Genomic DNA, 109,091 nt, shown 5'->3' on the forward strand with positions numbered 1-109,091 from the left:
GCTTGCCTTCTTCGAAGGTGCCAAGGTGCTTGGCGCGGCGCTTGGCCGTCTTGTCGGGATAAACCTCAAGCACCTCTTTGATGAGGTCCTTGTTTCTCTGTTTGACTTGCTCAACTGTGAGGCTCATTGCTAAAGCTCCTGATTGAGTTGTGAAAAACGACCGGCAGATGGCCCAGAAGCGGCGCGCGGCCGGAACGACCACACGCCGCCGTGCCGCCGATCTCCTTACGCCGCCAGCTCGGCCGCGGTCTTGCCGACCTGCGACTCGTCGACCTGGGCCATCACGCCATGCTCCATCAGCAGGTCTTCCAGCTCGTCCATGGTGATCGGGGTCGGGATGATGCCGTTGCCGGAGTTGGCGTGGATCTTCTGCGCCAGGTTGCGATAGTGACCGGCCTGCACCGAATCCGGGGCGTATTCGATCACGGTCATGCGGCGCAGCTCGGCGTGCTGCACGATGTTGTCGCGCGGCACGAAGTAGATCAGCTGGGTGCCCAGCTTCTTGGCCAGCGATTCGGCCAGTTCCAGCTCCTTGTCGGTCTTGCGCTCGTTGCAGATCAGGCCGCCCAGACGCACGCCGCCGGAGTTGGCGTATTTCAGAATGCCCTTGGAGATGTTGTTGGCCGCATACATGGCCATCATTTCGCCGGACATGACGATGTAGATCTCCTGCGCCTTGTTCTCGCGGATGGGCATGGCGAAGCCGCCGCACACCACGTCGCCGAGCACGTCGTAGGAGACGTAGTCGATGCCGTCATAGGCGCCTTCTTCTTCCAGGAAGTTGATCGAGGTGATCACGCCGCGGCCGGCGCAACCCACGCCCGGTTCCGGACCGCCGGATTCCACGCAACGGATGTCGCGGAAGCCGACCTTCATCACGTCTTCCAGCTCCAGGTCCTCGACGCTGCCGGCGTCGGCGGCCAGGGACAGGATGGTGTCCTGGGCCTTGGCGTGCAGGATCAGACGGGTGGAGTCGGCCTTGGGGTCGCAGCCGACGATCAGGATCTTCTGGCCCATTTCGGCCAGAGCGGCCAGGGTGTTCTGGGAGGTGGTGGACTTGCCGATGCCGCCTTTGCCGTAGAACGCAATTTGTCTCAGACTTGACATGGTGTTTCTCCGAATTAATCAGGATGATCGATGCTTCATGGCCAGCAGCGTTCTGCCGATGTTGGAACCTCCGACCCGCCGCACGAGGAAGGCGCTTTCTTTTTCTTCTTCTTGTCGCCGCCACTTTCACGGCAGTGAACGCTGCACGCTTGGCTCCCAAGCAACCGGTGTGCCACCCTTCTTTACGCCCCGCTAACGACATGAAATTCCTGTAAACGTCCCCCCATGGACGGACACCCGGAGGAGTTTCGGGGATGTTCACAACGCAACAAAACCTCACTGTTTGTAGGGAACGGCACAAGCTTCCTTCTCTCAGATCGCCCGTCATCCGGCCCAAGCCCTTGAAATGCCCACCCTGCCGGAAACCGGCCGGAGAACGGCACATGGATTGCAAGATTCGGGATGAAGGTCTCCATGGTTGGGGCGCCGACGGTTCGAGTGGCGCCCCCGGAGGCCAAGGGAAGGCGCAGCCGGTTCGACCGGACGGAAAAACCCAAACGATCAGGAGAAGCCCATGCAGATAGGCGTCGATACCGAAAGAGCGGTGGACGACAGGCGGGTCTTCGTCGTCGACGACGACGAAATCACCCGTGCCGCCCTGCAGTTCATGCTGCACGACGAAATCGAAACCCACGAACTGGGCAGCCTCGAGGCCGCCTATGCCAAGGCGCTGGACTGGAAACCGGCGGTACTGCTGCTAGGGCTGGGCGTGGTCAGGAGCCGGGGCATCGACGTCCTGGCAGAAATCCGCGCGCGCCTGGAAGACATCCGGATCATCGTGGTGGCCGACGCCGCCACCGATCCCCTGGCGCAGGAATGTCTCAAACAGGGAGCGAACTCCTTGCTGACGAAACCCCTCACGATCGAAAAAGCTCGCCAGAAGGTGGACATGCAACTGGGCCGCAAGGTCAGGCTCGCCGTCCCGGTCGTCGTCACCTGAGTGCATCGGCCGAAAACCGGGCGGTTCAGCCCGTCCCACGCCTCGTTTCAACGCAATACCGTCTATTTCACCGAAAACCAACTTTTAAGGAGCGTCATGACCAACATTAGCGAAACTCCCCTCGCGTCCCTGGAAAACGAAAAACGGCTGTTGAGCCCAGTCTTCAAAGGTGCCACTGCCCAGCCGGGGGTCTTCGGCTTCCGCGGAATGATCGCCCTGAAGTTCGCCCAGCAAGTGAGCGACGAGGCTCGCCCGCCCGAAATCAAGTTCGATCAAGTGATGACCGTGGCGAAAGCCGGCGAACCCACCCTTCCCTTCCTGGCTGGCGTGGCGCTGTCGCTGGAGCATCTCGATCTGCTCATGGACGTCCTGGGAGACAAGCTATCGCCTGCCGGCAAGTATTTTTTCTTCGCCGGCAACCTGGACATTTCCAGGCGCTACCAGATCACGCATCGCGGCGCCACCTTCTGGGTGCTGCCGCTGGATGAGGCGACCGTGTACAACGAACTGCTGGAACTGTTCCGCATCGAAAAGAACGACCTCAAGAAGCTCGACACCGCCGGCAAGCTGGTCGCCGTCGCGGAGGCCGCGGCAAACTTCGACGAGAAGTTCGACGTGATCAGTTTCGAGGAGGGCCTGAAGATCATGGGCCCGATCCGAATCCCGGACAACCGCCCGGTCTGAACCTTCGACAAGGGACGCCGCCGACGGCGTCCCGCTCAACCGGCAGGATCAGCCATGTTCACCAAGGTCTGTGACGAAAGCGAACCAAGAGAAGGCAAATACGAGGTCGTGGCGGTCAACCGCACCCTGATGCTGGTGGTATGGCCAAGCGGCGGGCGGCCCCGCGCCTTCCAGGGGATGTGCCCCCATGCCCGGGAGCCGCTGGCGGATGCCCGTTTCGACGGCAGGACCTTGACCTGTGCGCACCACGATTGGGAGTTCGACAGCGATGGTGGCTGCATCAAGGGCAAGCGCTGCACGCTGGCCGAATATCCGCTGAAAATCGAAAACGGTGAAGTCCTGATCGATACCGACGGCGTTTCCGCCAATTATTTGAGCTAGATGAAAGCTGGCACGAGTTTCACGCATAGACCACACTGACTAAGGAGTAACCATGACCTACCAGGTGATCAAATCGGCTCTGAAATTGTGTCAAGGCACGCGCAAAAGCAGCGGCGAGCCCTGCAATGGCACCCTGTATACCTGCAAGACCTGCGGCGCCACCGGCTGCAAGCAATCGCGCGACGATCTGTGTTCGGACCAGGCCTTCAACGTACTGGAACACTGCCTCAAATGCGGCGCGATCGGCCAAGCCGAGGCCATCGCCCCCGGCGATTACCGACCCCATCAGGCATGGGCGAGCTGACACCGCCATGGCTCGGGTCCACTTCTACGAAAAACCCGGCTGTGCCAACAACGCGCGCCAGAAGCAGATGCTCCGCGAGGCCGGGCACGAATTGATCGTCCACGACCTCCTGGCGACGCCTTGGCGCGCCGGCGAACTGCGGCTGTTTTTCGGCGACCGCCCCGTGGCCGAGTGGTTCAACCGAGCGGCCCCTCGCGTCAAGGCAGGGGAAATCGTCCCGGAATCCCTGGACGCGGAGGAGGCGATCGCCTCGATGCTGGCGGACCCCCTGCTGATCCGTCGTCCGCTCATACGGGTCGGGGAACGGCGGGAGGTCGGCTTCGATCCGGAAACGATCCGGGCCTGGATCGGGCTCGGCAGCAGCCGGCAAACGGCCGACGCCGATCCGGAAAGCTGCCGCCGGCCTCATCCCTGCCCGGCTCTCGAGGATTCCATCGGCCGATGAACGACGGCGATTCGCGGCGCATATTCGCTTATCACGAACGCACCAAACACCGGCTCGAACGCTACGCGGCAGGACCCGAGACCCTGGACTGGAGCGCGCAGCCCGATCCATTCCGGACTTTCGAAGGCACCGACCGAATCCGGCTTCCCCTGCTGGCGGATCGTCTCGATACCTCGTATCCGGATCTGCACCGGCCCGGCGCCGTCCCGCCCCGCGCTTTGACGCTGGATTCGGTCGGCCTGCTGCTCGAACTGTCCCTGGCCTTGTCGGCCTGGAAGGAATACGGCCCGGACCGCTGGTCGCTGCGCTGCAATCCTTCCAGCGGCAACCTCCACCCCACCGAAGGCTACGTAGTCTGCCAGAACCTCGACGGGCTGGACGACGGCATCTACCATTACCTCAGCCGCGACCATGCGCTCGAATGCCGGGCCCGGGCGACGCCCGACACCGCTGACGGTCCCTCCCGGCTGTTGATCGGCCTCAGCTCCATCCATTGGCGGGAGGCATGGAAATACGGCGAACGGGCTTTTCGTTACTGCCAGCTCGACACCGGTCACGCCATCGGCGCCCTGCGCTACGCCGCCGCCGCCCTGGGATGGGGCCTGCGCCGGGTGGAGATGGCGGATGCCGGCGTCACCGCCCGCCTGCTGGGGCTCGACCGCGCGGCCGAGTTTGCCGGCGCCGAAGGCGAAGAAGCCGAACTCCTGCTCGAGGTCGTCATCGAACCCGCCCCGCCGCTGCCTCCACCTGTGTTCGGCAATCTGAAGTGGGCCGGCAAGGCGAACGTCCTCGACCCGCACCCCATGTACCACTGGCCCGTCATCGACGAGGTGGCCGATGCCAGCCGGGGTTCTGTTCAAGCAACTCCCTCCCCGCCCGAGACGGATTATCCGCCTCGCGCCGATCTGCCGGCCGTTGCCGCCACCGCAGTGATCCGTCAGCGCCGCAGCGCCCAGCGCTTCGACCGGCGGTTCGAACTGGTGAGGAACGATTTCTATGCCCTGCTGGACGCGCTGCTGGCCCGACCTTGCGCTCCCTGGGACGTCTGGAACCTGACACCGGCCCTGCACCCGGTCCTGTTCGTCCACCGGGTCACGGGACTGGCTCCGGGGCTGTACGCCCTGCCGCGCAGCCGGGACGCGGAAACGAAGCTGCGCGCGGCCTTGCGGCCGGATTTCGCCTGGACCCGACCCTCGGACTGTCCGAGGCACCTGCCGCTGTTCCTGCTGGCGGAAGGCGGTTGCGGCCCCTTGGCCCGCACCGTCTGCTGCCACCAGGCCATCGCCGCCGACAGCGCCTTCGCCCTGGGGATGCTGGCGGAGTTTGAAGGGATCCTGAACGCCGCGCCCTGGCGTTATCGCCAGCTTCACTGGGAAGCGGGACTCCTGGGCCAGGCGCTCTATCTGGAAGCCGAAGCCCGTGGTCTGCGCGGCACGGGCATCGGCTGCTACTTCGACGACGCCTTCCACGAACTGCTGGGGCTGTCCGGGAAGGCGTTCCAGTCGCTGTATCACTTTACCGTAGGCCGCCCGTTGGATGATCCGCGGATCACGACCGAGACGCCCTACCCTCGAAACCGGGCCTGATCGCCGCGGTGCGGGTTCCGTGACCCAGTCCGGAGTGACGGGAGAACGCTAGACGGTGTCCCCGCTATGGATGAAGAACCGGGGCTTCACCCGGCGCATGGTTTCGTAGATCTTCATCCCGCCGAAAGCGGGGTTGATGCCCCAGCCCTGACCGGCAGTGTCGCCGGCCCATACGAAACGGATGTCGTCACGCCTGCCGATGGTGTCGAAATGCCCCGTCACAGGCTCACTCCGGCTGCGGGCATTGGTCAGATCCTCGAACCAGACCTTTACATGGACGTCCCTGCCCGCCGGCAAGCCGGTCAGCTCCTGGCGGGCGGTATAGTCGGTGCCTTCCAGGGCATAGGGACCGCGGACGGTTTTCGAACCGGCGAAATCAGCGCTGAAAGCGTATTCCACCATCATGCGCGCGGGACGGTCCGCCCGGCTCCAAATCACCGCCCTGCCGGGAGCCGGATCCCCGATCTGAATGCCCTGTTCCATCTGCGGGACCGAATTCTCGGCATTGACGGAAGCACAGCCGGCCAAGGCCAGAACCAAGGCGGGAACGAGCGTCTGAACGGAATTTTTTCGGCACCCGGATCGGAAGGCGGTATGCGGGTGGGACGCTGCGGCAGTGATCATGGGACTCCTCGCAGGGGGTTGATCGAAGCGAGGAACCATAAGCCCGAATTAAGTCAGAGCCATGGCCGGCCAATGACGATTCGGTGAGGGACTGGCCAAGGTGGACTGCCTCCCCGGCCAAACAGCCCCGGACGGAGCGGCCCGTCCGGGGCCTTGCCCGTCAATGGGCCTGAACGCCGCTGTGCACGTTGACCCCGGTCTTGGGCTGGACCCAGGCGAATTCCGCCTCCGGCCTGGAGGCCGAAATCCCCTGTTCCTTCATCAGCCGGTCTGCCAGCATCGCCAGGCACTCCTCCAGGCTCTGGTACGGATCGTTGCCGGGATCCTCGAAACGGTCCAGCGAGATTTCCGGCCCCTCCTCGTCGTCTTCCAGCATGTGGATCAGAAACAGCTCTTCCTTGCCCGGACGCCCGTGAATCGTGGCCCTGAATCTTTCTCCGCGATACCAAAACTCACCAACCATGTTTTTCTCCTCGCTCCTCGACGTGTATCAATTGCTCCGGACAACCGAACCGGATGCCCTCGGCGCAATTCTACTACAAATAGTATGGTTATTAACCGGCAGTCCGGCTATCATGGGCAGACGGCAACAACTTTTTGCGGAGCTGACCCAGAAATGGCGGGCCATGACGGCGGCGATTCCGGACCTTTGTCCTTCTTCAAGGCACAGCACCGGGCCTTTGCCGAAACGCTGAAAACACGGCAAGGCAGCGGCGGTCTCGTCGACGGCCTGCTGCTCCAGGCCTGGGACAGCTTCGACCGCAACGTCGACATCCAGGCGGAAGGGCAGCCGCCGCTGGCCTGCCACAAGGGCTGCGCGACCTGCTGCACGCTGCGGGTCACCGCCACGGCGCCCGAAGTGCTGATGATCGACCGCTACGTCCGCTGGAGTGACGGCAGATTCAAGTCCATCGGCATCGACCTCCCCGCCCGCATCGCCGACGCCGACGCCCAGACGCGCGGACTGGACGAGGCGCAGCGGGTCGCGCTGCGGCTGCGTTGTCCCTACATCCAGAACGGGATCTGCCTGATCTACCAGGTCCGCCCCCTGGCCTGCCGCGGGCACGCCTCCTACGATGTGCACGCCTGCGTCGAAGCCGCCGCCGGCCGCGCCGGCGAGATTCCCTATTCGGAACCCCACCGGGTGGTGCGCAGCCTGGTCCAGAATGCCTTGCAGTCCTCGCTGCGCGACGCCGGGCTGGCATTCCGCCTCTATGAGCTCAATCACGCCGTCTGCATCGCCCTGCGCAACGAGGATTGCTGCCGGGAGTGGTTGTCCGGGACGGATGTTTTCGCCCCCGCCGCCGTCACCGAAGTGGCCGCCGACGAAATGGCCCGCGTATACGACGCGATCCGGGCAAGCTGAACACGCCTTCGGCGGGCCCGAAGCGGATTCCCTTGGGCTCAAGCCGCCTGTCGCGCGGCTGCCGCGCCCGCCAGTCGTCGCACGAAGTCCTCGAGCGGCAGATCGATCCGCCGGATGCGCTGCTCCGCCAGGAAACGCTCTTCGTTGCGGGTCGGCTCGTCCGGCAGCACCGCCCAGTGCAGATCCGACGAGCGCTTCATGATTTGCCGTGCGTAGGTCCGCTCCAGCTGGGTACGGAAGCGGCAGCCCAGGAACAGGAAGTGGCGACCGCTACGGATCTGCTTTACGGGTTCCGGGATCGGCGTCTGAATGTCGATTTCCGTCAACACTTCGACGTAGTCCGAGTCGGACAGGATGAAGTTTGCAGCCGGGGCGATACCGCCCAGTGGCTTGTAGAGCAGGAGATTCCAGTTCGCAGCGTCCGCCTCTGCGGCAGGACTTCCATCGGCGTGGAAATAATGCACCCACTCGCCGAAATGCTCGGCGCGGCTCACCCCCTGGACCTGTCCGAAATCGGACCGCCCGGCCAGCGCCGCCGCCATGCTGGCGTCGTACCAGGCATCGACGATCAACGGCAACGGCTGCCCCGCCAGATACCGGTGCAGACTGTTGGGCGCCGGCGCCGCGGCGAAAGCCTCCTTGAGCAGGCCGACCAGGGTCTTGCGATGCTTGAAGTTTTCGATGTATTGACCCGCCGCGGTGAGGTTCCTGCGGATCTTGTGGGGCACGGTCACCTTGGCGGTGATCAGTTCCACCAGGGTTTCCGGAGCGCTGGGTACGGCGCTGCCGCCGTCCAGATCCAGCACGCCAGGACCCAGGTACGGAATGACCTGGCCGCCGGCCAGCCCGGCCTGAATCTCGGTGGGTATCGTTGCCGTCATGAGGTTCACCCCGCGGATGAAAGGGCGGCTTTGAGCGCATCCACTTGCGGACGCGGCAGCCGGAACATGCCGCGTCCGCCGGCCAGTGCCTGGTAGCAGTTGGACGTGTTCTGGCTTAGGTAGTTGAACCAGGTCTGCGCCTCGACGCCCGGCGGGCGCTCGCCGATTTCCATGACCGTGCCATTGGGCGCGAAGCGGACATGGATCAAGGATTCGATTTTTTCTGTGGTCGTCATGGGAGTTATCCTCTCTTCTGGAACATCAGTTCGATGGTGATCTCACGGGAGCCCAGGACCGCCTGGCAGGACAGCCTGGACAGGGTCTCCGTACCTCGCATGTTTTCGAGCTTTTCCCGCTCGTCGGGACGGATCTTGGACAAGCCGCGTCCGCCGTATCGCACCAGCACGTGACATTCCCCGCATCGGGCATGGCCGCCACAGCGGGGAACGATCGCATCGCCCGTCAGCAGCACCGCGTCCAGCAGACGGCTGCCACTGCTGATTTCGACCGTCTTGCCGGAGGGCAGGACGGTCACGCAGACCTTTGCATTCCGCCGAATTCCGGTACGTAGATAACCGGACATCGTCTCTTCGCTCACAGATAGATCGCGGCACCGGCGCCCACGTTGACGGATGAATCCTTGGCGGTCTGGACGATGAAGCCGATCTGGTCTTCCGTGAGATGGCAGTGGAACGGCAGGGCGATGGCCCGGTCCGCCAGCTTTTCCGTCACGAAGAACTGGCCCTTGCGGTAACCCAGGTCGAGGTAATGGCGCTGGGTATGCAGGGGCGAACAGAAAGCCACGGATTCCACCTCCGCCGTCGCCAGGTCCTGGATGACCACGTCACGGCTGGAACGGGTGAAGCGCGTCCCCAGATGCACCAGGTAGACCATCCAGTGCAGTTCGTCGACCTCCGGCGCCTGATAAGCCGGCTTGATGCCCTCGAAGGACTGCATGAAGGCATCGTAATAGGCTTCGACGTCCTTACGCCGCTCGAGTATCCCGTCCAGCCGCTCCAGTTGGGCCAGGCCGAGGGCCGCGTTGATGTCGCTCATTTCCGCCCGGTACGGCGGCGAATCGCCCAACACCACCGAGTTACGCTCGTCCAGGCGGCGGTTGCGGTGGCCGCGCAGGCGGAGCGCCAGATTCCCGTCGTCGGTCACCACCATGCCACCCTCACCGGTGGTGAGGGCACTGGGCTGGGTGAAGTCGAAGATCGAGCAGTCACCGAAGCTTCCGACCAGCCTGCCCTGATAACGCGAGCCGATGGCCTCGCTGGAATCCTCGATCAGAATCAGGCCGCATTCGTCGGCCAGCGCCCGGAGCTGCGCCCACAGCGCCGGGTGGCCGTTGACGTTGCTGGCCAGGATGGCCTTGGTCTGGGGCGTGACGGCGGCAGCCGCCTTGTCCGGCACGAGGGTGCAGGTCCAGTAGTCGATGTCCACGAACACCGGCTTCGCGCCGGCCAGCGTAATGGCATGGGCGGTTTCGCGGAAGCCGAAAGGAGGGGCTATGACTTCGTCGCCCGGCCCGATGCCGTAAGCCCGAAGCGCCAGCAGCAGCCCCATCGTGGCACTGCTCACCGCCACCGCATGTTTCCGACCCAGATATTCGGCGAAGGCGGCTTCGAAATCTTCAACCACCGAGCCGGCGGAAAGCCTCGGCGATTTCAGCACTTCCTCGACCGCCTCCAGTTCGGCGAGGCTCATGTCCGGATCGGAAAACAGTATGCTCGGCTGGACGCTCATGGCGCGGCCCCCTTGGGTTTCTCGGCCAGGATCAGGCCGGTGGCGCGGCTCAGGTCGGCGGTCACGCGGGCACAATGATCGGCGGCATCGAGCAGATACAGGTTGAACCGGGTCGTTTCGAGCACCGGCGTCTCCGTATCGATGTCGCCGGCGTCGCAACGGGTGACGGACAGACCGGGAAAGGCCCGGCGCAAGGCGGAAACCTGCTCCGCCGCCGTAGCCGCTGTGCCAAGCTGGCTCCGAATCCGCTCGAGCGCTTCCGTCGTGAGCGCCATGGTCAGTCGTCGCTCCCGGCGAGCTTCCTGGCATCGACCGTGATCGGCAACGTCGTGCCTTCGGCCATCTCCGGAAGTACGAGCTGCCAGCCGTTGGCCAGCGTCACCGTGCCCCCCCACATTTCCGGTTTCTCCTGGGACACGATCGGCTCCTCCAGGTCTTTCTTGGGAACATAGGCGGACAGTTCGCCAGCGGCGTTTCTACGGATCATTACCTTCATGAAGACTCCGGGTCAGAGGTTGAAAAAATCGGTCGGTCGTTTCGGAATCGGCCGGGGTTCACGCCGCCTCGGCCAGCAGGCTGCGCACGATCCCCGGCAACAGGCCGCACACGGCATCCACCTCGGCCACGGTGGTGTAGCGGCTCAATGAAAAACGGAGGGTGGCCAATGCTCCCTCCTTCCCCAGCCCCATCGCCGTCAACACGTGGGAAGGCTCCGTACCACCCGCGCTGCAGGCCGCTCCGGCAGAGGCGCAGACCCCGGCGCGGTCCAGCTTGTCCAGCACCAGCTCGGCTTCGACATTCCCCAGATTGAAGCTGGACGTCCCGGCCACCCGAGGCGCACCGGCGCCGTTCACCGAAGCCCCCGGCAACGCAGCGAGCAGCCGGCTTTCCAGGCGGTCGCGCAGCCGGGCGACGGCGTCGATCCCGCTCGCCAAATGTTCCGCCGCCAGTTCCGCCGCCACGCCCAGCCCCACGATGCCCACCACATTCTCGGTGCTGCCGCGGCGCCCGCGCTCTTGGTGACCCAACAGCAGCGGCGGCAGTTTGCGGCCCTTGCGCACGAACAGCGCGCCGATGCCTTTGGGGCCATGCAGCTTGTGTCCGGACAGGGACAGGAAATCCAGCGGCACCAGTCTCAAATCGATGGGCAGCTTGCCTACGGCCTGGACCGCATCACAATGGAACAGTACCCCCCGGCTCGCGGCCAGCGCCGCCGCTTCCGCGACGGGAAACAGCACGCCGGTTTCGTTGTTGGCCCACATCAGGCTCAACAAGCCGGTATCGGGAGTGAGCGCGGCATCCAGCATGGCGAGGTCAAGCCGCCCCTGCCGGTCGACCGGCAGACGGATCACCTCGAGCCCCTGCGCTTCCAGATGCTCCAGCAGAAGCAAGGTCGCCGGATGCTCTACGGCGCTGGTCACCACCCGGCGCTTGTCCGCCGCCAAGGCCAGCGCACCGCGGATGGCCTGCTGGATGGATTCGGTACCACCGCTGGTGAAAACGATTTCCGCCGGAGAGGCGCCCAGCAGCGCGGCGAGCCTGGCCCGTGCGGCGATGACCTCCATCTTGGCGGCCTCGCCCAGACGATGCTTGCTGGAGGGGTTGCCATAATGCATCTGGAGGCAGGCCATCATCGCCGCCACGCACTCCGGAGCCGGCCGTGTCGTGGCGTTGTTGTCCAGGTAGATCGAGGTCTCGCTCATTGCCAGAACCGCCTGTTCGGGTCTTCGTTCAACAGCGCCAGGATTTGCTGCAGCGAGCGATACTCGCCGTGCATGATCCAGTGTCCGATCGCGTGATCCTTGTGGTACAGCCACCAGCAGCCACGGCTCGGCTTGAACTCCAGCCGGGCGATGTCGATGACTCCACCGTTGGGATCGATGTTGCGCGAACAGCAGGAACTCTGGATCAGATAGCCATCCTCGGTCGGATGCACCTCGGGGGTGACATAGCGGTAGCGCTTGCGGGCCTGGATGGCACGTTCGATGCGTTTCAGATCCAGCTCGTTGGGTTGGGTATTCGCTATCGCCTGAATGCTGCCCATGACGCCGCCTCCGTACCCCATGACCCGGCCCTTCGCCGTCACCCGCTAGAGCAGGCCCGCCACCTGGACCGATTTCCGTTCCGAGCGCAGCTCCTCCTCGAAGCAGCCGATGACGTAGCCTCCGGGAAATTCGACCAGATACACCGGAATGTTGGCTTCCTCGTGATGGCCGATCTGGACGATCTCGCCCTCGGTGCCGGCCGCGACCAGCAGCGCCTCCGGTTCATGATCGGGGTAAGTACCGTCGTTGAAGATGTCGACTTCGGTGGAGACCTTCTGTCCCCACTGATAGATCGGAGCGCGTTGGTCGATCATGCGGTTTCCCCCCTCGGTTCGGCGTCCTGCTTCGAGGGCGGCGGATTGTCGACCGACTCCAGCTCCCGACCCTTCATACCGACCGCATAACCCCGGTCCGGGAAGTCCACGGCGTAGATGTAGAACTGCTGGAGAAAGGTGTTGATGCTCTTGACGTAGCCGACCTCACCCTTCTTGACCAGCACTTCGCCGATTTCCGCGCCGGTGAAAGTGCCGTCGTTGCGCACTACCTTCTTGGATCTGACCTTTTCCCCGAAGTTGAACTTCGGCGGATCGTTCAGTTCCATGCTATCGCTGTCGCGACTGATGTCACCCATGGCTATCCTCTCGATACATCGTCAACATGCCTCCGGCCAAACGCCTTCGCCCCGCGGTCGATTGAGCCGCTGCGCCACCAACTCCCGCACCGCCGGTTCCGGATCGGCGCGCAGGGGCTCCAGATCGGCGAGCTCCAGCCGGCCGGCGACCTCGTAACGCAAGCGCCAGTCCGGGTCCTTGACGAACTGCCGCAGCTGCTTGTTGTCCATGCGCCTGACCGCCGCCAGCCGGACCGGCATCTCCGTATCCGCCGCCAGCGTCGGCAGCCATTCCGGCGCAATCCGCTGCGCCACCACTTTGCGAACCTCCGGATCGGGGTCGTGGATCATCTTCACCAGCAGACCGGGCGGCAGGCGCCGCGCCACGATCTGCCGCACGAAATAATCCGTATCTCCGATCATCGTGGCCAAATCGCGCGGCTCCAGCCGCTCGGCCACTCTGACCCGGACGTCCCGGTGCGGATCGTGCCGGAGGATTTCGAACGGTTTCGAGCGCACGGGCAGGCGCTGGGCCACGCTCTGCCGGACGGTCTCGTCCGGATCCGCCACCAGCCGCGGCAGGTAGAACAGCTCCACGTGCTTGGCCGCCACTGCCCGGGTCTCGAAATACGGATGCTCCAGGTAGGATTTGGCCAGATCCGGATTCCACCTGAAGAACCGGTCGATACGGCGGGCGTAGCGATCGTGCACGCAGGCGTGGCCGAGATGACAGCGGCCTTCGGTCAGCCCTTCCCGCTGCTCGCAGCGGCTGCAATCCAGCAGATTGCCCTGCCAGTCGCGCGCCTCCTCGATCTCACTCCTCGTCGTCCCCATTGGCCTGCCTCTCCAGGACGCCCATCAACACCCTGCCGCCGAGCTTGTCCGTCGGATCCAGCTCCAGCAGTTTCTCGACCGCGGCCCGGCCTTCTTCCAGGTTGCCCAGGCGCATCTGCAAATACGCATAGCCTTTGAGCGTGAACAGGAAAAACCGCGGCAGGACGGCCTCGAAGCTGGAGAAATCCGCATCCTCCGGTCTGGCCTCCCGCCAATCGGGGGACATGCCGTTGTCGAGCGCCGCCTTCACCAGGCATTCCTTGGCGGTTTCCAAGGCTTCGGCCAGCCGGTTCTTGTAAAAATAGAACCGGTACTTGCCGATGTAGACCGCCGCATGCCCCGGTGCGTGTTCCCAGGCGGCCCGGAGATGCCCCAACGCCACCTCGTCCCGGTGATAGTTCTGGCCGGCCAGACGCAGATGCCGCTCCGCTTCGGCAGGCAGACCCTCGCCCAGGCACTCGGCCCCCGAATCGCCCAAGATCGGCGCTGCTTCCAGGACTGCGCTGCGGGCCATGACCATTGCCGCCGGGTCTCAGACGCTCTTGATGGGAATGCCGGAGATTCCCGCGGAACCCTCGCCCGGAACCGGTGCAGATACGCCGCTGCCGCAGCTTCCGCAGCCCGTCGCCTTTGGGTCGATGAATACCAGACCGCTCTGCAGCGGAGTGTCCTTGAAGTCCATGGTCACACCCTGCAGCAGCAAGCGGCTCTCCGCGGGCAGGAACAGCTTCAGCCCCTGGACGGTGACGACGGCGTCGCCCGGCAAGGGCGCGGCTTCGATGCTGAACTCCGATGCCAGGCCGGAACAGCCCCCGGGACTCACGACCAGCCTGAAACCGGCGTCGGGTCCGGCGCCGCCGAAACGCACCATGCGCTGAATGAACTTCTCCGCACTCGGAGTGATGGTCAGATCCATGAATGTTCCCCTTAAGCCGCTTCGTATCGCGGATAGTTTTCGTCAATGATGCAGGTGAGGTCGATGGGACACACCGCCACACACTGCGGTTCGTCGTAATGACCGATGCATTCCGTGCATTTGGCCGGGTCGATCACGAACAGCCCGTTGCTCGTTTCCGAAATCGCCTGGTTCGGACACTCCGGTTCACAGGCGCAACAACCCGTGCAGTTTTCTTCGACTATCTTGTAAGCCATGTTTCAAACTCCTGGGAGCACCCGCATCCCCACCTCCCCAAGGGAGGAGGGAGCTTTGAGCTCCTCGCCCCTGGGGAGAGCGGTTGGGGTGAGGGAAGCCGCCTGTCTCAACCGTCGTCTCAAGCCGCGATCAAAGCGCCCTGGCGGATCACCGCATCGCCCTTGGCCACGTGCTCGATTTCGCCGGACGCGACCTTGTCGAGATACTCCTTGAAGTAGGCGATCGCCGACTGTTCGATGAACTGACCGGCATACTGGTCCACGGGATCGATACCCGCCGCCTTGAGGTCGCTCTTCGGACAGCCGCCGATCTTGGCCACGAACACTGCGTGGCAGTCGTTGATGGCCCGGATCACCGTGCCCAGCGCATCTTCCTCGCCGTAACCGCCCTGGCAGTACAGATCCACACGACGATGTCCGACGAACTTGGCGCCCGCAGTGGACAGCTCATAGATCTGGAATTCGCTGGCATGGCCGAAGTGTTCGTTGACCTTGCCGCCGCCCTTGGTCGCCACGGCGATCAGCATCTTGATGTCGGAATGCGCACCGGCCAGGGTTTGCAGTTCTTCCTGCTTGGCTGCCACCACCGCTTGGCGTTCCTTTTCCACGGCCTCCTGATAGGCCTTGCGGGCGTCGAGATCGTAATTGACCTCCATCGCCATGATCTTGTCGGTGGTGAACTCCGCGCTACGGTCCTCGCCCAACAGACCCACCGCATCGGCGCGGCACTGACGGCAGTGGCGCATCATGTTCATTTCGCCTTCGCACTTATCCTGCAAGGCCTTGAGCTCCTGCGCCGTCGGGCCGCGCTGACCGGTCAGACCGAATACGGTGCCGTGCTCCGGCGCCGAGATCAGCGGCATGATGTTGTGCAGAAACGCCCCCCGCGACTTCACCGCCTTGTTGACCTCCACCAGATGCTCGTCATTGATGCCGGGGATCATGACCGAGTTGATCTTCGACAGGATGCCGCGCTCGGTCAGCATCTCCAGGCCCTGCAACTGGCGATCGCTGAGGATCTTGGCGGCCTCGACGCCGGTGTAGCGTTTTTTCTTGTAGTAGATCCACGGATAGATCTTGGCGCCCACCTCCGGATCGATCATGTTGATGGTGATGGTCACGTGATCGATGTTGTACTGGGACAGCCGCTCCACGTGATCGGGCAGCGCCAGACCGTTGGTGGACACGCAGAGCTTGATGTCGGGCGCATGCTTGGCGACCAGTTCGAAGGTCTTGAAGGTCTTTTCCGGGTTGGCCAGCGGATCGCCGGGACCGGCGATACCGAGCACTGTCATCTGCGGAATGGTGGAGGCCACCGCCAGCACCTTCTTCGCCGCCTGCTCCGGCGTCAGCTTTTCGCTCACCACCCCCGGCCGGCTCTCGTTGGCGCAGTCGTACTTGCGGTTACAGTAGTTGCACTGGATGTTGCAGGCCGGTGCCACCGCCACGTGCATGCGAGCGTAGTGGTGATGGGCTTCCTCGCTGTAGCAGGGGTGGTTCTTCACCTTCTCCCAAATCTCCGGCGGCAGGTCGTTTGCGCCCGCGCCGGAACCGCAGCTGGCTTTTCCGGAACCGCCGGAAGTGCCGCAGCCTTTGTGCTCGGCGACCTTCTGCATGATCTCGTCGACATTCACCGCGGCGTTTAGGCCCGCGGACTCCGCCCCCGTATGGTTCTGCACTGTTTGCATTGCTAGACTCCTAGATTCGTTTGCCCGTCGCTGCTTCGTCCCGCCACGCCCCTTGAATTCGTTCGCTACCCACCGTCTGGAAAAGCCCGGTGCGGAACACTGGTAGACACTCACGATCAGACCCAAGCAATCGGCGTACCACGAAACATATACCCTGCAAAAACAACCCCTTGATTTAATTACCACACGATTTGGGCGTGTTTCGTGGAGCACAAATCCGCCGTGGCGGGCCGACCTTGTCCGGAACGCGACAAACGGGACACCCTGGCGGTCGAAGAGGCAGGCGGCGATCGGGAGCGGGCGGTTCCCCGGCTTGACGACACATCACCGGCCAATGTCGGTAAAATCTCACGCCACCGGCTTGAACCGGCGGCCACGGACCAAGCGCCTCCACCCGCACACGACCCGGACTTCAACAAACTTCGGGAGACACCATGAACAACCGCGTCGAAATCCTGTATTGCACCCAGTGCCGCTGGCTATTGCGCGCGACCTGGATGACACAGGAACTGTTGACGACCTTCGACCAGGAAATCGGCGAACTGACCTTGAAACCCGGGACGGGGGGCCTCTTCGAGGTATGGGTTAACGGTAAGCGGATCTGGTCGCGCAAGGAGCAAGGAGGCTTTCCGGAAATCTCCGAACTGAAACGCCTGGTGCGGGATGAAGTCGCCCCCGGCAGGGACCTGGGTCATGCCGACCAAAAAGGGAAGACCGGCGCATCACCGGCGCCGGCCGAACCGTAGGCGGGGAAAAAGCGGCCCGGTCTTGCCGCTACTGTGAGGACTGAAGCAGCCGCCGCGCCTCCTTGCGCATGGCACTGCGCTGGAACAGGAGTTTCCAGCGCTCGCCGCCGCACTGGCGCCATAGCACCACGGAACGGATGCCCGCCAGGAGCAGAGCGCGGATACGGTTGGCATTGGTGCTGTTGGTGAGATGGGACGGCTGGCCGTTGACCATGACGCGAGGCCGTAACTGGCTCACCGTGCGCTGGTAGAGGTCGGCCAGGTTGGCATAAACGGTATCGTTCAGTTCACCGAAATACTCCGCCTGTTCCTTGACCTGCTCGATGCCGGTACGCAGGGTTTCGAGCAGGCGGGGGGCACTGACGAGTTTGCGCTCCAGGAGGATCAGGGTGGCGCCGTAGCGCGCCAGTTCCGCATCGGGGGGCTCGAAGCCCGCGAGCTGGCGGTCCAGGATCTGCAGCCCGGTCTTGATCTTGTCCACCCCGCCGTAGACGGAGGGCACATCGTCTGCGTCGATCGCGAACACACTGCGGACCACGGCCTCCATGTCGCCGGCATCCGCGCTACCGCGCTGGGCGATCTGCCTGACGAGGTGTGTGGCCTGGGCCAGGCCGGCCAGAGCGATCACCTGGTTGTCGAGCGTCTTGATCATGTTCCGGCTTCCTGATTCCGTTCCTCGGAGGGCGTCTTGCGCCGGTTGTATTTCACGGCGTTGCCCCGTGCCAGGTACACAGGGTACTTGTCCGCATTGCGCTGCATCTTGTCCTGGATGGCGATCTCCAGGTCGATCCCCAGTTTGTCTGCCAACCGGATCAGATAGATCGCCACGTCCGCCAACTCTTCGGCAACCGCCTGCCTGAGGTCGGCATCGCTCTGCACGTCCAGGGACTGCTCGGGGGACAGCCACTGGAAGTGCTCCATCAACTCTGCACTTTCCACCGCCAAGGCCATGACCAGATTCTTCGGCGTATGGAATCGATCCCAATGCCGCTCTGCGGCGAAGTCACGCAACCGTTGCTGTATCTCGGGCAAATTCATGACCGGCTTTCTCCTTGATTCAGTGCCTTTGCTTGATTGGACTCAACTCGTCAAAATAACCTCGACCGTCCCCGTCCACGACAACCTCCGTCATGGCATCATGGGGACCGAATTTCGTGAATAAAGGCACGGGAGCTTACCGACTATGGACCGACTGATTGCCGACCTGCAGAAGACCATCCAGGCGCTCGAAACCCTCAGCACCACCAAGCCGGCACTCGCGGAACAAAGCGACGAGCTGCTGGATCAGCTTTTCCAGCAAAAGATCGACCTGGTGGCCGCCTCGCTCAACGCCGATGCCCCCACCTACCAGCAGGCATTACAAGCGATTTCGACGGCGGCCGGCAAGGTGGAAAAGCTGGCCAAAAACCCGACGGATGCCACGGACACCTTCAAGTCCGTGGAAAACGCCATCGCCCGGCTGGCGCGTCTGCTCGATCAGGTCGTACACACGCCGTGACCGGGCATCGCCCTGCCTGCCCGCCGATCCCCGCCGATGTGTACACACGGCTGGAGCGGCGGATCGGCCGCTGTCATCTGAACCAGCGGCTGGGCATCGAGCACGATTTCGAGGCCCGCATCTTCGGACAGGGTCGTACTTTTTTCCATATCGAGAACTGGAACCGCCTGCACACCCTGCTGGGGCGCCTGCTCAAACTGAGCCTCCTGTACCGGCCCGGCCAGCGCGCCGCCCGCCGCATCGAGATCCGCCGCAACGAGTTCACACTCCCACACCTGCCGGAAGCTTTCGAGGGTTATACCCTGCTCCACATCAGCGACCTGCACCTGGACATGGCCGGCGACCTGCCGGACGCCCTGATCCGCGCCATCGGCCAGGCCGGGCATTACGACGCCTGCGTGCTGACCGGTGATTTCCGCGCCCGCACCTTCGGGCCCTACCGGGGCGCCATCGACGGGTTGGCGCAGGTGCGCACCCATATCGACAAGCCGGTGTTCGCCATCCTCGGGAACCACGACACCATCCGCATGACACCGGAGATCGAAGACTTGGGGATCGGCGTACTCCTCAACGAAGCCCGCGAGATCCGCCAGGACGGCGCATCCATCTTCCTCGCCGGCGTCGACGACCCGCATTACTACCGGGCGGACAACATCGAAAAAGCCGCCGATCCGATCCCGCAAGGCGCCGTCTCCATCCTGCTGTCCCACTCGCCCGAGCTGTACCGCCATGCTGCCTACGCCGATTTCGACATCATGCTCTGCGGCCACACCCATGGCGGCCAGATCTGCCTGCCCGGCGGCATTGCGCTGACGCTGAACGCCCGCTGTCCCCGTGCCTTCGGTCGCGGCTACTGGCGCTATCACCGGATGCAAGGCTACACCTCGGCCGGCTCCGGCGTTTCCATCCTGGACATCCGCCTGAACTGCCCTCCTGAAATCACCCTCCACCGGCTTTCGCGTCACCGGCTCAGTAAGGGCGGTTGCGAATGCGGAGGCGGTAAAGGATGACGGACAAGGCGAGTTCGAGGACGATGAACACGATGACGAACCAGACCATATAGCGCCATTCCAGACCGAAGCGCTCCCGCACCGCCAAAAGCGGCAACAGCGACTCCGGCACCTGGTCCAGACCCAGCGCCATGCCGCTGGGACCGATCCCGAGCCGCCGCTTGAGGAAACTGGACAACAGGTCTCCGGCCAGCGATGCCGCGCCGACCAGAGCCCCAACCTCCCAGGGCAGCCCCAGCAACGGGGCTGCCACCGCCGCTGCGCCTATGCCGCAGACCACCCCCCGCCAGGTCTTGCTCGGACCGAACCACGGCCGCCCGTCCGGGAACCGGCGACCGCCATCCACCGGCCAGCCGAAGCGCTCGCCCAGCAGCTTCCGCAGCAGGATGGGCATGCCGTTCGCCACCATCAGCAGGATGAGCAGACGAGCGGTCAGTCCCGTGGATTCGGCGCCCATGTCGTTGCTTCCGTAAATTCGCTACGATGCCGATCATAATCCGAACCGGCCTGCACGTATCCCCATGAAAGACTACGATTCCCCCCATTGGGAGCATTTCGAGCACATGGCCGACATCGGCGTGCGCGGCTTCGGCGCCACGCCGGAACAAGCCTTCGCGCAGGCGGCACTGGCTCTGTCGGCGGTGATCTGTGACCCGGCTTCGGTCCGGAAAATGGAAAAAGTCGAAGTGGAATGCGAGGCTGCCGACCTGGAACTGGCACTGGTGGACTGGCTCAACGCCCTCATCTACGAAATGGCGGTGCGACACATGGTGTTCGGGCGGTTCCAGGTCGACATCGCCGGCGGCCGACTCAAAGGCATCGCCTGGGGTGAGCCGCTGGACCCGCTGCGCCATCGGCCCGCGGTGGAAATCAAAGGCGCCACCTACACCGAACTCGAGGTCGAACGCGAAGCGGGCGGCCGGTGGCGAGCACAGTGCGTGGTGGATGTGTAACCGGGAGGATCGTCATGAACATCGACCGTCTCGAACGACTCGACGCCTGCACCTGGCGCCTGAATCCGGAAAGCGGAATGCGCGTACCCGTCGTTTTGTACGGCGACGAAGCGCTGATCCGCGCCATGGACGACAAGGTGCTGGAACAGGCTGCCAACGTCGCCGGACTGCCCGGCATCGTCCAGGCCAGCTACGCGATGCCCGACGCTCACTGGGGCTATGGCTTTCCCATCGGCGGCGTGGCGGCTTTCGATGCCGGCGCAGGCGGCGTGGTTTCGGCCGGCGGCGTCGGCTTCGACGTTTCCTGCGGCGTGCGCACCCTGCTCACCGGCCTGAAACGCCCCGCCATCGAACCGGTGAAAACCTTGCTGGCCGATACCCTCTACGCCGACATTCCGGTGGGGCTCGGCAGCCACGGCAAGATCCGACTGGACGCCCAGGGTCTCGATGCGATGCTGAAAGGCGGCGCACAATGGGCGGTCGAACAGGGCTGGGGCGAGGCGCGTGACCTGACCCGCATCGAGGAGCACGGCCGCATGGAAGGCGCCCGGCCTGAAAACGTCTCGGCCCGCGCCAAGGAACGCCAGCGGGCGGAGATGGGCACCCTCGGCTCGGGCAATCACTACCTGGAAGTCCAGGAGGTAACCGAGATTTTCGACGCGGGATCGGCTCAAACTTTCGGCATCTCGGAGGGCGACGTGGTCGTCAGCATCCATTGCGGCTCGCGCGGCCTGGGTCACCAGATCGGCACCGAATACCTGCGCCTGATGCAGGGTGCGGCCAAGCGATACGGCATCGCCCTGCCCGACCGGGAACTGGCCTGCGCGCCCATCGAATCGGAAGTCGGCCAGGATTACCTCGGTGCCATGCGCGCCGCCATCAACTGCGCCCTCGCCAACCGCCAGATACTCACCCACCTCACCCGGCAGGTTTTCGCCCGCGTGCTGCCCGCGGCCCGGCTGGAACTGCTGTACGACGTCTCCCACAACACCTGCAAGTTCGAGGAACACCTCGTGGAAGGAAAGCGCCGCCGGCTCCATGTCCACCGCAAGGGCGCGACCCGCGCTTACGGGCCCGGCCATCCGGACCTGCCGCCGGCATTCGCCGAAACCGGCCAACCCGTCCTCATCGGCGGTTCCATGGGCACGGCATCTTACATCCTGGCTGGCACGTCAGGGAGCGAGACGCTCTCCTTCGCCTCAGCCTGCCACGGCGCCGGACGCAGCATGAGCCGCCACCAGGCGACCCGGACCTGGCAGGGGCGGGAAGTGATCGACCAGCTCGCCGAGCGCGGCATCCTCATCCGTAGCCCCTCCTACCGGGGCGTCGCCGAAGAAGCCCCCGGCGCCTACAAGGACGTCCATGCCGTGGTGCAGGCCTCCGACAGAGCCGGGCTAGCACGGCTGGTCGCCCGGCTGGAACCGATCATATGCATCAAAGGATGAGGGAATGAGCGGCTCACGCATCGTCAACACCTTCCCTCGCTCGTCGTCCCGTCAAAAAAAAGCCCCAGCGGCGAATGACGCTGCCGGGGTCCCAAGAGGGGCATTCCTTTCCCAGACACACCACAAAGAGAAACGCCGTTCCGGCCAGGAAACGAGGCCGGAACTCGCCGAACACCGGGACTGACGGCGAGAGATTCACTCGACGACCTTGCCGACTGGTCCCGATGTCGAAAACAGGTTAACGCAAAAGAGAAACGTTCTCAACTATATCAATGTTTAACCAAAGGAAACATATATTGGAAATTTTTGCGCATTGTTGATTTACTGCGCACGGTATAGACTCTCAACCAGTCATCCTCAAACTGGTCCGGAGTAGAGAGGTCCGTCGCATGAATACCGTTCAGGCAATCCCATTGTTCTCGCAAGCATTTCAGGACGTCTCGAGCTACATCGCCAGTATCCGCGCACCGTACACGCTCCAGGACATCCAAGGCTTCAACACGGCGTACAAACGGGCCTATCCTTCTCTCAGCCGGGAGGAAAAACGCAGAATCGAGGCCTTTGTGGACACCATGATCGAGCGCGTCGCCCAAAAGGAGCTGGCTAGCAAGATTTTCGGCGTCGTCTGAGATCCGCTACGGTACGCTCGCCCCGGCGCAGGACTCCGAGCCGGGCTCTCACTCTGGGCCGGGGCGCCGCCTTCGCCGCCCGACGATCGAAGCCAAGTATCGATTCTTGCGAAGTCGTTTTCCCGATCGATTTCCCTGCGCGGCGTGGTCAACCCCGATCCGGAATCGACGCCGCGCCAACCCACCGTTTTCAGTGCCTCCGAACACTCCCGGCGATATCATTGGCGTGGCGAGCCATTGCCCACGCCACGGCTGACCAGGCTACCGCATCGGCATCGCTTCACCACCGGTCCCCGGTGGAATGCGCTCGAAAAAAGCGTCTCACCTGCGAAGAATATGACTTGAGGAGACGGTAATGACAATTTTCAACGATCTTCCATGGGGCCCTTTCCGGAAAGGGGGGCGCGCACTTCTGCTACTGCTGGGTTCGGCCGCTGTTATGACCGCCTGCGGCGAGCGATCGAATGACGGCGTCGCCCTCCCTGAGTCAATACAAAAATACGAAAAGACGGTAACACTCGCCGGAACGGTCACCGGCCACGGCGGCGCCATCACCCATGGCAAAGTCCTTGCCACCGACGAAAAAGGCCGTGTGATTTCCAGCAGCACACTGGAAAACACCAACCGCTATGCCATCGTGATCCCCGCCGGCACTTCCTTACCCATCCTGCTGCAGGTGCTTCCCGATATGGGCTCCGAAAACGCAACCCCACTCACGCTGGCCATCGCCGATGCATCGCTGACCAGCTACAACATCAATCCTCTGACGACGGCCATAGCCGAGAAAGCCAAATCCCTGGGCGGCTATACGCGCAAGAACCTGATGGCCGCAGCCGTGCTCAGCACCTCCGTGCCGGACGAGGACAAGACTTCTTCGGGCTTTCGCGGCGATCCGACCAGGAATTACGGCGGCTGGCACTGACGAGGCCGGCGCCGCATCTTTCCCGGAAAGTGCCGCGCATCGCTGAGGAGTCGCCACCGGCTCAGAAGGGGTGAACCGTCGAGAACACCCCAAGCCGCCGCCGCTTTGATCTTCCGAAAGGAAGGCGCTTCCCTGCACCTCCAAATTAAGGCGGGATCGGGGATTTTACTGCTGCTTTGCCTTGGCGATCTGCTCTTCGATTTCCTTGGAGGTTTCCGTATATGCCTTTTCCGGAATCGCCTCCTTGTGGGTGTTCTTGAAGACGAACACGAGAGCAATCACCAAAACTATCAAGCCGCCAATATAGAACCAAAAGTTATCTTTTTCTCGTTCCATTCCGACCTCCTCGAGCTCATTTTCAGGATGGCAGGGTCCGCATGAACTGCGGTCCAACGTCATCCTACTGCCGCAAGAGTGACATCATCATGACGAACGCGACAAGGATGCATGACGGACCGATGCGGCAGCCTCGTGAACTCCCATGGACATGGAAGACAGCCGGATTTTCGCGACCCGATGCCAGGAAAGCGCATCTGTCACCGCCTGTGAGGGCATCAACGGCCAAACGGACCCCCGAACCCCTTTTGAGCGCCTCACTCCCGGCATCGGCACCTTCCCTATCGCTGGCAAAGCACCCGCCCCCACAGCCGAGCGGCTTGAAGCGATAGATGCCTCCAGGAGCCGCCAGAGCAGCACCGCGAGGGCGCCTCGGACACTTCCCCGCGCACCGATCAATGAGAATACATTGCATTTCTCATCCGGAAGGCGTTTAATCCTGCTCGTGGGCCGGAGTGGTTCCCGGTTCATATGAAATCCCAAGTTTCATGTCCCAGAAACCAGGAGTGGCGGCTGGTGGCTACCCCTTCTTGTCACCGGTCGCCTCTCTCTTTGCGGCAATACAAATTTTCATTTTGAAAGCGGCCGGCTGATCCATGGAAGGCGACTGGTTGCCGGCGGAGGTCTCGATGATAATGGACTGGCGCGAGAAGCTTCACCGCTTCTTCAGAAGCCGGACGCTCGAACAAACCTCCCCGGACGCCGCAACGGCCGAGCATCAACGAGCATGCCAGACCTATTTGACCGATGTCGTGGTCCCGAGCCTCGAGGCCTTTTCCAACGAACTGCGGGCCTTGGGGCGTACGGTATCCATCAGTCTCCAGAAACACCGCGCGCGCATCGTCGTCAAACACCTGACCCGCACGGAATTCGAGTGGGCCGTCGAATCCAGATGCGGCCCTCATGGCTGGGCGGTCTACCCGGTGGAGACCGTTCACCGCGGCAAGGGCAAGCAAATCGTCGAAGGAAGATTCGACACCCCTCATTGCGAAGCCGTTCATCTGCTGGACATCCTCACGGCGAGCTATATCTGGAGAATCCGGCAACCCAACCGCTGAAACCCGGATTCAGCGCACCGGCCTGCAGACCCATTCCCTGAACCCGTGTCTATGGCCGGTGCGGGGCGGAAGCCGTCGGGAACTGGAGTGACGCCCCCGAATCCCGTCGGGCGCCGAGCATCGGCCCGTCTTCCAGACGAGCGCCGGTTTCTGCTGCGGAGGCTTCTTCAGGGAGAGCGGCCCGCGGTCGGGAGATCCTCCTGAACGGCGCGAAACACCGCGACGAGCGGGCAGGTTCGGCCGAAATCGGGAATCCGCCGCCGGGACTTGCAAGGCAGGTCCCCATAGGCTCAAGAATCCGATGGAGGCAGACCTGATTGCGCCGGCTCTGCCACTGACCGCGGGATGGTAGGTACTGACCGACCTCGGGAAGTTCGTCCTCAGGCGTCCCATCGAACGGTTCACCCCGCCGACCTCTCCGTATCCGCCCTCATCGAGGTCCATCATCTCGAGCGAATGGAAACGACGCAGCAGGGAGGTCTTACCTTCACAGTGGCGGATGGATAGTTGCCGTTTGTCCCGGCCCAGTGCCCCACCGGCTATTGGCCGGCCGGAAGTGGCGCCCCGGATACGATTCGAACGTACGACCTTCCCCTTAGGAGGGGGACGCTCTATCCTACTGAGCTACCGGGGCGTTGAGATGGCGCGAGGCCTCCGTCTCATCGAAGGCTACCCGTGCATTTTAGCCTTTACAAACAGGGTTTTCCAATCGAGACCCAAGGATGCAGGGCCGCTCGCAGCCCTCTGCCGACCATCTTCACAAGCAATCGACACCGTGCCTAGCCGTTGGAGGACTTGCATGCACAAATGCGTTCGTCTCGTCTTGATCTGCTCCGCGGTGCTGGCGGGCTGTTCCGCCAACCCCCTGCTTCCCGAAGCCCGCGCCGTCAGAATCGTCACCAGCGAACCGGCCGGTTGCGAATATCTGGGCGAGGTCACGGGAAATCAGGGCAACTTCTTCACCGGCGACTTCACCAGCAATGCGAACCTGGAGACCGGCGCGCGCAACGGGATGAAAAACGAGGCGGCCAGGCTGGGAGCGAATACGGTGCTGCTCCTGACCAGCCGGGCGGGGGAAACCGGCAGCATGCGTATTTCCAATGGTTCCGGCAGCGGCCATGTGGCCGAGACGAACGTGACCTACTCGGGGATCGCCTACAAGTGTCCGGGCCGGTGATCCGGCCGGTTCAACGGCGCAGCATCCGTTGAAACCGGGGTAGGATGCCGGAAACGGTCGCAGCGAAAGTGGCCCCATCCGCCCCCCGCCCGATGCCGAACCGTGGAATGGTGAACCGGTCACCCGGCTCCTTCCATACGCCGGGACGGGTGAGGACGGCGCCTTCGAAACCCAACCTCCGGCAGAGCGGGAGGTGCTCCGGCCTCCATCCGCCGTTGGGAAAGCAGAAGTAGCCGCCATAGCCCGGCAAGGTTTGGAGTATTTCCAGCGACCGCTGCAGAGTCCGCTCCGCCTCGGCCTGGCTCAGGCGGGGGAGAATCTCGTGGCGATGGGTATGGGAGCCGAAGCGGACCAGGCCGCTCGCCGCCATCTCGCGGATTTCCTCCTCACTCAAAGGCCGATAGGCCTCGACCGCTTCTTCCGGAAGCGCGCCCGCCGAGGGAGACTCTCGCAGCAGTGCGTCCACCGCATCATCAATGGCGTCGGGATGTACATTGGCCTTGAAGTCTTCCTTGATGCGCCTGAGTGCGGCGGGCTCCAGCCGTCCACCCAATGCAAGCTGCAGACGGTCGAACCAGAACAGGCGACGGCTGCCGATCGCCCCGGTGACGAGAAAGACGGTAGCCGCGAATCCGAATTCCCGCAAGACGGGGAAAGCGACGCGGAAATTATTGGCGTAACCGTCGTCGAAGGTCAGAGCAACCCTGGGCCGTCCGCCATCGTCCTCCTCCCAGGCATGCTCCAGAGGAACGACGCGGTAATGGCGGCACAGGTGCTGCATTTGGCTTCTGAATTCGGAGGCCCGGACCTGCAGCCAGTCGCCTTCTGCCAGCACGATGTCGTCCTCCATGACGCCGTGATACATCAGCACAGTCACACCTTTGCGGTGGGCCCGCCGTGCGATGGCATTGATACCGGCGAGGGCAAGCCCCGAGGCCAGAATACGCTTGAGCATAGTCTTCTCTCTCCGCGATGATTTCAACTCCCATCTCTCCCGGCCCGCTGGAGTTCCAAAGCCACCCGGTACAGGTCCTCCCGGCGCGCCCCGGTGATTCGGGCAGCCAGCCCGGTGGCGCTCTTGACCGAACACTCTTCCAGCAACAGCTTCAACACCCGCACAGCCTCCGCCGACGGCCCGGTTTGGGTCGGTTCGGGCTTGGCACCCTCGATCACCACCACGAATTCGCCCTTGCTGTTTTCCGGCGCCTGGTCCATGAGCGCCGGCATGTCCGCGGCAGGGGCTCCCAGGAAACTCTCGTGCAGCTTGGTCAGCTCGCGTGCCACCACGACCCGGCGGTCCCCGGGAAAAACCGTCGCGACATCGGCGATGCAGTCGCGGATACGGTGACTGGCTTCATAGAACACCAGGGTGCGCTCATCGGCCACCAACGATTCGAACCGGCGCCGCCTGGCCGCGCCGGTGCGTGGCGCAAACCCCTCGAATGCGAATCGCGCCGTGGACAACCCCGAGGCGGACAGGGCAGCGACGAGGGCGCAAGCGCCGGGCACCGGTGTTACGATGATCCCGGCGGCACGGGCCCGGTTCACCAGCGGAAATCCCGGATCGTTGATCAGCGGCGTGCCGGCGTCGCTGATCAAGGCGACGCGCTGGCCGTTTTTGAGCCTATCCATCAAGCGATCGGATGCCTGCTGCTCGTTGTGCTCGTGCAGGGCGAACAACGGCCGCTCGATGCCATAGCGGTCCAGCAAAGGCCGGCTGTGCCGGGTGTCCTCCGCGGCGATCAGATCGACCGTCTTGAGGATTTCCACGGCCCGAAAGCTGATGTCGCCCAGATTGCCGATCGGCGTGGCAACTAGGTATAGTACTCCGTTCATCCGCTCAGACGCCTGCATTTTCTAAATGGAATCAAAGGGTTCGACATGCGCATAGTCACTCGAGTCGCCGCCCTGGCGATCACCGCCGCCCTGGCCGGCTGCACCAGCCTGAAACCCGCGGCGAATGATCCGGCCGCCAGACTGTCGGCGGAAGCGCAAACCCGGCTGCGGGCAGGGGATTTCTCCGGCGCCGGCCAGCTCTATGAGAAGGCGGGCGGGATTTCGAACGTGCCGGACTACTTCCGTCTGCGCGCTGCCGATGCCTACCTGCGCGCGGGCGATTCGGCGACCTCGCGGCGGGTGCTGGGATCGGTCGACCCGCGGCGGCTGGATGCGGACGACCACATTCTCTACGGGTTACTCAGCGCCCGCATCGACCTCAATGCCGGGCGTGCCCGGGAAGCCATGGCCAAGCTGGACAGTCTGGACTACTCACAGATGACCCTGGCCCAGAAAGGGCATTATCACACGCTGCGCGCGTCGGCCTACAACCAGCTGGGAAACATGGTGGAAAGCGCCCGGGAGCGCATCGCCGCCGGCCCCCTGCTGAGCTCGCCGGAGGCGGTGCAGAAGAACAACGAAGCGATCTTCGACGCCCTCAGCCGGGTTCCCGATCCGGTGCTGGAACAACAGTCCGAGGCCGCGACCGGGGTGTTCGAAGGCTGGGTGGCGCTGGCCAGGGCGGTCCGCCAGACCACGCCGGATCAGCGCGCCCAGGCCATCGCAGAGTGGAACGCACGCTATCCGACCCATCCGGCCCGGGGTGCATTCGCCGACTCTTTGATGCGGCGGAGCGATCGGGCGGCGGCCGAACCACCGACCACTGCCATGCCGGCCGCGGAAACCAGCGCCACCGTCCAGATCACTCCGCTGGCCGAACCCGGCGGCAGCCGATCCGCCCCGGTCGTCGCCGTGCTGCTGCCGCTCTCCGGCACCTACGCCGCACCCGCCCAAGCGATCCGGACCGGCATCGATGCCGCCCACGACGCTGACACTGCCCAGAACAAACCCGCCTTGCGCTTCTACGACACCCAGGCCGGGGACGTGCCGGCCCTGTACCGGAAAGCGCTGGCCGAAGGTGCAACCCAGGTCATCGGCCCATTGCTGAAAGAAGACGTCGCCGCCCTCGCCAACAGCGGCGACATGGCGACGCCGGTACTGGCGCTGAACGAGAATCCGGGGGTCAGCGCCGACCGCTTGTTCCAGTTCGGCCTCACGCCCGAGCAGGAAGTCGAACAGGTGGCGGCGAGCGCCCGCCTGGACAACCGCCACACGGCGCTCATGATCGCGCCGTCGTCGGCTTACGGCCAGCGGGTGGCGAACCACTTCAGCGATTACTGGCGCCAAACCGGCGGACGCATCGCAGCGGCGAAGACCTATACGGCCGGCGGCAACGATTATTCGACGCTTCTGGAAGACGTCGCTCTGCTGGTGGGACAAGACGGCCAGACCACGCCGGTCCCTTACGAAAACGTGGCGGACTTCATTTTCCTGGCGGCTGATGAGCACGACGGGCGCATCATCAAGCCCTACCTCGAATCGCTGGGCGTGGACCTGCCGGTGTACGCGATGTCCTCGCTGTATTCGGGAGAACCCGACCCCGGACTGGGCCGGGAGCTGAACGGCGTGGTGTTCTGCGACATTCCCTGGCTGCTGGATGAAACCGCCGGCGACGCCTTGTCCGAGCGCGCACTGGAAGCCAAGGTCGCGCAGACCCCGCAGGACTACCGCCGGCTGATCGCCATGGGAATCGACGCCTACCGGCTCGCCGGCCGTCTCGACGAGCTGCATTCCGGCGGACGCTTCGAAGGCGCAACCGGTATACTCACCGTAGGCGAGGGCAACCGCATCCACCGCCAGTTGAGCTGCGCACGGTTCGAGGGCAACTCGCCGCGCCTCATCGGGCGTGCGCCTTCGCTGTAATGGCAGTCAGCGGCAGCCACCGACCGCTGACCGGTCCCCAGGCCGAAAGCTGGACGGCGGAATACCTCACAGCCCGCGGCCTGCGTCTGATCGAGCGGAACTACCGCTGCCGCCTGGGGGAAATCGACCTCGTGATGGCTGAAGGCGCAACCCTGGTGTTCGTCGAAGTACGCTACCGCAGCGGCAAGCGTTACGGCGGAGCGCTGGCAAGCGTCGACCGCCACAAATGCCGGCGGCTCCTGGCCACAGCGCAGCACTATATGGTCGAGCACCGCGTGACGGGCGCCGTCCGACTGGACGTGGTGGCGGTGTCGCCGGGCGCCGCCGGCCCGCAAGCAGAATGGATCAGGAACGCCATCGAAGCGCAATGAACCCACACGAACGCATCGAGCGCCATTTCAGCGCCCATATCGAAGCCGCGCAGGAGGCATTGACCATGCTCGGGGACGCGATCGAAATCGCCGCGGCAAAGCTGGCCCATTGCCTGCTGTCCGACGGCAAGATCCTGTGCTGTGGCAACGGCGGCTCGGCCGCCCAGGCCCAGCATTTCTCCTCGGAGATGCTCAACCGTTTCGAACGGGAACGGCCGGGACTGCCGGCCGTGGCGCTGACCACGGACACCTCCACCCTCACCTCCATCGCCAACGACTACCACTTCGACGAGGTGTTCGCCAAACAAGTGCGGGCACTGGGCCATGCCGGCGACATCCTGGTCATCTACAGCACCAGCGGCATCTCGCCCAGCGTGCTCTCCGCCGCGGTGGCCGCCCAAGACCGCGACATGAGCATCATCGCCCTGAACGGCCGTGACGGCGGCACCCTGGCACCGCTGCTGCGCGACACCGACGTGGAAATCCGCGTGACCGCACCCAGCACCGCCCGCATCCAGGAAATCCACCTGCTGATCACCCATTGCCTGTGCGATCTGGTGGACCATCAGCTGTTCGGCGAATAGTGGGGGGAGAATGCCGATGGCCGTCTCCGAAGAATTCTTGCGCGAACTGGAAAAGCTGTTCCCACCTGGCAGCCGGCATACCGATCCGGCCGAGTGCTGGGCCTACGGCTATGACAACAGCAAACGACAGGCGCTGCCCGATGCGGTGGTGTTTCCCCGATCGCACGAGGATGTCGTGGCCCTAGTCAGATTATGCAACCGCCACCGCATCCCCCTCACTGCCCGTGGCCGCGGCACCGGCACCACCGGGGCCACCGTGCCCGTCGCAGGCGGCGTGGTCGCTTCGCTGGAACGGATGAGCCGGATCATCGAGATCTCGCCCGACAACCGCTTCGCCGTGGTCGAGCCCGGTGTCACCAACCAGGCACTGCAGGATGCAGTGAGGCCGGACGGCTTCTTCTGGCCGCCCGATCCGACTTCCGCCGAGTTTTGCAGCATCGGCGGCAATCTCGCCTACAACTCGGCCGGCCCCCGCGCGGTGAAATACGGCACGCCGCGGGAGAACACCCTGGGACTGCGGGCCGTGACAGGGGCCGGCGAGGAGCTGCGCTGCGGCGTCTACACCACCAAGGGCGTGGTGGGCTACGACCTGACCCGCCTCATCATCGGTTCCGAAGGAACCCTGGCCATCATCACCGAAGCGACCCTCAAACTCACTCCCCTGCCTTCCGCCAAACGTACCCTGCGGGCGATCTACGTGGACGTCGCTTCCGCCGCCCGCGCCATCGCCCGGATCATGGCCCAGCCGGTGATTCCCTGCGCACTGGAATTCATCGACGGCAACGCCATCGCCCTGGTGCGCCGCTACGCTGCCGTCGACCTGCCGGAAGACGCCGCCGCCCTGTTGATGATCGAAGTGGACGGTTCGCCCGAGAGCCTGGACGCCGCCGTCGAATCGCTGCGTGCAGCGGCCACCCTGGAGGGCCTGGTCGAGTTCCGCGCGGCCCGCACCGCCAGCGAGGTCGAAGCCCTGTGGAGCATCCGCAAGGCGCTGTCGCCCTCGCTGCGCAAGGTCGCGCCGAAGAAGCTCAACGAGGACGTGGTGGTGCCGGTGACCGAACTGCCGGCCCTGATCGCCGGCCTCGACGAGCTTTCGAGGAGGCACGCCATTCCCATCGTCAACTTCGGTCATGCCGGCAACGGCAACATCCACGTCAATCTGCTGTTCGACCCGGACCGGGCGGACGAGAACGAACGCGCCCACGCCTGTCTGCACGAGATGTTCACGCTGGTGCTGAAACTGCGCGGCACCCTGTCGGGCGAGCACGGGGTCGGAATCGAGAAGCGAGACTATGTCGGCGAGGAACTGGACCGGACCTCGCTGGCATTGATGCATGCCATCAAACGCCAGTTCGATCCGAACGGCATCCTCAATCCCGGCAAGTCCATTCCGGCGGAAGACCCGTCGCCACCGGCATGACGGTGAAGCTGGCCGACAAGCTCAGTGCCTTCTGGCGCACCCTCCGGACGGCTACCGGGGACGATGCCTACGAGCGTTATCTCGAACACTGGCGCCGCCACCATGACGGCGAAGGCCAGCCGCTGAGCCGCAAGGCCTTCTTCCGAGCCGAGCAGCAACGCCGCTGGAGCGGCGTCCAGCGTTGCTGCTGAACCGGGTCAAAGCTTGTTCTTGATCCGTTCGTACGCGTTCCTGATCTCCTCGCCCAATACCTGGACGCCGGCCCAGACGTCTTCCGAAGCATCCTTGGCCTCGTCCGCCGCACGGGCCACCCGGGCCTTCAGCTCCTCGAGCTGTTCTTCGGCCTTTTCCCACTCGTCGCGGATGTTCATGCGCGCCAGATCCAATTGCACGACGATCTCGTCGCGCTGCTGCAGCAGTCCATCGCGGAACTTTTCCATCTCTTCTTTCAGGTTCATCGTGCCTTCTCCTGATCCAGTCAGCCCTCCGGCATCGCCACAAACGGCGCCGGGCCGGTGACAACATAACAGCTTATCGGCAGACGCCGCCAGTCTCCGCCCAAAAGGCCGCAGCGGCCGTGAAAAAGCAACGCTGCATTTCACGCCCCGCTGGCGCTGGCCGGTTGCGCCGGCACAGGGTCCGCATATCTAATGGGCACAGTTTTCTGTCTTCAAAAAAGGACACACCTGATGATCCATCAACACACCACACTCGAACGGCTGCCCGAGGCTTACAAGATTCTTTTCACCGGCTTTCTGCTGGTCATCGGCATCGGTCTGCTGATGGCAGGGGAGCAGATCATGCTGACCCACGGCAAGGCGGACGGCAAACCGGGTCTTTCCATCAACGACATCATTTATAGCTACTACGGCAACCGCACGGGTTCCAAGCTGGAAACCATGCTCAAAGGCCAGATGAAGCCCATGGCACCGGACGAGGTAAGGTTCGAGCTGATCGAATGGGCGGAAGACGGCGCGCCGATGACCGAATGGGCGTCCAAGATCAAGCCGCGCCTGGACCAATACTGCGTAAGCTGCCACAACGCGGATTCTGGCCTGCCGGACTTCACCAAGCCGGAAAACGTGCAGAAGGTCGCCGAGATCGACCATGGAGCCTCCATCACTTCACTGACCCGCGTCTCGCACATCCATTTGTTTGGCATCGCCTTCATCTTCATGTTCGTGGGCTGGATTTTCGGCCTGGCCGAATTCCCGCGGAAATGGAAGCTGATCCTCATCGCCACGCCCTTCGCCTTCCTCATCGTCGACGTCCTGTCGTGGTGGCTGACCAAGTTCTTCTCCATCTTCGCCTGGCTGACCATGATCGGCGGCATCGGCTACAGTCTGGCCTCGACGGTGATGATTCTCACCTCGCTGGCGCAGATGTGGCTGCCTCGGACCCAGTGGCTGAAGTACTGGACCTCGGAACAGCCGGCATCCGCCGATGGATCCTGAGCGGGGCCTCGCCCCGTCCGGAAAGCCGGATCTCCGAGGCGCCGGCGCATCCTGGCCGATCGTGCTCGAGGTGGCGTCTCGGCCCCCGAAGGGACATGGCATCAAACCACCTTGGCACGCCAGCGGCCGTTGTGGCAGGATACAGCGGCTTCGTTCTGCGGCTTTCTGGCCGAGCCCGGGGCCATCCGCCTGCCGTTCCAGGCAATGCCAAGGAAACGCCCCGGACTCCGGCACTTTGATTTGAGCTGTAAGCATCATTCGTGAACATGAACTCCAACCGCTTGGCGTATACGGTGGCGGCCATCCCTCGCTCCCGAACGGCGGGCCGGCCATGATCGTGCCGACGCCACCGGGTCTGCCCGCCGTCCGCGCACCCAAACTTGCACCGTTGGGGGTAGCCGGTCGACCACCCCTGCCGCGAATGAACCGCGTCCCATGACCCACCCGACTCAAAGACCCGAAACCGAACCCCATCCTCCCAGTCCCGGGCCGGATTGAGTCGCGCCGCGGAGCAATGGCCATGACGTCGGTTTGGTTTGTGAGATTCAAGCCGGAAGACATCCCTCTTGAAACCTGCATTTGACTGACAAAAAGACCGTTTTCAGCAGGCTTCCCGCATGAACCAGATCGTCCTCATTGCGCTGCGCAGACCGTACACTTTTGTGGTTCTTTCGATCCTGATCGTTTTGTTCGGGATCCTGTCGGTGCTCAAAACGGCGACCGACGTCTTTCCGCCCATCAAGATACCCGTCGTTTCCGTGGTCTGGTCGTATGCCGGACTGCTGCCTCAGGACGTGTCGGGACGCATCACCTATTATTACGAGCGCGCCTTGACTTCGACGGTAGAAGGCATTGCGCGCATCGAAAGCAATTCGTACTACGGCATCAGCATCATCAATATCTATCTTCAGCCCGACACCAATCTCGCCGGTGCCGAGGCCGAGATCACCGCGATTTCGCAGACGGTGGTCAAACAGTTGCCGCCGGACATCTCACCCCCGCTGATCATGCGCCTGGAAGCGTCCTCGGTGCCGGTGGCCATGCTGCAGGTGACTTCCGATACGCTGTCGCCGTCGGAACTCTACAATCTCGCTTACGCACGCATCCGGACGCTGCTGGTCACCATCCCGGGAGCGATCCTGCCGCAACCCTACGGCGGCAAACCCCAGCAGCTGCTGGTCTCGCTCGACAAGCAGAAACTGCTCGCCCACAACATCACCGCCACCGACGTCCACAATGCTTTCGGCGATCAGAGCATCGTGCTGCCCGCGGGCGACATGAAGATCAAGCAGACCGACTGGATGGTGCAGACCAACGCCACGCCGATGCAGATCGAGGATTTCAACAACATCCCGATCAAGCGGGTCGACGCGACCAACTCCACGATCTATCTGCGCGACGTCGCCGATGTACAGATCGCCGGCCCGCCCCAGATCAACGCCGTGCTGGTCGAGGGCAAGCAGGCCGTCATGATCGTGGTGATGAAGAGCGGCAATGCATCGACCCTGGACGTGGTCGACGGCATCAAAAAGATGATTCCGCGCATCGAGCAAATCGTTCCCGAGGGCGTGAAAATCAAACTGCTGAACGATGCCTCGATCTTCGTGAAGGACTCGATCAAGGACGTTCTGCACGAAATGGGAACCGCCGCCTTGCTCACCGGGCTGGTCGTACTGCTGTTTCTCGGTTCCTGGCGACCGACGGTCATCATCGCGACCTCCATACCGCTGGCCATCCTGACCTCCCTCATCTGTCTGCACCTCCTGGGGGAGTCGATCAACATCATGACCCTGGGTGGACTGGCGCTGGCGGTCGGTATTCTGGTCGACGATGCGACCGTGATGATCGAGAACATCGACACCCACCTGGAAATGGGGAAGCCGCTCGAAACCGCCATCATCGATGCAGCCAATCAGATCGTCGTCCCGACCTTGGTGGCTACCCTTTGCATCGTCACGGTCTGGTTTCCGCTGTTCGAGCTGAGCGGCGTATCCGGGTATCTGTTCGCGCCGATGGCCGAGGCGGTGATCTTCGCCATGCTCGCCTCCTTCATCCTGTCGCGCACCCTGGTGCCGACCATGGCGAAATACGTGCTGGTAGCTCACGGCGCGCCGCATTCCGCTCATCACGCAGCACAGCCGCCAGGCTTCCTGAGCCGCTTCCAGCAAGGTTTCGAACGCGGTTTCGACCGTTTCCGCGAAAACTACAAGGCGCGACTCGAGCAGGCGATAGCCCATCGTGGCGCTTTCATCCGAACCTTCCTGGCGTTCGCGGTCGGCTCTCTCGTCCTTTATTACTTCAACGGACGCGACTTCTTCCCCGAGATCAAGTCGGGAACCATCCAGATGCACATGCGGGCGCCGCTCGGCACGCGCATCGAGGTGGCCGGACGCATCGCCTCGCTGGTCTCGAACGACATCGCGAATCTCTTGCCCGGTCAGGTCGAAGGCGTCGTCAGCAACTGCGGTCTGCCGATCGGTCCGCACAATCTGGCTTTCATTCCGACCCCGACCATCGGCTCGCAGGATTGCGATCTGACGATCAGCCTGAAAAATGAAGCCTCACCCGTCTGGGATTACCGGCGCATACTCCGCAAAGGCTTGCGAGAGCGCTATCCGGGAACCGAATTCACTTTCCAGCCGGCGGATCTGACCGCGAAAATCCTCAACTTCGGTTCGCCATCGCCGATCGACGTCCGCATCAACGGCACGGAGATGGAAGCCAACTACGAATACGCGCGCCGGTTGGCAAGCGAGTTGCGCAAGATCAGCGGCGCCAGCGACGTGACGATCCAGCAGACCATGCGCACACCGACGCTGAACGTGAACGGTAATCGCAGCCTCGGACTCGGCATCGATTTGACCTTGAAAGACATCACCGACAATCTGCTGATGTCGACCTCCGGCAGCCAGCAGGTCGACCAGGTATTTTGGCTCGACCACAAGACCGGCCTGTCCTACCAGGTCAATATCTATCTGCCGCAGCCGCAGCTCGCCAGCATCAATGATCTCCTGACCATTCCGGTCGACAAAGGCGACATGAATCCCTCCGGGAAGGGCATGCAACTCCTTGGCAACGTCGCCTCCCTTTCCGTGAGCGGTACGCCGGGAGTCGTCACCCACATGGACATCATGCCGGTGTTCGACATCTATGTGTCCGCCGAAGGACGTGACCTCGGCGGCGTGCTGGCGGACGTCGAGAAAGCCGTCGAGAGCATGGAGAAAGAGTTGCCCCGCGGCACGCAGGTGGACATCAAGGGACAGGCCGAAACCATGGCCAGCGCTTATTTCGAACTGCTGGCCGGCCTCGTTGCTGCGATCGTGCTGGTGTATCTGCTGCTCGTCATCAACTTCCAGTCCTGGCTCGATCCCTTCATCATCATTACCGCCTTGCCGGGTGCACTGGCGGGCATCGCCTGGTCGCTGTTCATCACCCACACCAATATTTCGGTACCGGCACTGACGGGCGCCATCATGTCGATGGGGACGGCGACCGCCAATTCGATCCTGGTCGTTTCCTATGCCCGCGAACGGTTCGAAATGCATGGCGACGCACTGAAAGCAGCCGTCGAGGCGGGCTATGCGCGCATACGACCGGTGCTGATGACCGCCTCGGCCATGATCATCGGCATGCTGCCGATGTCGCTGAGCAATTCCCAGAACGCACCGCTGGGCCGCGCCGTCATGGGCGGCCTGATGCTCGCCACCTTCGCGACGCTGCTTTTCGTACCGTGCGTCTACGCCATGATTTACAGCAAGCGAACCGCCAGCCGGAAGGAGAAAAGCTGATGCCCAAGATCCTGCGCGAACCGCGCATAGCTCTAGCGATTCTGCTTTGCGTCGTGTATGTCGGCTATCAGTTCTATCAGCGCAAACGCGACGCCGATGCCCTGCGCGAAGAAACGCTCCGAGAGGCCGTGCCGACCGTCGCCATCACCCACGCCCGGCCGATCGCGCCGACCGCGACCATTTCGCTTCCCGGCAATATCGACGCCTGGTATCAGGCGCCGATCTACGCCCAGATCCCCGGCTATGTGAAGATGTGGTACAAGGATTACGGGGCTCGCGTAAAGCAGGGCGAGGTGCTCGCGGAAATCAGCCAGCCGACGCTCGATGCCGAGTTTTCTCAGGCCAAGGCGGATCTGGAATCGCAACGCGCCAAATACAATCTCGCGCTGGTGTCCCTGAAACGCTGGCTGGCGCTGCGTGAATCGCACGCGGTGTCGGAACAGTCAATCTCGGTGCAGGAAGCCAATGAACGCTCCGAAGCGGCCCAGGTCAAGGCCGCGGAAAACAACGTCAATAACTTCCTGGCGAAGATGCGCTTCAAAACCATCGTCGCCCCTTATGATGGCGTGGTGACGCAGCGTAATGTCAACGTCGGTGACTACATCAACAAGGACGGCTATATCAGCAGCACCAACGGCAATACGGTCAGCAATCTGTTTTCCGTGGCCGACATACACAAGATGCGTCTCTTCATTTCCGTGCCGAGCACTCTGGCGGAAATACTCAAACCCGGCCTCACCGCCGACGTGGTCGTACCGCAATACACCAACCGCCATTTCACCGCCAATTTCCTGACCGCCGCCAACGGCATCGATCCGAACACCCGCACCATCGTGACCGAATTCACGATCGACAATGAAGACGGTGCCTTGTGGCCTGGATCGTACGCCACGGTCACCCTCACGGTGCCGAACGATACCCATATTCTCAGCATTCCTGCCAGCGCGCTGGTATTTCAGGAAGCCAACACGCAGGTCGCCGTGGTGACAGATGACGACCGCATTCACTTCAAACCGATCCAGGTGAGCAAGATTCTCGACGGAACGGTGGAGTTCACCGAAGGCGTCACTCCGAATGAACGCATCGTGAACAACCCCAGCGCCGCCCTGCTCGAAGGCGACAAGGTGCGCATCGTCAAACCGGCGCCGGGCTACGATCTTTCCGGCGAGGACGGACCGCCGGGGCTCCAGGAAGCCGCATCTCCGACTGCGGGCCAATGATGGACATGGGCTCGCGGATGAAGCCGGCGGCATCACGTATTTTCCGCACACGCATGCGGCGCAGTAGTCTCATACCGCTGATACTCCATTTGTCGGCGTGCGTCGACGGCCCCGCCGTGGATCTGGCCCCCCCTTATGAACCCGCCCAGTTCGTCGTCCCCGACTCGTGGCATGGATCGAGTCCCTTCGTCGAAGCGAAACCGTCGGACGGCGAGCTGCGCCCGGACTGGTGGAAACTTTTCAACGACCCGGTCCTGACCCAGCTCGAAGAACAAGCCATGGCGGCCAACGCCGACCTGCAGGCCGCCGCGGAGCGCTTCGTCCAGGCCCGGGACATGATGATGAAGGTGCGATCGCGTCTGATCCCGCAGTTCGGGCTGGAGTTCGGCGCCTCGGACAATCGGCAGTCCGTCAATACGCTGTTTCGCGCACCCAATGCGCCGATCGAGCAGTCGGATTATTACAGCGGCGGACTCGCCTCCTGGGAGCCCGACTTCTGGTCGGCGATCCGCAACCGGATACGTGCGGAGATTTATCAGGCCGAACAGCGCGCAGCCGAGTACGGGCTCGCGCGCCTGAGCCTGCAGGCGGAAATCGCTACGGACTATTTCACCCTGCGCGGCTATGACGCACAGGATTCCGTCTATAAACAGTCGATCGCCTACTACAAAAAATCACTGGAGATCGTCGACGCCCAGTACAAGGGTGCCATCGTGCCGCAACTCGATGTCGCCCGCGCCGAATACCTGTTGCACAGCACCGAAGCGAAAGAGCTCGACATTCAGGGCCGACGTCAGGTGACCGAACATGCGATCGCCATTCTCGTCAACAAGGCGCCGGCCGCTTTCAGCATCGCGCCGGTCGACGAGCTGCCATCACCGGAATTCACGATTCCGCAGACCATTCCCGCCACGCTGCTCGAACGCCGGCCCGACATCGCCCAGATGGAGCGCCAGATGGCGCAGGCGAACCGCGCCATCGGCATCGCCCGCGCAGCGTTCTTCCCGAACGTGGTGTTCAAGGCCAGCGGAGGCTACGAGAACGGCAGCATGAATCTGATCGCGCTCGCCAACAGTTACTGGTCCTACGGCGCTTCCGTTTCGATCCCCCTGTTTCAGGGCGGTCTGCGCCGCGCCCAACTGCAGCAGTCCTGGTCGGCCTACCGCGAAACCGAGGACAAATACCGAGCGACGGTACTCAACGCCTTTCGCGAAGTCGAGAACGGACTGAGCCTGACCAACCGGCTGAGCGTGGCGGCCGACCGGCAGGACGAAGCCGTCAAGGCCGCGCTGAAGACGCAGAATCTGACCATGGAGCTTTATCTGGGCGGTTTGATCACCAGCCTCGACCTCATCTACGCCCAGATCAACACGCTGACGGCGCGCATCGACGCGGTGGTGCTCAAGACCGAACGGCTGAAAAACACGATTGCGCTCATTCGCGCGCTGGGTGGCGGCTGGAACCGCAAGCAATTGCCCGCCGACGATCAGATTCAGCCCTTCGGCGTTCTCGAAGAGTATGGCAATGCCGGAAAACCCGCTCCTGCCGGGGGTATCGACGTGCCGGCGGACGACAACAGGCTGAACAACGACTTGACCAGACCGTTCAAGCAATAGGGATGGCGGGAAGCCTCCCCCATGCTTCGACGGTACCCAGCCCAGAGGGAGAGTCTCCCTCACTCGTCATAGACCCGCCGCACCAGATCCCGGAACCAGCGCGGCCGGGCGACCACGACATAGATGCCGATGATGCTGGTGATGGGCATCGGTCCCACGCCCAGCAGTGTGAGCAGAAGCAATACGAAGATGCATTTCCAGCGGGAAGGGTTCATGATTCAAGCCTCCGGTTGCCTGTCGAGCGATGCGGTCCATGATCGTGCAAGTTCGGCATCCGGAAAAGCGCCCCCGCCCATTTCGTCAAGCGCGTCGAAACATGCTCGCTTCGCAAAGCTCCGCGGAAACGTCCGCCCTGCCGCCGCTCTCGCCACCGGAATTCGCCGTGGAAGACGGCACCGCCGTGGTCCACGGTCACTGGAACCTGCGCGGGCTGATAGCGGCCTCCCCGGATCTGCGTGAGCGACTATGCCGCGCAGCGCGGCGGCCAGACCTGGAATGGGACCTGCGCGGAGTGAACGTGCTCGACAGCGCCGGCGCCTTTGTCCTGTGGCAGGCCTGGGGAGAGCGGCTGCCGGAACGGATCGCGTTGCGCCACGAACAACAATCCGCATTCCGTCGCTGGCAAATGGGGGGGATTCCCGCGGTGCGGGACGGCCGGAGGCCGCCGGTGCCGATACGCCGGCGGATCATCGCCGCAATCGCCGGCCTCGGCAGTCACCTGCTGGCGGTCCTGGCCCTGCTCGGCCAGCTGATCCTGGACCTGGCCCATCTCGCCCGTCATCCGGCAGACATCCCTTGGCGGGAAATCTCCGCTACCATCCACGAAACCGGCGGCCGTGCCCTGGGCATCACGGCACTGGTGGGCTTCCTGATCGGTGTGGTGGTCAGCTACCTGTCGTCGCTGCAGCTCAAGACCTTCGGCGCACAGGTCTACATCGTCAACATCCTGGGAATGAGCATCATCCGCGAACTGGGACCCCTGCTGGCGGCCATCCTGGTCGCGGGCCGCTCCGGTTCTTCGATGACGGCGCGGATCGGCGTGATGCGTGTGACCCAAGAGCTGGATGCCCTCGCCGCCATGGGCATTTCCCAGTCCCTGCGGCTGATCCTTCCGAAGGTCGTCGCCCTGGTGGTAGCCTTGCCGCTGCTGGTGGTCTGGACCGATGTAGTCGCCCTGGCGGGCGGCGCGGTCTCGGCCCACCTGGAGCTGGAAATCGGCTATCACCAGTTCTTCCAGAAACTGCCCGCCGCCGTCCCGGTCGCCAACTTTGCCATCGGCTTGGGCAAGGCCGCCGTGTTCGGACTGTTCGTCGCCCTGATCGCCTGCCATTATGGACTGCGCATCGCCCCCAACACCGAAAGTCTCGGCAACGAAACGACCAATTCGGTAGTGGTTTCCATCACGCTGGTAATCCTGGTCGACGCGGTATTCGCCATCCTGTTCCGGAGCGTGGGCATACGATGACGGACGGCGAAGTCATACGCATGGCGCACGTGTGGACCCGTTTCGGCGAGAATCTCGTACATCGCGACATCAGCCTCAGCCTGGGCCGCGGGCAGATCCTGGGAGTGGTCGGCGCCTCCGGCTGCGGCAAGACCGTCTTGATGCGCGAAATGATCGGTCTGCAGACACCGACCCAGGGTCAGGTCTGGCTGCTCGGCGAGTCATTGGCGGAAGCCGACGCGCGCCGCAAGCAGCAGCTCCGCAACCGTTGCGGCGTACTGTTCCAAGGCGGCGCCCTGTTCAGCGCGCTGAGCGTATTCGACAACATCGCTTTCCCGCTGCGCGAACTCAAGACCTTGGACGAGGAGTTGATCGCCCGACTGGTCTGCATGAAGCTCGCCATGGTCGGTCTGGGGGAAACCGATGCCCTGCTGATGCCGGCGGAGCTGTCCGGCGGCATGGTCAAGCGGGCCGCCCTGGCTCGTGCCTTGATCATGGAACCCGAAGTACTCTTCCTGGACGAACCCACCTCCGGCCTCGATCCGGTGCTGGGCGAAGAGTTCGTCGGCCTGTTGGGGCAACTGCACCGGGAATTGGGCTTCACCGTCGTGATGGTGACCCACGACCTGGACACCCTCAGCGACCTGTGCACCTGCGTGGCCGTGCTTGCCGGGCAGCAACTGGTATCCTATGGCACGCTGGACGATGCGATCGCCTGCGCGCATCCTTTCGCCCGCGACTTCTTCCATGGCAAACGCGCCCAGAGAATCCTGGGAAGGTCCGACTGAAATGGTCAGGGAAACCTATGCCCTGCTGACCGGCCTGTTCGTGGTCATTCTTGGCAGCGCGCTGATCGGCATCGCCCTTGTTCTTGGCGACTATGGCACCGAACGCGACGTCTATGTGGTCTCCACCCAGGGCGCGGTATCCGGCCTCAACCCGGAATCCCTGGTCATCTTCCGTGGCGTGCGGGCCGGCAAGGTGGCCTCGATCAGCTTCGCGCCCCACGATCCCCGCACCATCCTGGTCCGGATCGAGGTCGACAAGGGCCTTCCGATCACCCGCGGCACCTATGCCACGCTGCGGGTGCAGCCGCTTACCGGCCTGGCCCAGATCGATCTCAGCGACGAAGGCAACGACCCGGAACCCCTGCGCACCGACCCCAGGAACCCGGCCAGCATCCCGCTGCGTCCCTCCCTCCTGGACAAGCTGACCGGTTCGGGGTCAGACATCCTCACCCAGATTGCCCAGCTCACCAGCCGGCTGAATGCCCTCCTCGACGACGGCAACCGCCAGCGGATCGCGCACACCCTGGAAAGCCTGGACACGGCGGCGGACGAACTGGTCCGCCTGGAACGGTACATCGAAGAGGGGCTGGAACGCATCCCCATCCTGGACGGCAGACTGAGGCAGGCGCTCGCGGACCATTCTGCCATGGCCCGCGACGTCCGCGAAACCTCCCGCCAGGTCCGGGCACTGAGCGAAAGCGCACAAAAGGTCGTGGACGTCGGAGCAGCCGCGAGCGATACCCTGATCCGCAGCCGGCTGCCGGAACTGGACGCGCTGATCGACGACGCGGCTCACACCGCGGCCAGTCTGCGCCGACTGTCGAAAACACTGGAACGAGACCCGCAGACCCTGCTGCTGGGACCGGCGCCGGGTCTCCCAGGCCCGGGAGAGCCGGGATTTCAGGAGCCGAAATGATGCGACGCCTTTCCTGGACACTGATGCTCTCGCTCGCCACATCCGCCTGCAGCCTGTTGCCGGAGCGCCCGCCCCAACCCGCGCTGCACGATTTCGGTGCCGCCGGCGCGGCTGCACCGGCACCCTGGTCTTCAGTCGACGTCGACGCCCCGGAGTGGCTTCGGAACGACCGCCTGCAGTACCGCCTGCTCTACGCCAAGCCGACCGAACTGCGCTCCTATACCCTGGATCGCTGGATCGCGCCGCCGTCCGAGCTCCTGGAACAACGGCTGAAAGCCGGCCGCAGCGCCAATGGCTACCGTTTGCACATCGAACTCCAGGCATTCGAACAAGTGTTCGAACGCCCCGGCAGTTCTCATGTCATGATCCGCCTGCGCGCCGAAACGCCGGCGGACACCGAAACGTTCCAATTCGACCAGCCCACGGCCAGCCCGGATGCCGCCGGCGCGGTCCAGGCATTTGCGCAGGCGGTCGACCGTGCCGTTGCCCAGCTCCGGGCGTGGCGACCGGCGAACTGAGACAGTGCCTGTTTCCCCTCCTTTGAGGAACCTTTCCCGCCGCATCCAGTCTCATCAGATATGTCTCCGTCCTCCCCCGTTCGGTGCGAAGCGTCCGGTACGCCGCAGTGAAAGTACCTCCCCTCCACCTCGCCGGCGCCTCATCGTCGGCAAGCGCAACCGATCCGCACAGGTCCAGTACTCTATGTCACATGGTTTAACGCATCTTTCCTTCTGGCCGCTGTTGTTCGCGACCCTGGCTTTGACACATGTCACCATCGTCAGCGTCACCATCTTCCTGCACCGTCACCAGGCCCACCGGGCACTGTCCCTGCATCCCCTGGCCAGCCATTTCTTCCGTTTCTGGCTCTGGCTGACCACGGCGACCGTGACCAAGGAATGGGTGTCCATCCATCGCAAGCATCACGCGCGCTGCGAGACCCCGGACGACCCGCATAGCCCCCAATGCCTCGGCATATTCACCGTCCTGCTGCGAGGTTGGATGCTGTATCGCAAGGAAGCGAGGAACACCGCGACCCTGGCCCAGTTCGGCAACGGCACGCCGGACGACTGGCTGGAACGCAAGCTGTACAGCCGCTTTCCCGACCTGGGGATCACGCTGATGCTGGCCTTGAACCTGCTCCTGTTCGGCGTCGCGGGCTTGGCGGTGTGGGCGGTACAGATGCTGTGGATTCCGTTCTGGGCGGCCGGCGTCGTCAACGGTCTCGGCCATCATTTGGGCTACCGCAATTTCGAAACCCCCGATGCGTCCACCAATCTGTGGCCCATCGGCTTCATCATCGGCGGCGAGGAGCTCCACAACAACCACCATGCCTACCCGGCGTCGGCAAAGTTTTCCAGCCGCCGATGGGAAATCGACATCGGCTGGCTGTATATCCGGCTGATGACCCTCCTGAAGCTGGCCAAGATCAGAAACATGCCCCCCAAGACCATCATCCATACGGCAGAACCGTCCGTCGACATGGACACCGTCAAAGCCGTGCTGCGCAACCGTGCGCACGTCCTGAGCCTATACGGCCGCCGCGTCATCGTCCCGGTATTGCGGTCGGAGCAGGCGAAATCGCCGAAAGCCGGTCGACGCCTACTCCGACAGACACGTCCCTTGTTGCTGCGCGAATACATCAAGGCGGACCCGGCCGCCTGGCACAATTTCAGCCGGATGCTGGAAGATAGCCAAACTTTGGCGACGATCTTCCAGTTCAAGCAGCAGCTCAAGGCAGTATGGACCGACTCGTTCACGAGCCACGAGGAGCGCCTGGAACGCCTGCGCGCCTGGTGCCTCCAGGCGAAACAAAGCGACCTGCCCTGGTTGCAGCACTTCGCCGACACCCTGAGCGGTTACCGCCTGCAACCTGCCCATTGACTCCGTCCATGAGAAAAGCCGGGGGAACGCGGACCATCAACCCTTCAGTGTCGTCGGAAAACCGCCTCCCGCAGCACGCCGAACTCGTCGAAGGCGAAGCGCAGGCTGAGTGAGAGGTTGAGCACGGCAGCCAGGCTCATGCTGGCGAAGATGCAGAGCATGATGGCGATCTGGTATTTCACCGCCACCCAGGGTTCGCTGCCGCCGAGTATCTGGCCGGTCATCATGCCCGGCAGGGAGACCAGTCCGAGGGTCGCCATGCTAGCCAACGTCGGGTTGACGGAAGCCTTGAGCGCCTCGCGGAAATATGGCCGTACCGCTTCGCGGCGGGTCGCACCCAGCAGCAGATAGGTAAGGTATTCGTTCTCGTTTTTCCGGATCGCGGAGTAGAACCGCTCCAGCCCGATCACGTTGCCCTGCAGACAGTTGCCGAGGATCATGCCGGCCAGCGGCACCAGATAACGCGCGTCGTAGATCGGCTCCGGCCGGATCACCAGAAGCAGCAGATAAGCCACCGAGAACGCCGTTCCGGCCACGATGGCCGCAAGCGTCGAAAGGAAAAAATGCCTGATGCGGAGACCCGCCCGGCGGAGAATGGTGAAATCGGCCACCACCAGCATGACCACGATCCACAGGACGTTGAGCGCCGGCGCGTTGATCTCGAACAGGTATTTGAGATAGATGCCGACCAGCGCCAGTTGCACGCTCATCCGGACGATGCTCAGCCACAGTTCGCGCGCGAGATGCAACCCCGCGCTCCACAGCAGCAGCCAGGGCAGCACGGCGATGCCGTAGAGCAGCATCATTCTCGTCGGGGATATGTCGACCGTGTCCATCATCCCGCTGCCGTCAGACGCCCGTCTTGCAATTCGAACACGGTATCACACCGGGCGATCCAGTCCGGATCGTGCGCCACCGACAATACGGTGAGCGCTGGATCGCTGAAGAAGTCCTGCACCGCCCGCTTGCTTTCCGGGTCCAGGGCGGAAGTCACCTCGTCCAGCAGATAGAGCCGCTTGCCGAGGAGCTGGGCGCGAGCCACGGCGATGCGCTGTTTCTCGCCACCGGAAATCCGGCTGCAGTGCTGATCCAGGATCAACGGCGCGAGGCCGAGCCGGCCCAGGATCTCGGCCAGCCTGCCGGTGGAAGGCGCCTTGCCGCGATGGGCCTTGAAGCCGAAGGGCAGCAGCAGGGCCTCCCGCACCGTGTCGGCGCCCAACACGGGCTCCTGGCCGATGTAGGCCGCACAGGCACGAATCGCGCTGACGGTGTCCCGGTCGAGGAGCCTGCCCGCGAAACGGACCTCACCGTCCGCCACTGGATACACCCCCAGCAGGGTCTTGAGCACCGTGCTCTTGCCCGAGCCCGATTTGCCCTTGAACACCGCCTTCTCGCCTTCGCGGATGTCGAAGCTCAGTGCGCGGAGAATCGTGCGCCCTTGCACAGCCACCGACACACGGTCGAACCGGACCAGTCCGGTCACCGGTTCACCCCTGCCAGCCTGCGTTCAAAAACCATCGATACTCCCTTTGTCGTCGGCTTCACCCGACGGATGCCGCGGACCGCCCGAAAAGCGCTGCAGCAGACGGTGATCTGTGCCGGGATTATAACGTTCGACCACGCCGGGAACCCGAAAGTCACCATTGCGCTGCGGCAGGCGGTCTCGCGGCGAAAGAGGACGGCTGGTATCCTCAGTCGCCACCGTCCCCTGGAGATCCGTTCATGAAACAGTCGGCACAGCGCATTCTGCATTACTTTCTGATCGGCGTGCTGGGCGTCCTTCCCATCGTCATCGTCCTGCAGGTCGTGATCTATGTGGAAAACCTGTTGAGAGACTTCGTGGTGAGTTTTTTCAGCAGTTACCGGAACCTGTTCATCCCGAGCGTCATGTTCACCGCGGCCGTCCTGTTCCTCACCTATTTCGGCTACCTGCTGCAGCACGGCAAGGCACACCTGCTCTATTTCGTGGAAAAACTGGTCATCCGCATCCCGCTCCTGGGTACCCTTTACCGAGTGACGCAGAAACTGGTGAACATCTTCCGTGGCGATGGATCGACCAAGCTGCGGGAGGTCGTCTACATCGAATACCCGAAGGAGGGTCTGTGGGTCCCGGCCTTCGTGACCAACCGGATCGGGGACCGGTACGTGATCTACGTACCGACCTCTCCCAACCCCACCTCCGGCTTCACCGTGATTCTCCACGAATCGAGGATCAAGCGATCCCACATGACGATCGAGGAAGCCTCGAGCTTCGTGATCAGCCTGGGGGTGGACATGCCCAGGCCGGACGAGACAGCCGGATTACGGTAGGCCGGGCCTCGTTTTCATCTCTCCACGATTGACATCGTCCCCCAAACCTCGTAGAAAGCATTTCCCATGTTTCCAGTAAGGTTTAACCGTCATCGACAACGATAAGACCGGCGAGTGAGCCATAGCAGGGCTGGCGCGTCGGACCCCAATGGCTGATTACAGGCTTCGAGGAGGAAGCATGGCTACGACCGCACGCCCGGACACGTTCTACGATGTGATGCGCCGCCAAGGGGTGACCCGGCGCAGTTTTCTCAAGTTCTGCGGCTTGACCGCATCGGCCCTCGCACTGGGGCCGGAATTCATCGGCACGATCGCCCACGCCATGGAGACCAAGCCGCGCACGCCGGTGCTGTGGCTGCATGGCCTGGAATGCACCTGCTGTTCCGAATCCTTCATCCGTTCGGCCCACCCGCTGGCCAAGGACGTGGTGCTGTCCATGCTCTCGCTGGACTACGACGACACCCTCATGGCGGCCGCCGGCTTCCAGGCGGAAGCCATGCTGGAAGACACCATGCAGAAGTACAAAGGCCGCTACATCCTGGCCGTGGAGGGCAACCCGCCGCTGAACGAGGACGGCATGTTCTGCATCGTCGGCGGCAAACCCTTCGTCGAACGGCTGCGCTATGCCGCCAAGGACGCCGCCGCCGTCATCGCCTGGGGATCCTGCGCCTCCAACGGCTGCGTGCAGGCGGCCCGCCCCAACCCGACCCAGGCCACGCCGATCCACAAGGTCATCACCGACAAGCCCATCATCAAGGTGCCCGGCTGTCCGCCCATCGCCGAGGTCATGACCGGCGTCGTGACCTACATGCTGGCCTTCGACAAGATTCCCGAACTCGATGCCCAGGGTCGGCCCAAGATGTTCTACGGCCAGCGCATCCACGACAAATGCTACCGCCGCCCCCACTTCGACGCCGGCCAGTTCGTCGAGCAATGGGACGACGAGGCCGCGCGCAAGGGCTACTGTCTGTACAAGGTCGGCTGCAAGGGGCCGACGACCTACAACGCGTGCTCGACGGTACGCTGGAACAATGGCGTCTCCTTCCCGATCCAGTCCGGCCACGGCTGCATCGGCTGTTCCGAGGAGAATTTCTGGGACAAGGGCTCGTTCTACGACCGCGTCACCGAACTCAATACGTTCGGCGTCGAGGCCAATGCCGACAAGGTCGGGCTGGTCGCCGCCGGCGCCGTGGGCGCAGGCATCGCGGCGCATGCCGCCATCTCGATCGCCAAGAAGAAAGACCACGAGAAAGAAACTCAAGAATAAGGATCGGGGAGCACCATGACTGCCATTCAAACACCCAACGGTTTCACCCTCAACGACGCCGGCAAGCGGATCGTGGTCGATCCGGTCACCCGCATCGAGGGCCATATGCGCTGCGAAGTGAATGTGGACGACGACAACATCATCCGCAACGCGGTCTCCAGCGGCACCATGTGGCGCGGACTGGAGGTCATCCTGAAGGGCCGCGACCCGCGCGATGCGTGGGCCTTCACCGAACGGATCTGCGGTGTCTGCACCGGTACCCACGCCCTGACCTCGGTACGGGCGGTGGAGGACGCGCTCGGGATCGCCATCCCGGAGAACGCCAACTCCATCCGCAACATCATGCAGCTCACCCTGCAGGCCCACGACCATCTCGTGCATTTCTACCACCTGCACGCGCTGGACTGGGTGGACGTGGTCAGCGCGCTCAAGGCCGATCCGAAAGCCACCTCCGAACTGGCACAGCGCATTTCGCCCTGGCCCAAGTCGTCGCCGGGCTATTTCCACGACATCGCCAGCCGGCTGAAGAAGTTCGTCGAGAGCGGCCAGCTCGGCCCGTTCGGCAACGGCTACTGGGGCAACCCCGCCTACCGGTTGCCGCCGGAAGCCAACCTGATGGCGGTGGCGCACTATCTCGAGGCCCTGGATTTCCAGAAGGAAATCGTCAAGATCCACACCGTCTACGGCGGCAAGAACCCGCACCCGAACTGGCTGGTCGGTGGCGTGCCCTGCGCCATCAACGTGGACGGCGTGGGCGCTGTGGGCGCGGTCAACATGGAACGTCTCAACCTGGTGTCCTCCATCATCGACCAGACCATCGAGTTCATCGAACAGGTCTACCTGCCCGACCTCCAGGCGATCGCCGGCTTCTACAAGGACTGGCTGTATGGCGGCGGGCTGTCGGCCACCAATGTGCTGTCCTACGGAGACATTCCGGAAAAGGCCAACGACCGCTCGGTGAACAACCTGCTGCTGCCGCATGGCGCCATCATCAACGGCAACCTGAAGGAAGTGCACGAGGTCGACCTGAAGGACCCCGAGCAGATCCAGGAGTTCGTCACCCATTCCTGGTACAAGTATGACGACGAGGGCCGCGGACTGCATCCGTTCGACGGCGTCACCCAGCCGAATTTCGCGCTGGGGCGCAACACCAAGGGCACCCGCACCCACATCGAGAACCTGGACGAAAGCGCCAAGTACTCCTGGATCAAGGCGCCGCGCTGGCGCGGCCACGCCATGGAAGTCGGCCCGCTGGCCCGCTACATCGTCGGTTATGCCAAGGGCATCCCGGAAATCAAGGAGCCGGTCGACAAACTGCTCACCGATCTCGGCCTGCCGCTGACCGCGCTGTTCTCCACGCTGGGGCGCACCGCCGCCCGCGGTCTGGAAGCCCAGTATTGCGCCCATCTGATGAGGCATTTCCAGGACAAACTGGTCAGCAACATCAAGGCAGGCGATCTGGCGACAGCCAACACCGCCAAATGGGAGCCGGACACCTGGCCCAAGGAAGCCATGGGCGCCGGCACGACGGAAGCGCCGCGCGGCGCGCTGGGACACTGGATCAAGATCAAGGACGGCAAGATCGACAACTACCAGTGCATCGTGCCCACCACCTGGAACGGATCGCCCCGCGACCCCAAGGGCAACATCGGCGCATTCGAGGCATCCCTGATGAACACCAAGGTGGAGAATCCGGACCAGCCTCTGGAAATCCTGCGTACCCTGCACAGCTTCGATCCCTGCCTGGCCTGCTCGACCCATGTCATGGACAAGGACGGGCGGGAGGTCACGCGGGTCAGGGTGCGCTGAGCGCGTTCGAAAACCGGGACAAATTCAAGGAGACAACCATGCATCCTGTTCGTTGGTTCGGAACGGCAAGTCTGTTGGCGCTGAGCCCCGTCGCGCTCGCGCATACCGGCATGCATCCCGTCGCTGGCTTCGTGTCCGGATTCAGCCATCCCTTCTTCGGCACCGACCACCTGCTGGCCATGATCGCCGTGGGCCTGTGGGCGGTCACCGTCGCGCCGCAGCGGGTGTGGCTGCTGCCCCTGGCATTCATGGCCGTCATGGGCCTGGGCGGATGGCTGGGCACCGCCGGTATTCCGCTGGCTTACACCGAAACCGGCATTGCCGCCTCGGTCGTACTGCTCGGACTGCTAGTGGCGGGCAAGATCCGCCTGTCGCAGTTCACCGCCTTGAGCCTGGTCGGCCTGTTCGCACTGTTCCACGGCCATGCACATGGAACCGAGATCAGTGCGGACGCCGAACGATGGACTTATGCCGCCGGCTTCATCACCGCCACTGGTCTGCTGCACCTGGTCGGCGTCATCCTTGGGGGGTGGCTGCTGCCGAAGCCGGCCTGGTACCGCGGCTGCGGCGCGGCGATGGGCGCCATGGGGCTGGCGCTGCTGACGCAAGCACTTTAGGAGCACGGCCATGGCGAGCATCGAGACTTTTGATCGGCCGGTCTATGTCTACGAGAAGCCGGTACGGCTGTGGCACTGGATCAATGCCCTCGCCATCGTCGTGTTGGCGGTCACGGGATATTTGATCGCCTGGCCGCCGGTGGTGACTGCCGGCGAGGCCAGCGACCACTACCTGATGGGCTACGTCCGCTTCGTTCACTTCTCCGCCGGCTATGTGCTGGCCGTCGGTCTGATCGGCCGTGCCTATTGGGCGCTGGTGGGCAACCGGTATGCCCGCGAGCTGTTTGCGCCACGCCTCCATGACGTCCACTGGTGGCAGGCGCTGCTGCACGAGGTCCGCTGGTACCTATTTCTGGTCGAAGAGCCCGGCAAGCATGCGGGCCACAACCCGCTGGCCGGGCTGGCCATGTTCCTGTTCTATGTGCTCGGGAGCCTCTTCATGATCACGACCGGCTTCGCCCTGTACGGCGAAGGACTCGGAGCCGGAAGCTGGGCCGCCAACGCCTTCGGCTGGGTGCTGCCCGCCCTGGGCGGCAGCCAGCAGGTCCACAGCCTGCATCACCTGGGCATGTGGTATCTGGTGATCTTCACCCTCATCCACGTCTACGTGGCGGTGCGAGAACAGCACCTGTCGCGCCAGTCCGTCACCACCACCATGATCGATGGCTGGCGGGTATGGAAGGACGACCGTCCGTGATCCGATGCCTCCCCGCGTCCTGATCTTGGGCATCGGCAACCTGCTGTGGGCGGACGAAGGCTTCGGCGTGCGCGTCGCCCAGGCATTGCAGCGGGACTACGTCTTCCCCGAGAACGTCACCGTGATGGACGGCGGCACCCAGGGGCTGGCACTGATCCCATACGTCCAGGAAAGCGACGTGCTCATCATCGCCGATGCGGTGGACTTCGGCCTGGCGCCGGCCTCGCTGGTCGAAGCCCGGGACGAGGATGTGCCCGCCTACCTGCATTCGGGCAAGACCAGCCTGCACCAGGTCAGCTTCCAGGAGGTGCTGGCCCTGTGCAAGCTGATGGGGCAAGGGCCGGAGCGACTCCATCTGGTGGGCGTACAGCCCGTCGACATGGAGGATTATGGCGGCAGCCTGACACCGCCCGTCAAGGCCCAACTCGAACCGGCCATCGCCCGGATACTCGCCGTCTGCGCAGAACTCGGCCTGGCCGGCTGGCGCCGGCCCAAAGGAAACTGCACGGCCGACGCCCTGGACATGACGCAGTACGAGCGTCAGCGACCCTCGGCCGAAGAAGCCTGCCGCATCGGCGACGCCCGCTTCCTGCCGGGCGATCCGCGCTAGACGACCCGCCCCCCCGGGGCTCCGGCACCTCCGAGGACTTACCATGCAAGACGAATTTGCTTTCATAGCGACCGGAAACACACCGCTCTTCCGCCTCCATGACGACCCCGAATGCGCCTGTCCACCCATGCCGGAAGCCATGGCGACCTTCACGCCGCCACCCTTGCACGCGCTGAGCCGGGATGAAACCGGCGAGGGATGCGCCGTGCTGCAGAAGGTGATCGAACGGCTCGGGGGCGCTCCGGGCATCGTCGATCTCACCCCTTGCGACCCGGCGGCCAGGCGCTTCGTCGACGAAGTACTCGGCGAAGGCGAGGTACTGATACGGATCGTGACGCCGCGGGACCGGGTGACGATCCGGGAATCGGTATTCGCCGGGGTTTGGCGCGTTCAGCATCGCGTCGACGGTGAACTGCGACGGGACGATCTGGAAACCGGGCCAGTGCCGGAGGCGGTCTACGGGTGGGCGGAACGCCTGACGGTCGATGGGCCGCCGCACCGTCCCCAGTCCTTTCCGGAAGGCCTGATGAACGCGCCCGCGCTGCTGACCGAGATATTCGACCATTCGGCAGACTGCCCGAACGATCGTCCCCATGTCATCAACCTGTCGCTGCTGCCGCTGACACCGGAAGATTCGAAATTCCTGATCGACACCTTGGGGACGGCGGGCCTTTCCGTTCTGTCACGAGGGTACGGCGATTGCCGCGTGACACTGACCCGCCTGCCTAACGTGTGGTGGGTGCAGTATTTCAACTCCCCCGGCCAACTGATCCTCAATACGCTGGAGATCACCCGCCTGCCTGCCGTGGTAGCGGCCGCGCCAGAAGACCTGGAGGACTCGCGGGAACGGATTGCCGAAGCCCTGGCGCAGTTGAAATGAGCCCAGCCTCGGCGGCTTGCATCCGTCGAAACCTTGACCCCCGTCAAAGAAGGCCCCCGAGAGTCTCTATATATTGTCAACGCTGGCTCAATACAGCGTCACCAAAACAATACGAGGAGTAACCATGAACGACGCAAAAGAAGAGAAAGATTATTTCTGGTTTTACATCGCGGGCCTGGTCATCGCGGTCGTCGTGACGCTCGCCATGGTCAAGAGCAGTGAACACGGCAAATACGTCACTGCCGCCAAAGCCATCGAGGAAGACGCGGCCAATTCCGCCTACAAACACGCTCCTTGATCCAAGTTTTCCGGCGCGCCGTCTTTCGCGTCGGAATGCATAACCTCCCATGGAGCACCTTGCGACGAGCACGAGCCGCAATCGACAGGGATGTCGCCTATCATCCGACACAGCGGCTGCTTCATGGCCCCGAGGCGGCTATTTCGCCAAGGTGGGCTTCTGGTATCCCCCGTGCAGCGACGGCACGGCATGTCGCTCCAACGTCCCGTCCAATTTCAGCGCGGTAAGCTCACCGCCCCACAAGCAGCCCGTGTCCAGGCAGTAACAGTCCTTGCCTGCGAAATAGCCGAGCGTGGACCAGTGCCCGAACACGATCGTGGCGCCCGGCGGCACCCTGTCAGGGACGTCGAACCACGGCACCAAGGACGCGGGTTGCCGCCCCGGCGCCCCCTTTTGCCTGAAATCCAGCCGTCCGGTCCGATCACAATAGCGCATGCGGGTCAAGGCGTTGGTGATGAAACGGAGCCGGTCCCATCCGGCCAGATCGTCGAACCAGAGGTCGGGCTTGTCACCGTACATCTGTCGGCAGAACCCAGTGATGTCTCCGGCCGCGAGGACCGTTTCCACCTCGCCGGCCCTGGCCATCGCAGTCTCCGCATTCCAGGCGGGGGGGATGCCGGCGTGGACCAGGCAATAGCTGCCTTCCCTGTGCACCAGGGGGCGGGTACGCAGCCACGCCAGCAACTCGTCCCGGTCGGCGGCTTCCAGCACGTCGCCGAAAGTATCCTTGTGCTTGACCCGGGAGACCCCGCAGGCCACCGCCAGGAGATGCAGGTCGTGATTGCCGAGCACCGTGGCGGCCGCCGGTCCCAGTCCCCGTATGAACCGCAGGGTTTCCAGCGACTGGGGACCGCGATTGACCAGATCTCCCGTGAACAGCAGGCGGTCCTTGGCGGGATCGAAGCGGATCAGCTCCAGAAGGCGCCGCAGCTCCGCATAGCAGCCTTGTACGTCGCCGATGGCATAGATGGCCATGTCAGCCGGAGCCTCGCCGACAGATCAAAGCGACACTGGCGTCACCGCCATGCGACGGCATCAGACGAGCTCTCCACGAAAAATACCCGGTAGTCAGGGCCGGTTATTCTAGTACGTCCCGGGGCCGTTGGCGCCATGGACGCTGCACCCATATCACCCCGTCTAAAGATACGGCGATATAATCGGTCATTTCCCAATACGAATCGCCGGATGCACGCGTCTACCGCCTGGCGATTCCGTCCCCACCCCTCCGATCAACAAACCGAGGCATCGATAAGTGCGTATTCACATCCTGGGTATCTGCGGCACCTTCATGGGCGGGCTCGCCATCATGGCCCGCCAGCTCGGCCACACCGTCACGGGATCGGACCAAAACGTCTACCCACCGATGAGCACCCTGCTGGAGCAGCAGGGCATCGACCTCTGCAACGGATACAGCCCGGACAACCTTCATCCCGTCCCCGACCTCGTCATCATCGGCAATGCGCTGTCCCGCGGGAATCCTGAGGTCGAGGCGGTGCTGAACATGGGGCTTGCCTATACCTCCGGCGCGCAGTGGCTCTACAACCATGTCCTCAAGGGACGCTGGGTGCTCGCGGTGGCAGGAACCCACGGCAAGACCACGACCTCGAGCATGCTGGCCTGGATACTGGAACACGACGGTCACAAGCCGGGCTTCCTGATCGGCGGAGTGCCGCTCAATTTCGGCATTTCCGCCCGCATCGGCGAAGGCCGGTTCGTCGTCGTGGAAGCGGACGAATACGACACTGCGTTCTTCGACAAGCGCTCCAAGTTCGTCCATTACCGCCCGCGCACCACGATCCTGAACAACCTCGAGTACGACCACGCCGACATCTTCCCCGACCTCGCCGCGATCCAGCGGCAGTTTCACCACCTGGTGCGCAGCGTGCCCGGCAACGGTCTGCTGGTGGTTCCGGAACGGGACGAAAACCTGGCCGAAGTGCTCAGGATGGGGTGCTGGACACCGGTCGAGAAAACCGCCCTGGGGCCGGACACCGCCGCCGACTGGCAGGCGCACCCGCTGGCCGAAGACGGCAGCCGGTTCGACGTGGTGTTCCGTGGGAAACGGCAGGGCACGATCCATTGGCAGCTCTCCGGCCGGCACAACATGCTCAACGCCCTGTCCGCCATTGCCGCAGCCCATCATGCCGGCATCGAGCCGGCCGCTGCGATCTCGGCCCTGAGCCGGTTCCAGAGCGTCAAACGCCGCCTGGAGGTGCGCGCCGAGGTCCGCGGCATCACCCTCTACGACGACTTCGCCCATCACCCCACGGCGATCGCAACGACGCTCGAAGGTCTGCGCGCGCGGGTCGATGGCGCGCGCGTCATCGCGGTCGTCGAACCGCGCTCCAACACCATGCGCATGGGCGTCCACGCCGACACGCTCGCCGCGTCCCTCGCGCCCGCCGACCTCGCCATCCTTTACCAGGCCCCCGACCTCGGATGGGACCTGGCGAAAGTCAGCTCCGCTTCGGACCGCATCGTCACCTGCGACAGCATCGGCGCGATCGTGGAACGCTTGCGGCAGGAATGCCGGGCGGGCGACCACGTGGTCTTCATGAGCAACGGGAGTTTCGGCGGCGTCCACGAGAAGACCGAGGCCGCGCTGCGGGAAACTTGAGTTTCAACGCTCTTGCCCCTTGCCTCCGCTACGCCTAAAGTCGGGGGCATCACCGGTGAGGAGCGCTCCAATGGTTCGACACATCGCATTCTGGGTCCTGCTGGCCTGCGCCGTCCCCGCCTGGAGCGGCCCGCCGAACCCGCCAGACGTGCCGGAAGCCCTCAAACCCTGGATACCCTGGGCGCTCCACGGCCACGAGACGGATGCCTGCCCGCATCTCCTGGAGCAGCCCGGAGAACGCCGGTGCGCTTGGCCGGGGGAACTGGACCTGGAACTCCACGAAAGGGGCGGCAGCTTCCGCAGCCGCTGGCGGAGCTTCACCGACGTCTGGGTGCCCCTCCCCGGCGATCCTCAGTCCTGGCCGCTGGCGGTCGAGATGGACGGCAAACCGGCGACCGTCTCGGCCCGCAACGCGGTTCCCGGTGTCCGGCTGCCGCCCGGCGCTCACACCATAGCCGGGCGCTTCGCCTGGGCCACCCTGCCCGACACCCTGCGCCTTCCCGGCGAAACCGGTCTGGTCCGGCTCAGCGTCGACGGTCGCGCGACAGCGTTTCCGTTCGTCGACGAACAGGGCCAAATCTGGCTGCGCAAGCCCCCTGAAGGCTCCGCACCGGAAACCTCGCCACTCAGGCTCGAGGTCGTCCGCCTGCTGCGAGACGCCGTTCCGATGGAAATCTCGACCCGGCTCGAACTCGACGTCTCGGGTGAAGCACGCGAGGTCCTGCTGGAAGGTTCCGTGCTGCCCGGTTTCGTGCCACTCTCCTTGGACAGCCCGCTCCCCGCCCGCATCGACCCGGACGGACGCCTCCGGTTGCAACTGCGCCCCGGCCACTGGAAAGTCGGCCTCACCAGCCGGGCCACACGGGACTTGCGAGAGATTGCCCTCCCCGTTTTCGCGGCGCCGTGGCCGGGGGAAGAACTGTGGTCGTTCGCCGCCGACAGCTCGATTCGCGTCGTCGAAGTTTCCGGCGCGCCCCCGGTCGATCCGCGGCTGACGCAGCTCCCTGAGGAATACCGGACGCTGCCGACCTACGCCATGGTCCCCGGCACCGCCTTGCGATTGGATCAGGTCCGGCGGGGCGACCCGGAGCCGGAACCCGATGCGCTACACATCCGCCGGACGCTTTGGCTGGATTTTTCCGGACAGGGTCTCACCATCCTGGATGACATTTCCGGCCGGGTCAGCCGCAGCTGGCGCCTGGACGCGGCGCCCACCATGGTGCCGGGACGGGTGACGGTGGACGGCCAACCCCAGACCATCACCCGTCTCGAGGCCGGCCCCGGTGGCGTGGAAATCCGCAGAGGCGAGCTCAACCTGCAGGCGGAAAGCCGCTGGGAAGCCGGTATGTCCTCGCTGCCCGCAACGGGCTGGAACGCCGATTTCGTGAGCGCGGCCGCCGAACTCCATCTGCCGCCGGGGTGGCGCCTCTTCGCCGCACCGGGTGCCGACCATGCCCCGGACTCCTGGGTCGGCCGCTGGTCCCTGCTCGACCTGTTCCTGGTCCTCATCACCGCCCTCGCGGCCGCGCGGCTATGGGGATGGCCTGCCGGAACCGTCACACTTCTCACCCTCGCCCTCACCTGGCACGAATCGGATGCGCCGCAAAGCGTGTGGCTCTGGCTGCTCGGGGTTACCGCCCTGAGCCGGGTCATTCCTTCCGGCAGCTTCGCCTCGGCGCTGCGCGTCGTCCGGGTGATCGTCCTGGCCGCCCTGGCGATCGCAAGCTTGCCGTTCGCGGTGCAACAGCTTCGGCTGAGCCTTTATCCGCAACTCGAGCCGCATGCCCTCTCCTTCGACTACGGCGACCGGGCGGCGGAGCCGGAGGCCGGCGCACCGGCCGCCCCGGCGGCGGCGCTGCAGCAGAAGTCGGGCTCGCTTGCGGAACCCCACACCCCGCCACCCGCCGGCTTGACCCGAACCATCGATCCCGAGGCCCTCGCCCAGACCGGCCCCGGCCTGCCGCAATGGGACTGGAACCTGATAGCGCTGAACTGGAACGGACCGGTGCTGGCGGAGCAAGAGCTCCGGCTGCTGCTGATCCCGCCCTGGGCCAACCGCGGCCTGAATGTCTCGAGGGTGGCGCTGCTTGCCGTGACCGTTCTGCTGCTCCTGGGCTGGCGAACGAAACCCGGCGTTTCCGGGCTGATCCTGTTGCCGCTGGCCCTGTTCGCCGCGCCGGACGGCCACGCCGCTGAATTCCCGCCGCCGGCACTGCTCGACGAACTCCGGATGCGCATCCTTGCGGCACCGGAATGCGGAACGGAATGCGCCCAGATCCAGCGGATGAAGCTCAGGCTCGGCCGCGGCGAGCTGGCCATGACTCTCGAAGCGCATGCGGAAGACCGCGTCGCCATCCCGTTGCCGGTACGGTCGGCGCAGTGGATACCGTCCAGCATCCGGGTCGACGGCGCCCCGCCCACCGGTCCCTATGCCGACCCGGCAGGCACCCTCTGGCTGATGCTGGACCCCGGCATCCATCGCGTCGATCTGTCGGGCCCCTTGCCGAACCTTCCCAGCATAGACCTTCCTCTACCCTTGCGCCCGTACCGGGTAGACGTCGACAGCGAGGGATGGGAGATCGTCGGAATCGACCCGAACGGCAGGCCCGAACCCCAGCTCCAGCTCGTCCGCAAAAGCAGCGGAACCTCCCCGGAACTACGCAGCGACGACGCCCCCTTGCCGGTATTCCTGACGGTCGAACGCACCCTGCGGCTGGGACTGGACTGGCGCGTCGCTACTCGAGTGGCACGGCTATCGCCCTCTGACGCGCCGGTGGCGCTGACCATTCCGCTGCTGCCCGGCGAGGCGGTCATCTCGCCGGGAATCGCGGCCGAAAATGGAAGCGTGCGGATTCATCTGCCGCCCGGCATCGTCGATACGAGCTGGGAATCGACCCTCGACAGGACCGGCAGCCTGGAACTGCGCGCGCCGCAGACCGACGACTGGACCGAAATCTGGCGCCTCGACACCAGCCCGGTCTGGCACGTCGAAACGAGCGGCATCCCCGTGGTCCATCATCAGGATGCCGGAGGCAACTGGCTGCCTGAATGGCGCCCCTGGCCGGGGGAGACGGTGACCCTGCAGATCAGCCGCCCGCCGCCCCTGCCGGGCAACGCACTGACGATCGAAAGCAGCACGCTTCAGACCCGGCCAGGCGGCCGTGCAACCGACTCCGAACTGGCGCTGAGCATCCGCAGCGCGAAAGGTGGCCAACACAGCGTCACCCTGCCGGAGGGCGCCGAGCTGCAATCGGCCGAAATCGACGGCACCGCCCAACCCATCCGCCAGAATGGGCGCGCCGTCGCCGTACCACTGCATCCCGGGGAACAGACCGTCCGGCTGGCGTGGCGCATACCGGCCGGAATCGGGCTGCGCACCGTGGCGCCGGCGGTCGACCTGGGCAGCGCCAGTACGAACAGCCGAACCGGCATCGAACTCGGCCAGGACCGCTGGATCCTCCTGGTCGGCGGTCCGCCCTGGGGACCGTCCGTGCTGTTCTGGGGCACACTGGGGGTGATAGTCGTCGCCGCGTTCGCCCTGGGAACGTGGCTGAACCGGTTGCCGCTCGAGATCCGCCACTGGCTGCTGTTGCTGGTCGGCCTGAGCCAGGTCCCCCTTTTGGCGAGCCTCGTCGTCGCCGGCTGGATCGTGGCTCTGAACTGGCGCCGAAGCGCGAACATGCCGCTCAAGCCGGAGCACTTCAACCTCGTCCAGACGGGCCTTGCCATCCTCACCGTGCTGGCGCTGAGTATCCTGCTGTCAGCCGTGCATCGAGGGCTGCTCGGCCTGCCCGACATGGGAATCACGGGCTATGACTCCAACGCCTATCGGCTCAACTGGTACACGGACCGGAGCGGCCCCATGTTGCCCCGGCCCTGGGTCATCTCGGTACCGCTGTTTGCCTACCGGCTGCTCATGCTGGCCTGGGCCCTGTGGCTGGCCTACGCGCTGCTCGACTGGCTGCGCTGGGGATGGGGATGCTTTGCCACCGGGGGACTCTGGCGGCAGAGCCCCAAGAGAGAAACCGCCTCTGCCGAACCACCGCGTACCGCTGATGCTACGGGCTCGACCGACCCCTGGCAGGCTTGAGTGAGGCTATCGAAAAGGCTTTACGCCCTCGAAAATGAACTCGCGTAGAACCGTGACCATCCGCTCGCGGGATTCCGAACCCAGGCCGCCTGGAGGCACGAGCGTACCGGCCTTGTCCAACAATTGCCAAAGTTCGTCCTCCCCGTGAACGACGCTGATGCCGGAACGAGTCATCAGCCACTTCGCCGTGAATTCCTGATGATCGTTGCGGTGCTCCCCCAGATCGGCACGCCGCGGCATCACGATCAGGGGCTTGCCGTGCTCGGCCGCACTGATGACGGTTCCCATGCCGGCATGCGCGACGATCACTCTCGCCCGCTTCAAGAGCTCCACGTACTCGTCCGCACTCAGCAGCTCGGCCCATTGCATAGCTGCCGGCCGCCAGGCGGTACGGCCGATCTGCCCGAAGACTTCCGCCTGAGGATTCCTTGCGGCCCAAGCGTCGACGGAGCGGGACAGCCGGTCGAACGGTACCTGGGAACCCACCGTCAGAAAAATCAAAGGACCGCTCCGATGTAATGCGGCCCTTCGGGGCGCGCGAGGTGCTCCCATTGGGTCAGCCACAAATCCGCATAGCGGCGCGCGAGGCGCCCGGACAGCGACATCCTGCCCACGTTGGCGATACTGTCGACCCAGACGGTACGCGCCCCCAGCAGCCTGCCGAAACGCAAAGCGAAATAGCCTGGCGCGGCACCGGTCGAGATCACGACGTCGGGCCGCTCGCGGAGAATGATCCAGAACAATTCGCAGATCAGCAGCGCTCCCCGCAGCCAATCCTTCTTGTTGGCATCCGTTACCAGATAAAACCGCGCGCCCGGCGGGATACTTTTCCGATAATCCGGAAAATGGGTCGCTACGAATGCCATGTCGCCGCCGAGGAGGGCATCCCGGAGCCGCATCAACTGCATCCAGTGCCCGCCGCCGGAAGCAACCGCGAGGATGCGCGGCCGCTTGCTCCCGTTGTCCATCGATCGGCTGTTGCTCCTTCGATAATCCATGGAAAGGAAAGATCAGTTCGGCACGATCATCCGCGCCCGCTTCCAATATCCGAAATAATCGAACTGCAGTGGCGTGGTATCGTTGTACAGGTACATCGCCATAGACCAATAGTGCGGAGACGAGGCGTTTGGGACCAGCGTTGCGCCAACCGCATTGGCGACCAGAGTGCCATTGATCCACGCCTTGAAATAACCTTGCCCGCCGCTCGCAATGGGACGGTCATCGAGATAGGCGTCTATGACAATATTGATGTCCTGCTGCGGCAACAATCCCGTGATCATTCCAAGCCGCTCGTGCTTGAGCTCCGGACCTATGCTGCCGTCGATATGTATCGCCAACCGCTGACTGTTGGTCGGATCGGTGTCGACCACCATTCCGATCGAAGGAGGAGAACCATCCGGTTTGATCTGCCAAATCAGCCCTGGATGGCTGTCGCGGGGCATGAATGTCCACGGCTTTGTTAAGTCCGCCCCACCGAATCGAACGCACAAGTCCCAAACGAACCGTCGCCGGGAGGGAACGTAATAGCTGTTGAGCTGGGTTCTGAGCGCCCCTTCCACCACGCCATCCCCTGCCTTGTAGCCGATGGCCGTATAGCCGTTGGTCTTGAATACCCGTCCCGAAATACCAGCATCGGTGATGGTCCAGCCGTTGATGACCTTGGCCTTGCCTGCCGCGGAATCCCAATAGTTGATCGTATCGAAGTCGGCGATGCCGATGTTCGGATTGACGAAAGGAACCGAGCCCCCGAAGTCGAAAGTGAATGACTTCCCACTCAAACTAATATGCTGAACTTGATTTCCGACGATGATGTCGTACGGCTCCATGGCTACGAAGACCGAACCGGTGATGGTGGCACCCGGCGCGGGTGTGGGCGTCGGAGTCGGCGACGAAACCGGGGTCGGCGTGGGAGCCGGTGTTGGCGTCGCCGTGGGTTTCGGCGTCGGCGTGGCCCTGACCTTCGACGATTTGACTTTCGCCGCCGTGGCGGCCTGCAACGACGACGCCAGCACGATGAACGCGAGCACACCGGCGATGCGCCGGAAAATGCGGCGCTGCGGCGACGCCGCGCTACCCGAAAACAAGGAATCGAATTTCCCGCCCATGATATCCCCTCCACCAGGTCCTCAAGATTTCCGCCTTGGATCACGGCGACCCGCCGGCCCGATCGGCGAACGAACGGCTGTATTATCGTCTTGGAACGCCCTACCCCGCCAAAAATTCCAGCGTCCCTACCTGCCTGCCGCATCCGCCCTTCCGGCAGCGGTGACACTCCGGTAAACGGCATCGAGCTGCCGCAGGACGCCTCGTATTGCATGGTAGTCCACCGCGCGGTGAAATGCACTTTCGCGCAGCCGGCGGCGCAGCCCGGTATCCTCCAGGGCGACGACCAGCGACTCGGCCAGTGCTTGCACGTCGCCCGGCGGCACCAGCAGACCGCATTCTCCCTCGCCGAGGAGTTCGGGTATGCCCCCGACCGGCGTCGCCACGACCGGAACGCCAGCCGCCATCGCTTCCAGAATGCAGACGGGCAGCCCTTCGAAGTAGGAGGGAAGGGCCAGCACCCGGGCCGCCGACAGCTCGGCGTCCTTGTCGGCCCCCCTAATCCAGCCCGGCAGTCTTACGGCATCGGATACCCCCAACTCCAGGGCGAGCCGCCTGACGGCCTCCGTTTCGCCGTCGCCGGCAAGCGTGAACACGGCGTCGGGGACGCGTTTCAGCACGAGGGGAATGGCCCGGACCAGATCGAAGACGCCTTTCTTCTCCCGCAGACGTCCCAGGAACAGTACCTGCGGCCGCCCCGAGCCGCCCTCCGCCGGCAGGACATCGGGAACACGCACCGGATTGCCTATGACCCGAACGCTCGCCCGAGGCTCGATGGCCAGCAGCAGCTTGGACCAGGCTTCGGTCAGAGCGATCACGCAGGCGGCGCGCCGCAGGGTCCTCCGTATCCACCATTTCGCCGCGGGGCCGCACTCGCTGCCGTAGAACACGCCGAATTCGCCGCTGTGGACATGGAAGACATAGGGGACGCCGAACAGGTCCGCCAGCGCGCAAAGCACGGATTTCCGCCAGAAACTGCCGCGCGAGGCGCTGTGGGCATGCACGATGGCCAGACGGCGCGCCAACAGCCGGGTCAGCAACCGTATCCCGGCCGCCGCCATGACACGAAGCTGGGTCGGAAGGGCGGGGCCCTCATACGAGCAGAGCCGTTCGATTCTCCAGTGGGACACGAATTCCGGTTCGAGGCAGGCGTCGACCACTGCCGCAATGCCGCCATTCGTCCCCGGACCGATCATCAAGACTCTGCGCATGGTTTCTCTTTCCCCGGAACGATCGGTCATGCGGCGGGGATACGCGACAACAGCCTGGCACCGCGCGGACTCCAGTCCGATACGAGCGTCCCTTCGGCGGCGCTCAAAGGTTTGGCCACGAGCGTTCCCACCACGCCGAGGAGCAGACAGACCGCAATGCTCGTCGGCATGTCGAAACGGATCAGCGGTCCCGACCACACCAGCGCGCCGACCCCCACGCCATACCAGGCGGCCAGACGAAGCATCCCTCCCCAAGCCAATTCGAAGGGGTATCCCCGCCGCCGCAGCGCAAGGATGATGCCGAAGTTGAAAAACGCCTCCGCTGCGATGATGAGTACTATCAGTTCGGTCAGGCTCCCGCCTGAAGTCAAGAGGAAAACCGCCACGGCCGGCACCGCGAGCAGCCAGAAACCCCAGCGGACATAAAGGTCTGTGGCCAGCACCACGTTGCAGGACAGCTCGACCACCCGGCGCAGAATCGTCAGGGCGGTGCCGACGAGCATCAGTGCAATGACGGAACCCGCCTCCTGAAAACGCTCTCCGCCCACGAGCGTGGCTCCCATCCCGCCGAAGACGATGAAATAAAGGACGACCGGCATGAGCAGGACCATGGACGATTTGAACCAGAGTCCGACCCGCAGCATGAAGCCGCCGAAGTCCCGGCGCCGGCTGAAAAACGCGATCAAGGTGGGTTGAATGACGCTGCGCAGGAGATCGGTCGGCAGGTAGCGGCGCACCTGGTCGGAAAAATTGGTGCTGAAGCCGAAGACCGCGGCGGCGTCGGCCCCAAGGATGCGGGCGACGATGAGGGTCAGCATCTGTGAGCCGTAGGCGAAGGCGAGGAGATAGCTGACGTAGGTATTGACCGCCAGCTTGAAAAGCTGCTTCCGGCGCGGCGGCGTCCAGTCCCCCGAAGGCGCCACCCGATGACGCAGTGACCACGTCTCGCGCAGCAGGAGCACAGCACCCAATGCCGTACTCCCGCAGGCCGCCATCAGTTCATAGCGCACGGCGTCCAGGGCGGCGATCTCACGCCCCGCGAACCAATCGGACGCCAGCAGAAAGGCCAGCGTCCCCGAGCGAACCACCTGGGCCGATTGGGCGGCACCCTGGCGCATCAAGGCGCCGAGCATCTGCTCCCGATAGAGGCGTCCGAATCCCTCCACGGCCAGGACCGCGCCGGCGAGGGACAACACCGGCGCCGCCGCCTCCATACGCAACAGGGACGCGACCTGTTCCGCATCGAAATACAGCATCATGCCCGCACAGGAATAGAAGGCCATTTGGATCCCGGCGAGCCGGCAGATGATGGAGACGATCGCCCTCCCCGCGGCATGCATTCGATACTCCGGAAGGATCCTGGCCGTCACCCAATCCAGTCCCGGCGTCGAGAACGCAAGCCCCGTTTCCATGGCAGCCAGCGCGGCCATGTAGGTCCCGTAGGCATCCAGTGGCAGGACCCGGGCAGCCAGCGTGAACGCAGAAAACGTCAGCAATGCGGAAACGGCCCGCCCCGCCAGGTAGGCGAGCGCGCCGCGCCGGAGCGCGACGCCACCGTAAGGATTGCCGGAACCGCTCACTGAGCCACGCCGCCGGCCAGCTGCCGGTATTTTTCGGCGAGGCTTCTCGCGATGACCTCGTAGCTCCTAAGACCCGGTATCGCCCGCCGACCGGCTTCGCCCATGCGCCGCGCGGCCGCGGGGTCCCGCAGCAATTGCAGAATGCCCGCGGCGAACCCTTCAGGCGTCAGCGGCACGCAGAGCCCCCCGCCGGTTTCGCCGATCAGGTAGGCCTGGTCGGGAAGGTCGTTGGCGACCACCGGAACGCCCCAGGCCATGTATTCGATGACCTTGGTCGGAGACGCCACTTCCAGTGAAGGCGTGCGCGCGCAAGGCGACAGTCCGATCTCGGCGGTCCGCAAATAACGGCGCGCTTGCTCCGCAGGCAGCCAGCCCGTGAACAGGACGTGGTCCTGCAACCCGAGTTCGCGCACCAGGGCGTCGAACCAGAGCCTCTCGCCCGGGTCCTCCGCATCCCCGACGAAAACCAAGAGGGCCTGCGGAAATTCCCTGCGCACCCCGGCCATGGCCTCGATCATCACTTCGGAGCGGCGCGCCCGTTCCAGCGCCCCCAGATAGACCACGACGCGCCGACCGGCCAGGCGCGGATCATCCACCGGGGGGATGTCCTCGATACGCTCGGGAATCGTCGCCCCCATCGGCACCGGCGTCATGCGCGCGGCCGGCAGGCCATGGCTCTCCAGCATCGTCCGCATGGCATCGCTTTGCACGAAAACGTGGTCCGCAGCGGGCAGGACGAGACGATACAGCAGCCAGGAGGAAAGGCGCCCACGCAGCCGGAACAGCAGGCGCCGTCCCGGCCCGGCCAAGCCGGACGGATCGGGCGAACCGCGTTCCAGCCAGTAATCGGGGAAAGGGAAGGACATCCAGTAATAGAACGGCTTTCCCCGCAGCCGGGCCGCCCAAAGCCCCAACAGAGCCCCGAAAATCCTGTCCCGAACCTGAACCGCGGCATGATCGGCGCGCACCAGCCGGAACAGGTCCAGCGCGAGCATCAGCCGCGCCCGGATCCGCCCCCCTCTGCCACGGGCGAGCCGGGTGAACGCCCTGCCCGCCTCCCAGGCGCACTCGCCGCCGTCGCCCTCACGCACGGCAACGATGTCCGAGTACACCCCGAACCTGGGCAGGTAACGGCCGAACAGCGTCGCCACGTCGACCCGGAAAGTGGGAAACGGCTCACGCGTGAGATACAGCAGTCTGATGTTCATGGCGTTGCGGGAAATTCTGGGGGAGCGGATTTGCCCGGACCAACCAAGCGAGATAGCCCAGGGTGAATGCGAACAGCAGTTCGTGGCTCGGACTGTTCATGAGGCTGTTCGAATACCACAGCGAAAACACATTGGCGGCGAGGCAAACCCTCAACGCCACCAGCCGGCCGCGTTCGGCGCCGTCGTCGCACCGTGAAAGCAGCCTGCCCGAGGCGCGCCAAGCGGTGATGAGCACGCCCAGAAACATGGCGGCACCGATGGCGCCCGAGTCCCAAAGCAGAGTGGACGCCGTATTCAGGTTGATGGCCATCCCCGGATATTTCCGGTTGAGGTGTCCCTCCACCAGCGTACCCGCGCCCGCGTAAGAGGCGCCCATTCCGTGGCCGAAAAGGGTTTCCGCCGGATTATGCAGCCCGTGCTCATGGAACCAGAAAGTCAGGACGGTGGTACGGTTGAGGCTGGCCTTGTTGCCATAGTAGCCCGCTGAACCGAAATTGTAGTCGATGGTGTTCTGCACCATCTGCTCCGGGGACTTACCCTGGATGGAGAACACCGAAAAATACAGCCAGGCCAAAACCCCCGTCAAAAGCACACCCGTGGTCAATGCCGCCGCGGCGACCGCCGGATTGCGGCGGATTTCCCGCGAAAACACCAGGAGGAACATCATGGGAAGCAGCACCAGGGCGATCTTGGTTTCCCCCAGGAACAGCGGCACGCCCAGTTCGACCGCGAACGCCGCTGCCCATAAGGTTGACAGCACCCGCTCCCGCCACGCCGTCAACACATAGGCAAGGCAGGCAACCAGGAAGATGACCATGGTTCCGTTTTCTCCCCCGCCTTCGAAATTCGGCTCGAACGTCCCTGCGACGATGTCGATGGGAACGATGCCGCCGCCCATGCCCACGCGCAGCGGCACCAGGACGATTCTTTCGTAAAGCGCGACCGGCAACTGCAGGACTGCGGCTGACAGAAGAAAGCCGCCCCAGCCGTGGAAATGACGCCGCCACACCGCCGTCACGGGAGCCGTCGCCAGCACCAGGGCGAGTCCCAGCATCTGGTAGGAGCGCTTGACGCCCGCCAGGATTTCCAGCGCGGGCCCCTGGCCCAGCAGCGACGTGCCTGCCGACAACGCGACCAGAGCCAGGAACAGCGTGAGGAAGCCGGGCAGCCGGACCCGCTCCCGCCAGCGCCCCAGAAAGAGCGGGAACAGCCCGGCCGCCAGCAGGAAGAAGCCCAACATGGACAAGGCCCAGGAAATCTTGGTCATGCGGGGGAACATCAGGAGCACCGCCCCGTTGACGACCAGGGTACCCGCCAGCAACAGCCAGACCGCGAAGTCGATCCTGGACAGCAGAAAGACACTCACGAAACCGCCCACGAAAACGGCGAGAACGATGGGCTGGCTGATCGAGGCAAGCCAGCCCGCAAAAACCGCGACGGCCGTCACGAGGCCGATTTCCCACGGCCGGTAAGCGAGCATCGCCTCCCCCGAACCGTGGGGTACGCCGGGACGCCGGCGCATGCCGCCCGGCGTCATGAGGTCAGGACCGCGCCCAGCACCTCGACGCCCGCGCCGGAAAGCTGGTCCCTGAGTGCCGCGGCATCGCCGAGCCGGGTCGCATCGCGGCGGACCACGATGATGCAGCCCGCCGCCCGCGTCGCCACGATCCGGGCATCGGCGCTCTGCAGAGCGGGCGGGGTGTTCAACAGTACGATGTCGTATTGCTCCGCGGCGGCATCCAGCAGTCGGATGAAAGACGCCCGGCTCAGCAATTCCTGAGGATTGGGTGGCGGCGCACCGGCGGGCAGCACGCTCAGATCACCGAGCGCAGGAATGCTGCTGATCGCCTTCTCCGGACTGTGGCGCCCGGCGAGGACGCCCGACAAACCGGGGTCGCCGCACAGCTTGAACAGCCGGTGCAGCTCCGGCTCCCGCAAGTTTGCATCGATCAGCAAGATCCGCTCACCCAACTGGGAAAACACTACGGCGAGGTTCGCCGCCAACCGGCCGCACCCTTCACCCGGCCGCCCCGAAGTCAGGGCGAGCAGCCGCCGGTGGCCGCCGAACCATCGCAGCATCAGGATGCTGCGAAGGTCCCGCAGCGCCTCGCCTTCCGGCCCCGGCGGGCAGAAGGCCGCGATCAGTTCCGCATCGACACTGGTATCCGATTCCGGCAGGCATGGATGCGCGAACTGGCGCGCCAGAGCCTGGCGCAGATCGTCCTCGCCGATCAGTCCCAGACGTAGCGCCGCTTCACCGAACCTTAGCCCATCCTCCTTCTGCTTTACGCCGATGGCCTCGATGTCCTTTTCTGACAGCTTCCCGGCATGCAGCAAGAGCTGTCCCAACTGGACATCGCTGCGAGGCAACGCCGGGCCTTCGGATGAAGGGAGATTTTTCATGGCATTCGTCGCGGAAGGTTCTGGTCATCCCTTGAGTGCGGACGGCGCGGCAAGCCGGAAGAAGCGCGGCCACGCCGTCCTTTCCGGAGGCATTTCGGCCAGGAGGGGCAGACCCAGTTCGTCGATGACATCTTCCGCAGAACGGATACGCCTGTCCTTGAACTCGAACAGGAGGACGAACGCCAGCCCCAGCCCGCTGCCCAGGATGACTGACAGCGCCAGATTCAGTGCCACCTTCGGCTTGCTGGGCTTGAGCGGGGGCACGGCCGGCGAGAGGACGACGATGTTGGTCCCCTCCAGCCGGCTCTCCAACTGCAACTGACTCGCCCGCTGCAACGCGGCATCATAGACCCGCTGGGCATTCTCCACCTCTCGTTTCAATACGCTCAGCTTGTCCTGCTCGGCACCCAGAGCGAGTATGCGTTTCCTCTGTTCGACCACCGCGCGTTCGAGATCCGCCACGCGTTGGCGGGCGAGTTCGGCGGCGCGCTCGATGGCGCCCGTCGCGTTCGCCACCTCGGCGGCAAGCCTTTGCCGCAGACTGGCGACCTCGGCCGCCACGGCGCGCCGCTGCGGATGGTTCCAGTCATAGCGCGAACCGACTTCGGCGAGCCGGGCCTCGGCGCGCGCCAGCTCGGCCTTCAACGCCTGCAAGGCAGGGTTCTGCAACAGATCGGGAAGCGCGTCCACCCCGCCACGGGCCGCCGCCCTCACCTGCTGAACCCGCGCCTCACCGTCGTACATCTGGCCTTTCGCCGCGGCGAGCTGGGCGGACAGATCGGACAAGTGAGCGGTTTCCACGTCCAGCTTGTCGCCGGCGGCAAGCACGCCATGCGCGATCTGGTAGCTGGAAAGTTCGGCCTGCGCTTTTTCCAGTGCGCTCCGCAACGCCAGGACCTGCTCGTCGAACCAGGCCGCCTGGCGCTTCAACGGCTCCAACTTGAGTTCGACGTTGGCACGGATGCTGGTCTGGGCGAAGGCATCCGCCACATCCGCGGCGAACAGGGGATCGGAGGCGGCGAAAGAGATCGTGATGACGTCGCTTTCCCGCGATGGCGACACATCCAGGTCTTCCAGCAGCTTGTCCGCCGCCCAATCCCGGAATACCGCGCGAGAACCCGTCTTCCTGGCGACTTTTTCGAAGCGGTCGCGGTAAGCGGGAACCTCCGAGAGTTTCAGCGCATCCGCGACGCGTGCCGCCACGGCGTGGCTGCCGATGATGTCCACCTGGGTCGCGAGGTAACCGGCCATGAGATCGGACGGAAACGCCGAGCCGGTCAGCGGATCGCCTCCCTTGTAATCGATCACGACGGTGGTCGACGCGGTATAGGTTTTCGACATCGCGGCGCTGGCCACCAGCGTGGTCAGTACGGTCACGGCCAGCGTCCAACCGAAGACCCGCCAGTGCGCGAGGAAGATCAGGATGAGCCGGTTGGCGCTCATGGATCAGAACCACCGCTCGCGCAGATACAGCACGTCATCCGGCTGCAGGGCATAAGAACCGTCCACCGTCGTCTCCTGCTCCACCCCGTTGGCGTCGCGCCGCTTGACGATCGGCGCGGGCCAGGTGTCGGTCCCCCGGGGCGTCAGTCCGCCGGCGGCGGAAATCGCCTGGCTGACCGTCATGCCTCGCTGAAGCCGGTAGGCGCCGGGCCGCTGAACTTCCCCATAGACATAAAACTGCGGCGCCTTCGGAACGAAGAGCGTGTCGCCGGCCGCCACCTCGGGATTCTGACCGGGGCTTCCCTCGAACAAGGCATTGAGATCGATGACGAGCTTCTCGCCATTGGCACGCAGCAGCGTCGCCGTATCGCCCGCATCGGCCGTCGTCACCCCGCCGGCGGCGGCCAGCATGTCCAACACCCGGCTCTGCCTCTCGATCGGGTACTTGCCGGGATTCCTGACCTGTCCCATCACTGCGACCTCCCTCGCCTTGAACTGGGAGACCACCACGGTGACATGCGGATCGCTGATGTATCCGCCCTGGCGCAGCTTGCCGGCGATGCGCCCTTCCGCTTCGGCGGCCGTCAAATCTCCGATGGCGATGGGACCGGTGAGCGGAAACGTGATGTTCCCGGTCTGGCTGATCCGGGTTTCGATGGCCAGCTCGGGATAGTTGAACACGCTGATCCTCACCACGTCTCCCGGTCCGAGCCGGTAGTCGCCCGCCTCGTGCAAGGGCGCATCGCCAGCCACGGCCCCCCAACCGGCCATCAGCCCCATGACCAAAGCGATGCGGCACCACGCCGCTTTCACGCCGGAACTAATCTTCCCGGGCATCGCGAGTCTCCTGTCTGTCAGATTGCACGTCCCGCAAATCCCTCGGACCCGGCCGTCAATAGGCGTTCTTCTGCTTCAAGACCACGCCGACGGTCTTCAGCAAGATCCACATGTCCAGCCAGAGCGACCAGTTGCGCAGGTACTCCAGATCGTACCTGATGCGCGCCGCCATCTTCTCGACCGTCTCGGTCTCGCCCCGCAGGCCGTTGACCTGCGCCCAGCCGGTGATACCCGGCTTCACCTTGTGGCGCACCATGTAACCCTTGATCAGCCCCCGGTAAAGCTCGTTGTGCGCAACCGCATGGGGACGTGGTCCCACGAGGCTCATGGTGCCCTGCAACACGTTCAAGAACTGGGGCAACTCGTCCAGAGAGGTCCTTCTCAGAATCGCGCCCAAGGGCGTCACCCGGGCATCCCCCTGTTTCGCCTGGGTCACCGTGCCGCCATCCTCGCAAACCGTCATACTGCGGAACTTGTAGACGAAAATCGGCTCGCCGTCCTCGCCGTAGCGCCGCTGCTTGAACAACACCGGCCCCGGCGACGACAACCGTACCGCCAGAGCGATCACCAGCATGACCGGCGCCAGCAACACCAGCGCCACCGTGGCGCCCACGATGTCCATCAGGCGCTTGCTCAAACCCCGTATCCCGATGAAAGGCGATTCGCAGACCGCCATCACCGGAATACCGGCCAGCGTATCCCAGCGAGCTTGCAGCAGGTCCGTCATGAACAGATCGGGAACGAAATACACCGAGACCGTCGAATCCTTCAGATTGTCCAGCAACTCGAGGATGCGCGGCTGGCGGGCGATGGGCAAGGTGATGTAGACCGCATGCACCTCATGTTGCCGGAGAAACGCGGGCAAATCCGCGGTACGCCCGAGCACCGGCAGATCGCCGGGATCCGCGGTGCGGTCCGCCGGCCTGTCCTCGAAAAACCCGAGCACGTCCGTGCGCAGGAAGGCGTGGCTCCCGATCGCTTCCGCCAGTTTCACCCCCATTTCCGTCACTCCGACGATCACCGCCTTGCGATGGCCGCCATACCGACGGAAATAGATCCTGACCATCGGCCCGACCGCAAGCTGCCCGAACAGCAGGATGAATGGCGTCGCGCCCGCCCAAACCACGAAACCGGGTTCGTCCAAAAAGTCCTCGATACCGGCGACATAAGTCAGCAAAGCGACCACCGCCAGCGTAAAAATCCATCTCGCCATGGTATCGAACGCCGTCTCGAAAAAAGAACGCGCGGTCAGCCTGTCGTTCAACCGCGTCACCTTGAAGGTGTGGGAGACGACGATGAATACCAGAAAAAACATCAGGATGTTCGCTCCCTCCAGCGGATATCCTTCGAATCTAAGGCTTGCCAGAAATACCCCGGAAGCGACCACCGGCGCGAACAGCGTCTTGAGCAGAAAAACCAGAGGGCTTTCAAAAACCGAAGGAGCGCCAGTCTGATTCATAAGTTACCCCCATGTCCCATTTCACTATAACAGCAACCGCTTCGCCGGTGTTTATGTGCCCCCGTAAAATCCATCCGTACTCCCGAGCGCAACCTATTTGAACCGCAAAACACGAAACCAATGAATCGTGTGAGCGCATTTCATCCGCCTGACTTCCTGTAGATGTAATCTTATGGCCGTGGCTCTAGCACCAGAAGCGCTGCTTAATGCTCCTGACAGCGCGCGTTGCCTTGCCGGCGATCAAGCCAGGCAAGCCAAGCCATATCTCGATCCACAAAAATGGAATCGGATCGGCCAACCAATACCTGAACATGGCAACGTCCTGGGCGTTTATCCTCCATGGAGTGAACACCTTCAAAGCAAGCGAATACGGGGAACTGAAGGCTTTTTTTGTTGCCGCACGACTTTCATGACCAACCGGATCTATTCCTAGCCCAACAAAATTGACCCCTGCCACCATAGCAAAATCCATGTTGTACCAGAATCTGGGATTGCACTCAATCAGATAAACGCTTTTCCCATCCGGCGCCAGCCTAGCGTCGAAACAAATCACTCCGTCAAAATTGAGGTGACGTGCAACTGCTTGTGCCAGATCGGAAAGGGAGTCGTGCTCAATAAAACTGATGCCCCGCTTTCGCTTATACACGACCTGCCGTTTGCATACCCCTTGAACACAAAACAAACTTATACAAACGTCCTCTCCTTCCACAAACTCCTGCAGAAGGATGGGACTGTAATCGATCTTATCCAGATTGACTTGAACCGAGAGAGCTTCAAGCTTTACCACGCCCTCACTGCCATAAGCGTCGACAGGCTTGGCGATCAGAGGAAAATGAAGCTGGCCGGAATCATACATAGACTTCAGTTCGGCAGGACCGGCCAGCAGCACACTGGCGGGATGAGGCATGCCCAAATCCAGACAAAGGCTCGCAAATTTGCTTTTGTCGTTCAGCGTGTCGAAAACTGACGGCGGTGGAACAGGGAAACATCTAGCATGTAGCCGACTTCCAATCTCCCCAAGCAGCCTGGTAGTATCACCACAACCTGGAATTATATAATCTATACCAAGTTTATAGATCAGATCATTGACTATACAAACCAACTCCGTAGAATCCTCTTCTACGAAATCACGAGGATACGGGACGAAGCCCTTGCAATACCTGGACAAGGCCAAGAATTTCGCCCTCTTGCTTCCCAGGATGAAAACGGAGGCGCCAGCCTGGGCGGCACACCGCAACACACGATACTGAAATGGCGTATTCGACGCCATCAGCAGCACCGAAGGCTTCTTGATATCCGACGGACTTCCAGCGGCCCCGGATCCGATACACATAATCAGCGACTCCTGTCAGACTCAGAACCTCAACGCGACACCCAGAGCGATACCATCGTACTCGTAGTTAAAAAACACCCGGTTCACCTTTCTTTTTTCATACCGGTACGTCAGAAAGATATCAACATAATCCACGGGCCTGTAGGTGAAACCGGCCTGCGCGGCGAAAAAATCGTCGACGCGGCGCGACACCGGAGTTCCGGAAGAATTGGCCCCGCCCCCCCCGACGTAATTTCGGCTCTCCCATGAGAATTCGCCCGCGACTTCGACCTTCCGGCTCGCCTCCCATTTCGAAAGCAATTTGACACCGTTGCCGACGAAGTAGCTGGACGCGACGTCCTGGTAGGCTTCGAGATTTTGCCAGCCGGAGATCTTTACACTGGTCTTGTCCGTCGGCAACCACTCCACGCCCATGCGCCAAATACAGCCCGAGTAATCAAACCATGGGGCCTGGGCGAAGGTCTGGGCAAGGTACCCGACATAGCCGTCGAAACGGGTCTTGACGGAAAACATATAACCGCCAACAAACTTCAATGAATTGACCTCGTATTGGTCAAAGCTGAATTTCGCCGGATTTCTCTGAGGATAAAATCCAGCGCCATGGCGGTATTCGATTCCAGCCGAATTCCTGGTCGCATTCTGATACACCAGCTCCACCGTCTCGCTCAGTTCCTGGACGTCGTTCTGCCTCCGGTTGCGCACGCTGTGGCTGATTTCGTCCCACCGCACCCCGATTCCAGCACGCAAGTCCGGGGAAAACTGATATTTCACCTTTCCGAAATAAGCCATGTTGGTCAGCATGTCCTTGCGCGGGATGACGTAGTTTCCGAAGGCATTCAGGTATTGCTGATATTCGGCGCCGGCCTGGGTCGACCAAGCCCTGGAAACGTCCCAGATCCAGGAAGCCTCGTTGAGCGTAGACAGATTCTGCAGCGCTGTGTTCCTGACAAAAATGTTGTCATCGACGCCAAGATTCATGTTCACTCTATGCGGCCCGGAATACCAGTTCACCTTGGCACCCGCCGAAATCCGGTTGACGAAATCGGCTTTGCTCCCGCCTTTGGACACGTTGTCGATCAGGGCGTTCGCCTCGGCGGCAGTGAGGCTCGAAGGGAGGCGGAACACGTTGCTGTCGTACGTAAATGTATTGGATACGAACGGCTGAAACCAATCGGTCCTGTCCGCCACGGCCCAGGCCGGGCCCGTCGCGCAAACGAGGCAGCATCGCAGCAGCAGCCGGAACGCACCAGCCGGGTCAGGGACCATTTACGGAAATGTCCATATTGGAAAGGAAACCGTCCAATCGGGCGAAAAAGCGCGGCCGGAATCGCGGCATTCGCTCCGTCGATGCGGAAAAAAGGCCTACGCGCCCTTGTGCGTGGAACATCTCACGCATGGTGAGGTATGTTAATCGAGACGGGCGGCCGGAACCATGACTGTTGACGGCCCCACTTGCACCAACCCCCTCTATGCGAAGAGACTAAGCTCATGATCCGCCTGGAGACCAACCTCGAGTCTTGAGACCATGGCCAAGAGCACATTACCGCCGCGTCCACGCACCGTGGCCGAAGCGGTGCAGAGACTCCTCGAAGAGTTCGACGAACGGCAGAAGGCCGAAGTGGCCCTGACCTTCAACACCGCGCTTTACCTTCTGCATTTCAGCCTCGGCAGTTACATCCGCAAGACCTTCGGTCTATGGGCACCGGACAGCCCCTTGCGGCGTGACTGCGGACGCAGCGTGGGACGCGACGATCTGCCGCCGGACGAAGCCTCCGTCGTCATTGTCGAAGCGCTCTGGGCCCGGCTACAGCCTTACCGGGATCGCTACGCCAAGCCTTGAAAGGTATCCGCGCGGCTCAGGCCGGCGGCCGGAACTGGTACAGCCAGGTTTCGGTGAGGGCATCGCCGTTGCCCTGGATGTAGAGGCGCAGTTCGACCGGAGCGGTACCGTCGGGGATCAGGTCGAAAATCGCCCGCCAACGGCGGGTATGAGGGATCGGCTCGATGAAAGCCCCCTGAATCGCCCCGCTGGAAGCCGTGACGACCGGCGCCGCCTTCACGGTGTCGCCCCACAACGGCTCCAGCGCCGCGCCGGCAAATTCCACCGCAAACTTGTAGACTCCGCGAGGCCGGGGCTTGCCGGGCTGACCGCCCCGACCGATGCGGGTCGCGACGCAGCGGGCGACGGCGGCCGGATAAGGTTCGTCGGCCTGCCAGTGCAAGCGATACCGTAAGCGGTAAGATGAACCGGCCTTGGGCGCCGCCGCCGGCCGCCAGTAAACACCGATGTTGTCGTGGATCTCGTCATCCGTGGGCAGCTCGACCAGTTGCACCGCCCCTTCTCCCCAGCCGCCGAGCGGCTCGACCCACAGGCTGGGTCGCCGCTCGTAATTCACGCCGTCGAGATAATTTTCGAACACCCGGTCGCGCTGGAGCAGACCGAATCCCTTGGGATCGTGGTCGACGAAACTCGATGTCACCGCGTACGGCTGATTGATCAGCGGTCGCCAGATGCGCTCCCCCGTACCGGTCCAAATGGCCAGGCCGTCGGAATCGTGGACCTCGGGCCGCCAGTCCTCCAACCTCCGCTTCTCCGACTCGCTGAACCAATACATCGAGGTCAACGGCGCGAGACCGAGCCGCTTGACATTCCGGCGCAGGAACACCGCCGCTTCGACCTCCTGCACCACCCCCTCTTTCCGCCAAGTGAGGAAGCGGTACGCTCCGGTGACGCTGGGGCCGTCCAGCAGCGCGCAGATGATGACCGGATCGGTTTCCGCCGCGGCGCCCTCGATGTAAAACTCGGTGAAATCGGGGAATTCCTCAGGCGTCGGCTCGGCCGCGTCGATGACGATGCCGCGCGCCGACAGACCGTATTGGTTGAGCGCGCCGATCGCCCGGAAGTAGGACGCCCCCAGGTAGGCGATCCAATCCTGCGTGCGCCAGTCCGAGCGGGTGCGGGCCTCTTGCAGACGGAAACCGGCGAAGCCCGATCGTTCCGGCATTTGCCGGGCCGGGCTGTCACCCGGCATGTCGAAATACTCGGCGCTGTAGTAGATCTGGCGCGCTTTTCCATCCTCTACGACGTGAATCTTGACGGGTTTCTGGAAAAACTGGCCGAGGTGGAAAAACGTGACCGGATAAATGGACGGCCCTTCGGCGAACAAGGCGTCCTCGGTCCGGAACCGGATCTGCCCCCAAGCCTCATAATCCAGTTTGCGCACCACCTCGGAGACGGCCGGCGGCGGCGAGTAGGGGCGCGAGGCGAGCGCCTCCGCCCGCTTGACCAACATCTCGTAGCTGAAGGGAAGGGATGGGCTGAACTTGAGCCCTTTCGGTTCCGCCCAGCTCCGCCCCACGCCCGCCAGGAAGGGAGCGGCCAGCCCGAGCTTCGCGCCCAGGCGCATGAAATCGCGTCGACTCGTCTTTCCTATCATGAGTAACTCAGCCCTACGGAAGAAAATAGAAAGCAATGGCGAGGATGACATAGACCGCCAGCAAGTTGACTCCCTCCATCCAGTTCGACTCACCGTCCATCGCGATCAGGACCACCGCAGCGACGGCGATCGCGACCGCGACGACTTCGAAGGTGGAAAACACCAGATCCATGGGCTGCCCCATTACATGGCCGGCGAACACCAGGAGCGGGGCGACGAACAGGGCGATCTGGATGCTGGAACCGATGGCGATGTTCATGGCCAGGTCCATGTGGTTCTTGGCCGCCATCATCACCGCCGTGCTGTGCTCGGCCGCATTGCCGACGATGGCGACGAGGATCACGCCGATGAAGACGTTGGTCATGCCGAGGTCGTGCGCCGCGTGCTCCACCGCCCCCACCAGCAGTTCGCTCATCCAGGCGACGAGCGCAGTGGCCACCAGCAGAATCAGCAACGACTTGCGCATGCTCCAGGCACCCACCCCGAGCGCCTCGTCGGTTTCCTCCGATGACTCGCCGACGTACAGATGACGGTGGGTGCGCAGGGTGAACACCAGGCTGAGGATGTAGGTGACGAACAGCACCAGGGCGATTTCCAGGCTCAGTTCCCGTTCATGAGGCTCCGGGTGCCCCTGGACGACCAAGTGGAAGATCGCGGGCACCACCAGAGCGATCGCGCTGAGCGCGGCCAGGGTGACGCCCAGGCCGGCGGCCGTACGGTTGAAATACTGGGTTTCGTGCTTCAGCCCGCCGACCACCACGCTGGCACCCAGCACCAGCAGGATGTTGCCGATGATCGATCCGGTGATCGAGGCCTTGACCACGTCGATCAGACCCGCCCGCAGCGCGAAGAAGCCGATGATCAGCTCAGCCGCATTGCCGAACGAGGCATTGAGCAGCCCACCCAGCCCCGAGCCGAGGTGTTCGGCGAGATATTCGGTGGCCTTCCCCATCTGGCCCGCCAGCGGGACGATCGCCAGCGCGGACGCCGCGAAAATCCATACCGGGTCCGCATGAACCCACTCCAGCACGATGCTGACCGGCACGAAAACCAGCAGCAACGCCATGTGATCGACTTCGAATTTCCCGACTCGCATACCTTCCAGCTTCGACCTTCTAGAACAATCCGCCCGTCTTTGGACCTGGCGCTCGACGCCCAATGATCCCACAAAACGGCGGGCTTGCCGCAAGGACACCGCTGGCAGTAGAGAGCGGGGGAATGCAGCCGCAGGAGGCGAAAATCAGCGGGCACGCTGGTAAATCCCGATCAGCTCGGCCTGGCCGAGCACATGCCCGGTCATGGCCTGTTCGAGTTTCGCCTTGTCTGGCCGGTGCAGATCGGGCAACACGGTGTCGAGGGCATAGAGTTTGTGGAAATAGCGGTGGCGGCCGATCGGCGGGCAGGGGCCGCCGTAGCCCGTGCGCTTCCAGTCGTTCAACCCCTGCAGCGTACCGGCGGGCAGCGCCTGGACCGCCTCGGGCAAACCCGGCGCCTCGGGAGGCAGGTTGTACAGCACCCAGTGAACCCACGTCATGCGGGGAGCCCTGGGATCCGGGGCGTCGGGGTCGTCGACGATGAGCGCCAGACTGCGAGTGCCAGGCGGCAACCCCGACCAGGTGAGAGGCGGCGAAACATCACCGCCGTCGCAGGTGTATTTTCGCGGTATCTCGCCGTTTGGCGGGAACGCCTCCGAAGTGATGATCAAAGCCATGGCCGTTCCTCCCCCTGCCGCTTCGGCGGCATTTGCGATCCACACCGGCGGAAAATGCAAAAGCATCGCGAGCATCCCGCCACGGAAAACGAAGTTCCAGTCGAAACGTTTCATCGCCCCTCTCCCGTAACCAGGATTTCCGAAGTCGATCTTCCCACTCCAGGAGCGGCGGGTTCAAGACGACCGGCGCCGTCGCTCATTCCACCCGCGAGACACCCGGCGCCCTTCCGCTCTGTTGCGGCGACCAGTAGCCCCAGTCCGCCCCGCGCCAGCGGGCCGGCATCAAATCCCAATACAGCAGCGCGCAGCGGAACACCGAATGACAGGTCTTGCGCCAAAGTCCACTGTCCAGCCGGCGGTGATCCCGCGCATAGACCGGAAGCGAAGGCTCGAACCGGATCCGGTAGCCCGCCCGCTTGATCCGCCAGACCAGCTCCGAGTCTTCGTTGCACACCAGCGCCGGATCGAATCCGCCGACCGCGATCAGCGCATCCTTCCGGACCAACAGGTTGGACCCGGTGGCCGCCGGAATCCCCAGCCAGTGTGAACATTGCTGGCCGTAGCCGAACCAGCGGTAATACGCGGCGAAACGGTCACGCGACAGTTTGGGTCCATAGACCACGGCCGCGTCCATCACCCTCTCCAGCGCATCGAAATATCCGTCCGGAAACACGATGTCGGCATCGGTGAACAGCAGCCAGTCGGTGAGGGCCGCCTCCGCACCCAGTTGCCGCGCCTGTGTGATCGTGCTCCTGCGCCGCAGCACCTGCGTCCGGGCGGGACGCTCCCGCTGGATGATGTCCGGCGTCTCGTCCTCGCTGGCGTCGACGACGATCAAGTGCACCGCTTGGGGCAGCGACGCCAGAAACGCCCCGATGTTGCCGGCCTCGTTGCGGGTGGGAAGAACGACGGTGATGGATTCCAGATTCATGGTTCGCCCTCTTGGTATGGTTTGTTTCCAAAATCACGAAAAGAACTAAAATCCCGTTGGATAACACAGCGATGTTACGAGACGGCCGACTTCGGCGGCGGGCTTTGTCTGCCCGGTCCCCTAGCCTATAATGCGCCCCCAGCTTAACGCAAGAAAACGCGAGGCGTCTCTTCGTCCCCTTCTCCCACAAAGCGGGAGAGGGCTGGCATGAGGGGGGCGATCATGCCGTTCAACCGTAGGAAGCATCAAAACGTGAGCAACTCTTTCATCTTCACTTCGGAGTCCGTCTCCGAAGGTCACCCCGACAAGATCGCGGACCAGGTTTCCGATGCGGTGCTGGATGCGATCCTGGCACAGGATCCCAAGGCCCGCGTGGCCGTGGAAACCCTCGTGAAGACCGGCATGGTCGTGCTCGCCGGCGAAGTCACCACCTCCGCCTGGGTGGACACCGAGGAACTGGTGCGCAAGGTCGTGCACGAGATCGGCTACGACAACCCCGAAATCGGCTTCGATTGGCAGAGCTGCGCCGTCCTGACCGCCATCGGCAAGCAGTCGCCCGACATCGCCATGGGTGTGGACGAATTCGACGACCACGAACAGGGAGCGGGCGACCAAGGTCTGATGTTCGGCTACGCCACCAACGAGACCGACGTACTGATGCCGGCACCGATCACCTATGCCCACCGTCTGGTGCAGCGCCAGGCCGAAGTCCGCAAACACAAGGTGTTGCCCTGGCTGCGCCCGGATGCCAAGAGCCAGGTCACTTTCCGCTACGAGGAGGGCAAGCCGGTGGCGGTCGATGCCGTGGTGCTCTCGACCCAGCATGCGCCAGACGTGGCGCAGAAGGACATCCGCGAAGCAGTGATGGAAGAAATCATCTACCATGTCCTGCCGCGGGAGTGGCTGCACAAGGACACCAAGTATTTCATCAATCCGACCGGCAGCTTCGTCATCGGCGGTCCCGTGGGCGACTGCGGACTGACCGGACGCAAGATCATCGTCGACACCTATGGCGGCATGGCCCGCCACGGCGGCGGCGCCTTCAGCGGGAAGGATCCGTCCAAGGTCGACCGTTCCGCCGCCTACATGGGCCGCTACGTCGCCAAGAACATCGTGGCCGCCGGTCTGGCCGAGCGCTGCGAGATCCAGGTGTCTTACGCCATCGGCGTGGCCGAGCCGACTTCGATCAGCATCGAGACCTTCGGCACCGGCAGGATCGCCGAGGAGACGCTGGTCAAACTGGTGCGCGAGCACTTCGACCTGCGTCCGAAGGGTCTGATCACCATGCTGGACCTGCTGCGGCCGATCTACCGCCCGACCGCCGCCTACGGCCACTTCGGCCGTACCGAAGGCACTTTCACCTGGGAACGGACGGACAAAGCCGACCTGCTGCGCGAAGCGGCCGGCCTGCCGATCGCCTGATTCAGATCCAGAGATTTGAGCCGCCGGTTTCCGGCGGCATTGTCCGCGCCGAGGAGCGCTGCGACGGCCCGTCGAGGGCCGCCAGGCTCGGCGGGGACAATCGGTTTTCCAACGGCGCTCTGTTTATCTCCACCGGCCGCGGCTGCCGACGGGTAATCAGAGTCTCGCCCCGGTGGAGACCCGACAAAGAGGTATTCATGAACGCTGTAGCAAACGCCGCATTCGACGACTACAAGGTCGCCGATCTCTCCCTGGCCGGCTGGGGCCGCAAGGAAATCGCCATCGCCGAGACCGAAATGCCGGGCCTCATGGCGGTCCGCGAGGAATACCGGGCCGCTCAGCCGCTCAAGGGCGCCCGCATCGCCGGGAGCCTCCACATGACCATCCAGACCGCGGTGCTGATCGAGACCTTGGTGGCCCTCGGCGCCGAAGTGCGCTGGGCATCCTGCAACATCTTCTCCACCCAGGACCACGCCGCCGCCGCCATCGCCGCCGACGGCATCCCGGTGTTCGCCTACAAGGGCGAGAGCCTGGAGGACTACTGGGAGTACACCCACCGTATCCTGGAATGGCCGGGCGATGTCGGTCCCAACATGATCCTGGACGACGGCGGCGACGCCACCCTGCTGGTGACCCTGGGCGCCCGGGCCGAGAAGGACGCCTCCCTCCTCGCCAACCCGACCTGCGAGGAGGAGGAGGTGCTGTTCGCGGCCATCAGGAAGAGGCTGGCAGCCAAACCGGGCTGGTACTCCAGGATCCAGGCAGGCATCAAGGGGGTCACCGAGGAAACCACCACCGGCGTGCACCGCCTGTATGAAATGCAGGCCAAGGGACGCCTGCCGTTCCCGGCCATCAACGTCAACGACTCGGTGACCAAGAGCAAGTTCGACAACCTCTACGGCTGCCGCGAATCCCTGGTGGACGGCATCAAGCGCGCCACCGACGTGATGATCGCCGGCAAGATCGCCGTGGTGCTGGGCTACGGCGACGTGGGCAAGGGCTGCGCCCAGTCCCTGCGCGGCCTCGGCGCCACCGTGTGGATCACCGAGATCGATCCCATCTGCGCCCTGCAGGCCGCCATGGAAGGCTACCGCGTAGTGACCATGGACGAGGCCTGCGACAAGGCCGACATCTTCGTCACCGCCACCGGCAACGTGGGCGTCATCACCCACGACCACATGGTGAAGATGAAGGACCAGGCCATCGTCTGCAACATCGGCCACTTCGACTCGGAAATCGAAGTCGCCGCGATGAGGCAATACACCTGGGAGAACATCAAGCCCCAGGTGGACCACATCGTCCTCCCCAACGGTCGCCGCATCATCCTGCTGGCGGAAGGCCGGCTGGTGAACCTGGGATGCGCCACGGGGCACCCGTCCTTCGTGATGTCCAACAGCTTCACCAACCAGACCCTGGCCCAGATCGAGCTGTTCTGCCACGGCGCCAAGTACGAAAACAAGGTCTACGTGCTGCCCAAGCATCTGGACGAGAAGGTGGCCCGCCTGCACCTGAAGAAGATCGGCGCCCGGCTTACCGAACTGTCCGACGAGCAGGCCGCCTACATCGGCGTGCCCAAGGAGGGCCCCTACAAGCCGGACCACTACCGCTACTGACGAAGCAATGGCCTTGTCTCCGGACCCCCCCGGCTCCGGAGGCGGGCCTTTCGAGCCTGCTCAATCCGACGGCCTGCCTCGTGCAGGATTTCGTTTTCCTCGACACGAAGGCCACAGCGACGTTCCTCATCCTCTGCGAGAGGACTGGGGCGATGGGGAGTGCAATGAAGACTCAGTTGAAATATCCGCGGGAATTCAGCTTCGAATTCTTTCCGCCGAAAACCGAAGAGGCGACGGAGAACCTGCGACGCACGCTGACCAAGCTCGCGCCGCTCAAGCCGCGCTTCTGCTCCGTGACCTTCGGCGCAGGCGGCTCGACGCGCGAGAAGACTTTCGAAACGGCGTTGGAGATTCAGCAGACCACCGGCATCGAGTGCGCTCCCCACCTGTCCTGCATCGCCTCCACCCGCCGGAGCATCCGCGAAATCCTCGAAGCCTACCGCTCGCATGGAATCCGCCACATCGTGGCGCTGCGTGGAGACATGCCGTCCGGCATGCTGTCGGCCGGCGAATTCCGCCACGCCAACGAACTGGTGGAATTCATCCGCTCCGAAACAGGGAACCATTTCCACATCGAGGTAGCGTGCTACCCCGAAGTTCACCCGCAGGCGGCCAGCGCCGAGAGCGACCTGAAGAATTTCAAGCGCAAAGTGGATGCCGGCGCCGACAGCGCCATCACCCAGTATTTCTACAACCCGGAAGCCTATTTCCGGTTCGTCGACGACTGCGAACGACTCGGCATCGACATTCCAATCGTGCCAGGCATCATGCCGATCACCAACCATTCCCAACTGGTGCGGTTTTCGGACCTGTGCGGCGCCGACATTCCGCGCTGGATCCGCAAGCGGCTGGAAGCCTTCGGCGACGATCGCAAAGCGATCCGTGCCTTCGGCCTGGAGGTAGTGACGGAACTGTGCCGGCGGCTGCTGGAACAAGGAGCTCCCGGCCTGCACTTTTACACGCTGAATCGGGCCGAAGCCTGCCTCGAAGTCTGGAAAGCGCTGGGGTTGGAACCGGCCTGATGAAGGACGGGCGGACACCGCCGGCCGGCGCGGTGTCCGCCTTGGCCAGCTAAGCGGCGTCGGCGAGAGCGTTCCGCAGTTTCTTCATCGCGCTGCTCTCGAGCTGGCGGATACGCTCGGCCGAGACGTTGTAGCGCGCCGCCAGATCGTGGAGTGTGAGCTTGTCTTCGCTGAGCCAGCGGCTGGCCACGATGTCACGGCTGCGTTCGTCGAGCTGGCCGATGGCTTCCTGCAGTTTTTCCTGCTGGCGGTTTTCCCATTCGCTGTGCTCGATGAGCAGCGCCGGGTCGCCTCCTTCTTGCTGGAGATAATGGATGGGCGCATGACTCTCGCGGTCGTCGCCGTCGTCCTCGCCATGCGCCTCAAGCGCCATATCCGGGTTGTTCAGCCGGTTCTCCATCTTGTAGACGTCCTCGACGTCCACGCCCAACTCGGCTGCCACCGCCGCGGCTTCCTCGGGAGTGAGCCAGCCCAGGCGATTCTTCATCTTGCGCAAATTGAAAAACAGCTTGCGCTGGGCTTTGGTGGTCGCAATCTTCACGATGCGCCAGTTCTGGATGATGAATTCATGGATCTCGGCGCGGATCCAGTGCACGGCGAACGAGACCAGCCGCACGCCGACATCCGGGTCGTAGCGCTTGACGGCTTTCATCAAACCGATGTTGCCCTCCTGGATCAGATCCGCCAGCGGCAGCCCGTAGCCGAGGTAACCCCGCGCGATGTAGGCCACGAAACGCAGATTCGCCAACACCAAGCGCCGGGCAGCCTCCAGATCCTGCTCGTCACGGAAACGGATCGCCAGTTCCCGTTCCTCATCGGCATCCAGCCGCGGCAGACGGTTCACCGCGGCGAAATAATCGTCGATGGACCCCAGCGGCAAATGGGTCGGGAGAGTCAATTCGTAAGTCATGGAATGCCCTGTTATGGTGGTGATGGGTTTTAGCACTCGTCCCTTTTGAGTGCCAAAACTAGCGCAAGTTCCTGGCTTCGGCAAGCCCTCGGCCCTGCGACTCACTCGGGGCGCACGTCCCGCAGATGCTGGATGAGCACCGCAAAGGCCCCGGCCACCCCGAGGAAACAGGCGATGCCGACCAGCGCCATGGTCTCCTGGAAACCGAGAAAGGCCAGGGTAAAGTCGCTACCATAGAGGACGTTGAGTTGGTGGATGGGAGCCCGCACGATCAGCAGCATGACGCCGACGACGATCCAGGCGCCGAGGCTGCCGAGGAAACCGTACCAGAAACCGGTATAGAGAAACGGCCGCCGGATGAACCGGTCGGTCGCGCCCAGCAGCTTCTGCACGACGATTTCCTCGCGGCGGCCGTAAAGTTCCAGACGGATCGTGTTACCGATGATGAACACCACCGCGGCCGCCAGCAGCGCCCCGAGGACGCCGAAACTGCGCTCGGCGACCTGGAGCAGGGCATGGAGCCGGTGCATCCACTGGATGTCGCTCTGCACCAGATCGACTTCGGGCAGGGCTTTGAGTTCGGCCACGAGGCGTTCGACCTGTTCGGGCTGGGTCAGCGAGTCCTTCGGCCGTATGCCGATCACCACCGGCAGCGGGTTGAAATTCAGCGCCGACAAGGCTTCGCCGAAGCCGCTATAGGTCTTCAGTTGCTCGATGCCGGCCTCCTTGGTGACGAGCCGCGTCTCGGCGATCTGCGCATGATTTTTCAACCGCTCCGCCAGCCTGCGCCCGGCGTCGTTGGACAGATCCGGCTTGAGGTAAAGCGAAATCTCGTTGGTCGCTTCCAGGTCTCCGCCGACCATGCGGAGGTTTTTCACCAGTACGTGGAAACTGGTGGGCAGCGCCAGCGTGGCGGCGATGACCAAGAGTGTGAGTGCCATGGCGAAAGGCGTGCGCCGCATCCGCCGCAGCGCCTCCTTGGCGGTATGCAGGTGCGAAACCAAGTAGCTCTGCAGCCGGTCGACCGGACTCGGACCGCTGTGCCGCCGGGCCGCAGACGTGCCGCCCCACCGCTGAGCACGCCTGCGCTGCCGTTTCATGCGCCCACCTCCGACAGACTTCCGCGCTGAAGGCGCAGGACCCGCCCACCACACCGTGAGATCAACTGCTCGTCATGGCTGGCGATGAGCAAGGTCACGCCGAGATCGTTGAAATCGCGGAAGATGTCCATGACCTCCCGCGCCGCCTCCGGATCGAGGTTGCCGGTCGGCTCGTCGGCCAGAATGAAGTCCGGCTTGTGGACGATCGCCCGGGCGATGCCGACGCGCTGCTGCTCGCCCCCGGACAGGGTCTGCGGCAGCCGCTTCTCTTTGGACAAAAGGCCCACCTTGCCGAGCGCCGCACGCACCCGGCGGCTGACCTCACCCGGATTGAAACCGGCGATGACCAGCGGCAAAGCCACGTTGTCGAACACCGAACGGTCGTACAGCAGCTTGTAATCCTGGAAGATCAGGCCGAGCTTGCGCCGGATATAGGGAATCTCCCGGTTGGAGGCACGGGTGATGTTCCGGCCGTCCAGCACGATCTGGCCACGCGTGGCCCGCTCGATCACGGCGACCAGCTTGAGCAGGGTGCTCTTGCCGGCTCCCGAATGGCCGGTGAGGAACACCCGTTCGCCGCGCCCGATGTGGAAGCTGACGTCGTGCAGGGCTTCACCAAACTCGGGATAACGCTTGTAGACCTCTTTGAATTCCAGCACGGCCTCAATGCAGGCGGGTGGTCCCGCTCGTCTCTTCCTCGGCGAACAAGGCATCGATGAACTGGACGGCATCGAAGTCGCGCAGATCGTCGATACCCTCCCCGATGCCGATGAAGCGGATGGGAATGCCGAACTGGCGCGCCAGGGCGAAAATCACCCCCCCCTTGGCGGTGCCGTCCAGTTTGGTCAACACCAACCCCGTCAGGCCGACCGCCTCGTTGAACAGCCTGGCCTGGGACAGGGCATTCTGGCCCGTGCCGGCATCCAGCACCAACAGCACCTCGTGCGGCGCGGTCTCGTCGAGACGGCCGATGATGCGCTTGATCTTGCTCAGCTCTTCCATCAGGTTCGACTTGGTGTGCAGACGCCCCGCGGTGTCGGCGATCAGGATGTCGACCCCGCGCGCCCTGGCGGCCTCCACGGCGTCGTAGATCACCGAAGCCGAATCGGCTCCGCTGTGCTGGGCGATCACCGCGATCTTGTTGCGTTCGCCCCAGGTCTGGAGCTGCTCGACCGCGGCGGCGCGGAAAGTGTCCCCAGCGGCCAGCATGACGCTGTGGCCCTCGTTCTGCAGCCGTTTGGCGAGTTTGCCGATGGTCGTGGTCTTGCCCACGCCGTTGACCCCCACCACCAGGATGACGAAGGGCCGGACCTCCGGCGGGATGACCAGCGGTACGCTGCAGGGGCGGACGATGTCGAGCAGGCGGCCGCGCAGACGGTCACGCAGCGCCCGGCCGTCTGCCGGCTCCTGCCGGTCCAGGTCCGAACCCAGATCGGCGATGATTTCTCGCGTGACAGGGACGCCGACGTCGGCCATCAGCAGCTGCTCTTCGATCTCGTCCAGCAACGCACGATCGATACGCCCCCGCCCAAGGGCTGAAAGCAGACCGGTGAGGCTGCTGCGGGTCTTGCCGAGCTGTCCGCGCAAACGCTCGAACAGGTTTTCCGGCGCTGGCGGCGGCGGTACCGCGGCAGCCGGCGGGCGCACCGGCACCTCTGCGGGAACGGCGGCGGCTTCGGGCAGGCGCCGGCGCAGGTAGACATTGATGTGCACCACGTTGAGCAGCAGCAGCGCGGCCACCGCCTGGTGCGCGACGGCGACCGCCACCGGCAGTCGCAGCAGGACACTCAGCACCCCGAGCCCGACCTGGAGCAACAGCAGGAAGCTCAGCAGCACTGCCGGCTTGCTGATGGGGGCCGCATTGCGGTTGGAACTGGCCCCCATGGCCAACAGGCTCAACACCAGGAACACCGCCACGGCACCGAGCCGGTGCGCGAAATGGATGGCCGCCCGCGCCTCGACCGGCAGCACCCCTCCCGCGTAGTCGGCGGCGACGTTCGGCCAGAGCGTGAAGGCACGCCGCCAATCCAGCTCCGGCCAGGGCTGCCCCAGGCAGGTAGGAAAATCCGGGCAGGCGAGGCCGGCGCGCTGGGCCTCGGTCCAGCCACCCAGGGCGATCTCGGCCAACAGCAGCGCCAGCCCCAGACGCGCCAGAAAACGCAAACCCGGTGCTCCCCGCACCGCCCTCTCGTCCACCTCCGCCTTGACAGCCAGATACAGCCAGTAGGCGCAGCCGAGGGTCAGAAATCCGGTGAACAGGTGTGCGGCGGAAACCAGCGGCATCGGCGCGGCATAGCGCCCCCACAGGCCCAGCCCGGCCTGCCCCGCCGCCAGGAGCAGCAGCGCAGCCGCCAGCAACGCAGCCCTCCCGCGGTGCGCCGGCAGCCACCCAATCATGGCCATCAGGACCAACGCCAGTATGCCGAAAGCCCCGCCGAGATACCGGTGAACCCAGCCCAGCCACAGCCACTTCAGCGCCTTGCCGCCGACCGCGGCCATCATCGCGGCGGACTGCTCGTCGGCGACGGGTGCGCCGTAACAGCCGGGCCAGGCCGGGCAGCCGAGGCCGGCGTCGGCGATACGGAGGAAAGCGCCGATCAGCAGCGCGCCGAACAGGAGGATCAGACCGAGAAAAGTGAGCTTTCTGAACATGGTTGTTGTTCTAAAGTTATAGGCCATCCAGCGTCAGCCGATCTGGGAAGCGCGGAGCAGGTGCTTGAGATCTTTCAGCACGCCATAGGGATCGAAGTCCGCATCGTAATACATCATCAGGTTGCCGAGCGGATCGAGCAGGAGAATCTGCCCCGGCTGCAGCGGTCCGCCGACCGCCTTTTCCAGCTTCTCCCTCAGGGCGGGCGCAAGACCGGCCACGGCCAGGAATTCGTCCTGCCGCAGCCAGTCGGCCAGCGCATCCGCCGCCCCCGGATCCGTCAAGAGGAGGAGACGGCGCACCCGGGGAATTTCCTTGTTCAACATCAGCCGCATCTGCCGGGTCTTGTACAGGTTCTGCCGACAGACTTCGGCACAAGGGCCATCGGCGACGCTCAGGACGATCCAGCGCCCCCTGAGCTGCGCCATCGATTCGGAAGACGTGACCGGAGCCGCGAGCAGTTCGCCGTAGTCCAGCGGTATGGCGGGAGTGATGAGGTGCCCGACGTTACCCAGATCGCCCATCACCCACTGCGGATGGCGGGCGAAATACCAGGCCGCGGCGAACGGCACGATGCAGATCAGGGCGATGATGATGATGGTACGCTGGTTTCGCCGCTGGGTCGGAGTGAGTGCCATGGCTGTGAGAGGGTTCAAGAAAAATCATCGAGAAAGGTCTGGATCCTGCGCTGCGCCCATCCTGAATCCATGGCGGAGAAACAGCCCCAGGGCGATGGCGGCGAAGGAAAACCACTGGATGGCATAGCCCGTGCTCTGATCCGGATCGACGTTGGCTGGCTTCCAGTCGCGGACGAAACCTTCGGCCTCCCCTTGGTCCAACAGCACCTGATAAGGCAGCAGACGGTAGCCGAGGCGCCGCTCCAGCGCCTGACGCTCCACGACCTGCACCATCGCCGGCCAGCCTGGCGCCGGGATTTCCGCCCCCTTCAGCTTCCAACCCACGGCCGGGAAACGCTCCACCATGCCGGTGAGCTCGACGGCGAGCGTCCGGATCGGTAGCTCGGGCAGCCGCCGGCGGTCGGCTCCTGCGGGGATCCAGCCCCGATTGACCAGCACCCCCAGGTCCGAACCCGCGAGCCGGAGCGGAGTGAGCACGTGATAACCGGCCTTGCCGTCGTGAATCTGGTTGTCCAGCAGGAACTGATGCCCAGCATCGTATTCTCCCTTCAGCGCCACCCGCCGATAGCGTGGCGGCCCGGCCTGTCCGGCGGGAGAATCGAGCCGCAGCGGCGGTTCGACCGACTGGCTGGCCAGCTGCGCCAGCAGCGCCCGCTTCTCGGCGGCCCGGTTGAGCTGCCAGGCTCCGAGCAAGCAGAACAGAGGCAATGCCAGCGCGATCCCGACGACCGCAACCCCCGCGGGTTTGAAGCTATAATGCCTCATTTCCTAACCGTGGCGGGTGCGCCGCACCCGACGTCCAGGAATCCGAACATGCTGCCTAAAGTCCTCATCGTGCTGGTACTGGTCGTGATCGTCGCCAGCCTGGGTTCCGCCTTGTTCTATCTGGTCAAGGACGGCGACCGTCGTTCACCTCGAACCGTGCGCGCCCTGACCGTGCGCATCGGGCTGTCGATCGCGCTGTTCCTGGCGCTGCTGCTGGGGTACGCACTGGGCTTTCTCCGTCCGCACGGACTGCGGCCCAACGCGCCGGCCCAAACCCCCGCACCGGCCGCGGCCAATCCACGCTGAGCAAAGCCGGAACCCGCCAAAGGCCGCATATGATACCCGCTGGCCCGTCCTTTTCCCACGCAAGCGCTCGGCTCACCCGCTCCGCCGCCGCAAAGAGATCACCATGACGCTCCCGATTCTGCGCCGTTTCGGCGGACTCCTCCTCGGCGCCACGCTCGTTGCCTGCCAGACCGGGGAAGACGAAACCCTGCTCTCGGGCGACGTGCAGGGGACCACTTACCACATCAAGATGGTGCTGGACGGCCTGCCGGCCGACCAGACCGAATTGAAGCGAGCCGTGGATGCCGTCTACGACGACATCGACCTCAAGCTATCGAACTACCGGGAAGATTCGGAAATCTCCCGTATCAACCGCGCAGCCACGACCGACTGGCTGACCGTTTCGCCCGAGATCGCCGAGCTGGTCGACATCGCCCGCCAGGTGCATGACAAGACCGACGGCTGTTACGACCTGACGGTCAAACCCCTGTTCGACCTGTGGGGCTTCTCGCGCCATCAGACCCGCGTGCCGACCGACGCCGAAATCGCCGCGGTGCTGCCTCACATCGGCATGGACAAGCTGGAAGTGGACGTTCCCGGCCGGCGCCTGCGCAAAAAGGATCCAGCGCTTCGCATCGACCTGTCCTCCATCGCCCAGGGCTACACCGTCGGCCGGGTAGCCAGCCTGCTGGAAGCAAAGGGCATCCAGAACTACCTGGTCGAGGTCGGCGGAGAGATGCAGGTCAAGGGCCGCAAGGCCAACGGCAAACCCTGGCGCGTCGCCGTGGAAAAACCCACGCCCTATACCCGGGAAGTCGAACGGATACTGGATGTCCACCAGACGGAGGGGACCGCCATCATGACCTCGGGCACTTATCGCAATTTCTTCGAGGAGGGAGGCAAGACCTACTCGCATATCCTCGATCCCAGGACCGGCCGGCCCGTCGACCATCATTTGCTGTCGACCACGGTGCTTCATCCCGACCCCACGTGGGCGGACGCGTGGTCCACCGCATTGCTTTGCCTGGGCGAGCAAAAGGGTTACGCCATCGCTGAACGGGAGCGGCTCAAGGCATTGCTGATCTACGGCGAAAACGGCGGGCTGAAAGAGCGGTTTACTCCGGCCTTCGGCGCCGAAATGCCAATGGCGACGACGCCGGCCTCGCCCCTTTCGACCCGGGCCCCCGCCGCGGTAACCGAGACGCGCTAATCGCCGATCCGCCGCCGCAGCCTCTTGATCTCGCCGTGCCTGGTTTTTTCATCCAGGCGCTTCTTCTTCGCCGCCAGCGTCGGCCGGGTCGGCTTCCTTGGCCTGCGCTGTGCCAGCGCTTGCAGGATCAGCCCGCGCAGCCGGGCAAGCGCGTCCTCCCGGTTCTTCTCCTGGGTGCGGAAGCGCTGGGCCTTGATGACGATGATCCCTTCGGCGGTCATCCGCCGGTCGCGGTGATCCAGCAGCCGCGTCTTGCAGGTTTCCGGCAGGGACGATGCGGCGATGTCGAAGCGCAGATGCGCCGCGGTGGCCAGCTTGTTGACGTTCTGCCCGCCGGCGCCTCCGGAGCGGACGAAGCCGATTTCGATCTCCGCCAGCGGGACCGAAACCAGGGCGTTGACGATCAGCCGCGCCACCGGATCCCGGCCTATTCCAGACCCTGCGACTGCAGGTACTCGTCATAGGTGCCGCGGTAATTGACCACGCCCTGCGGCGTCAGCTCGATGATACGGGTCGCCAGGGAGGAGACGAACTCGCGGTCGTGGCTGACGAAGATCAGGGTGCCGGGGTAGTGTTCCAGCGCGGTGTTGAGCGACTCGATGGATTCCATGTCCAGGTGGTTGGTCGGCTCGTCCAGCACCATGACGTTGGGCTGGCGCAGTATCAGCTTGCCGAACAGCATGCGGCCCTGCTCTCCGCCCGACAGCACCTTGACCGATTTCTTGATTTCGTCCGCCGAGAACAGCAGCCGGCCGAGGGTGCTGCGCACCGTCTGCTCGTCATCGCCCTCCCGCTTCCACTGCGACATCCATTCGAACAGATTCATGTCCTCGGCGAAATCGGCGGCATGGTCCTGGGCGAAATAGCCGAGGTTGACGTTCTCCGACCATTTCACCACCCCTTCCCTCGGCGCCAACTCACCCACCAGCGTGCGCAGTAGAGTGGTCTTGCCGATGCCGTTCGGGCCGATCACCGCCACCCTTTCGCCCACTTCGACCATCAGATCCAGGCCGCTGAACAGCGTATCGCCGCCGTAGCCCTGGCTCAGACCTTTCGCCTCCAGTGCCAGCCGATACAGCTTCCTGTCCTGGTTGAAGCGGATGAACGGGTTGACCCGGCTCGACGGCTTGATGTCTTCCAGCTTGATCTTCTCGATCTGCCTGGCGCGCGAAGTGGCCTGCTTGGCCTTGGAGGCATTGGCCGAAAAGCGGCTGACAAAGGCCTGGAGTTCGGCGATCTGGGCCTTCTTCTTGGCGTTGTCGGCCAGGAGGCGCTCCCTGGCCTGGGTCGAAGCGACCATGTAGTCGTCGTAATTGCCCGGATACACCCGCAGCTCGCCGTAATCCATGTCCGCCATGTGCGTGCAGACGCTGTTGAGGAAATGGCGGTCGTGGGAAATGATGATCATCGTGCTGGCCCGCTCGTTCAGCACGTTTTCCAGCCAGCGGATGGTGTTGATGTCCAGGTTGTTGGTCGGTTCGTCCAGCAGCAGGATATCCGGGTTGGAAAACAGCGCCTGGGCCAGCAACACGCGCAGCTTCCAGCCCGGCGCCACGGCGCTCATCGGCCCATCGTGCTGCTCCAGCGGAATGCCCACACCCAACAGCAGTTCGCCGGCACGGGCTTCCGCGGTATAGCCGTCATATTCGGCAAAGGCGGCCTCCAGCTCCGCCGCCCGCATGTAGTCGTCCTCGCTCGCGTCCGGATTGGCGTAGATCGCATCGCGCTCGGACATCGCTGCCCACATCTCGGTGTGCCCCATCATCACGACGTCCAGCACCCGCTGGTCCTCGAAGGCGAACTGATCCTGGCGCAGCTTGCCCAGACGCACGTTGAGGTCGAGCGAAACATTACCGGCGGTCGGCTCCAGATCGCCGCCGAGGATTTTCATGAAGGTCGACTTGCCGCAGCCGTTGGCCCCGATCAGGCCATAACGGTTGCCCTCGCCGAACTTGACGGAGACGTTTTCGAACAGCGGCTTGACGCCGAACTGCATGGTGACGTTGGCTGTAGAGATCAAAATGATTACCGAGAGAAAGGAGTGAGAGGGTGTGGCCCCGACCGGCACCGGCCGAAGCGCAAGGGGCGGCCCCTGGCCTGCGCGTTGCCTCACGTGGAAGCCTGGAATGGGATTTCGAGGCGCCTTGGGCCCTTTTCAAGCGAATAAGGATATCTCAAGTTCGCACTTCCCGTATGAGTGGCTCACTATTTGAGCCACTGGCGCCCGTATCGTGTGACCCGGCGCAACCCGGTCCGGAGATGAGTCCGGCCGGCAACCGCGCTTTCACTTTCTTCGGACACACGGGAACCCAACGACCATGAAACGAACCACCCTGCTCCTGACCACTGCCCTCACCAGCTTCGGCGCCTCCGGCGCCGACAAGGCCATCGCCACCTTCGCCCTGACCTTCCGCCTGGACACCTCGACCTACACGGACGTGGTCGTCATCGACCAGAACGATGGTGACGGCGAATACAGCGGCTATGATGCCAAATCGGGAAGACAGGTCTGGGCCGTCAAGAACGGACCGATGCTGTGCGCGTCCGTCGTCGACAAGCCGATATACGGCGTGAGCTACTGCTTCCCCTACGGCAAGAAGTTTTCCGCGAAGGCTTTCGTGATCCACACGCTTTGCGACGATGGCGTCGTTCTGGATTATTGCACCGGCCTCCCGGTAACCGCTACGGTGACACGGACCAAGAACGCCACCAGCGCCGCACAGGCGATGAGTGAGGAGGAGATCGAGAGCGAAGAGCAGAAGAAGATACTGGAACTTCGGGAGAGGCTGCCTTGGAAGTAGGGACGAAATTTGAAGCCAGTGGAACAGGTGATTTCGAGTGATCTTCGCAGAATACGGTTTGAAGCGCCCGGATTTACCGACTCTTAGGCCAAAAAGGTGTTCACACCTTTAAAACCTCACTGAAAAGCTACCAATGAACAAGTTTTGCTCTAATGAAGCCGATTACCACCAACAAATCATCAACTGTATCGACCTATTGCCAAATCAGTTGAAATCCGAGGAGGATCTACATGTTTTCGTCTGGGGTCACGAGATCAAATTGCTTGATGCAGGACGAAACGGCGGGGACGGTTCAGCGGATTTACTCACCGTGGACGAAAAAGGGAACGTCTGGCTGATAGAAGTCAAGTTTGGCTATAACTCTGAATTGAGTCGCTTCGTGTGGGAAAACCAACTCAAACGGTATAAGCGAGCCATCGAGTCGGTGTCGTACCAAAGGTTGCTTAGGTATACGAAGGAATTCCTCAAGGGGCGCGAACTTACAAAACCAACCGACGTCGTATCATTACAAGCAGAGTCGATCGTTGAAGCGCTAGCGGCTTGGCAGGAGAGAATCGGCCGTGCCTTGGTCGCGCCGGACGAACTGAACCGCCGCATGGCTGAAACGATTGGGACTGGGACCTATGGCATCATGGTGTTGGCTGATCGGTTTGCTCCAGATGTCGTCGATATTGGACAGCAGTTTGAACACAGGGGGCCACTCGCATATGTCCAAGGGATACCAACAAACGCTGGAATCGAGTTTCAGCTACGTTGGCATCGAACCGCAAGTGGGATTTCTGATCGCCAATCGGTTGCCATTGACCCCGATCCTCGATTCGACGCTTCAGAGAAGGAGGTCAACAGATGGTGCGACCCAGACTCTTTCGCTGACACACTCGGCGAGGGAGCTCGACATTTGTGGCTGAATGTCCTTCAACCAGGTCTTCTACGCCTCGGATGGGACGGGAAGCCCCAGCAAGTCAAGCAGATGGCCTTCAACGTTGGGTTTGAGGTCAAGCAATCCCTCGTGCCGCTGCTGGTAATCGGTTGGTCCGAATTAGACGCCAAGGACGTTCCACGACATAGCAAACTCGCGGGTCAGGCGTCAATGAAGATTAATCCTCGGATGAAACAACTCCTCAAGACGTCCGGCGACATCTCGCTCGTGAACCGATTTGCCGAACGGCTGTACCAGCTCGGTTGGCGTGGCAGACCGAACAGGAACATGAACAGGCGTTGGGGCGTCGTACCGATTTCGGCAGAGGAGGTGATGAAGGCCGAAGGCGTAATGATTTACCAACCCGACGAGGCGACGCGAGACCACAATGGTCGGCCAGGAGATAAGGAAAGCATCGAAGGTCTATTGTGTGAATTTGAGGCTGTATTGTACGAATTGCGGCATCGTTAAAAATCAGGTCCAACCGTCTGCTCGCGGTGGAGCGGGTCGGCGCTGAACATCTGGAGGACGCCATCGATATCCAGATCCTCCAGAAAGTTTTGCCGAAATTCCACGGCACCCAGGGCAAACTGGAAGAACCGCTCGACAGACTGAACGAGTTCTGCGAGACCGAAGGGTTTGCCCGCAGCGCGAAAAAGCTGCAACGGATGCTGAAGGATCTGAGCGACCAGGGCTATTGCAGCTTCATCGCCTGATGGCGCGATTGCCGGCCACCGTGAAAATGTTGGGAACCAATCGGAGTGGCTCACTCCATGAGCCTTTACCTCGAATATTCTAATCTCGGCTCAGAGCGCACCTTTAAGCGCTCGGCGCAATTCGATCCGCTGATTGGAGGCTTATATGAAAAGGGCTTGCTGGATTCTGTATCTTTCGCTCCTGGGAGGCTGCGCTCATCTTCCCGATGGGGAAATCGATTACAAGGGTTCATTCGAGAAAAGCATGGAATATCTGGGAATGGCCATATGGGCCCCGATCGTCGTCCCCTCCCTTTTGATTGCTTACACCAAGACCACGGGCCCCGTGAACACCAATTGCTGGAAGAGCGGGGGACGGTTGATCTGCAATTCGCAGGGCTTTATCAACGGAAGCTACTACAGCGGAACCCGTACCTATCGGTTCGACAGGTGAGGCAGGTCTGGATGGCCGAGACAATGCGGAAAGCCGCGGTAACCGGAACAAGAAACAGCGTGCACCGCATCTACACCTCGAACACGCTCCCCCATTGAAATCCAGTTCGTCAGTGAGATGAACCGTACCGAACGTTTCTACAAGATCGACCGGATGCTGCATGAGCGGAAACTGGTTCCCAAAGGCGCTTTTCTGGAAGCGCTGGGCGTATCCGATGCCACGTTCAAGCGCGACATCGAATACATGCGCGAGCGTCTGAATGCGCCCATCGTCTGGGACCGCGAGGCGCGCGGCTACCGGTTCGAACCGGGTGATGGCCCGCCCTATGAACTGCCCGGCCTGTGGTTTTCCGCAGCCGAACTTTACGCCTTGCTGGCGGCGCAAAACCTGCTGGAAGACATCGAGCCCGGGTTTCTGGCGGCCCATGTGGCCCCCCTCAAGTCGCGCCTGGCGGCCCTGCTGGAAAGCGGCGGGCATCCGGCGGCGGAGGTTGCCCGGCGCGTGAAACTGGTCTCGCTGGCGCGGCGTCCGGTCGAACCCCGATTCTTCAACGAGGTTGCGCAGGCGCTCCTGCAACGGCACCAGCTCGAAATCTCCGCCTGGAACCGCCGCCGGGACGAGGTGAACGTCCGGATCGTTTCCCCCCAGCGGCTGGTCCATTACCGGGACAATTGGTATCTCGATGCCTGGTGCCACTGGCGTGACGGCCTGCGCAGTTTTTCACTCGACACGCTGCGACAGGTGCGCTCCCTGTCTACCTCGGCGCACGAGATTCCGGACGAGGTGCTGGAGCGGCAGTACACGTCGAGCTACGGCATTTTCTCCGGCGAAACCCGGCACTGGGCGGTCCTGCGCTTCGTGCCGGAACGCGCCCGCTGGGTGCGGAACGAGTGCTGGCACCGCGATCAGCAGGGCGAACTGCTGCCGGATGGCAGTTACCGCCTGCGCATCCCCTATGCAGTGGAAGCCGAACTGGCGATGGACGTCCTGCGCCACGGCGCCGACGTGATCGTCGAAGCCCCGGAATCTCTGCGCCAATGCGTACGGGACGAGGCCTGGGCGCTCTGGCAGAACCATCGGGCGGCTGGAGATGGGTGAGACGTTCTTTTGCCGGGCTAGCCGCGCCGTGCTGATTACCGGCGAGGGAAACTTTCCCGGACTCGATGAAAATGGCTGGGAGACCTTGGAAGACTGCGCCGGCGTGATCGAAATCGATGAGTGGCAAACCGCCTATCTGCGCTTTTACGGTGAAGAACCCGCCCAGTTTTCACGATGCCTGAACGCCGTGGGCGCGGGCCGCTTCGAAAGGCTCCCGCACCATGCCCTGCCGACCTATCGCATCAATTTCCAAAACCATGTCGGCCAATCCAGTCTGGCAGGGTTCCGGGTCAAGGTCGTCCACCGGAAAATCACGGAAGAGCATTTCAATGCCATGCTGGATTTCCTGTGTGATCAATATGCGACATTGATCTTCAGCTTGCGGCAGATCGCGGGGGTCCACTGGCGCAAGGATCGGGCGGGACGGGACAATCCATATCTGCAGTATCTGCTCATCCGGCGCCATCTGCTGCACGGGCGTCCCGATCTCGATGGCATCGCGGCGCTGGTGCACCGCGCCATGCATGAGCGCATGGTTTCGACCGTCGAGGAGACGTCCATCGACCGAGTGCGCGAACTGGACAGTGCCGCGGCCATGACCCTTCTCAGCCGCCCGGCGGCATGGGGACGGCTGGAGACGGGCCATCCGCTCAAGGACACCGCACTGGCCCGCAGCGTGTTTCAACGCGCCGGCCGACGGCTGTTCCCCGGACGGGTTCGAAGCCGGCGGCGCCATGCCACGGTGGATACGCCGGAAAACCGGTTCGTGAAATTTTTCCTGACCCGGCTCGAACAGCGGCTGGCGCAAATCAAAGCCATGCTGGGCGAGGGCGGCGGCACGTTTCTGCATCCCGAAATGGGCGACGAGATCGGCCGGCTGGAGCGGGCCCTCGACCGCTTTCTGGACGGGCCTCGCTGGCGGGAAGTGGGGGAGCTGCGCCACATTCCCGCCCGGTCCACGGTGCTCCAGCGCCGCGCCGGCTACCGCGAACTGTTCCGGCTGTTCGCCCTGCTTCAGCAAGCCAGCCGTCATGACGCGAATCTGCTGGACTTCACCGCCCTGGTCGAAATCAAGGACGCACCCTTGCTGTACGAGTACTGGTGCTTTTTCCAGGTGAAACAGCGGCTCGATGCGCGATTCGGCCTACCCCGGCGAGCCTCGATCATCGCCGAGGCCCAGCCGGAGGAAGACGCCCTGCGGGAAGGGCTGCGTCTGGACTACGGCCGGGGCATCGCTCTGTATTACAACGCCACCTGCGCCGCCCGCTCCTCCGGCAGATTGAGCAGTTATTCCCATGACCTGCGCCCGGACATCATCTTGAGCGACGGGGACCGCCTGTTGATCCTCGACGCCAAATACCGCGGCGAAGCGAGCGGCGACACCGGCATCGAGTCGCCGAATCCGGCCGACATCGACAAGATGCACACCTACCGCGAGGCCATCCGTAACGTCTGGGGCGCGTTCGTGCTGTACCCCGGCGAAAAGCCGGAGATCCATCCGGCCTTCACGGCCCGCGGCGACAGCCGCTATGAGGGGGTCGGCGCCCTGGTGTTGGTTCCCGGCATTCTGTCCGGTGAGGTTGACGGCTCTGATGAGATCGAGCGGCTCATCGGCGAATTCCTGGAAAGAAGGAAATCCTGATTGACAGCACTAGTCCAGGGGGGGATCCCTGGATTCCTGCCCGCCTGTCGCCCGGATGCCTCCCACCGCGGTATCGTCATACACCCAGGCCATGAACAACTGATACCCCAACGCCAACATGACGGATCCCAGGAACAGGCCGATGATGCCGCCGGTCGCCATGCCGCCGAGCGCCCCCAGCAAAATCACCGGCATCGGGGCGTCCACGCCCCGCCCCAGCATGAAGGGCTTGAGTATGTTATCGACGGAGCCGGCAACGATCGTATAGATGGCGAACATGATCGCCACGATCGTGGAGTCATCGGTCATGAAGACATAAATGACCGTCGGCAGCGATATCAAAAGGGCAGGAACTTGCATGATACCCAGCAGCAAAACCAACAAGGCCAGAATCCCCGCGGCTGGAACGCCGACCAGGATAAAGCCGGCACCCAGCAACAGCGCCTGAATGCAGGCGATGCCGATCACGCCTTGCGCCACGGCCCGAATGGTCGTCGTCGAAAGCCGGACCAGGGCGTCCCCTTGCCCGGGACCCGCCATCCGGTTGGCGATGGCTCTCGCCGCCGCGTGGCCGGACGAAGCATAGGCCATCCAGACGCCCGCAAGCACCAGGGAAACCAGGAACTTCAACACCGCGGAGCCTGCACTGGCCGCGTAACCCAATATCTCTTTGGTGACGGTGCGAATCTTGGGCTCGAATCTCGCGGCCACACTGCCGATGTCCTCATGGGCGGCCGACCAGAGCGCGTACAGCTTGTCTCCCAGCAAAGGCCATTCCGCAACAAAAGCGCGGGGAGCCGGCACTTTGAGGCTGCCGTCCCGGACCTGCCGTACCAGATCCGTCGCCGAATCGGCGAAAGAGACGGCAAGAAGCGCGGTGGGAACAAGCACACACAGGAGTATCGCAAGTACCAGGACGGTCGCGGCGCGACCCTGCTTGTCGCCCATTCTTCGAGCCAGCGAGGCGTGCATGGGATGAAATGCCACTGCCAGAATGACGGACCACAGCATCAAGCCGATGAACGGCTTGAATATCTGATAGCAGTAAATGACCAGAAAACCGATCAGCCCGACCCGGATGAACAGATCTATCAGCCTGTGCGAGATCAGCTTTTCCAACATTCCGTCGGATGCACTGGGTTCACTTGTGTTCATTTGCGAGGCTCCTCTAAGGTTTCGGTTCGAGGCCGCGTCATGGCAACCGTCCGTCCCGGCGGTTCGGCCATGCGGCCGGAGCTCCCGACGGCCACGGCGGATGGCCCATCCCCGGTCGGCTCGAACCCCATTTTCTCAAGTTCACTGCAGGTAAAACCATGGACATCCTGATCCGGCCCGCCGAGACACGTGACATCGAAGCCATGGTGGAACTGCTCGGCACCCTGTTCTCCATCGAGGCGGATTTCACCTTCGATCCGGACCGCCAGCGCCGGGGACTCGCCCTGTTGATCGGGAGCAGCGCGGACCGGGTGCTAGTTGCGGAATGCGAGGGACGGGTGATCGGCATGTGTTCGGTGCAGACGCTGATTTCCACCGCCGAGGGCGGCCCGGTGGGGCTGGTCGAAGACATGGTGGTGGCGCGGGAGTTCCGCGGGAAAGGGATCGGGCGGCGGCTGCTGGGCGAAATCGAGCGCTGGGCGGCCGACGCCGGCCTCACCCGCTTGCAGCTCCTGGCGGACCGGACCAATGAACCGGCGCTGACCTTCTACGACCGGCGGGGCTGGGAGCGCACGGCGCTGATCGGCCTGCGAAAGATGCTGCGCGACACCGATTGAGCCGGGACGGTTGCGTTTCCGCCGGCATCCGTGGAAACTCCCGCGCTTCTCGAACGGCTGGGAAAGTATGGACACCGCAGATTCGATTTTCGGAGGGCTGGTTTTCGTTTCCGCTACGCTCTGGAGCATCGTCCTGACGCTTCCCTGGTTTCCCTGGCTCAACCGGGAGGTGCTGCGGTCACCGTCGGGCGGACACTTCTACGATCTCGGGGATGTCACGGTGGTGATCCCGGCGCGGGACGAAGCCGAGGTGATCGGGCAAACCCTGGCCGCGCTGAAGGAACAGGGCGGAGGTCTGCGCGTGGTGCTGGTCGACGACGGCTCGACGGACGGCACCGGCGAGGCGGCCGGGCGCGTCGAAGGGCTCGATCTGACCCTCCTGCGGAACGAGTCGCTGCCGCCGGGCTGGAGCGGCAAGCTGTGGGCGCTGGAACAGGGGGTGGCCCGGGTCGGCACCGAATACACGGTACTGCTGGATGCCGATATCCTGCTTCAGCCGGGCGTCCTGGGCGTGCTGCGGGAAAAGATGCGCAGCGAGGGCATCCAGTTCGCGTCCCTGATGGCCTCGCTACGGATGGAGAACTTCTGGGAAAGGCTGCTGATGCCGGCCTTCGTCTACTTCTTCAAGATGCTGTATCCGTTCGCCCTGTCCAATTCGCCGGACCGCCGCTTCGCCGCGGCGGCGGGCGGCTGCATCATGCTGGAAACCCGGCTGCTGGAGCGGATCGGCGGGTTCGCCGCGATCCATGGCGCGCTCATCGACGACTGCACCCTGGCGAAAAAGGTGAAGGCGACGGGCGCGAGGACCTGGATCGGACTGTCGCGGGCGGTGGTGAGCCTGCGCCGCTACGACACGCTGGCCGACGTGTGGGACATGGTCGCCCGCACCGCGTTTACCCAGTTGCGCTACTCGGCCTGGCTGCTGGCGCTGTGCACGCTGCTCATGCTGATCCTGTTCTGGCTGCCGGCGGGGGGCCTGTTCGCATCCGATGAGGGGGTGACGCTTGCCGCCGCCTGGGCGGTGCTGCTCATGGCGGGCACTTATATGCCCACCCTGCGCTTCTATGGCAGAAGCGCGGCCTGGGGGTTGCTGATGCCAGTCATCGCGGGCGCTTATCTGGCCATGACCTGGAGTTCGGCGCTGCGCTACTGGCGCGGCGAGCGCAGCCGCTGGAAGGGACGCGTCTACTCGAGCGAAGATGATACCGGCTGAGGCGGCAATCGGCTGCCCGCCCACAAGGCGTAGGCCAGATAGCCGACCACGGCCAGGTTGACGGCCAGCGTCGCGAGCTTGAGCCAGGACACGCCTTCGGCCAGTTCGTAGAGCTCGAAAGGAACGTAGATACCGCCGCTGGCCACGCCGAACCATTCGGCCCAGCGCCGCCCGCGCCACAAGCCATAGGCCTCGATGCAGCGCAGCATGGCATAGCCGAACGCCAGGGCGGCCAGCGCCCAGAGCCGCTGGTCCGACAGGTTCTTCAGCAGATCGAGAAAAATCCGGGGATAACGGCTGGCCGGGTTGAGGTGGGTATGCCGCACCAGTTCGTCGACGACGGGCTCCAACCCGTGATGCAACAACTCGACCACGCCGAAGCCGGCCAGGAGCACGACGATGCCCTTGGCGGCTTCCATGGCGGCGACGACGCGGACACCGTGCATGCCCGGCGTCACGAAGCCTCCGCCACGTCGCCCGGCGCCTCGGACTCCGCCTGTTCGAGCTCCCAGCGGCGGAAATCCTCGAGGTCGGACTTCACCTGCCTGAAGGTCCAGGCCAGCAGGGCGGCGTCGTCGGCGAACCCCAGGCTCAGGATGAAATCCGGGATCAGATCGACCGGCATGACGAAATAGACCACGGCTGCGACGATCAGGCCTAGGCTCTGCCAGGGCAGGGAGTACCGCTTCTGGGCGCAGGCCCTGAGCAGCCGCAGGCAGGCCATGAGCGAATCCCGCACCTCGCTCAGCGGCCCCTTCTTCGCCTCGGCCTTCTTGGACGCCTTGTCCAGCAGCGACGCCAGCTTTCCCGGATCGCCGGCGTATTCCTTCGCCTTGGATCGGGCCTTGGCAAATGCCGCACTGTCCTGAACGGTCTTTTCAATGAGTATCATCGGTGTGCCCTCTTGCGCGGCGGTCCCGGCTTGACAAGGCCTGAGCCCAGGAGCATCGTTCCCCGCCACTTAGGTTTTTCCAGATTCTACCCCCGATGAACCGCCAGAACACCGCCCTCCGCGTGGAATGGGATCCCGCGCTGATCCGCAAATACGACCGCAGCGGCCCGCGCTACACCTCCTATCCCACCGCCGACCGCTTCCTGCCCGACTTCAACGCAGCCCGCTACGAGGAATGGCTGCACCGGCGCGCGGCCGAGACGAATCCTTCGCCGCTGTCGCTGTATTTCCACATCCCCTTCTGCCAGACGGTCTGCTTCTACTGCGCCTGCAACAAGATCGTGACCGCCAACCGCGAGCACGCCGGCAAGTACATCGACTACCTGGAAAAGGAAATCGAACTGCAGGCCAGACACCTGGGGCCGCATCGTGAGGTACGCCAACTGCACTGGGGCGGCGGCACGCCGACCTTCCTGAACCACGCACAGATGCGCCGGCTGATGGGAGCGACGCGCGAGCATTTCGAGCTGGCCGAGGGCGAGTACTCGATCGAAATCGACCCGCGCAAGGTGGACGCGGCCACCATCGCCCTGCTGCGCGAAATCGGCTTCAACCGGATGAGCTTGGGCGTGCAGGACTTCGACCCGGCGGTGCAAAAGGCCGTCAACCGCATCCAGAGCGAAGAGGAGACGCTGCGCGTCCTCACCGCCGCCCGCGCCGAAGGCTTCTGCTCGGTCAGCATCGACCTGATCTACGGCCTGCCCAAGCAGTCGGTGAGCGGCTTCCGCCACACCCTGGACCGCATCCTGGCCGCCGATCCGGACCGGATTTCACTCTACAACTACGCCCACCTGCCGCATTTGTTCAAGCCACAGCGCCAGATCCGCGACGAAGACCTGCCCAGCGCCGATACCAAGCTGGAAATCCTGCAAGATGCGGTCGCCCACCTGACCGGCGCCGGCTACGTCTACATCGGCATGGATCATTTCGCCAAGGCGGACAACGAACTCAATCTGGCCCAGCGCGAAGGCCGTCTGCAGCGCAACTTCCAGGGCTACTCGACCCACGCCGACTGCGACATGGTCGCCCTGGGCGTCACCGCCATCGGCAAGGTCGGGCCGACCTACAGCCAGAATTTCCGCACCCTGGAGGACTACTACGCCCGGCTCAACCAGGGCGTGCTGCCGGTGATGCGCGGGCTGGAATGCGATGACGACGACCTGCTGCGGCGCGCCGTGATCCAGGCACTGATGTGCCAATTCGAGCTGGACTTCGTCCGGCTCGGCCGACAGCATGGGGTGGATTTCCCCCGCTACTTCGCCGCCGAACTGGACGACCTCGAACCGATGGCGGCGGACGGACTGCTGGAGCTGGGGCCGGACCGCCTGACGGTCACCCCCAAGGGGCGTTTCCTGATCCGCAACATCGCCATGGCTTTCGACCGCTACCTGCGCCAGGACCGGGAGCGGCGGGCCTATTCCAAGGTCATCTGATCCCCGATTGCGCCGTGCTTGGCGGTGGTATCATCGGGTCATCCCAAAACCCGAAGGTGTGGACGATGTACGACCATCTCGAGACCGCCGAAAATCCCGAAAACCTGAAACGCGTGGTCATCGACCCCGTGACCCGCGTCGAAGGGCACGGCAAGGTCACCCTGCTGCTGGACGACGACGACCACGTCCGTCAGGCCCGGCTCCACATCGTGGAATTCCGGGGATTCGAGCGTTTCATCCAGGGCCGCCCTTACTGGGAGCTGCCGGTGCTGGTGCAGCGGCTGTGCGGCATCTGCCCGGTGAGCCACCACCTCGCGGCGGCGAAAGCCATCGACCAAGTCGTCGGCGTCGACCGGCTCACTCCGGCCGCGGAGAAGCTGCGCCGGCTGATGCATTTCGGCCAGTTCCTGCAGTCGCACGCCCTGCATTTCTTCCACCTGGCGACGCCCGACCTCCTGCTCGGCTTCGACAGCCCGGCGGGCCGCCGCAACATCTTCGAGGTACTGAAAGAGTATCCGGACGTGGGCCTGGAAGGTGTCCGCATGCGCAAATACGGCCAGGAGGTGATCCGGGTCATTTCCGGCAAGCGCATCCACGGCAGCGCCGCCGTCCCCGGCGGGATGAACAAGGCATTGACGTGCGAGGAAAGGGATTTCCTGCGCCAGGACATCGATCAGGTTCTCGGCTGGTGCCGCAACGCACTCGCGCTTATCCGCCGGATCTACCTCGCCAACCGCGAGCATCATGAACGCTTCGGCCTGATCCGTTCCAATTTCATGGGGCTGATCCGCGACGACGGCGCCTTCGAAATCTACCACGGCGGCCTGCGGGCCAAGGACGCCTCCGGCCGGACGATCTTCGACAAGCTCGACTACCGGGGCTACACCGGCATCCTGCGCGAAGAGGTGCGCTCCTGGTCCTACATGAAATTTCCCTACATCGAGGCGCTGGGCAAGGAAAACGGCTGGTACCGGGTCGGACCGCTGGCCCGCATCAACAACTGCGACTTCATTCCCACCCCCCTGGCCGAAGAGGCTCGGCAGGACTTCCTGGCCCAAGGCGCCGGTGGACCGGTGCACGGCTCGCTGGCCTTCCACTGGGCCCGGATGATCGAAACCCTGCACTGCGCCGAGAGCATCCGCGAACTGCTAGACGATCCGGAGCTGCTGGGTACCGACCTCGTCGTCCATGGCGAGCGCCGGCCGGAAGGCATCGGCGTGATCGAGGCGCCCCGGGGCACCCTGTTCCACCATTACCAGGTCGACGAGAACGACTTGGTCACCCGCGCCAACCTGATCGTCTCCACCACCCAGAACAACCAGGCGATGAACGAGTCGATCCGCCAGGTGGCCGCCGAATATCTCGACGGCCAGACGATCACCGAAGGGCTGCTGAACCACATCGAAGTCGCGATCCGCGCCTACGACCCCTGCCTGTCCTGCGCCACCCATGCCCTGGGCAGGATGCCACTGGTCGTCGAGCTGACGAACGCCGGCGGCCGGATGCTGGACCGTCTGCACCGACGGGCGGACGGAACGGTGTCGCGCTGAGGTGGCGGGGCTGCTGGTCTTCGGCTACGGCAACCCGAGCCGGGGTGACGACGCGCTCGGACCGCTGTTCCTCGAAGCGCTGCAAGAACGGCTGGCAAGCTCGCCAGGGGTGGACATCGAATTCCTGCAGGATTTCCAGCTCCAGATCGAGCACGCGCTCGACCTCGCCGGTCGGGACCGGGTGCTGTTCGTGGACGCCCACGTCGGCTGCCCCCCGCCGTTCCGGTTCGAACGGCTCGTTCCCCGGCGCGACGGCAGCTACACCACCCATGCCGTCAGCCCGCAAGCCCTGCTCGAAGTCTACCGGCGCATCAACCGTAGCGAGCCGCCGCCCGCTTATCTCCTGAGCATCCGCGGAGAACGGTTCGACCTGGGGGATGCCTTGAGCCGGGCGGCGGAATCGAATCTCGAGTCCGCGCTGCGTTTCGCCGAGGTGCTGATCGGCGCAACGCCGGGCACCGCCTGGGATGCCCTGTGTCCTCGAGGAGAAATCAGAAATACGGCTTTTCCTTGGCCTGGTTGTAGCGCTCAATGCTGCCGGTGATTTCCCGCCGCGCCTCGTCGATGTCACCCCAGCCATTGATCTTCACCCATTTGCCCGGCTCGAGATCCTTGTAATGCTCGAAGAAATGGGCGATCTGGGCCAGTTGCGGTTCGGGAACGTCACGGTAGGACTTGACCTTGGAGTACAGCGACGAAAGCTTGTCCACCGGAACGGCCAACACCTTGGCGTCGCTGCCGGCTTCGTCTTCCATCTTCAGCACGCCGATCGGCCTGCAACGCACCACCGAACCACTGAGCAGGCGGCAGGGCGCGATCACCAGGACGTCGACCGGATCGCCGTCCTCCGACAAGGAATGGGGCACGTAACCGTAGTTGCACGGATACTGCATCGCCGTACCCATGAACCGGTCGACGAACAGCGCCCCGGTCTCCTTGTCGACCTCGTATTTCACCGGATCGCTGAACGCCGGGATCTCGATGACGACATGGATGTCCTCTGGCACCTGCCGGCCGGAACTGACTTTCATCAAGGCCATGACTTCTCTCCGAAATGAGCAAATAGCCCATTATAACAGTCGGGAAAATCGATGACGGCGGCAGCGAACGGCGTTCGTCAGCCGCCCGACAGGACGATGCGGGCCATCGCGTAATATCCCTTGAGTTTGGCGAGCAAGCCGGGCGCCGGATGCAGGGGATGGACACCGGGCATCGCCTGGCCTTTCGCCAGCCTGGCGATTTTGCGCCGCACCGGCGCGTCGAGCTGGCCGTTGGCCGCCAGCTCCATGAACAACGCCTTGACATTGCCCAGGTCGAAGAAATCGCGCTGCCAGCTCCACTGGTAGTCGCCGCCGTAGCGGAACCAGGAACCGCCGAGCCCGGCGACCTCGTAGTGGCTACCATCGGGCCGCCGGGCCGGCGATACCTGGCGCCAGAACCCGATGACCTCGCCCTGGGCGTCGTCGATCACCACGTGGTCGTACGGGTAGCGCCATTGCTCGAAACCCTCCATGTGGAAGCCCAGCGCCCACTCCATGATTTGCTGGCGTCCGCGGGCCAGGAACTCCTGATCGGGCCCCATGTTCCAGCCGTATTCGGCGTCCTCGGTGTACATCGCACCGAGCGACCGGATCCAGTCGCCGGCCCGCTCCGCGTCACGGTTGGCGGCCAGCCAGCGCGCGACCATTTCTTCCAGCTCGGCTCGGGGGTAGGCGGGCATGCAAAATCCTCTTCTGTCGTGGTTGGTCGAAAACTCCGCAGACGCGGACTCGCTCGCATAAAGCGAAACGGTCGATGCCGGGCGGAGGCGTCTCAGCGTCCGATGATCGCGGCCTGCTGGTCGGCATGATACGACGAACGCACCAGGGGAGCGCTGGCGACGCTGGCGAATCCCAGCTCCCGCGCATACCCCGCGAGTTCATCAAATTCCGCCGGCGGAACGTAGCGCACCACGGGCAGGTGGTCCCGACTGGGCTGCAGATACTGTCCCAGCGTGAGCATCTCGCAGCCATGGCCGCGGAGATCGCGCAGCACCTCGCGCACCTCGTCCAGGGTCTCGCCCAGGCCGAGCATCAGCCCCGACTTGGTCGGCACGCCCGGCACCTTGTCGCGGAACCGCGCCAGGAGCTCCAGCGACTGGCGGTAGTCGGCGCCGGGCCGCGCCTGGCGGTACAGGCGGGGCACGGTTTCGATGTTGTGGTTGAACACGTCCGGCGGATCGGCGGCGAGCAAATCGAGGGCAATCTCCATCCGGCCACGGAAATCCGGGGTCAGAATCTCGACGGACAGCGCTGGGGAGCGTGTGCGCAAGGCCCGGATGCAGGCGGCGAAATGGGCCGCGCCGCCGTCGCGCAGATCGTCCCGGTCGACCGAGGTGATCACCACGTAGCGCAGTCTCAGCAGGGCGATGGTTTCCGCGAGACGCTCGGGTTCGGCCGGGTCGGGCGGCGCCGGACGGCCGTGGGCGACGTCGCAGAAAGGGCAGCGGCGGGTGCAGATGTCGCCGAGGATCATGAAGGTGGCGGTGCCGTGGCCGAAACATTCCGCCAGATTGGGACAGGCCGCTTCTTCGCAGACGCTGTGCAGACCGCGCTCGCGCAGCAGCCGCTTCACGCGCCGAACTTCGTCGCCCGACCCGGCCCGGACCCGAATCCAGTCGGGCTTGGGTAGAGGCGCGCCGGGTTC

At 63.7% G+C, this 109,091-nt stretch carries 118 protein-coding genes, 1 tRNA gene and 1 riboswitch (2 of these 120 running past the window's edge); of the genes, 57 read left to right on the forward strand and 62 right to left on the reverse strand.

Annotated features, from left to right (window positions below; translation table 11 throughout):
* Positions 1 to 127: the 5' portion of a nitrogenase molybdenum-iron protein alpha chain gene (gene nifD / locus ACSHWJ_RS06680; protein WP_010959595.1), read on the reverse strand. 1,334 nt of this gene lie to the left of the window's left edge; 127 of the gene's 1,461 nt are visible here — the first part of the coding sequence; the start codon lies at positions 125 to 127; its stop codon lies off the left edge, out of view.
* A 98-nt stretch (positions 128 to 225) separates the two neighbouring features.
* Complete coding sequence (nifH, locus tag ACSHWJ_RS06685; RefSeq protein WP_010959594.1) at positions 226 to 1,107, reverse strand: nitrogenase iron protein; 882 nt, start codon at positions 1,105 to 1,107, stop codon at positions 226 to 228.
* Positions 1,108 to 1,621: 514 nt separating this feature from the next.
* On the opposite strand from nifH, the gene ACSHWJ_RS06690 reads away from it, so the two are divergent.
* From ACSHWJ_RS06690 to ACSHWJ_RS06715, 6 genes are all read left to right on the forward strand, one after another.
* Complete coding sequence (locus ACSHWJ_RS06690) at positions 1,622 to 2,047, forward strand: response regulator (protein WP_010959593.1); 426 nt, start codon at positions 1,622 to 1,624, stop codon at positions 2,045 to 2,047.
* A 96-nt stretch (positions 2,048 to 2,143) separates the two neighbouring features.
* Positions 2,144 to 2,731: a hypothetical protein gene (locus ACSHWJ_RS06695; protein ID WP_282213617.1), complete on the forward strand. Its 588-nt coding sequence runs from the start codon at positions 2,144 to 2,146 to the stop codon at positions 2,729 to 2,731.
* A gap of 54 nt (positions 2,732 to 2,785) precedes the next feature.
* Positions 2,786 to 3,112, forward strand: a complete 327-nt coding sequence (locus ACSHWJ_RS06700; protein WP_282213618.1) for a Rieske 2Fe-2S domain-containing protein — start codon at positions 2,786 to 2,788, stop codon at positions 3,110 to 3,112.
* A 52-nt stretch (positions 3,113 to 3,164) separates the two neighbouring features.
* Positions 3,165 to 3,416, forward strand: a complete 252-nt coding sequence (locus ACSHWJ_RS06705; protein WP_010959591.1) for a hypothetical protein — start codon at positions 3,165 to 3,167, stop codon at positions 3,414 to 3,416.
* 7 nt (positions 3,417 to 3,423) lie between these two features.
* Positions 3,424 to 3,861, forward strand: coding sequence for an ArsC/Spx/MgsR family protein (locus ACSHWJ_RS06710; protein ID WP_432539520.1), 438 nt, complete (start codon positions 3,424 to 3,426; stop codon positions 3,859 to 3,861).
* Positions 3,858 to 5,447, forward strand: a complete 1,590-nt coding sequence (locus ACSHWJ_RS06715) for a SagB/ThcOx family dehydrogenase (protein WP_432539521.1) — start codon at positions 3,858 to 3,860, stop codon at positions 5,445 to 5,447. Before ACSHWJ_RS06710 ends, ACSHWJ_RS06715 begins: the two co-directional genes overlap by 4 nt.
* Before the next feature lie 48 nt (positions 5,448 to 5,495).
* Here the strand turns inward: ACSHWJ_RS06715 and ACSHWJ_RS06720 are convergent, their stop codons facing one another.
* Complete coding sequence (locus ACSHWJ_RS06720; RefSeq protein ID WP_282213621.1) at positions 5,496 to 5,987, reverse strand: PhoD-like phosphatase N-terminal domain-containing protein; 492 nt, start codon at positions 5,985 to 5,987, stop codon at positions 5,496 to 5,498.
* A gap of 244 nt (positions 5,988 to 6,231) precedes the next feature.
* Positions 6,232 to 6,534: a hypothetical protein gene (locus tag ACSHWJ_RS06725; RefSeq protein WP_282213622.1), complete on the reverse strand. Its 303-nt coding sequence runs from the start codon at positions 6,532 to 6,534 to the stop codon at positions 6,232 to 6,234.
* A 153-nt stretch (positions 6,535 to 6,687) separates the two neighbouring features.
* Here ACSHWJ_RS06725 and ACSHWJ_RS06730 point away from each other — a divergent pair, with 153 nt between their 5' ends.
* Positions 6,688 to 7,437 carry a YkgJ family cysteine cluster protein gene (locus tag ACSHWJ_RS06730; protein WP_041360574.1) on the forward strand — a complete coding sequence of 250 codons (750 nt, stop codon included), beginning with the start codon at positions 6,688 to 6,690 and terminating at the stop codon, positions 7,435 to 7,437.
* Between the two features lie 38 nt (positions 7,438 to 7,475).
* On the opposite strand, the gene ACSHWJ_RS06735 is transcribed toward ACSHWJ_RS06730, so the two are convergent.
* The 15 genes from ACSHWJ_RS06735 to nifB all read right to left on the reverse strand — a co-directional run bounded on the left by ACSHWJ_RS06735 (position 7,476) and on the right by nifB (position 16,396).
* Entirely contained in the window at positions 7,476 to 8,318 is an 843-nt protein-coding gene (locus ACSHWJ_RS06735; RefSeq protein WP_282213623.1) for an SIR2 family NAD-dependent protein deacylase, read from the reverse strand.
* Between the two features lie 5 nt (positions 8,319 to 8,323).
* Positions 8,324 to 8,554, reverse strand: a complete 231-nt coding sequence (locus ACSHWJ_RS06740; RefSeq protein WP_218800798.1) for a hypothetical protein — start codon at positions 8,552 to 8,554, stop codon at positions 8,324 to 8,326.
* Between the two features lie 5 nt (positions 8,555 to 8,559).
* Positions 8,560 to 8,916: a 2Fe-2S iron-sulfur cluster-binding protein gene (locus tag ACSHWJ_RS06745; protein WP_228370244.1), complete on the reverse strand. Its 357-nt coding sequence runs from the start codon at positions 8,914 to 8,916 to the stop codon at positions 8,560 to 8,562.
* Positions 8,913 to 10,067, reverse strand: a complete 1,155-nt coding sequence (locus ACSHWJ_RS06750) for a DegT/DnrJ/EryC1/StrS family aminotransferase (RefSeq protein ID WP_432539522.1) — start codon at positions 10,065 to 10,067, stop codon at positions 8,913 to 8,915. Before ACSHWJ_RS06750 ends, ACSHWJ_RS06745 begins: the two co-directional genes overlap by 4 nt.
* A complete protein-coding gene (locus tag ACSHWJ_RS06755; protein WP_010959581.1) occupies positions 10,064 to 10,342 on the reverse strand; it encodes a hypothetical protein in 279 nt (92 codons plus the stop codon). Before ACSHWJ_RS06755 ends, ACSHWJ_RS06750 begins: the two co-directional genes overlap by 4 nt.
* Before the next feature lie 2 nt (positions 10,343 to 10,344).
* Positions 10,345 to 10,563, reverse strand: a complete 219-nt coding sequence (nifT, locus tag ACSHWJ_RS06760; protein ID WP_010959580.1) for a putative nitrogen fixation protein NifT — start codon at positions 10,561 to 10,563, stop codon at positions 10,345 to 10,347.
* Between the two features lie 58 nt (positions 10,564 to 10,621).
* Entirely contained in the window at positions 10,622 to 11,770 is a 1,149-nt protein-coding gene (locus tag ACSHWJ_RS06765; protein WP_432539523.1) for a cysteine desulfurase family protein, read from the reverse strand.
* A complete protein-coding gene (locus ACSHWJ_RS06770; RefSeq protein WP_010959578.1) occupies positions 11,767 to 12,111 on the reverse strand; it encodes a DUF3024 domain-containing protein in 345 nt (114 codons plus the stop codon). Before ACSHWJ_RS06770 ends, ACSHWJ_RS06765 begins: the two co-directional genes overlap by 4 nt.
* A gap of 45 nt (positions 12,112 to 12,156) precedes the next feature.
* Positions 12,157 to 12,426, reverse strand: a complete 270-nt coding sequence (locus ACSHWJ_RS06775) for a nitrogen fixation protein NifZ (RefSeq protein WP_432539524.1) — start codon at positions 12,424 to 12,426, stop codon at positions 12,157 to 12,159.
* Entirely contained in the window at positions 12,423 to 12,743 is a 321-nt protein-coding gene (locus tag ACSHWJ_RS06780) for a nitrogen fixation protein NifZ (protein ID WP_010959576.1), read from the reverse strand. Before ACSHWJ_RS06780 ends, ACSHWJ_RS06775 begins: the two co-directional genes overlap by 4 nt.
* Before the next feature lie 21 nt (positions 12,744 to 12,764).
* Positions 12,765 to 13,556 carry a 4Fe4S-binding leucine-rich repeat protein gene (locus tag ACSHWJ_RS06785; protein WP_010959575.1) on the reverse strand — a complete coding sequence of 264 codons (792 nt, stop codon included), beginning with the start codon at positions 13,554 to 13,556 and terminating at the stop codon, positions 12,765 to 12,767.
* Positions 13,537 to 14,070, reverse strand: a complete 534-nt coding sequence (locus ACSHWJ_RS06790) for a hypothetical protein (RefSeq protein ID WP_154656682.1) — start codon at positions 14,068 to 14,070, stop codon at positions 13,537 to 13,539. The genes ACSHWJ_RS06785 and ACSHWJ_RS06790 overlap by 20 nt, the downstream gene beginning before the upstream one ends.
* An 18-nt stretch (positions 14,071 to 14,088) precedes the next feature.
* Positions 14,089 to 14,472: a HesB/IscA family protein gene (locus ACSHWJ_RS06795; protein WP_432539525.1), complete on the reverse strand. Its 384-nt coding sequence runs from the start codon at positions 14,470 to 14,472 to the stop codon at positions 14,089 to 14,091.
* Positions 14,473 to 14,483: 11 nt separating this feature from the next.
* A complete protein-coding gene (locus tag ACSHWJ_RS06800) occupies positions 14,484 to 14,708 on the reverse strand; it encodes a 4Fe-4S binding protein (protein ID WP_010959572.1) in 225 nt (74 codons plus the stop codon).
* A gap of 119 nt (positions 14,709 to 14,827) precedes the next feature.
* Complete coding sequence (gene nifB, locus ACSHWJ_RS06805; RefSeq protein WP_010959571.1) at positions 14,828 to 16,396, reverse strand: nitrogenase cofactor biosynthesis protein NifB; 1,569 nt, start codon at positions 16,394 to 16,396, stop codon at positions 14,828 to 14,830.
* Between the two features lie 434 nt (positions 16,397 to 16,830).
* Here nifB and ACSHWJ_RS06810 point away from each other — a divergent pair, with 434 nt between their 5' ends.
* Positions 16,831 to 17,142 carry a SelT/SelW/SelH family protein gene (locus tag ACSHWJ_RS06810; RefSeq protein ID WP_010959569.1) on the forward strand — a complete coding sequence of 104 codons (312 nt, stop codon included), beginning with the start codon at positions 16,831 to 16,833 and terminating at the stop codon, positions 17,140 to 17,142.
* 28 nt (positions 17,143 to 17,170) lie between these two features.
* On the opposite strand, the gene hflD is transcribed toward ACSHWJ_RS06810, so the two are convergent.
* Both hflD and ACSHWJ_RS06820 read right to left on the reverse strand, forming a co-directional pair.
* Positions 17,171 to 17,794 (reverse strand): high frequency lysogenization protein HflD, encoded by a 624-nt coding sequence (hflD, locus tag ACSHWJ_RS06815; RefSeq protein ID WP_010959568.1) that lies wholly within the window; start codon positions 17,792 to 17,794, stop codon positions 17,171 to 17,173.
* On the reverse strand, positions 17,791 to 18,180 hold the full coding sequence (locus tag ACSHWJ_RS06820) for a nucleotide pyrophosphohydrolase (protein ID WP_010959567.1): 390 nt from the start codon (positions 18,178 to 18,180) through the stop codon (positions 17,791 to 17,793). Before ACSHWJ_RS06820 ends, hflD begins: the two co-directional genes overlap by 4 nt.
* Positions 18,181 to 18,325: 145 nt before the next feature.
* On the opposite strand from ACSHWJ_RS06820, the gene ACSHWJ_RS06825 reads away from it, so the two are divergent.
* Both ACSHWJ_RS06825 and ACSHWJ_RS06830 read left to right on the forward strand, forming a co-directional pair.
* Positions 18,326 to 18,640, forward strand: a complete 315-nt coding sequence (locus ACSHWJ_RS06825) for a hypothetical protein (RefSeq protein WP_010959566.1) — start codon at positions 18,326 to 18,328, stop codon at positions 18,638 to 18,640.
* On the forward strand, positions 18,637 to 19,650 hold the full coding sequence (locus ACSHWJ_RS06830; protein ID WP_432539526.1) for a metallophosphoesterase: 1,014 nt from the start codon (positions 18,637 to 18,639) through the stop codon (positions 19,648 to 19,650). Before ACSHWJ_RS06825 ends, ACSHWJ_RS06830 begins: the two co-directional genes overlap by 4 nt.
* On the opposite strand, the gene ACSHWJ_RS06835 is transcribed toward ACSHWJ_RS06830, so the two are convergent.
* On the reverse strand, positions 19,610 to 20,107 hold the full coding sequence (locus tag ACSHWJ_RS06835) for a CDP-archaeol synthase (RefSeq protein WP_017366042.1): 498 nt from the start codon (positions 20,105 to 20,107) through the stop codon (positions 19,610 to 19,612). The two genes, ACSHWJ_RS06830 and ACSHWJ_RS06835, sit on opposite strands and share 41 nt — an antisense overlap.
* Before the next feature lie 64 nt (positions 20,108 to 20,171).
* Between ACSHWJ_RS06835 and ACSHWJ_RS06840 the strand changes: the two genes are divergently transcribed.
* From ACSHWJ_RS06840 to ACSHWJ_RS06855, 4 genes are all read left to right on the forward strand, one after another.
* Positions 20,172 to 20,603 carry an archease gene (locus ACSHWJ_RS06840; protein ID WP_432539527.1) on the forward strand — a complete coding sequence of 144 codons (432 nt, stop codon included), beginning with the start codon at positions 20,172 to 20,174 and terminating at the stop codon, positions 20,601 to 20,603.
* Between the two features lie 14 nt (positions 20,604 to 20,617).
* Positions 20,618 to 22,048, forward strand: a complete 1,431-nt coding sequence (locus tag ACSHWJ_RS06845; RefSeq protein ID WP_432539528.1) for an RtcB family protein — start codon at positions 20,618 to 20,620, stop codon at positions 22,046 to 22,048.
* A 389-nt stretch (positions 22,049 to 22,437) separates the two neighbouring features.
* A complete protein-coding gene (locus ACSHWJ_RS06850) occupies positions 22,438 to 22,677 on the forward strand; it encodes a hypothetical protein (protein WP_017366039.1) in 240 nt (79 codons plus the stop codon).
* A 439-nt stretch (positions 22,678 to 23,116) separates the two neighbouring features.
* Positions 23,117 to 23,599 (forward strand): hypothetical protein, encoded by a 483-nt coding sequence (locus ACSHWJ_RS06855; protein WP_143708433.1) that lies wholly within the window; start codon positions 23,117 to 23,119, stop codon positions 23,597 to 23,599.
* 165 nt (positions 23,600 to 23,764) lie between these two features.
* On the opposite strand, the gene ACSHWJ_RS06860 is transcribed toward ACSHWJ_RS06855, so the two are convergent.
* Positions 23,765 to 23,935, reverse strand: coding sequence for a hypothetical protein (locus ACSHWJ_RS06860; protein WP_187148244.1), 171 nt, complete (start codon positions 23,933 to 23,935; stop codon positions 23,765 to 23,767).
* Between the two features lie 629 nt (positions 23,936 to 24,564).
* On the opposite strand from ACSHWJ_RS06860, the gene ACSHWJ_RS06865 reads away from it, so the two are divergent.
* Complete coding sequence (locus ACSHWJ_RS06865; protein WP_432539529.1) at positions 24,565 to 24,993, forward strand: hypothetical protein; 429 nt, start codon at positions 24,565 to 24,567, stop codon at positions 24,991 to 24,993.
* 557 nt (positions 24,994 to 25,550) lie between these two features.
* On the opposite strand, the gene ACSHWJ_RS06870 is transcribed toward ACSHWJ_RS06865, so the two are convergent.
* Positions 25,551 to 25,627, reverse strand: a tRNA-Arg gene (locus tag ACSHWJ_RS06870).
* A gap of 165 nt (positions 25,628 to 25,792) precedes the next feature.
* Between ACSHWJ_RS06870 and ACSHWJ_RS06875 the strand changes: the two genes are divergently transcribed.
* Entirely contained in the window at positions 25,793 to 26,170 is a 378-nt protein-coding gene (locus ACSHWJ_RS06875) for a DUF4156 domain-containing protein (RefSeq protein ID WP_432539530.1), read from the forward strand.
* Positions 26,171 to 26,180: 10 nt separating this feature from the next.
* On the opposite strand, the gene ACSHWJ_RS06880 is transcribed toward ACSHWJ_RS06875, so the two are convergent.
* On the reverse strand, positions 26,181 to 27,125 hold the full coding sequence (locus ACSHWJ_RS06880) for a polysaccharide deacetylase family protein (RefSeq protein ID WP_432539531.1): 945 nt from the start codon (positions 27,123 to 27,125) through the stop codon (positions 26,181 to 26,183).
* Positions 27,126 to 27,148: 23 nt separating this feature from the next.
* On the reverse strand, positions 27,149 to 28,024 hold the full coding sequence (gene rsmI, locus ACSHWJ_RS06885; RefSeq protein ID WP_432539532.1) for a 16S rRNA (cytidine(1402)-2'-O)-methyltransferase: 876 nt from the start codon (positions 28,022 to 28,024) through the stop codon (positions 27,149 to 27,151).
* 27 nt (positions 28,025 to 28,051) lie between these two features.
* On the opposite strand from rsmI, the gene ACSHWJ_RS06890 reads away from it, so the two are divergent.
* The 5 genes from ACSHWJ_RS06890 to ACSHWJ_RS06910 are packed head-to-tail and all read left to right on the forward strand — an operon-like array spanning position 28,052 to position 32,495.
* Entirely contained in the window at positions 28,052 to 29,929 is a 1,878-nt protein-coding gene (locus tag ACSHWJ_RS06890; protein WP_432539533.1) for a penicillin-binding protein activator, read from the forward strand.
* The gene (locus tag ACSHWJ_RS06895; protein ID WP_010959552.1) at positions 29,929 to 30,300 is read left to right on the forward strand and encodes a YraN family protein; all 372 of its coding nucleotides are present in this window, start codon (positions 29,929 to 29,931) and stop codon (positions 30,298 to 30,300) included. Before ACSHWJ_RS06890 ends, ACSHWJ_RS06895 begins: the two co-directional genes overlap by 1 nt.
* Positions 30,297 to 30,884, forward strand: a complete 588-nt coding sequence (locus ACSHWJ_RS06900; protein ID WP_010959551.1) for a phosphoheptose isomerase — start codon at positions 30,297 to 30,299, stop codon at positions 30,882 to 30,884. Before ACSHWJ_RS06895 ends, ACSHWJ_RS06900 begins: the two co-directional genes overlap by 4 nt.
* A gap of 16 nt (positions 30,885 to 30,900) precedes the next feature.
* A complete protein-coding gene (locus tag ACSHWJ_RS06905; RefSeq protein WP_017366030.1) occupies positions 30,901 to 32,304 on the forward strand; it encodes an FAD-binding oxidoreductase in 1,404 nt (467 codons plus the stop codon).
* The gene (locus ACSHWJ_RS06910) at positions 32,301 to 32,495 is read left to right on the forward strand and encodes a YbdD/YjiX family protein (protein ID WP_432539534.1); all 195 of its coding nucleotides are present in this window, start codon (positions 32,301 to 32,303) and stop codon (positions 32,493 to 32,495) included. The genes ACSHWJ_RS06905 and ACSHWJ_RS06910 overlap by 4 nt, the downstream gene beginning before the upstream one ends.
* A 6-nt stretch (positions 32,496 to 32,501) precedes the next feature.
* On the opposite strand, the gene ACSHWJ_RS06915 is transcribed toward ACSHWJ_RS06910, so the two are convergent.
* A complete protein-coding gene (locus ACSHWJ_RS06915) occupies positions 32,502 to 32,762 on the reverse strand; it encodes a hypothetical protein (RefSeq protein ID WP_017366029.1) in 261 nt (86 codons plus the stop codon).
* 231 nt (positions 32,763 to 32,993) lie between these two features.
* Here ACSHWJ_RS06915 and ACSHWJ_RS06920 point away from each other — a divergent pair, with 231 nt between their 5' ends.
* The 4 genes from ACSHWJ_RS06920 to ACSHWJ_RS06935 all read left to right on the forward strand — a co-directional run bounded on the left by ACSHWJ_RS06920 (position 32,994) and on the right by ACSHWJ_RS06935 (position 40,382).
* Complete coding sequence (locus ACSHWJ_RS06920; protein ID WP_432539535.1) at positions 32,994 to 33,758, forward strand: elongation factor-1 alpha; 765 nt, start codon at positions 32,994 to 32,996, stop codon at positions 33,756 to 33,758.
* A 617-nt stretch (positions 33,759 to 34,375) separates the two neighbouring features.
* A complete protein-coding gene (locus ACSHWJ_RS06925; protein ID WP_282213624.1) occupies positions 34,376 to 37,546 on the forward strand; it encodes an efflux RND transporter permease subunit in 3,171 nt (1,056 codons plus the stop codon).
* Complete coding sequence (locus ACSHWJ_RS06930; RefSeq protein WP_010959545.1) at positions 37,546 to 38,766, forward strand: efflux RND transporter periplasmic adaptor subunit; 1,221 nt, start codon at positions 37,546 to 37,548, stop codon at positions 38,764 to 38,766. Before ACSHWJ_RS06925 ends, ACSHWJ_RS06930 begins: the two co-directional genes overlap by 1 nt.
* A 53-nt stretch (positions 38,767 to 38,819) precedes the next feature.
* On the forward strand, positions 38,820 to 40,382 hold the full coding sequence (locus ACSHWJ_RS06935) for an efflux transporter outer membrane subunit (protein WP_249385150.1): 1,563 nt from the start codon (positions 38,820 to 38,822) through the stop codon (positions 40,380 to 40,382).
* Positions 40,383 to 40,441: 59 nt separating this feature from the next.
* On the opposite strand, the gene ACSHWJ_RS06940 is transcribed toward ACSHWJ_RS06935, so the two are convergent.
* Complete coding sequence (locus ACSHWJ_RS06940) at positions 40,442 to 40,597, reverse strand: hypothetical protein (RefSeq protein WP_010959543.1); 156 nt, start codon at positions 40,595 to 40,597, stop codon at positions 40,442 to 40,444.
* A gap of 29 nt (positions 40,598 to 40,626) precedes the next feature.
* Between ACSHWJ_RS06940 and ACSHWJ_RS06945 the strand changes: the two genes are divergently transcribed.
* The 5 genes from ACSHWJ_RS06945 (at position 40,627) to ACSHWJ_RS06965 (ending at position 45,411) form a co-directional block, all read left to right on the forward strand.
* Positions 40,627 to 41,847, forward strand: a complete 1,221-nt coding sequence (locus tag ACSHWJ_RS06945) for an MlaE family ABC transporter permease (protein WP_218800789.1) — start codon at positions 40,627 to 40,629, stop codon at positions 41,845 to 41,847.
* A complete protein-coding gene (locus ACSHWJ_RS06950; protein ID WP_010959541.1) occupies positions 41,844 to 42,614 on the forward strand; it encodes an ABC transporter ATP-binding protein in 771 nt (256 codons plus the stop codon). The genes ACSHWJ_RS06945 and ACSHWJ_RS06950 overlap by 4 nt, the downstream gene beginning before the upstream one ends.
* Before the next feature lies 1 nt (position 42,615).
* Entirely contained in the window at positions 42,616 to 43,530 is a 915-nt protein-coding gene (locus ACSHWJ_RS06955) for an MlaD family protein (RefSeq protein ID WP_432539536.1), read from the forward strand.
* The gene (locus ACSHWJ_RS06960) at positions 43,527 to 44,048 is read left to right on the forward strand and encodes an ABC-type transport auxiliary lipoprotein family protein (protein ID WP_228370242.1); all 522 of its coding nucleotides are present in this window, start codon (positions 43,527 to 43,529) and stop codon (positions 44,046 to 44,048) included. Before ACSHWJ_RS06955 ends, ACSHWJ_RS06960 begins: the two co-directional genes overlap by 4 nt.
* Positions 44,049 to 44,232: 184 nt before the next feature.
* Positions 44,233 to 45,411, forward strand: a complete 1,179-nt coding sequence (locus tag ACSHWJ_RS06965; RefSeq protein ID WP_282213625.1) for a DesA family fatty acid desaturase — start codon at positions 44,233 to 44,235, stop codon at positions 45,409 to 45,411.
* A 44-nt stretch (positions 45,412 to 45,455) separates the two neighbouring features.
* On the opposite strand, the gene ACSHWJ_RS06970 is transcribed toward ACSHWJ_RS06965, so the two are convergent.
* Together ACSHWJ_RS06970 and ACSHWJ_RS06975 are read right to left on the reverse strand one after the other, a co-directional pair.
* The gene (locus ACSHWJ_RS06970; protein WP_010959537.1) at positions 45,456 to 46,247 is read right to left on the reverse strand and encodes an ABC transporter permease; all 792 of its coding nucleotides are present in this window, start codon (positions 46,245 to 46,247) and stop codon (positions 45,456 to 45,458) included.
* Entirely contained in the window at positions 46,247 to 46,894 is a 648-nt protein-coding gene (locus tag ACSHWJ_RS06975) for an ABC transporter ATP-binding protein (protein ID WP_010959536.1), read from the reverse strand. The genes ACSHWJ_RS06970 and ACSHWJ_RS06975 overlap by 1 nt, the downstream gene beginning before the upstream one ends.
* Positions 46,895 to 47,133: 239 nt before the next feature.
* On the opposite strand from ACSHWJ_RS06975, the gene ACSHWJ_RS06980 reads away from it, so the two are divergent.
* The 8 genes from ACSHWJ_RS06980 to ACSHWJ_RS07015 all read left to right on the forward strand — a co-directional run bounded on the left by ACSHWJ_RS06980 (position 47,134) and on the right by ACSHWJ_RS07015 (position 53,899).
* The gene (locus ACSHWJ_RS06980; protein WP_010959535.1) at positions 47,134 to 47,721 is read left to right on the forward strand and encodes a DUF502 domain-containing protein; all 588 of its coding nucleotides are present in this window, start codon (positions 47,134 to 47,136) and stop codon (positions 47,719 to 47,721) included.
* A gap of 178 nt (positions 47,722 to 47,899) precedes the next feature.
* Positions 47,900 to 48,988 (forward strand): hydrogenase small subunit, encoded by a 1,089-nt coding sequence (locus ACSHWJ_RS06985; protein WP_017366018.1) that lies wholly within the window; start codon positions 47,900 to 47,902, stop codon positions 48,986 to 48,988.
* Positions 48,989 to 49,003: 15 nt separating this feature from the next.
* Positions 49,004 to 50,797, forward strand: coding sequence for a nickel-dependent hydrogenase large subunit (locus ACSHWJ_RS06990; protein WP_218800788.1), 1,794 nt, complete (start codon positions 49,004 to 49,006; stop codon positions 50,795 to 50,797).
* A 38-nt stretch (positions 50,798 to 50,835) separates the two neighbouring features.
* Positions 50,836 to 51,414, forward strand: coding sequence for a HupE/UreJ family protein (locus tag ACSHWJ_RS06995; protein WP_218812130.1), 579 nt, complete (start codon positions 50,836 to 50,838; stop codon positions 51,412 to 51,414).
* A 10-nt stretch (positions 51,415 to 51,424) separates the two neighbouring features.
* Positions 51,425 to 52,111, forward strand: a complete 687-nt coding sequence (gene cybH / locus ACSHWJ_RS07000; protein WP_017366015.1) for a Ni/Fe-hydrogenase, b-type cytochrome subunit — start codon at positions 51,425 to 51,427, stop codon at positions 52,109 to 52,111.
* Between the two features lie 4 nt (positions 52,112 to 52,115).
* The gene (locus ACSHWJ_RS07005) at positions 52,116 to 52,721 is read left to right on the forward strand and encodes a HyaD/HybD family hydrogenase maturation endopeptidase (protein WP_010959530.1); all 606 of its coding nucleotides are present in this window, start codon (positions 52,116 to 52,118) and stop codon (positions 52,719 to 52,721) included.
* Between the two features lie 43 nt (positions 52,722 to 52,764).
* Positions 52,765 to 53,601 (forward strand): hydrogenase expression/formation protein, encoded by an 837-nt coding sequence (locus tag ACSHWJ_RS07010; protein ID WP_218796809.1) that lies wholly within the window; start codon positions 52,765 to 52,767, stop codon positions 53,599 to 53,601.
* A 124-nt stretch (positions 53,602 to 53,725) separates the two neighbouring features.
* Complete coding sequence (locus ACSHWJ_RS07015) at positions 53,726 to 53,899, forward strand: hypothetical protein (RefSeq protein WP_198323211.1); 174 nt, start codon at positions 53,726 to 53,728, stop codon at positions 53,897 to 53,899.
* Positions 53,900 to 54,037: 138 nt separating this feature from the next.
* Here ACSHWJ_RS07015 and ACSHWJ_RS07020 read toward each other — a convergent pair whose 3' ends face one another.
* Positions 54,038 to 54,874, reverse strand: coding sequence for a symmetrical bis(5'-nucleosyl)-tetraphosphatase (locus ACSHWJ_RS07020; RefSeq protein ID WP_218796808.1), 837 nt, complete (start codon positions 54,872 to 54,874; stop codon positions 54,038 to 54,040).
* 277 nt (positions 54,875 to 55,151) lie between these two features.
* On the opposite strand from ACSHWJ_RS07020, the gene mpl reads away from it, so the two are divergent.
* On the forward strand, positions 55,152 to 56,516 hold the full coding sequence (mpl, locus tag ACSHWJ_RS07025; protein ID WP_010959526.1) for a UDP-N-acetylmuramate:L-alanyl-gamma-D-glutamyl-meso-diaminopimelate ligase: 1,365 nt from the start codon (positions 55,152 to 55,154) through the stop codon (positions 56,514 to 56,516).
* A gap of 70 nt (positions 56,517 to 56,586) precedes the next feature.
* Entirely contained in the window at positions 56,587 to 60,606 is a 4,020-nt protein-coding gene (locus ACSHWJ_RS07030; RefSeq protein WP_432539537.1) for a hypothetical protein, read from the forward strand.
* Positions 60,607 to 60,612: 6 nt separating this feature from the next.
* On the opposite strand, the gene ACSHWJ_RS07035 is transcribed toward ACSHWJ_RS07030, so the two are convergent.
* From ACSHWJ_RS07035 to ACSHWJ_RS07095, 13 genes are all read right to left on the reverse strand, one after another.
* Entirely contained in the window at positions 60,613 to 61,107 is a 495-nt protein-coding gene (locus ACSHWJ_RS07035) for a glycosyltransferase (RefSeq protein ID WP_432539538.1), read from the reverse strand.
* Positions 61,104 to 61,574 carry a hypothetical protein gene (locus ACSHWJ_RS07040; RefSeq protein WP_017366008.1) on the reverse strand — a complete coding sequence of 157 codons (471 nt, stop codon included), beginning with the start codon at positions 61,572 to 61,574 and terminating at the stop codon, positions 61,104 to 61,106. The genes ACSHWJ_RS07035 and ACSHWJ_RS07040 overlap by 4 nt, the downstream gene beginning before the upstream one ends.
* A gap of 42 nt (positions 61,575 to 61,616) precedes the next feature.
* Positions 61,617 to 62,711, reverse strand: coding sequence for a hypothetical protein (locus ACSHWJ_RS07045; protein WP_010959524.1), 1,095 nt, complete (start codon positions 62,709 to 62,711; stop codon positions 61,617 to 61,619).
* Between the two features lie 126 nt (positions 62,712 to 62,837).
* A complete protein-coding gene (locus tag ACSHWJ_RS07050) occupies positions 62,838 to 63,920 on the reverse strand; it encodes a glycosyltransferase family 4 protein (RefSeq protein ID WP_010959523.1) in 1,083 nt (360 codons plus the stop codon).
* Positions 63,921 to 63,946: 26 nt separating this feature from the next.
* Positions 63,947 to 65,500: a lipopolysaccharide biosynthesis protein gene (locus ACSHWJ_RS07055; protein WP_432539539.1), complete on the reverse strand. Its 1,554-nt coding sequence runs from the start codon at positions 65,498 to 65,500 to the stop codon at positions 63,947 to 63,949.
* Positions 65,497 to 66,708 (reverse strand): glycosyltransferase family 4 protein, encoded by a 1,212-nt coding sequence (locus ACSHWJ_RS07060; protein ID WP_010959521.1) that lies wholly within the window; start codon positions 66,706 to 66,708, stop codon positions 65,497 to 65,499. Before ACSHWJ_RS07060 ends, ACSHWJ_RS07055 begins: the two co-directional genes overlap by 4 nt.
* Positions 66,677 to 68,245 (reverse strand): hypothetical protein, encoded by a 1,569-nt coding sequence (locus tag ACSHWJ_RS07065; protein ID WP_143708428.1) that lies wholly within the window; start codon positions 68,243 to 68,245, stop codon positions 66,677 to 66,679. The genes ACSHWJ_RS07060 and ACSHWJ_RS07065 overlap by 32 nt, the downstream gene beginning before the upstream one ends.
* Entirely contained in the window at positions 68,242 to 69,111 is an 870-nt protein-coding gene (gene epsG / locus ACSHWJ_RS07070; RefSeq protein ID WP_010959519.1) for a chain length determinant protein tyrosine kinase EpsG, read from the reverse strand. The genes ACSHWJ_RS07065 and epsG overlap by 4 nt, the downstream gene beginning before the upstream one ends.
* 24 nt (positions 69,112 to 69,135) lie before the next feature.
* Complete coding sequence (gene epsF, locus ACSHWJ_RS07075; protein WP_010959518.1) at positions 69,136 to 70,554, reverse strand: chain length determinant protein EpsF; 1,419 nt, start codon at positions 70,552 to 70,554, stop codon at positions 69,136 to 69,138.
* A gap of 3 nt (positions 70,555 to 70,557) precedes the next feature.
* A complete protein-coding gene (epsE, locus tag ACSHWJ_RS07080; protein ID WP_010959517.1) occupies positions 70,558 to 71,391 on the reverse strand; it encodes a polysaccharide export protein EpsE in 834 nt (277 codons plus the stop codon).
* A gap of 55 nt (positions 71,392 to 71,446) precedes the next feature.
* Positions 71,447 to 72,850, reverse strand: a complete 1,404-nt coding sequence (locus tag ACSHWJ_RS07085; RefSeq protein ID WP_432539540.1) for an undecaprenyl-phosphate glucose phosphotransferase — start codon at positions 72,848 to 72,850, stop codon at positions 71,447 to 71,449.
* Positions 72,851 to 73,034: 184 nt separating this feature from the next.
* The gene (locus ACSHWJ_RS07090) at positions 73,035 to 74,183 is read right to left on the reverse strand and encodes an ATP-grasp domain-containing protein (protein WP_218812133.1); all 1,149 of its coding nucleotides are present in this window, start codon (positions 74,181 to 74,183) and stop codon (positions 73,035 to 73,037) included.
* Between the two features lie 21 nt (positions 74,184 to 74,204).
* A complete protein-coding gene (locus tag ACSHWJ_RS07095; protein WP_010959514.1) occupies positions 74,205 to 75,449 on the reverse strand; it encodes an outer membrane beta-barrel protein in 1,245 nt (414 codons plus the stop codon).
* Between the two features lie 259 nt (positions 75,450 to 75,708).
* Between ACSHWJ_RS07095 and ACSHWJ_RS07100 the strand changes: the two genes are divergently transcribed.
* On the forward strand, positions 75,709 to 76,023 hold the full coding sequence (locus ACSHWJ_RS07100; protein ID WP_050738154.1) for a DUF6794 domain-containing protein: 315 nt from the start codon (positions 75,709 to 75,711) through the stop codon (positions 76,021 to 76,023).
* A gap of 16 nt (positions 76,024 to 76,039) precedes the next feature.
* On the opposite strand, the gene ACSHWJ_RS07105 is transcribed toward ACSHWJ_RS07100, so the two are convergent.
* The 4 genes from ACSHWJ_RS07105 to ACSHWJ_RS07120 all read right to left on the reverse strand — a co-directional run bounded on the left by ACSHWJ_RS07105 (position 76,040) and on the right by ACSHWJ_RS07120 (position 80,262).
* Positions 76,040 to 77,620, reverse strand: coding sequence for a glucan biosynthesis protein (locus ACSHWJ_RS07105; RefSeq protein WP_050738153.1), 1,581 nt, complete (start codon positions 77,618 to 77,620; stop codon positions 76,040 to 76,042).
* 13 nt (positions 77,621 to 77,633) lie between these two features.
* Positions 77,634 to 78,716: a calcium/proton exchanger gene (gene cax / locus ACSHWJ_RS07110; RefSeq protein ID WP_010959512.1), complete on the reverse strand. Its 1,083-nt coding sequence runs from the start codon at positions 78,714 to 78,716 to the stop codon at positions 77,634 to 77,636.
* A gap of 144 nt (positions 78,717 to 78,860) precedes the next feature.
* Positions 78,861 to 79,445: a YbhB/YbcL family Raf kinase inhibitor-like protein gene (locus tag ACSHWJ_RS07115; protein WP_143708427.1), complete on the reverse strand. Its 585-nt coding sequence runs from the start codon at positions 79,443 to 79,445 to the stop codon at positions 78,861 to 78,863.
* Between the two features lie 82 nt (positions 79,446 to 79,527).
* Entirely contained in the window at positions 79,528 to 80,262 is a 735-nt protein-coding gene (locus ACSHWJ_RS07120; protein WP_010959510.1) for a glycosyltransferase, read from the reverse strand.
* A 252-nt stretch (positions 80,263 to 80,514) separates the two neighbouring features.
* Between ACSHWJ_RS07120 and metK the strand changes: the two genes are divergently transcribed.
* The 3 genes from metK to metF all read left to right on the forward strand — a co-directional run bounded on the left by metK (position 80,515) and on the right by metF (position 84,319).
* Positions 80,515 to 81,684 (forward strand): methionine adenosyltransferase, encoded by a 1,170-nt coding sequence (gene metK / locus ACSHWJ_RS07125; RefSeq protein ID WP_010959509.1) that lies wholly within the window; start codon positions 80,515 to 80,517, stop codon positions 81,682 to 81,684.
* Positions 81,685 to 81,728: 44 nt separating this feature from the next.
* Positions 81,729 to 81,811, forward strand: a riboswitch (S-adenosyl-L-homocysteine riboswitch).
* Positions 81,812 to 81,881: 70 nt separating this feature from the next.
* On the forward strand, positions 81,882 to 83,297 hold the full coding sequence (ahcY, locus tag ACSHWJ_RS07130; protein WP_432539541.1) for an adenosylhomocysteinase: 1,416 nt from the start codon (positions 81,882 to 81,884) through the stop codon (positions 83,295 to 83,297).
* Between the two features lie 164 nt (positions 83,298 to 83,461).
* The gene (gene metF, locus ACSHWJ_RS07135) at positions 83,462 to 84,319 is read left to right on the forward strand and encodes a methylenetetrahydrofolate reductase [NAD(P)H] (protein ID WP_218800775.1); all 858 of its coding nucleotides are present in this window, start codon (positions 83,462 to 83,464) and stop codon (positions 84,317 to 84,319) included.
* A gap of 49 nt (positions 84,320 to 84,368) precedes the next feature.
* Here the strand turns inward: metF and rpoH are convergent, their stop codons facing one another.
* From rpoH to ACSHWJ_RS07165, 6 genes are all read right to left on the reverse strand, one after another.
* On the reverse strand, positions 84,369 to 85,229 hold the full coding sequence (rpoH, locus tag ACSHWJ_RS07140) for an RNA polymerase sigma factor RpoH (RefSeq protein ID WP_010959506.1): 861 nt from the start codon (positions 85,227 to 85,229) through the stop codon (positions 84,369 to 84,371).
* 101 nt (positions 85,230 to 85,330) lie between these two features.
* Positions 85,331 to 86,329, reverse strand: coding sequence for a permease-like cell division protein FtsX (gene ftsX / locus ACSHWJ_RS07145; RefSeq protein ID WP_041360544.1), 999 nt, complete (start codon positions 86,327 to 86,329; stop codon positions 85,331 to 85,333).
* Entirely contained in the window at positions 86,326 to 86,988 is a 663-nt protein-coding gene (ftsE, locus tag ACSHWJ_RS07150) for a cell division ATP-binding protein FtsE (RefSeq protein ID WP_010959504.1), read from the reverse strand. The genes ftsX and ftsE overlap by 4 nt, the downstream gene beginning before the upstream one ends.
* A 4-nt stretch (positions 86,989 to 86,992) precedes the next feature.
* Positions 86,993 to 88,981 (reverse strand): signal recognition particle-docking protein FtsY, encoded by a 1,989-nt coding sequence (ftsY, locus tag ACSHWJ_RS07155; RefSeq protein WP_432539542.1) that lies wholly within the window; start codon positions 88,979 to 88,981, stop codon positions 86,993 to 86,995.
* A 33-nt stretch (positions 88,982 to 89,014) separates the two neighbouring features.
* Positions 89,015 to 89,635, reverse strand: a complete 621-nt coding sequence (locus tag ACSHWJ_RS07160) for an SCO family protein (RefSeq protein ID WP_154656678.1) — start codon at positions 89,633 to 89,635, stop codon at positions 89,015 to 89,017.
* A gap of 6 nt (positions 89,636 to 89,641) precedes the next feature.
* On the reverse strand, positions 89,642 to 90,382 hold the full coding sequence (locus ACSHWJ_RS07165; protein ID WP_238536895.1) for an SURF1 family protein: 741 nt from the start codon (positions 90,380 to 90,382) through the stop codon (positions 89,642 to 89,644).
* A gap of 48 nt (positions 90,383 to 90,430) precedes the next feature.
* Here ACSHWJ_RS07165 and ACSHWJ_RS07170 point away from each other — a divergent pair, with 48 nt between their 5' ends.
* Both ACSHWJ_RS07170 and ACSHWJ_RS07175 read left to right on the forward strand, forming a co-directional pair.
* The gene (locus ACSHWJ_RS07170) at positions 90,431 to 90,688 is read left to right on the forward strand and encodes a twin transmembrane helix small protein (protein ID WP_017365987.1); all 258 of its coding nucleotides are present in this window, start codon (positions 90,431 to 90,433) and stop codon (positions 90,686 to 90,688) included.
* Between the two features lie 103 nt (positions 90,689 to 90,791).
* Positions 90,792 to 91,877: an FAD:protein FMN transferase gene (locus ACSHWJ_RS07175; protein WP_218800772.1), complete on the forward strand. Its 1,086-nt coding sequence runs from the start codon at positions 90,792 to 90,794 to the stop codon at positions 91,875 to 91,877.
* Here ACSHWJ_RS07175 and arfB read toward each other — a convergent pair.
* Entirely contained in the window at positions 91,874 to 92,293 is a 420-nt protein-coding gene (arfB, locus tag ACSHWJ_RS07180; protein ID WP_218800771.1) for an alternative ribosome rescue aminoacyl-tRNA hydrolase ArfB, read from the reverse strand. The genes ACSHWJ_RS07175 and arfB overlap by 4 nt on opposite strands.
* Positions 92,294 to 92,304: 11 nt before the next feature.
* Positions 92,305 to 93,897 carry an ABC-F family ATPase gene (locus ACSHWJ_RS07185; protein ID WP_218800770.1) on the reverse strand — a complete coding sequence of 531 codons (1,593 nt, stop codon included), beginning with the start codon at positions 93,895 to 93,897 and terminating at the stop codon, positions 92,305 to 92,307.
* Between the two features lie 298 nt (positions 93,898 to 94,195).
* On the opposite strand from ACSHWJ_RS07185, the gene ACSHWJ_RS07190 reads away from it, so the two are divergent.
* The 6 genes from ACSHWJ_RS07190 (at position 94,196) to ACSHWJ_RS07215 (ending at position 99,486) form a co-directional block, all read left to right on the forward strand.
* Positions 94,196 to 94,678 carry a hypothetical protein gene (locus ACSHWJ_RS07190; RefSeq protein WP_432539543.1) on the forward strand — a complete coding sequence of 161 codons (483 nt, stop codon included), beginning with the start codon at positions 94,196 to 94,198 and terminating at the stop codon, positions 94,676 to 94,678.
* 133 nt (positions 94,679 to 94,811) lie between these two features.
* Positions 94,812 to 96,068, forward strand: a complete 1,257-nt coding sequence (locus ACSHWJ_RS07195) for a hypothetical protein (RefSeq protein WP_432539544.1) — start codon at positions 94,812 to 94,814, stop codon at positions 96,066 to 96,068.
* 26 nt (positions 96,069 to 96,094) lie between these two features.
* A complete protein-coding gene (locus ACSHWJ_RS07200) occupies positions 96,095 to 96,313 on the forward strand; it encodes a hypothetical protein (protein WP_432539545.1) in 219 nt (72 codons plus the stop codon).
* A 145-nt stretch (positions 96,314 to 96,458) separates the two neighbouring features.
* Positions 96,459 to 96,746: a hypothetical protein gene (locus tag ACSHWJ_RS07205; protein WP_432539546.1), complete on the forward strand. Its 288-nt coding sequence runs from the start codon at positions 96,459 to 96,461 to the stop codon at positions 96,744 to 96,746.
* Between the two features lie 117 nt (positions 96,747 to 96,863).
* Positions 96,864 to 97,844 carry a helix-turn-helix transcriptional regulator gene (locus tag ACSHWJ_RS07210; RefSeq protein WP_432539547.1) on the forward strand — a complete coding sequence of 327 codons (981 nt, stop codon included), beginning with the start codon at positions 96,864 to 96,866 and terminating at the stop codon, positions 97,842 to 97,844.
* Positions 97,837 to 99,486 (forward strand): DUF2357 domain-containing protein, encoded by a 1,650-nt coding sequence (locus ACSHWJ_RS07215; protein WP_432539548.1) that lies wholly within the window; start codon positions 97,837 to 97,839, stop codon positions 99,484 to 99,486. The genes ACSHWJ_RS07210 and ACSHWJ_RS07215 overlap by 8 nt, the downstream gene beginning before the upstream one ends.
* Before the next feature lie 9 nt (positions 99,487 to 99,495).
* Here the strand turns inward: ACSHWJ_RS07215 and ACSHWJ_RS07220 are convergent, their stop codons facing one another.
* Positions 99,496 to 100,641: an AI-2E family transporter gene (locus tag ACSHWJ_RS07220; RefSeq protein ID WP_432539549.1), complete on the reverse strand. Its 1,146-nt coding sequence runs from the start codon at positions 100,639 to 100,641 to the stop codon at positions 99,496 to 99,498.
* Between the two features lie 158 nt (positions 100,642 to 100,799).
* On the opposite strand from ACSHWJ_RS07220, the gene ACSHWJ_RS07225 reads away from it, so the two are divergent.
* Both ACSHWJ_RS07225 and ACSHWJ_RS07230 read left to right on the forward strand, forming a co-directional pair.
* Positions 100,800 to 101,258, forward strand: coding sequence for a GNAT family N-acetyltransferase (locus ACSHWJ_RS07225; protein WP_218800766.1), 459 nt, complete (start codon positions 100,800 to 100,802; stop codon positions 101,256 to 101,258).
* 67 nt (positions 101,259 to 101,325) lie between these two features.
* Entirely contained in the window at positions 101,326 to 102,471 is a 1,146-nt protein-coding gene (locus ACSHWJ_RS07230; RefSeq protein WP_432539550.1) for a glycosyltransferase, read from the forward strand.
* On the opposite strand, the gene ACSHWJ_RS07235 is transcribed toward ACSHWJ_RS07230, so the two are convergent.
* Complete coding sequence (locus ACSHWJ_RS07235) at positions 102,444 to 102,929, reverse strand: DUF2127 domain-containing protein (protein ID WP_017365973.1); 486 nt, start codon at positions 102,927 to 102,929, stop codon at positions 102,444 to 102,446. The genes ACSHWJ_RS07230 and ACSHWJ_RS07235 overlap by 28 nt on opposite strands.
* Positions 102,926 to 103,363 carry a YkvA family protein gene (locus ACSHWJ_RS07240; RefSeq protein ID WP_218796783.1) on the reverse strand — a complete coding sequence of 146 codons (438 nt, stop codon included), beginning with the start codon at positions 103,361 to 103,363 and terminating at the stop codon, positions 102,926 to 102,928. The genes ACSHWJ_RS07235 and ACSHWJ_RS07240 overlap by 4 nt, the downstream gene beginning before the upstream one ends.
* A 95-nt stretch (positions 103,364 to 103,458) precedes the next feature.
* Between ACSHWJ_RS07240 and hemN the strand changes: the two genes are divergently transcribed.
* The 3 genes from hemN to ACSHWJ_RS07255 all read left to right on the forward strand — a co-directional run bounded on the left by hemN (position 103,459) and on the right by ACSHWJ_RS07255 (position 106,950).
* On the forward strand, positions 103,459 to 104,856 hold the full coding sequence (gene hemN, locus ACSHWJ_RS07245) for an oxygen-independent coproporphyrinogen III oxidase (protein WP_432539551.1): 1,398 nt from the start codon (positions 103,459 to 103,461) through the stop codon (positions 104,854 to 104,856).
* A 65-nt stretch (positions 104,857 to 104,921) separates the two neighbouring features.
* On the forward strand, positions 104,922 to 106,406 hold the full coding sequence (locus tag ACSHWJ_RS07250; protein ID WP_432539552.1) for a Ni/Fe hydrogenase subunit alpha: 1,485 nt from the start codon (positions 104,922 to 104,924) through the stop codon (positions 106,404 to 106,406).
* 1 nt (position 106,407) lies between these two features.
* Positions 106,408 to 106,950, forward strand: coding sequence for a hydrogenase maturation protease (locus tag ACSHWJ_RS07255; protein ID WP_432539553.1), 543 nt, complete (start codon positions 106,408 to 106,410; stop codon positions 106,948 to 106,950).
* Here ACSHWJ_RS07255 and ppa read toward each other — a convergent pair.
* The 3 genes from ppa to lipA form a co-directional block, all read right to left on the reverse strand.
* Entirely contained in the window at positions 106,898 to 107,446 is a 549-nt protein-coding gene (ppa, locus tag ACSHWJ_RS07260; RefSeq protein WP_010959482.1) for an inorganic diphosphatase, read from the reverse strand. The two genes, ACSHWJ_RS07255 and ppa, sit on opposite strands and share 53 nt — an antisense overlap.
* A gap of 77 nt (positions 107,447 to 107,523) precedes the next feature.
* Complete coding sequence (locus ACSHWJ_RS07265; protein ID WP_010959481.1) at positions 107,524 to 108,126, reverse strand: hypothetical protein; 603 nt, start codon at positions 108,124 to 108,126, stop codon at positions 107,524 to 107,526.
* 92 nt (positions 108,127 to 108,218) lie between these two features.
* Positions 108,219 to 109,091, reverse strand: the 3' portion of a protein-coding gene (gene lipA / locus ACSHWJ_RS07270) for a lipoyl synthase (protein ID WP_017365967.1). Its footprint extends 96 nt past the window's final position; the window shows 873 of its 969 coding nt (coding positions 97-969); its start codon lies off the right edge, out of view; the stop codon is at positions 108,219 to 108,221.

The sequence above is a fragment of the Methylococcus sp. S1M genome (assembly GCF_051295855.1).
GTDB lineage: Bacteria > Pseudomonadota > Gammaproteobacteria > Methylococcales > Methylococcaceae > Methylococcus > Methylococcus capsulatus.

Excerpts from the sequence above, each read along its gene's own strand:
- nifH (WP_010959594.1), bottom strand. The coding sequence starts at position 1,107 with ATGTCAAGTCTGAGACAAATTGCGTTCTACGGCAAAGGCGGCATCGGC.
- ACSHWJ_RS06690 (WP_010959593.1), top strand. The coding sequence starts at position 1,622 with ATGCAGATAGGCGTCGATACCGAAAGAGCGGTGGACGACAGGCGGGTC.
- ACSHWJ_RS06695 (WP_282213617.1), top strand. The coding sequence starts at position 2,144 with ATGACCAACATTAGCGAAACTCCCCTCGCGTCCCTGGAAAACGAAAAA.
- ACSHWJ_RS06700 (WP_282213618.1), top strand. The coding sequence starts at position 2,786 with ATGTTCACCAAGGTCTGTGACGAAAGCGAACCAAGAGAAGGCAAATAC.
- ACSHWJ_RS06705 (WP_010959591.1), top strand. The coding sequence starts at position 3,165 with ATGACCTACCAGGTGATCAAATCGGCTCTGAAATTGTGTCAAGGCACG.
- ACSHWJ_RS06710 (WP_432539520.1), top strand. The coding sequence starts at position 3,424 with ATGGCTCGGGTCCACTTCTACGAAAAACCCGGCTGTGCCAACAACGCG.
- ACSHWJ_RS06715 (WP_432539521.1), top strand. The coding sequence starts at position 3,858 with ATGAACGACGGCGATTCGCGGCGCATATTCGCTTATCACGAACGCACC.
- ACSHWJ_RS06725 (WP_282213622.1), bottom strand. The coding sequence starts at position 6,534 with ATGGTTGGTGAGTTTTGGTATCGCGGAGAAAGATTCAGGGCCACGATT.
- ACSHWJ_RS06730 (WP_041360574.1), top strand. The coding sequence starts at position 6,688 with ATGGCGGGCCATGACGGCGGCGATTCCGGACCTTTGTCCTTCTTCAAG.
- ACSHWJ_RS06735 (WP_282213623.1), bottom strand. The coding sequence starts at position 8,318 with ATGACGGCAACGATACCCACCGAGATTCAGGCCGGGCTGGCCGGCGGC.
- ACSHWJ_RS06740 (WP_218800798.1), bottom strand. The coding sequence starts at position 8,554 with ATGACGACCACAGAAAAAATCGAATCCTTGATCCATGTCCGCTTCGCG.
- ACSHWJ_RS06750 (WP_432539522.1), bottom strand. The coding sequence starts at position 10,067 with ATGAGCGTCCAGCCGAGCATACTGTTTTCCGATCCGGACATGAGCCTC.
- ACSHWJ_RS06755 (WP_010959581.1), bottom strand. The coding sequence starts at position 10,342 with ATGGCGCTCACGACGGAAGCGCTCGAGCGGATTCGGAGCCAGCTTGGC.
- nifT (WP_010959580.1), bottom strand. The coding sequence starts at position 10,563 with ATGAAGGTAATGATCCGTAGAAACGCCGCTGGCGAACTGTCCGCCTAT.
- ACSHWJ_RS06765 (WP_432539523.1), bottom strand. The coding sequence starts at position 11,770 with ATGAGCGAGACCTCGATCTACCTGGACAACAACGCCACGACACGGCCG.
- ACSHWJ_RS06770 (WP_010959578.1), bottom strand. The coding sequence starts at position 12,111 with ATGGGCAGCATTCAGGCGATAGCGAATACCCAACCCAACGAGCTGGAT.
- ACSHWJ_RS06775 (WP_432539524.1), bottom strand. The coding sequence starts at position 12,426 with ATGATCGACCAACGCGCTCCGATCTATCAGTGGGGACAGAAGGTCTCC.
- ACSHWJ_RS06780 (WP_010959576.1), bottom strand. The coding sequence starts at position 12,743 with ATGGGTGACATCAGTCGCGACAGCGATAGCATGGAACTGAACGATCCG.
- ACSHWJ_RS06785 (WP_010959575.1), bottom strand. The coding sequence starts at position 13,556 with ATGGGGACGACGAGGAGTGAGATCGAGGAGGCGCGCGACTGGCAGGGC.
- ACSHWJ_RS06790 (WP_154656682.1), bottom strand. The coding sequence starts at position 14,070 with ATGGCCCGCAGCGCAGTCCTGGAAGCAGCGCCGATCTTGGGCGATTCG.
- ACSHWJ_RS06795 (WP_432539525.1), bottom strand. The coding sequence starts at position 14,472 with ATGGATCTGACCATCACTCCGAGTGCGGAGAAGTTCATTCAGCGCATG.
- ACSHWJ_RS06800 (WP_010959572.1), bottom strand. The coding sequence starts at position 14,708 with ATGGCTTACAAGATAGTCGAAGAAAACTGCACGGGTTGTTGCGCCTGT.
- nifB (WP_010959571.1), bottom strand. The coding sequence starts at position 16,396 with ATGCAAACAGTGCAGAACCATACGGGGGCGGAGTCCGCGGGCCTAAAC.
- ACSHWJ_RS06810 (WP_010959569.1), top strand. The coding sequence starts at position 16,831 with ATGAACAACCGCGTCGAAATCCTGTATTGCACCCAGTGCCGCTGGCTA.
- hflD (WP_010959568.1), bottom strand. The coding sequence starts at position 17,794 with ATGATCAAGACGCTCGACAACCAGGTGATCGCTCTGGCCGGCCTGGCC.
- ACSHWJ_RS06820 (WP_010959567.1), bottom strand. The coding sequence starts at position 18,180 with ATGAATTTGCCCGAGATACAGCAACGGTTGCGTGACTTCGCCGCAGAG.
- ACSHWJ_RS06825 (WP_010959566.1), top strand. The coding sequence starts at position 18,326 with ATGGACCGACTGATTGCCGACCTGCAGAAGACCATCCAGGCGCTCGAA.
- ACSHWJ_RS06835 (WP_017366042.1), bottom strand. The coding sequence starts at position 20,107 with ATGGGCGCCGAATCCACGGGACTGACCGCTCGTCTGCTCATCCTGCTG.
- ACSHWJ_RS06840 (WP_432539527.1), top strand. The coding sequence starts at position 20,172 with ATGAAAGACTACGATTCCCCCCATTGGGAGCATTTCGAGCACATGGCC.
- ACSHWJ_RS06845 (WP_432539528.1), top strand. The coding sequence starts at position 20,618 with ATGAACATCGACCGTCTCGAACGACTCGACGCCTGCACCTGGCGCCTG.
- ACSHWJ_RS06850 (WP_017366039.1), top strand. The coding sequence starts at position 22,438 with ATGAATACCGTTCAGGCAATCCCATTGTTCTCGCAAGCATTTCAGGAC.
- ACSHWJ_RS06855 (WP_143708433.1), top strand. The coding sequence starts at position 23,117 with ATGACCGCCTGCGGCGAGCGATCGAATGACGGCGTCGCCCTCCCTGAG.
- ACSHWJ_RS06860 (WP_187148244.1), bottom strand. The coding sequence starts at position 23,935 with ATGGAACGAGAAAAAGATAACTTTTGGTTCTATATTGGCGGCTTGATA.
- ACSHWJ_RS06865 (WP_432539529.1), top strand. The coding sequence starts at position 24,565 with ATGATAATGGACTGGCGCGAGAAGCTTCACCGCTTCTTCAGAAGCCGG.
- ACSHWJ_RS06875 (WP_432539530.1), top strand. The coding sequence starts at position 25,793 with ATGCACAAATGCGTTCGTCTCGTCTTGATCTGCTCCGCGGTGCTGGCG.
- ACSHWJ_RS06880 (WP_432539531.1), bottom strand. The coding sequence starts at position 27,125 with ATGCTCAAGCGTATTCTGGCCTCGGGGCTTGCCCTCGCCGGTATCAAT.
- rsmI (WP_432539532.1), bottom strand. The coding sequence starts at position 28,024 with ATGCAGGCGTCTGAGCGGATGAACGGAGTACTATACCTAGTTGCCACG.
- ACSHWJ_RS06890 (WP_432539533.1), top strand. The coding sequence starts at position 28,052 with ATGCGCATAGTCACTCGAGTCGCCGCCCTGGCGATCACCGCCGCCCTG.
- ACSHWJ_RS06895 (WP_010959552.1), top strand. The coding sequence starts at position 29,929 with ATGGCAGTCAGCGGCAGCCACCGACCGCTGACCGGTCCCCAGGCCGAA.
- ACSHWJ_RS06900 (WP_010959551.1), top strand. The coding sequence starts at position 30,297 with ATGAACCCACACGAACGCATCGAGCGCCATTTCAGCGCCCATATCGAA.
- ACSHWJ_RS06905 (WP_017366030.1), top strand. The coding sequence starts at position 30,901 with ATGGCCGTCTCCGAAGAATTCTTGCGCGAACTGGAAAAGCTGTTCCCA.
- ACSHWJ_RS06910 (WP_432539534.1), top strand. The coding sequence starts at position 32,301 with ATGACGGTGAAGCTGGCCGACAAGCTCAGTGCCTTCTGGCGCACCCTC.
- ACSHWJ_RS06915 (WP_017366029.1), bottom strand. The coding sequence starts at position 32,762 with ATGAACCTGAAAGAAGAGATGGAAAAGTTCCGCGATGGACTGCTGCAG.
- ACSHWJ_RS06920 (WP_432539535.1), top strand. The coding sequence starts at position 32,994 with ATGATCCATCAACACACCACACTCGAACGGCTGCCCGAGGCTTACAAG.
- ACSHWJ_RS06925 (WP_282213624.1), top strand. The coding sequence starts at position 34,376 with ATGAACCAGATCGTCCTCATTGCGCTGCGCAGACCGTACACTTTTGTG.
- ACSHWJ_RS06930 (WP_010959545.1), top strand. The coding sequence starts at position 37,546 with ATGCCCAAGATCCTGCGCGAACCGCGCATAGCTCTAGCGATTCTGCTT.
- ACSHWJ_RS06935 (WP_249385150.1), top strand. The coding sequence starts at position 38,820 with ATGCGGCGCAGTAGTCTCATACCGCTGATACTCCATTTGTCGGCGTGC.
- ACSHWJ_RS06940 (WP_010959543.1), bottom strand. The coding sequence starts at position 40,597 with ATGAACCCTTCCCGCTGGAAATGCATCTTCGTATTGCTTCTGCTCACA.
- ACSHWJ_RS06945 (WP_218800789.1), top strand. The coding sequence starts at position 40,627 with ATGCGGTCCATGATCGTGCAAGTTCGGCATCCGGAAAAGCGCCCCCGC.
- ACSHWJ_RS06950 (WP_010959541.1), top strand. The coding sequence starts at position 41,844 with ATGACGGACGGCGAAGTCATACGCATGGCGCACGTGTGGACCCGTTTC.
- ACSHWJ_RS06955 (WP_432539536.1), top strand. The coding sequence starts at position 42,616 with ATGGTCAGGGAAACCTATGCCCTGCTGACCGGCCTGTTCGTGGTCATT.
- ACSHWJ_RS06960 (WP_228370242.1), top strand. The coding sequence starts at position 43,527 with ATGATGCGACGCCTTTCCTGGACACTGATGCTCTCGCTCGCCACATCC.
- ACSHWJ_RS06965 (WP_282213625.1), top strand. The coding sequence starts at position 44,233 with ATGTCACATGGTTTAACGCATCTTTCCTTCTGGCCGCTGTTGTTCGCG.
- ACSHWJ_RS06970 (WP_010959537.1), bottom strand. The coding sequence starts at position 46,247 with ATGGACACGGTCGACATATCCCCGACGAGAATGATGCTGCTCTACGGC.
- ACSHWJ_RS06980 (WP_010959535.1), top strand. The coding sequence starts at position 47,134 with ATGAAACAGTCGGCACAGCGCATTCTGCATTACTTTCTGATCGGCGTG.
- ACSHWJ_RS06985 (WP_017366018.1), top strand. The coding sequence starts at position 47,900 with ATGGCTACGACCGCACGCCCGGACACGTTCTACGATGTGATGCGCCGC.
- ACSHWJ_RS06990 (WP_218800788.1), top strand. The coding sequence starts at position 49,004 with ATGACTGCCATTCAAACACCCAACGGTTTCACCCTCAACGACGCCGGC.
- ACSHWJ_RS06995 (WP_218812130.1), top strand. The coding sequence starts at position 50,836 with ATGCATCCTGTTCGTTGGTTCGGAACGGCAAGTCTGTTGGCGCTGAGC.
- cybH (WP_017366015.1), top strand. The coding sequence starts at position 51,425 with ATGGCGAGCATCGAGACTTTTGATCGGCCGGTCTATGTCTACGAGAAG.
- ACSHWJ_RS07005 (WP_010959530.1), top strand. The coding sequence starts at position 52,116 with ATGCCTCCCCGCGTCCTGATCTTGGGCATCGGCAACCTGCTGTGGGCG.
- ACSHWJ_RS07010 (WP_218796809.1), top strand. The coding sequence starts at position 52,765 with ATGCAAGACGAATTTGCTTTCATAGCGACCGGAAACACACCGCTCTTC.
- ACSHWJ_RS07015 (WP_198323211.1), top strand. The coding sequence starts at position 53,726 with ATGAACGACGCAAAAGAAGAGAAAGATTATTTCTGGTTTTACATCGCG.
- ACSHWJ_RS07020 (WP_218796808.1), bottom strand. The coding sequence starts at position 54,874 with ATGGCCATCTATGCCATCGGCGACGTACAAGGCTGCTATGCGGAGCTG.
- ACSHWJ_RS07030 (WP_432539537.1), top strand. The coding sequence starts at position 56,587 with ATGGTTCGACACATCGCATTCTGGGTCCTGCTGGCCTGCGCCGTCCCC.
- ACSHWJ_RS07040 (WP_017366008.1), bottom strand. The coding sequence starts at position 61,574 with ATGGACAACGGGAGCAAGCGGCCGCGCATCCTCGCGGTTGCTTCCGGC.
- ACSHWJ_RS07045 (WP_010959524.1), bottom strand. The coding sequence starts at position 62,711 with ATGGGCGGGAAATTCGATTCCTTGTTTTCGGGTAGCGCGGCGTCGCCG.
- ACSHWJ_RS07050 (WP_010959523.1), bottom strand. The coding sequence starts at position 63,920 with ATGCGCAGAGTCTTGATGATCGGTCCGGGGACGAATGGCGGCATTGCG.
- ACSHWJ_RS07060 (WP_010959521.1), bottom strand. The coding sequence starts at position 66,708 with ATGAACATCAGACTGCTGTATCTCACGCGTGAGCCGTTTCCCACTTTC.
- ACSHWJ_RS07065 (WP_143708428.1), bottom strand. The coding sequence starts at position 68,245 with ATGACGCCGGGCGGCATGCGCCGGCGTCCCGGCGTACCCCACGGTTCG.
- epsG (WP_010959519.1), bottom strand. The coding sequence starts at position 69,111 with ATGAAAAATCTCCCTTCATCCGAAGGCCCGGCGTTGCCTCGCAGCGAT.
- epsF (WP_010959518.1), bottom strand. The coding sequence starts at position 70,554 with ATGAGCGCCAACCGGCTCATCCTGATCTTCCTCGCGCACTGGCGGGTC.
- epsE (WP_010959517.1), bottom strand. The coding sequence starts at position 71,391 with ATGCCCGGGAAGATTAGTTCCGGCGTGAAAGCGGCGTGGTGCCGCATC.
- ACSHWJ_RS07085 (WP_432539540.1), bottom strand. The coding sequence starts at position 72,850 with ATGAATCAGACTGGCGCTCCTTCGGTTTTTGAAAGCCCTCTGGTTTTT.
- ACSHWJ_RS07090 (WP_218812133.1), bottom strand. The coding sequence starts at position 74,183 with ATGTGTATCGGATCCGGGGCCGCTGGAAGTCCGTCGGATATCAAGAAG.
- ACSHWJ_RS07095 (WP_010959514.1), bottom strand. The coding sequence starts at position 75,449 with ATGGTCCCTGACCCGGCTGGTGCGTTCCGGCTGCTGCTGCGATGCTGC.
- ACSHWJ_RS07100 (WP_050738154.1), top strand. The coding sequence starts at position 75,709 with ATGGCCAAGAGCACATTACCGCCGCGTCCACGCACCGTGGCCGAAGCG.
- ACSHWJ_RS07105 (WP_050738153.1), bottom strand. The coding sequence starts at position 77,620 with ATGATAGGAAAGACGAGTCGACGCGATTTCATGCGCCTGGGCGCGAAG.
- cax (WP_010959512.1), bottom strand. The coding sequence starts at position 78,716 with ATGCGAGTCGGGAAATTCGAAGTCGATCACATGGCGTTGCTGCTGGTT.
- ACSHWJ_RS07115 (WP_143708427.1), bottom strand. The coding sequence starts at position 79,445 with ATGAAACGTTTCGACTGGAACTTCGTTTTCCGTGGCGGGATGCTCGCG.
- ACSHWJ_RS07120 (WP_010959510.1), bottom strand. The coding sequence starts at position 80,262 with ATGAATCTGGAATCCATCACCGTCGTTCTTCCCACCCGCAACGAGGCC.
- ahcY (WP_432539541.1), top strand. The coding sequence starts at position 81,882 with ATGAACGCTGTAGCAAACGCCGCATTCGACGACTACAAGGTCGCCGAT.
- metF (WP_218800775.1), top strand. The coding sequence starts at position 83,462 with ATGAAGACTCAGTTGAAATATCCGCGGGAATTCAGCTTCGAATTCTTT.
- rpoH (WP_010959506.1), bottom strand. The coding sequence starts at position 85,229 with ATGACTTACGAATTGACTCTCCCGACCCATTTGCCGCTGGGGTCCATC.
- ftsX (WP_041360544.1), bottom strand. The coding sequence starts at position 86,329 with ATGAAACGGCAGCGCAGGCGTGCTCAGCGGTGGGGCGGCACGTCTGCG.
- ftsY (WP_432539542.1), bottom strand. The coding sequence starts at position 88,981 with ATGTTCAGAAAGCTCACTTTTCTCGGTCTGATCCTCCTGTTCGGCGCG.
- ACSHWJ_RS07165 (WP_238536895.1), bottom strand. The coding sequence starts at position 90,382 with ATGAGGCATTATAGCTTCAAACCCGCGGGGGTTGCGGTCGTCGGGATC.
- ACSHWJ_RS07170 (WP_017365987.1), top strand. The coding sequence starts at position 90,431 with ATGCTGCCTAAAGTCCTCATCGTGCTGGTACTGGTCGTGATCGTCGCC.
- ACSHWJ_RS07175 (WP_218800772.1), top strand. The coding sequence starts at position 90,792 with ATGACGCTCCCGATTCTGCGCCGTTTCGGCGGACTCCTCCTCGGCGCC.
- ACSHWJ_RS07190 (WP_432539543.1), top strand. The coding sequence starts at position 94,196 with ATGAAACGAACCACCCTGCTCCTGACCACTGCCCTCACCAGCTTCGGC.
- ACSHWJ_RS07195 (WP_432539544.1), top strand. The coding sequence starts at position 94,812 with ATGAACAAGTTTTGCTCTAATGAAGCCGATTACCACCAACAAATCATC.
- ACSHWJ_RS07205 (WP_432539546.1), top strand. The coding sequence starts at position 96,459 with ATGAAAAGGGCTTGCTGGATTCTGTATCTTTCGCTCCTGGGAGGCTGC.
- ACSHWJ_RS07210 (WP_432539547.1), top strand. The coding sequence starts at position 96,864 with ATGAACCGTACCGAACGTTTCTACAAGATCGACCGGATGCTGCATGAG.
- ACSHWJ_RS07215 (WP_432539548.1), top strand. The coding sequence starts at position 97,837 with ATGGGTGAGACGTTCTTTTGCCGGGCTAGCCGCGCCGTGCTGATTACC.
- ACSHWJ_RS07220 (WP_432539549.1), bottom strand. The coding sequence starts at position 100,641 with ATGAACACAAGTGAACCCAGTGCATCCGACGGAATGTTGGAAAAGCTG.
- ACSHWJ_RS07225 (WP_218800766.1), top strand. The coding sequence starts at position 100,800 with ATGGACATCCTGATCCGGCCCGCCGAGACACGTGACATCGAAGCCATG.
- ACSHWJ_RS07230 (WP_432539550.1), top strand. The coding sequence starts at position 101,326 with ATGGACACCGCAGATTCGATTTTCGGAGGGCTGGTTTTCGTTTCCGCT.
- ACSHWJ_RS07240 (WP_218796783.1), bottom strand. The coding sequence starts at position 103,363 with ATGATACTCATTGAAAAGACCGTTCAGGACAGTGCGGCATTTGCCAAG.
- hemN (WP_432539551.1), top strand. The coding sequence starts at position 103,459 with ATGAACCGCCAGAACACCGCCCTCCGCGTGGAATGGGATCCCGCGCTG.
- ACSHWJ_RS07250 (WP_432539552.1), top strand. The coding sequence starts at position 104,922 with ATGTACGACCATCTCGAGACCGCCGAAAATCCCGAAAACCTGAAACGC.
- ppa (WP_010959482.1), bottom strand. The coding sequence starts at position 107,446 with ATGGCCTTGATGAAAGTCAGTTCCGGCCGGCAGGTGCCAGAGGACATC.
- ACSHWJ_RS07265 (WP_010959481.1), bottom strand. The coding sequence starts at position 108,126 with ATGCCCGCCTACCCCCGAGCCGAGCTGGAAGAAATGGTCGCGCGCTGG.